The sequence below is a fragment of the Roseibium polysiphoniae genome (assembly GCF_014842925.1).
In the GTDB taxonomy this organism is placed as follows: Bacteria; Pseudomonadota; Alphaproteobacteria; order Rhizobiales; family Stappiaceae; genus Roseibium; species Roseibium polysiphoniae.
Genome location: NZ_JACYXJ010000006.1, coordinates 285,519 through 400,052, shown reverse-complemented (window position 1 = coordinate 400,052; position 114,534 = coordinate 285,519). Strand labels below are relative to the sequence as shown.

Sequence of the window (114,534 nt, the reverse complement as noted above, 5' to 3'; positions counted from 1 at the left end):
CTCGTCGAAGCTCTTTTGAGCGTCTTTTGCAGCGCCAACCGCCTGTTCGTGCGCAGCTTGCAGGTAGTCAACGGGCATCGGCGCAGCCGCGAACGCAGGGACCACTGGTTCAAAGGCGACGGCCAAACCCGTTACATGGGCGTCGTTGTTGACAGCAAGGTCGATCGCATATTTCGCGGCCGGTTGGGATCCGGAGAGATCCACAATTGTCACGATGTCTTTTAAAACCATGGTCGTACCTCCTTTTGGAAAACTGGGCATAGGCCCTTGTGAAAACACCCTATGCAGGAAACGTGGGCGTTACTTTGAGGCGTATCAACCAGTGAGCGAATGAGTTGCCTGTTTTAGTTTTGATATGAAGCAGTCATGCAATTGTCTGCGCGGTGAAACGGTAAACGTCTCCCCCCGGTAAAACAGCTCGCGGGCCATCGGTCCAAAGCTCACCGCCGAGCCGTCGCGCCATTGTCTGAGATCGATGATTGTCGGGATGAACTTCCGCGATGGCCTCTGTCCAACCCATTGGCCCAAAAAGCCAATGGTTCACGGTTTGCGCGGCTTCAAACGCAATGCCTTTGCCTTCTGCTGCATCCGACCAAATTGTCCAGCTGAGTTCGGGCAGCTGTTCGTCCACAAGCTGGAAGGGGCCGACGTGGCCGAGCGCCGCGCCGCTTGTCCGGTCTGTGATCGTGAACCTGCCGAAGCCGCGCAATGCCCAGTGGCCGATCATGCTGGCGAACTTCTCAAAGACGGCATGCTCAGGCTTTGCGCCGCCTGTGAAGGCCGTGCGGTGAGATGTGGCGTAGGCGAGAAAGGCCGGAAAGTCCGATGGCGAAGGCACCCTTAGCAAAAGCCTTTGAGTTTCCAGAACCGGGGCGCCAGTCAGCGTTGGCAAACTCATTTCCATGGGCAAGACCCTTCCTGAGTTGACGCGTACATCCTGCAGAAAACCGATTTCACCAAAGGCTCGTGACAGAGACTAGACCGCCTTCATGACCTCGCGGGCGATAATCAGACGCTGCACCTCGGACGTGCCCTCGTAGATCGTCGTGATCCTGGCGTCTCGGGCATAGCGCTCGAGAGGATAGTCCTTGATGTAGCCGGCCCCGCCGTGAAGTTGCAACGCGGTGTAGGTTGCCTTCTGGGCGGCTTCGGACGCAAAGAGCTTGGCCATGGACGCTTCCTTGGAAAAGGCCTTGCCTGAATCCTTGAGCGATGCGGCCTGATGGATAAGCAATTTTGCCGCCTCCAGTTCCGTCTCCCGGTCCGCGACCAACCATTGCAGTCCTTGCATATCTGCAAGGGGGCGACCGAATTGTTCTCTTTCCTTGATGTAGGCTTTGCCGGCAGCCATCGCCTTGCGGGCAACGCCAAGAGCAAGCGCGGCGATCCCGATACGCCCACCGGCCAATTCGCCAACGGCGATGCGAAATCCCTCATTCTCTTGGCCCATCATAGCTGTCGCCGGGACGCGGCAATCCTGAAAGAGGACTTCATTGGTCGCAGAGCCAGTCTGCCCCATCTTCTTTTCCGCCTTGCCAATCACAAGGCCTGGCGTTCCAGCTTCGACAAGAAAACAGGAAATGCCCTTGCCTTTGGGAGCATCAGAATCGGTCACCGCCCAAACCACGAAGACGCCGGCATATTCAGCGGAACTGATATATAGCTTCGATCCGTTGAGGACGTAATGATTGCCGTCCTTCACCGCCCGGGTTTTCATTGACGAGGGATCAGATCCAGCGCTGGATTCCGTCAGGCAAAAACCACCAGCGGGATATCGGCCGTCCGTAAGTCGCGGCAAGTAGCGTGCTTTTTGCTCTTCAGAACCGACGGCCTGAATGACCTCGCCAACCATGTTTGTGACCGAGACGGTGACGGCGGTGGAAGCGCACCCCTGAGCAAGAGCTTCTACCGCGAGCGCAAAGCCGATGGTGCCGGCTTCGGTTCCACCGTACTCGGATGATAGGTTGAGACCCATGAAGCCGTTGTCTGCAAGCATCTGCAAGTTGGCCAGAAACTCAGCGCGTCCCTCACCATTGTCCAACCGCTCTGCCAGCGGTTCCAGCTTGTCTGTCGCGAGCTTGTTGGCCGTATCGGCGATCATTCGCTGTTCTTCGGTGAAGCTGAAGTCCATCGACGTTTTCCATCCCTTGATCTTTATGGCAGCAACCTAGCTTTGCGCAGGCAGATTTGTCCATGTCGTCGGGAACGGTTTGCGGCAGAGCAGCAAAAAGGAGATAAGGACAGCATGTCAACCCGATTGCTTCTTCTTGCGCTTCCTCCAATCGCCGTGCTGCTGATTGCGTCGCTGCTTGTGCAGCTGATGGTGGAACGGGATCGGGAGACCGTGGATCAAAAGGCGGCCGAGCGGCTTACCCTTTATCGCCAGACCATCCTCGGTGAATACGAGAAATACCGTTATTTGCCATACATGCTGGCACGGGATCCCAGAGCGACCGTTGTTCTGAACATGGGCAGACCGACCGAGTCGGCGAACCGGTTTCTAGAGGAAGTGGCGGAAAAGTCTGGCGCGGATCTGCTCTTTGTCATGGATCGGCAGGGCCGGACGCTGGCGGCCAGCAACTGGCGCGATGAGTTGTCTCTCGTCGGGCAGAGCTATGCCTACCGGCCCTATTTTCATACTGCTCTGAAAGGCGAGGAAGGACAGTTCTTCGCGATTGGCGCAACGCTTGGCGAACCGGGACTTTTCCTGTCGCTGCCATCTCCAGTAAGCGGTGAGCCTGACGGCGTTGCGGTCGTCAAGGTAGACATGGAGCCTTTGGAGCAGGCCTGGGCGAAGGGCGGCGAAACAGTTTTTGCATCGGATGCCAACGGGGTGATTTTCTTAGCTTCTGTCGCTGATTGGCGCTATCGAACCTTGCAAGAACTCTCCGACGATGTGAGAAGCCAAATCACGGCGACACGCCAATACGCCGATCAACCTCTGACCGCTCTGTCGCAAAACCCACGGGGTACTGAGAAAGTGGTGACGGTCGATGGCCGCACTTACCGCCATAACTCTGCTCATGTCGGATTGCTCGGCTGGACGCTCCACTTTCTCGTGCCGATTGAGGAAACTCGAAAGAACATTTGGCCGATCTGGGCATCCGCGATTGGCCTCAGCCTGCTCTACTTCGTGGGACTGCTCATTCAAAGAGGACGTGTCCTGCGTCGAGCCTCGGCCCTTTTGCGGCAGGAGTCGCAGGGGCTGCGGGAATTGAACCAGCGGTTGGTGGACGAGGTTGACGAGCGTCGACGTGTTGAAGAAGAGCTGAGAAACGCTCAAAGACACCTGGCGCGTTCGAGCCGTCTCGCAGCAGTGGGTCAGATGTCTGCAGCAGTTGCACATGAGCTGAACCAGCCCCTCGCAGCGCTGCGCATGTTTGTGGCGGGCGCCCGAAAGTTCCTTGAGAGTGGCAATGTTCCTGCCGTCGAAGATAATCTTAAGGAGATCGATTCTCTTCAACACCGGATGGCAACCCTGACCCAGGAACTCAAGCGCTTCGCTCGGCCCGCCGAAAGCCGGATTGAGGTAGTCGACTTGAAGAATTGTATTGCTGCGGCCGAAAAGATCGCGCGTTCGCGATTTGAAGAGGACAGCGTCAACTTGGATCTACGATTGTCCGATGGACCGCTGAATTTGGAAACCGCTCCCTTGAAGGTCGAGCAGGTGCTCGTGAATCTGCTCCGCAACGGCGCCGACTCCGCAGCAAAGGCGGAAGATGGAAAAGTCATTCTTGAAGTTGACCGACAGGGCGAGAGCATCGTTGTCAGCGTCTCCGACAACGGCGCTGGGGTGCCTACGGATCTCCGCGAAAAAATCTTCGACCCGTTTTTCACCACCAAGTTGAGCAATGGCGGTCTGGGTCTTGGCCTGTCCATCTCCGACCGTATCGCCGAGGATCTCGGAGGGTCTTTGCAAGTGAAGCCGAACGCGACTGGTGGGGCAACGTTCCTGTTTACTCTGCCAGCTCCGGAAGGAGCCGTGCGTGCCGCCACGCTGGAAGCTGAAACCGCGGTTCTGGAGCCAGAAGCCGAATGACCGCTGCAAACGTCAAGACCCCTGTTCTGATTGTGGACGACGATCCCGCAATGCGCTCTGCCCTGCGCCAATGGTTGGGGCTTGCGGGTTTCGAGACCATAGAGGTGTCGGACGCCGATACCGCGATGCGTCACGTTCAGCCAAGCTTTCCTGGCTGTGTCGTGTCGGATGTGATGTTGAATGGAGACGATGGTGTCCGTCTCATGAAACGTATCGCCGAAATAGATGCAGATATTCCGGTCATATTGATCACGGGCCATGGCGACGTGCCGATGGCGGTCGAAGCCATGCGAAGCGGGGCTTACGACTTTGTCGAAAAGCCGTTTGACCCTGAAGTGATCGCGGAGCTTGTGCGCCGCGCCTGCGAAAAGCGCAGCCTTGTATTGGAAAACCGCTCGCTTTCGAGGCGTCTCGTCGAAGAGGGGAGTTTGGAGCGGCGCCTTCTCGGCAACAGCCCTGCCATGCGGGCCTTGCGCGAAAGACTGCTTCATTTCGCTGGAACAGATGCCGCGGTTCTGATCACCGGTGAAACAGGGACAGGCAAGGAAGTGGTCGCCCAGGCGTTGCACGCATTTGGTCATCGCAAGGATGCGCCATTCGTTGCGATCAACGCAGCAGCCCTGCCGGAGACGATGGTCGAGGCAGAGCTGTTCGGCCATGAGGCTGGCGCATTCACAGGCGCAGATCGAACGCGGATTGGACGAATTGAGGCGGCCAATGGCGGTGTCTTGTTCCTGGATGAAATCGTTTCGATGCCGATCCCACTCCAGCCCAAGCTCCTGAGGGTTCTTCAGGAAAAATGCGTCGACCGAATAGGCGGACGCCGCCCTGTCCCTGTCGACTTCCGCGTTGTCAGCGCGGCCAACATCGAGCCCAAGGAAGCGGTTGCCGCGAAGACGCTGCGCGAGGACCTCCTGTTCCGTCTGAATACGATCGAGATCACGATTCCGGCGTTGCGGGAGCGGGGGAACGACAGTCTCCTGCTGTTCGATACCTTCATCAATCGTTTTGCAGCCCAATATGGCATCCCAATGCCGGACGTTACCGCCCGTGATGAAGCGTTTCTGCGAACGTACGATTGGCCGGGCAATGTTCGTGAATTGCGCAATGCCGCGGAGCGCTTCGTTCTCAATGCAGGTGTTGGTCGCCAGCCGCTCGAGGTCCTCGTGATTGGGCCCGGGCACAAGGTGAGTGATATCGCCGGTGGAACGCTGAAGGACTTGATGGACAGCTATGAGCGCAGCGTGATTTCTAATGCGCTTCGCAGGCATGAGGGGCGTATCGCCGAGGTCATGCGGGAGTTGGGTGTGCCGCGACGAACCCTGAACGAAAAGATGACCCGCTTGAAGTTGAGCCGCCCGCAGGTCATGGGCGACGAGTAAAGGTCCCTGGTCTTCATTGAAGGTTTCGATGCGGCGTATCGGCGAAATATTGCCGATACAGTTGAAAGATCGGCGATATTCTGCTCAACCTTGCGGGGAAGAGAATGGAAATTGGTCGAAAAGACGGCGAAAATTGGGGAATCTGCTGCTTCGACATGCATTTGGCACAGCACGTGCTAAAAATGACGATAGCTTGGAGGGCTCATGCTGCACATCGTAATGAGCGTCTGCCAAGACAATTGAGCCACGTTACCTGGGAGGAACAGTATGCTCACTGCCCGTAAATTTGCCACGGCTGCATCCGCAACCGTACTTGGACTTTTCTTCGCAACTGAAACATTTGCTGCTGACGTGACATGGAATGTGTCGCTCTGGGGCAAGCGCCGCGCCTTCACCGAGCATGTCGAAAAGCTCGCTGAGGAAGTGGCTGCGAAGACCGACGGCAAGTTCGAAATCAAGCTGCACTATGGCGGCGCGCTCTCCAAATCTCGCGAAAACCTCGATGGCATCTCATTCGGTGCGTTCGAAATGGCGCAGTTCTGTGCCTCGTACCACGCTGACAAGAATCCATCGCTGACGGTTCTGGAACTGCCGTTCCTTGGCGTTGCCGATCTGGAAACCGAAGTGAAGGTCTCCAAGGCTCTCTACGAGCATCCAGCTGTTCAGAAAGACCTTGGCCGCTGGAATGCAAAGCTGCTGATGCCGTCCCCGATGCCGCAGTACAACTTTGCGGGTAAGGGCGATGTACCGTCTTCCATCACCGACTTTGAAGGCATGCGTGTTCGTGCTCTCGGTGGTCTTGGCAAGCTGATGGAAGCTGCTGGCGCCGTTCCGACCTCGGTGACCGCTTCTGAAACATACCAGGCGATTGACTCCGGTACGGTGAATGCTGCCGGTTTCGCACCGCATGCGCACCTTTCGTTCAAGACGGTTGAAGTTGCCAACTGGTGGACCAAGAACCTGAACCCGGGCACTGTTCATTGCCCGATCGTCGTCAATACGGATGCCTACGCGGCACTGCCTGACGATTTCCGCGTCGCGCTTGACGAGTCCGTACAGCCAGCACTCGACCATTACCTTGCGACCTATGCCAAGGTTTATGAAAAGTGGTGGCCAGAGCTTGAAGCTCGCGGCATCGTTCAGGTCGAATTCTCTCCAGAAGAGCTTGCCGCTTTCGAAGCGAAAGCCGGCCCGATCCAGGATGCCTGGGTTCAGGAGCAATCCGCTAACGGCCTTCCGGCCCAGGAACTCCTCGACCTCGTTAAGGGCGTGATCAAGGGCTGAGCCCAACTCATGTCAAACTGACGATTATCCCTCGGCGCGTCCTGCGCCGGGGGTTTCCTGCAAGGGCACCCCGAAAATGACCAGTCACGGCACTGCCGTTCGGCCCGAACCCGACCGGCCGAATACATACATCAAGTTCGACGGAGCGCTGGCTCATGTCGAAAACGCCTTCAACCTCGTTGCAGCCAGCAGCATCCTCATCCTGATGCTCATGGCGGTTGCGCAGGTTATCGGAAGGCTGACCCTGAACATGCCGGTTCCGGGTTTCATCGACATTACCGAGCAGGCCATGGCCGTGTTTGCCTTTTGCGGCGTTGCCTATTGTCAGCGTGTTGGCGGCCATATCCGCATGGAAATGGTTCTTGGCAAAATCCACGGTCGCCCGCTCTGGATCGCCGAATTGTTTGGTGTGCTTCTGATTGCCGTTGTTGTCGCCCTGCTGGCATGGGGCTCCTGGTATCATTTCGACCGCTCGTTCGCCATCGGCGACAGCACCATGGATATTCGCCTTCCGACCTGGCCATCCAAGCTGGTTGTACCCGTTGCGCTGGGCCTCCTGTTCCTGCGCCTCATGCTTCAGGCCTACGGCTACCTGCGTCTTGTTATCGATCCGAGCCGGGACCCGATTGGTGTGCCGATCATCCACGACGTGGAGGAAACCGCGCAGCATGAAATCGAAGAAGTCTTTGGCGATGACATCGAAGCAGGAGACAGCAAATGACGCCGTTTGAGGTAGGTCTCTTGATGACGGGCGTCTTGCTCGTCCTCGTTGTTATGGGCATGCGCGTTGCGTTCGCAGCTGCCTTCACCGGACTTGTCGGCTTGATTGTCTTCTTCTCGATGAAGATGGGCTTTGAGCGTGGCTTTTTCGTCGCCCTTAAAATGGCCGGCACGATCCCGCATTCCAAGTCGGTCACCTATTCCCTGTCGGTTCTCCCGACTTTCATTCTGATCGGCTTTCTGGCGTTTTACGCTGGGTTCACCAAACAGCTTTTCGAAGCTGCGAAACGCTGGCTCGGCTGGTTGCCTGGCGGCATGGCCGTCGGCACCGTGTTTTCGACAGCTGGTTTTGCCGCTGTGTCCGGTGCGTCGGTCGCAACCGCTGCCGTCTTTGCCCGTGTCGCGATTCCGGAGATGCTGGCCGCAGGTTACTCCAAGCGCCTGTCTGCAGCTGTTGTGGCCGCTGGTGGCACGCTCGCCTCGTTGATCCCGCCTTCGGCCATCCTGGTGATCTACGCGATCCTGGTCGAGCAGTCGGTCGGCAAACTCTTGATTGCCGGTTTCCTGCCAGGCGTCTTCTCGGCTTTCATTTACGTCGGAATTATTGTTGGCGTATCGGCATGGCGCGGCGACGCCCCGGCGGTGAAGGGCTTCACATGGCGTGAGCGTTTTGCGTCGGTGCCGGGAACCTTGCCGATCATCGCTGTCATCGGCATCATTTTCTGTTCCTTCTTCTTTGGCCTCGCAACGCCGACCGAGGCTGGGTCACTCGGAGCCTTTGTGGTTCTGGTCGTCGCCTTTGCCAAGGGCATGAAACTGGGTCAGCTGGGGCAGGCTTTGCATGAAACAGCCAAACTGACAGTCATGATCTTCACCCTCATCTGGGGTGTGCTGGTCTACGTTCGTTTCCTTGGATTTGCCGGGCTTCCCGATGCCTTCAAGGACTTTATCGTGGCGCTGGAGTTCTCGCCCTGGATCGTCATGATTTGCATCCTGCTGGCCTATGCGGTGCTCGGCATGTTCATGGATGCGATCGGCATGCTGATCCTGACGCTTCCGGTGGTCTATCCAGCTGTGATTGCGCTTAACGGTGGCGAGGCTGTTTCTGCCGCTGACAGTGCTTTCGGCATGTCCGGCGAGGCCTGTTCGATCTGGTTTGGAATTCTGGTCGTGAAGATGGCGGAGCTCTGTCTGATAACGCCGCCCATAGGACTGAACTGCTTCGTGGTCTCAGGCGTCCGTCCGGACATTCCCGTCCAGGAAGTCTTCCGTGGTTGCGTCCCGTTCTTCATCGCGGACGTACTGACGATCGCAGGCCTGCTGGCCTTCCCTTCGATCATCACGCTCTTGCCTTCGCTGATGTAGGGCTACGAATTTTCGACACTAAAAAAGCCGCCGCGGGCAACCGCAGCGGCTTTTTTGCGTACTGATAGGATTGTCTTAGAACAAGCTTCCCTGCGTTGTCGCAGACTTGCCAGCTGTGGCCTTCTTTGGCCTCGGTGCTCCTTTGGGAGCGGGCGGGGCGACGCCATCTCCCGTGGCAATAGCCTCGATGCTTCCATCTGCCAGTTCAATGGCAAGGGCGGCACCTGGAGCGACACTTGATGCAGACCGGATTGGTTGCCCTTTGTCGTCACGCACAAGGGCATAGCCGCGCGCAAGCACGTCCTTGTAGGACAGCGACTTGAGCAGGCTTTCCAGCGTGGTTAGGCGATCCCGCGTCTTGGACAGGCGAGTGCCATAGGCGCGCTCCATCCGGTCGCCCAGTGTGCCGAGGCGTTCGGAGCCGAGCTGGATCTGTTGCTGCAGTTTGAGCGGTGACAGACGGGACGAGGCATGCTGGAAGCCCTGACGTTTCTGCGCGACGGCAACGCCAAGGGCACGCTGCTGCCTGTCGGACAGGACCGAGAGATCGCCCCGCGCTTTCTGAGTGGAACGAGTCAGTACAGCAGGAGACAAACGCGCAGAAGCATTTTGGAAACTGCTGCGATGGCTGCGCGTGTTGACCGTCAGCGCATGTTCAAGGCGGCTTGCATAGGTGTCGAAGGTCTGGCGCGGCAAGGCCAGCAGATCGCGCGGAGCAGGCAGCGCTGCCTCTGCCGCGCGCAACTCCGTGCGGCGGGTCGCAACGAGCCGGTTGAGGCCTGAAGAGAGGCGGCGCGAAAGATCGCCGGTCATGGCAATCAGGTCGGCCTTTACGGGAACGGCGATCTCCGCGGCGCCTGTGGGCGTCGGAGCGCGCACGTCGGCGGCCAGGTCAATCAGCGTCCAGTCGGTTTCGTGACCAACGGCTGAAATCAGAGGAATATTGCTCTCCGAAGCAGCGCGCACCACGGCCTCATCGTTAAAGCCCCAGAGATCTTCAATGCTGCCACCACCACGGGCAACGATAATCAGATCCGGGCGTGGAATGGCGCCTCCTTGCGGCAGAGCGTTGAAGCCGCGAATGCCGTTGGCGACTTCGGCACCGCTCGTTTCGCCTTGAACCCGCACTGGCCAGACGAGGACGTGCAACGGAAATCGATCCGAAATCCTGTGCAGGATATCTCGGATTACGGCTCCAGTTGGAGAGGTCACCACGCCGATGACCCGCGGCAGGCTGGGCAGCAGCTGTTTGCGTTCTTCTGCAAACAGCCCTTCGGCGGCAAGCTTGCGCTTCCGCTCTTCAAGAAGCGCCATCAGCGCACCAGCGCCGGCAGGCTCAAGCGCGTCAATGACCATCTGGTATTTTGACTGGCCGGGGAATGTGGTGATCTTGCCGGTGGCAATGACCTCCAGCCCCTGTTCAGGCTGGATCTTCAGGCGCGAGGCAACGCCCTTCCAAACGACCCCTGAGAGAACGGCGCGGTCATCCTTCAGGTCGAGGTAAATGTGTCCGGAACCTGGCCGGGAAATACGTCCAAGCTCGCCGCGAACGCGCACATAACCGAAGGCGTCTTCCATCGTTTTCTTGATGGAAAAGGAGATCTCTGCAACTGAAAATTCGGCGATGTTGGATGGCTTGTCAGACACTGATTGATTCCCCGCTTGAGCGGCAAAGGTTACCCCTTGATCAGGAAGGGTCAAGCGATAGAGCCCGATGAAACAGCGGTCAGATGTGGCTTACGGGTATCGATTGTGCTTGCACCATTGAAATGCGCTCCCCGACAGTCCTACCTATTGGTCATGACAAGATACGACTACAAAATGCAGCGGCTCTTTCTTCGCCATATTCTCGCCGACGGTGCGTCTGTCGAGGCAGATCGCGGACAGGCAAATTATTTGCTGAATGTGTTGCGCCTGAAGAACGGCGACCGCTTGTTGGTCTTCAACGGAAATGACGGGGAATGGCTCGCGGAAATCCGCGCGACGGGCCGGAAGGCCTGTCATCTGGACTTGGTCGAAAGGGTTCGCGAACAGACCAATGCCAACGATCTGCAATACCTCTTTGCTCCGCTGAAACACGCGCGTCTCGACTACATGGTTCAAAAAGCTGTCGAGATGGGGGCCGGAGCGCTTCGGCCGGTCATGACCCAGCACACGCAATCAAGCCGGATCAATCTGGAGCGGATGGAAGCCAATGTCATTGAGGCCGCAGAGCAATGCGGTGTCATTTCGGTGCCGAAAGTCCTTGAACCCAGGCCTCTGAAAGAGTTGCTTGCCGGGTGGACCAAAAGTGACCCAAGTCGCCGGCTCCTGTTCTGTGATGAAGGTGAAACGACCCAAAATCCCCTCGGTGAGCTGGCACGTCTTGCGCAGCAGGGGCCCCAACCAGTGGCGATCCTCATCGGACCGGAGGGTGGTTTTTCCGAAGAAGAGCGTGATTTGCTGCGGCAGCAACCCTTCGTGACACCGATCCCACTGGGGCCAAGGATCTTGCGGGCCGACACGGCAGCAGTTGCGGCCTTGGCGGTTGTTCAGGCGACACTCGGAGATTGGAGTTGAGCACACGGGCCCTGAACCGACTGCAACGAAGCGCCGTGAGCGCTGCGCAAATCTCATTGCGGGGCTGTGACGCGGAGCCATCCGTCTTCAGAATTGCGTGATCACCAAACCAGTTCATTTGTGGTGCTTGCCATCACCGCAAATCGAGCCTAAATGCGACAAGCCTTTCTTGTTTCTGAAAGGTTCAACTATTCCTCGCGTTTGTACGTGGCCGAGCGGCTGGGTATTCTGCGCAGCCAACGAAAACTGGGAAATCCTGCATGGCCCGCGATACCGTCGATTCGACACCAATTGAAAGCATTGCCGATCTCGCTGAGACCCTCGAAGCCGGTTGTAAACCAGCAGAGAAGTTCCGGATCGGCACCGAGCATGAGAAGTTCGGCTTTCACCTGTCGGATCTATCCCCGATCCCTTACGAGGGCAGTCATGGCGTCGAAGCCGTTTTGTCCGGGATGGAGAAGCTGCTGGGTTGGGAACGGATCGAGGACAATGGCAAGATCATAGGCCTTTCTGATCCCGTGGGCGGTGGCGCGATTTCCATTGAGCCGGGCGGGCAATTCGAGCTTTCCGGTGCGCCGCTGGAGACACTCCATGAAACCTGCCGGGAAACGAACGTGCATCTTGCGCATGTGCGTCAGGTCGCCGAGCCGCTGGGTGTAGGTTTCCTGGGCACAGGCATGGCTCCAACCTGGCGGCGCGAAGATGTGCCGGTCATGCCAAAATCGCGTTATGAGATCATGACGCGCTACATGCCGAAGGTGGGGAAATATGGTCTGGACATGATGTACCGGACCACGACCATTCAGGTGAATCTTGATTTTGCCTCAGAGGCCGACATGGCCAAGAAGATGCGTGTCGGGTTGGCGCTGCAGCCGATTGCGACCGCGATTTTCGCCAACTCTCCCTTCACTGATGGCAAGCCAAACGGCTACAAATCCTTCCGCGCGGAAGTCTGGAACGATCTTGATCAGGACCGTACCGGCAATTTGCCTTTTGCCTTCGAAGATGGCTTCGGCTTTGAAAGCTATGTGGAATGGGCGCTCGATGTTCCAATGTACTTCATCAAGCGCGGGGCAACCTATTACGACGCAACGGACACGACTTTCCGCGCTTTCATGAATGGGTCTTACGAAGGCAAGGTGCCGGATGCGCGCCCGACGATAGGCGACTGGAACAACCACCTTTCCACGCTCTTCCCGGATGTGCGGCTGAAAAAATACATCGAGATGCGCGGTGCCGACGGCGGTCCATGGCGCAGGATTTGCGCCCTGCCTGCCTTCTGGGTCGGTCTGCTCTATGATGATGGCATTCTTGACCAGGCTTGGCAGCTCGTCCGCGACTGGACTGAGGAAGAGCGTGGCGCTCTGAGAGCCGGCGTACCGCGCACAGCATTGCAGACACCTTTCCGCAACGGACAGGTGCTGGATGTGGCCAAGGACGTCCTCGCCCTGTCCAAGGAGGGCCTTCGCCGCCGCAATCGTCTGAGCGATGGCGATCTTGATGAACAAGTACACTTGGCGCCGGTCGAAGAGGGACTGGCTGCGGGCATGTGCCCTGCCGACATCCTGCTTCAGCGTTATGGCGGCAGCTGGGATGGAGACATCAATCAAATTTTCAAGGACTACGCCTACTAACGTCGATCAAGAAAGCGCAGGCCCGCCTCGGAACGGCATTTGACGTTGCCTATCAGAAAGATGATCATGTTGGTCTGATAGATCGCAGCGAGGCGCGGCCATGACGGATGTCCCAGGATTTCCATTTCCATTCGACCTGACGGCTGTTGCCGAGGACATGAAGCGCCGGTTCGGCTGGAATGAGGGAGATCTCGAAACGGCCATGGCCCAGCTCATGCCTGCGGCCATGAGCGGCGTTCGGCATTTTGGACCATCGGTGCCAGGGTTCAATGGGCTCCTGCCTCAGTCCAATGCCCTCTTTCCGATGGCGTCCTTTTTTAATCCGCAATCCCCGCCATCTGTTGACGAACACCTGCAGCCGTTCTTCGGGCCGGAGTTCGTGCGAAAGGCTGTTGCCGAGCAGATCGCTTCGATCACCGGTCTGCAGCAGGAAGCAATCGCCGAAATGATGCCGGTGGCGGCAACCCTGGCGATGGGACAGGTCGCTCGTCCATATATGCAGGGCGAAGCCCGGGAACTCCTTGATGCGTTTCTCCGAGGTTATGCAAGGGGCCGGCCCAAACCGGCTCCCACGCCTACGGATTACATTCAGGGTTACACGCAGGCGATGCAGTCATTCTGGTCTGGCTTTCTGAAGCCGGCCGCTGAAGCTGCGCCAGAGCCAGAGCCAGAGCCAGAGCTTCAACCCGATACTCACGATGAGCCAGAGGACCTGGATGACGTCGAAGATGTCCCCGATCCAGCAGCAGAAGCCCCATCCGAGTTTGACGAGATGTTTGCCGAATGGGTCACGGCGGGGCGCGACATGCAATCCAGCCAGTTCAAGGCGTTCGACAGTTTTTTTGAGCGCGCCGTGCGTGATATGAATGAGGTGAAGTCCAAAACCTCATAAAAAAGGCCCGCCGGGGGCGGCGGGCCAGTTGGGTGTCAGCAAGGTTTGCCGACAGGGCTGCATTCCAAGGCTTAAGCTGCGAGCCTTGGGGCCGGACATGAGGTCATGTCCGTGAACTTCGGGTCCCCGAGGGGCGGGGACTGAAGCACTGGTTTTGGGTCTGGCAACTGGGCAGCGAGTGATCTCTCACGCGCCCAAGAATTCAGAACCCGAGTGGGGTCCACCAGGAATGAAATCTGGGAGGCTCGTCGAACATCGCTCCTGGTCAGGCCAATGTCATGAAGTTGAGCGTCTGTTAGATTGTGCAGGCAGTTCACTTTCTGTCGGTTGGACAGGAGGCGCCATACACGGGTAACCGATGCCCCAAGAATGGCGGTCAGGCTGATGTGTGTTCTGTAAGACATGGCAAATTTCTCCTGTTAGCCGACGAAGGTATTTTCGTCCGCTTGTTCCGCGCCGTCGTTCGGCGATCTGAATGCTAGGAACGATTTGACATTGCCGTGGGTCGGATTATTAATCCAACGAATGTTTCTTATAGCTTTCATATAAAACTGTGATGAAAGGTGCTGCGATGCTCGACTTGGACCAGCTACGCACATTCGTTGCGATCGCAGAATGCGGTAGTTTCACGCGCGCGGCACAAACTGTAAACAAGACCCAGTCGGCGGTTTCGATGCAGATGCGACGGCTTGAGGAGAGAATCGGGCGGCCGATTTTCGCCAGGGATGGGCGCATGTCCCGCTTGACCGAGAATGGCGAACGTTTGCTGCACTATGCGCGGCGATTGGTGCAACTGAATGACGAGACGATCGCCGCCTTTGATGAAACAGAAGTGGCAGGTCTCGTGCGGCTCGGCACACCTGACGATTACGCGGACCGCTTTCTGCCTGAGATTCTGGCGCGGTTTTCGCGGTCAAATCCCAAGGCGGAAGTCAGTGTGGTCTGCGCGCCGACACCCAATCTGTTCGAGCTTGTGGCCAATGACGAATTGGATGTCGCGATCGTGACGCACGTCTGGAAAAAGGGCCGAAAGGAAGCGCAGGTCATTCGCCGGGAACCCTTGCTTTGGGTGGCATCGGCGCGTCATGCCGTTGAAAACGAAGAAGTGCTGCCCTTGGCGCTCGGCCGAGCGAATTGCGATTGGCGAAAGGCGGCACTTGCGGCCCTTAATGATGTTGGCCGGGAAAATCGACTGCTTTATTCCAGCTGGAATTCGACGGCAGTCGGCGCCGCTGTTCTGGCTGGTCTCGCGGTCTCTGTCCTGCCAGAATCAGCCTTGAGGCCTGGCATGCGGGTGCTCTGCGAGGCGGAAGGCTTTCCGAAGCTCCCGGATTGCGACATCGGGATCCTCAGATCCTGGCGCCAGAACACGCGCGTAACAGAGGCTCTTGTCGAGCATATCCTGTCTTCCCTGGACAATCTTTCCGTGCCTCTGGCAGCTGAATAATCCCTGAATTGAATGATAAGCGTTTCGGATATATCTTTCCTGAAATGATTTGCAGTGTTGATGCCTCGCGACAGGGGCGCCGAGATGGATTGCTGATATGAGTCATGCGCTGGATATCGACCAGCTTCGCACATTCCTGGCCATCGCCGAGCTGGGCAGCTTTACGAAGGCAGGCGAAGCGGTCAACAAAACGCAATCTGCCGTCTCGATGCAGATGCGCAGACTTGAAGAACGGGTCGGCATGGCAATCTTTGCCAAGGACGGTCGCCAGTCGCGTCTAACTGAAGACGGCGAGCGGCTGATTGAATATGCGCGCCGCATGATTCTTCTGAACAATGAGACGCTCTCGGCCTTCGGGACGTATCAGGAAGTGGGCCGCGTCAAGCTGGGACTTCCTGATGACTATGCCGATCGCCTTCTGCCTCAGGTTCTGGGAGCGTTCGCACGTCTAAATCCGGCCATTGAGGTGCAGGTCGTCTGCGCGAGCAGCAGCGAAACATCGGTCGCTATCGCGAATGGCGACCTGGATGTCGCGATTGTGACCTCAACAGACAATCGTTCGCAGATGGGGGAGGTGATCCGGCGCGAACCGCTCTATTGGGTGACGTCTTCGGATCACTGTGCCCACGCGAGCGATGTTGTGCGCCTCGCAGTTGGTCCGACGTCCTGCGCGTGGCGCCGTCTGGCGATGGAAGCGCTTGACCGCGTTTCGCGCCCCTACGCGATCTCCTATGTTAGTTCGAGCGCGACCGCGCTCGTTGGAGCGGTACAGGCAGGTTTGGCAGTGACCGTATTTCCTCAAAGTGCAGTCCGGGATGGAATGAGAATCCTGGGAGAGAAAGACGGGTTCCCGGATCTTCCAGCCTGCGACATTACCTTGTTGCGCTCTGAGAATGCGCGCCAGCCCATGCATGACACCCTGTGCAATCACATTGTTGCTGCGATTGGCAACGTGACTGTGGCTTTGGCAGCGGAGTGATCCTGCCAAGGGCGGTCGCTTGCTCAGTCAGCGACCGCGTAGCATCAAAATGTTGCCAAAGAGAACGCAAGCCAGGCCGAGTATAGCGCTGCCTGTCCATTGGTAGCCTTCAAAAACAGTCGAGATCGAAAGCGCGACAACCGGGAAAATCACCGTCGCGTAGCCTGCCCGTGCAGAACCAATCCTGCCAAGCAAGGTGAGATAGGATCCAAACGCAACGACCGACGAGATGATCGCAAGATAGACGAGGCTTGTGATGTAAACGGGGCTCGGGTTGATGGCGAAGCTGTTGCCTTGAGGGTCGCAAACAGCCCGAGAAACAGCGTTCCATAGACCATTCCCCACGCTGTGGCCGGCGTGACAGGCAGGCCTTTTTGCTGGTTTGAGGCAGAGAGCATATTCCCGAGGCAAAATGACAGCGTCCCAAGCGCGCAAAAGCCGAGTCCGCTCATCGCCGCGTAGTCGATTCCGGTGTCGAGAATTTGCGGTTTGAACATAAGAGCGATGCCGGCAAAGCCGAGAAGGCCCGCGGTGAGCGAAACCATTCCGGGACGCTGACCGAAAAGAATGAAGGCTAGTATCAGGTTCAAGACGGACGCGAGCGAAAAAATCACGGCGAGAAGACCTGACGGAAGAGATGCCGCGCCATAGTAGAAGAGCGTGAAATTGGCCGAAAAAATGAAGAGGCCCAGCCCGGCAAAACGCAGGTGATCCCGCAGGCCGTAACGCAAATTGTGCCCGCGCCAATAGCACCAGCCAACCATGACCATGGAGGCGAGCACAAAGCGCCAGAACACCGATACCTCTGGCGGTATGTCGCCAACCTGTCCTTTTATCGCGATCCAGCTGAATCCCCAGGCGAAAACAGTCGCGCCATAGAGGGCGTAGTCTGTGGAGGTGAGAGCAGGGCGTGGCGAAGTGGGCAAGGGCGCTGCGAGCGACATCTGGACGATCCTATTTGGGGAGATAGGACCATGTCGGATCGGCGAGTTCAGAACAAATGATAGTTCTTGATCTATCTATTAGAAACTTTGAAGTTCTCGTCGGTCGCGGACGGGTGCCAAACCGGCAGATAACCTGCACACAAAGTTTGGACGACACACTTTGGTGTGAGCACGGTCAGAACTGCGTCGCTTGAGACCGTCGCGGTTGTAGGAGCGTAGCCATCGGGCTGCCATGACAACAAAGAACCTTCGCAAAGAGCATGTGGCTGATCGGCAAGGAGGACCATTGTCCCATCCGGCAGCTCTCCCAAAGGAGACAGATGTGTTTTCTGCTGACGCCCTTCGAGGCGATCTGAATGGAGAAGCCGGTCCATCTCATCGGCGGAATGCGCTTCGGCTTGGCCCGTGCCAAGAGCGAAAGCGGACGCAAAATTCTTTGCGTCGGCGCGCCGGCATTCGAAACAGGGGCGATGACCGGCGGCGAGGGCTGTGACTTCATCCAGGAAGAATAATTCGGTGTAGCTCTGCCCCATGACCTTTCGGCGTCGACCCTTGAAGCTCGTAACGCAACAAATCCAGCGACGGGATGCGGACCTGCGCCGTAGCAACATTCGAGTGTCAGGATCGTGAATGCGTCCGCCCCGGTTGCCCATCATGGTGCCACGCTGCGTGATCGCGACGATCTCTCCAGTCGGAAGCACTCGGTTCTGAAGAGGTCGCCGCGATGTCATGATTGGCTCACTTTCCGGTAGGAACGAGATTGTGCCGGCCGACATTGTGAATGTCTGTTTCGCCGCATAGCCCCATCGTCACATCCAGCTCCTTGTGAATGATCTCCAGAGCCTTTGTGACACCCGGCCTTCCCATGGCGCCAAGTCCATAGATATACGGCCGGCCGATAAAAGTGCCCTTGGCACCCATTGCGATGGCCTTGAAGACATCCTGACCGGACCGGATACCACCATCCATGTGAACCTCGATCTTGTCGCCGACCGCATCGACAATTTCGCGCAAGACATCATAGGACGCGAGTGCGCCGTCCAGCTGGCGTCCGCCATGATTTGACACCACGATTGCATCTCCACCGATGTCCGCTGCAATCTTCGCATCCTCGACATCATTGATCCCCTTCAGAATCAACTTGCGGTCCCAGTGTTTCTTGACCCATTCGACAGACGACCAATCGAGCGTTGGATCGAACTGACTGTTTGTCCATTCAGCGAGTGAGGTCATGTCATCCACACCCGATACGTGGCCATGAATGTTGCCGAACTGCCTCCTCTTGGTCTGCAGCATGTTCCAGCACCAGCGCGGCTTGAGTGCCAGGTCCAGCAATACGCGTGGTGTGGGATTGGGTGGGGTCGACAGGCCATTCTTGATGTCGCGGTGCCTCTGACCGAGTACCTGAAGATCGAGTGTCAGGCACAGTGCGGAGCAATTTGCGGCATGCGCGCGTTGCATGAGGCTTTCAGAAAATCCGCGGTCTCGCATGACATAGAGCTGGAACCAGAACGGCTTGCTCGTGTACTCGGCGACATCTTCGATCGAACAGACGCTCATTGTCGTCAGGGTGAATGGGACGCCGAATTTCTCGGCTGCCTGGGCCGCAAGGATTTCTCCGTCCGCATGTTGCATTCCGGTCAGGCCGACCGGCGCTAGGGCCACTGGCATCGTGACATCCTCGCCTATCATCTTGGTCTTGATGCTGCGGTTGTCGATGTTGACTGCAACCCGTTGCCTGAGCTTCTGGCGCTGGAAAGCAGCTTCATTGTCGTGATAGGTGCTCTGCGTCCATGACCCGGTGTCGGCGTAGTCGTAGAACATTTTCGGGACACGGCGTTTTGCAAGAGCCTGCAAGTCAGCGATACAAGTGATCGGGGTCATGGGGATTTTCCGTTGCAAGAGAGAAAATGGGCCAGGCAAAGCGGCTCAGGAGCGTTTCATCCTGTGCGCTGTCACCTGTGTTGATTGATGTCTTTGTTGCCGTCGGAGATCGGCAAGCTCGTCGCGGTTGTGAATGTCTTCGGCTTCGGCAAGTGAGCTGCGAACAAAGTCGACATGGCGCTGGGAGGCATCACGGGCGCCTGCTGCATCGCCGGATGTGATCCGATCGACGATCTCTTTGTGCTGTTCCAGCAGTGTGGCTCGGGCGGTCGGGTGATCGTAGAGACGCTGACGGTTGAAAAAGACACCGTTTGACAGCAACCGGTAGCAGGATCGCAGGCTGTGCAACAAGATGACATTGTGAGCTGCTTCACCGATGGCTTGGTGCAACTCAATATCGAGTTCTGCTTCCTGCCGGTGATCTTCAGCGAGGTGCGCAGCCTCCATCTGGTCGATGATTTCTTTGAGCGTTCGATGGTCCGTTGCGCTCGCTCTGTTGGCGGCGTGACTTGCTGCAGTCGCCTCCATGTCCCGGCGAAATTCCAGGTAGTCGGCTGTTGCGGAGGGATGTCTTTCAATCATCGCGATAACGGCATCGGAGAAGATCGGTCCGATGACGTCTGCGACAAAGGTTCCGCCTCCCTGGCGACTTGTCAGAAGATTGCGTTCTTCGAGGAGCTTCAAGGCCTCTCGGAGGACCGGGCGTGAAACATCCATCTCGACGCAGAGGTCGCGTTCTGAGGGAAGACGATCGCCCGGGTTCAACACACCACGCAGGATCAACTCTTCGATTTGTTTGGCGGCAGCATCTGCGGTGCGGCCCTGATCGACCTTGCGAAACATGGTCAGCTCATGTCGGTCCAAAGAAAGCGACCGGGGTGCCGACCGCTTTCTCTATAAAAGCCGAAATGAAAAATTGGTCAATTAAATTATCCAATTTTACCTAGAGCAGGTCCCTTGGTTCTCTGCCCGCGAAAAATGCGTCCAGATTGTCGAGCGCCCGAAAGCCCATGGCATCTCGGGTCCTGACTGTTGCGCTGCCGATATGGGGCAGCATGAAGATATTGTCCTGCACGGAGAACTCAGGATTGCCGCCAGGCTCGGTCTCGAAACAGTCAAGGCCGGCCGCCGTCAGCTTTCCGGAGTTAAGAGCGGCGAGGAGTGCGGTCTCGTCAACAAGCGCGCCGCGGGCCGTGTTGATGACGATTGCACTGTCCGGTAGGAGAGCGATCGTTTCCGTGTTCAGAAGATGGCGCGTTTCAGGGGTTGCTGGGCAATGAAGCGACAGGAAATCGGCGTTCGACAGCAGGCTCTCGATTGTGGCGTGGTATGTGGCGCCACTTTCTTCGGTGTCCGGCAGGCGTGAGCGATTGTAGTAGTGAATCTCCATGTCAAAACCGCGCGCCTTTTTTGCAAAGGCCTTGCCGACACGGCCCATGCCGATGATGCCAAGACGCGCGCCACTGACCTGTTTGCCGACCATGAAGGAGGGGCTCCAGAAGTCCCACTTTCCGCTTCGGACAAGTCTGTCCCCTTCAACCGCGCGCCGCGCAGCTCCGAGCATTAGAAGCATCGCGATTTCAGCCGTAGCATCGGAAAGCACGTCGGGCGTGTTGGTCACCACGATGCCTTTGGCTTTCAGCGCCGTCAGGTCGCAGTGATCGGTGCCGACCGAATGGTTCGCCAGGATCTTCAGCCTCGGATCCAACTGCTCCACCACATCCGCGGAGAAGATCTCCGAATGGCAAGGCATGATTGCGTCCACCTGCCGGCTCATGTCGATGATCTGCTCCGCTGAGCTGACGCCGTCAGCTTCATTCAGGATCACATCATAGTTTGTCTTCGCCCTTGCGATCGTGGCGTCTGAAACCTTGCGAGGCAGCCAGAGACGGGGCCGGTCACTCATCGGAATCTTGCCATCCCTTGCCGAGAACGCATTCCTCGTAGAAATCGTAAACGGCCATCGCCAACACAAAGATCACGATGACCCAGAAGGGCAAACCGCCCCAAAAGCCGGCAAATCCGGTCGAGATGCTATGGGCGAGACCGATGACAAAGATCGAAACCATGAGGGTTCCGATAAGTCCGGCGATGATCTTGGTCTTGTGTCCAAGCATGAAACCTCCTCTTAGGCCGCGTTGGCCTGCAGTCTAGCGATCAACCATCTTGCGGTTCTGAGCAGACGGCCGTCTTCTTCCTGAGCGCCGACGATCTGCACACCAATTGGCAAGCCTGTTTCTCCGACCATCAACGGCATGGAGAGGCTCGGAAGTCCCGCCAGTGTCCATAATGTGCAGAAGATCGGGTCGCCTGTTGTCGGGCCCAGAACTGGAGCTTCCCCAGACGCAGCTGGTGTCAGGATTGCGTCATAGTCCATGAAGAAGGCATGGAAAAAATCCTCAGATGCCTGCATCTGCGCGAGCGCGTCTTCGTAGGCGGTGTGCGTGATCTTGCGGCCTCGGTCGATCACAGGCTTCAAGGTGTCGCTGATCTGGTCCCAATGGGCCTCAAAGGTCTCCTGGAGGTGTTGGCAGATTTCGTATTCATGGAGGATACGCTGCGTCTCCACCAATCCCGCAAAAGCAGGTGGGGCAGGCACCATCTCGACCCGTGTGCCGAGTTCGCCGCGAAGCTCTTCAAACCCAGCGACTGCATCTGCAGACATTCGATAAGCAAAAGGTAAATCGATCCACGCCAGGGCCGGTTCGGCGGGGGGGTCTGCATGGTAGCCCTCAATCATCGCAGGCCGTGGACGCGGATAGCTCTTGGCATCCCTTTGATCATAGCCCTTGAGCACATCGGCGATCAGGGCAGTGTCCTCGGCAGAGCGGGCGAAAACACCGATCTGATCGAGGGAAATTGACGTCTGAAGCACGCCCTCGCGCGAAATGACACCGCGGGTTGGTTTGAAGCCATAGACCCCGCAGAAGGACGCTGGCCGGATCACGGAGCCATTTGTTTGAGTGCCGAGAGCGAGCGGAATCTGGTAGGCGGCAACGGCTGCGGCCGAGCCGCTAGAAGAGCCGCCCGGAGTGTGCTTGACGTTGTGTGGATTGACCGTGTCGGTCGGATGCACAAACGCAACCTCTGTGGTCTTGGTCTTGCCAAGGATCACAGCTCCTGCATCTCGCAGCCGCTCGGTCACTGCCGCATCTTCCTCGGGCACGCGGCCAGCAAAAATGGGCGACCCGCGTTCTGCTGGAAGGCCTTTGCTGTCAATAATGTCCTTCAGACCGACCGGTACGCCGTGCAGGCTGCCAAGCGGCCGCCCGGCCTGCCGGATGGTGTCCATCTCAGAAGCCTGGGCAAGGGCGTGTTCCGGATCGAGATGGGCCCACGCCTTGAGTTGGCCATCCGTCGCTTCGATCCGTGCAAGACAAGCCTTCACCAGATCGGTGGATGTGACGAGGCCTTCCCGGATCTTCCGGGCGGCCTCACTCGCTGTCAGTTGAACGGGGTCTTGCTGAGCCGTCATGTGGTTCATGGAATATAGGGTCCAAAGAGCTGATCAGGCAGCCACAGGGCAATGCCGGGGAACTGATACATCAGCACCATGGAGAAGATGACGATGCCCAGATACGGTAGGATACCCTTGAAGATCTCCACAAGCTCGATCTCGTCTCGCAAAACTCCTTTTAGGTAATAGGCAGACATGGCCATTGGCGGCGTCAGGAAAGAGGTCTGAAGGTTCAGCGCGACGAGCATGGCGAAGAAGTACGGGTTCACCCCGAAGGTATCCAGCATCGGCAGGAAAATCGGAACAAAGATGATCAGGATCTCTGACCATTCCAGGGGCCAGCCAAGGAAGAAGATGATCAGCTGGACCATGACCAGGAATTGCCACGGCTCCAGGTTCATGCCCAGGAACCAGTGCTCGATCACATCATGTCCGCCCAGATAGGAGAACACGGAGGCGAAGGTCCAGGATCCGACAAAGAGCCAGCAGACCATTGCGGTCGCTTTCGCCGTCAGGAATACGCTTTCCTTGACCTTGCGCCAGGTGAGCGAGCGATAGATAGCGGCCAGAACAAGCCCCCCGAGCGCACCCATCGCTGCGGCCTCCGCCGGAGTGGCAAGGCCTCCCAGGATTGAGCCAAGCACGAGCATGATCAAAACGGTGAGCGGGACGAAAGAAACCAGGAGATCCGTATAGATCTTGGCAACCGGTGGGATGTCCTCCTGCCGTGGTTTGGGGGCGATCTGTGGGTTCATCCAGACCCGGGCAATCACATAGACGATGTAAAGGCCGGCGAGCATCAGTCCGGGAAAGACGGCCGCCGCATAAAGGCGCAGCGGAGACAGCTCGGCGATCGCTGCATAGACAATCAACATGATCGACGGCGGGATGAGAATACCGAGAGTTCCACCGGCACAGATCACGCCAGAGGCAAATTGCTTGTTGTAGTTGGCGCTTGCCATGGCGGGGAACGCCAGCAGACCCATGAGAGTAACGACTGCGCCAACGATCCCGGACGCGGTCGAGAAGACCGCGCAGGTGATCAGAGCTGCAATTGCCATCGAACCGGGAAGGTTCCGAGCTGCCATCTGCAGGGAATAGAACAGCCGATCGACGATGTTGGCGCGCTCAACCACATAGCCCATGAACAGGAACAAAGGGATGGCGACGAGCGTGTCGTTCTCCATCACCGAATAGGTGTTCTGGTTGAGGAGATAGAAGATGTTGTTGGTGAAGACATCAGAGAGCGTTTCAATGCCGCCCTGATAGTAGGCATAGTAGCCAAATCCAACGCCCATGGCGAGGAGAGTAAAGGCGATCGGAAAGCCGAGCAGCACCAGTCCGATGAACAGGCACAACATCAGGATCGCGACTTCGGGGTTCGTCATCTGTTTGAAACTTTCGTCAAAGGGAATCCTGTCCGGCTAGGCGCCGGAACCCGGTTTTGCCGTAAAGGGGGCCTCTGCGAGGATGTCCTCGGTTTCCTTCACATCATCCAGTCGCGGCATCCAGACGCCGGTCTTCATCGCGCGCCAGCAGCGGAGCATCTCGGAAAAGCCCTGAAGCATGAGCAGGAAGCCTGCGATCGGAATGAGGGTCTTGAAGAAGTAGATCTGGATGCGAGCCGGGCTGTTCCAGCTGACTTCCTTGTAGCGCCAGCTGTCCGCCGCGATCTCCGCGCCGTACCAAAACAACGCGAGCATGCCGGGGAAGAAAAACAGGATATAGAGCACGAAATCGATGCGTGCCTGCCAGCGTACCGGAAACAGCCGATAAACGACATCACCCCGAACGTGAGAGTCCTGGGCCAAGGCGTAGGGGCCTGCCATGAGCAGCAGGGCGCCATACATCTGGACCATCATGTCAAAGGCCCAGACGGTGGGGGCGTTCAGCACGTAGCGGACGAACACCTCATAGGAAACGGAAAGGGTAAGGATCAGTATGCACCAGCCGAAAGCGCGGCCAACCCACACACTCAAGCCTTCGATAGCGTAAATCAGTTTTATCACGTCAGCCTCTGACGATTGCAGAAGGGAAAGCGCAGGGGCCCAAGGGTCCCCGCGGCAATTCGCTCAAAACGCGATTGCGTCAGCCGAAGTAGTGGTTGTACGCCAGCTTGTAATCGGGCTGATTGAGGTTGAGATAGTTCATCACATCCTTCGCATAGGCCTTCTGAGACGCGACAACCTGCGCGAAGAACTCGTCTTCGCCGGAAATGCGATCGATCACGATGTCCCAGGCCTTGAGCTGCTCCGCCATCACCGAGTCAGGCGTCCGGTAGACATTCACGCCCTGCTCATTTTGCAGCTTGTTCAGATCTTCCGCATAGCGCTTGGTGTTGTGCCAGTAGAAGTTGGAGTTTTCAGCCTCTGAAGCGTATTTCAAGATGGCCTGAAGCTCAGTTGGAAGGCTCTCGTACTTCTTCTTGTTGAAGGTGATCTCAAAGCATTCCTGGCTCTGATGGAAGGATGCAAGATGGTAGTGCTTGGACACGTCCTGCATACCAAAATCACGATCCGAGGTCGGGTTGTTGAACTCGGCCGCATCGATCAGTCCCGACTTCATTGCCGGCTGAATTTCGCCACCGGGCAGCTGAACCACGGACATTCCCATTTCCAGAAGAACATCGGCCGCCAGACCAACGGTCCGGTACTTCAGGCCATTCATCTGAGACGCGTCTTTGATCTCTTCATTGAACCAGCCAAGTGGCTGTGCGGGCATCGGACTGTTGAAGAAGGAGACGACGTTGAGGCCGAGCGAGGCCATCAGCTCGTCGAAAAGTTGTTGACCGCCGCCGTAATGAACCCAGCCAAGCATTTCCTGGGAAGACCATCCAAAGCATGGTCCCGTACCGAACAGCGAAGCGGCTTTCGATTTGGAGTACCAGTATGCGGAAACGTAGTGGGCACCGTCGAGAACACCGCGGTGCACAGCATCCTGCATCTGGCTGGTTTTGACCACCGAGTTGACGGCAAGAAGATCGATCTTCAGGTCGTTCCCGGCCATGGCGTGGACGCGGTCAACATAGGATTGGGCATTTTCAAGAAAGATGCCGCCGCCCCAGGCAGCTTGCACTTTCAGAACGGTCGGCTCGGCGCGCGCTACTGCGGGAGCAGCCAGGGTGCCTGCTGTAGCGGTCGCAGCGAGCGCGCTGCCTTTTAGAAACCGTCTCCGGTTTAAATTATCAGTCATGATTTTTCCTCCCGTTTACGCCGAATGATTTATCTGCCATCGGTCCTAAACAGTGAAAGGTAATCATCAACTCATTGGAAGAACAAGAGTGATCGTTTTCTAAATCAATTTAAAGATTGAGCGTCCGGGATGCATGGGTGGTTGATATCTAGATTGTGGAATTATTCTAATTTTGACTAATTGAGGTGTGTTTGGTGTGTAAATATTGCGATGCAAAATACTAATATTTGAGTTTTTGATGGTGCAATCTTGCTGGTGTGTCTTTCAGCTTCGGGTGATTGTACGAGCCTTTGTTGACAGGCTTGTTTCCGGTTCTGAAGAAGCAGGAAACGAATAAGCTTTGTCTCGAAGTGCTTTGCTGGATGCGAGGTTTTAGGGCGCCTGAGTATCACGATAGTTCTAGACCAGTTGGTCAACTTGATCAGGCAATTTTGATTGTTGAAATTTTATGTCGGCGTTGATCTCGAAGGGTGACAAATTGCTGCATGGCAATAGAGGCCGTTTGGATGCTTTAAATCGAATAATAATGTTGTTGTCTGTGAGCCATTGTTTCGCCGCCGGGCTATCAGTTTCTACAGTGCGATAATAATATCGGCGGCTGTCGCGATTTTCTTCCTTGCTGGATCGCCTAGGTGATGAAGAACATGTTTCACTCGGTGGCTACTGGCCAATTTGGGAATGAGCTTTCTGGCAGTTTGTGAGCGTGGGAGCACAGCGGCATGGCAAAAGACAAGAATGAAGATCAGGACGCCCCGAGTGACCGGAGCGCTCCAGCGCCGTTAGAGCGCGCGCCTTCTTTTCCAACCCATCCGTTGAGAGAGTCGGTCCTTGGGGAAGTCCACGCACGTCCGTTTCGGCCCGTGTGCTCGCCAAGGGTCGTGTTGCACTACGCCTTTGCGACGAGTGCGGAAGAAGCAAATCGCGACAGGAGCTGGTTTTCGGATTTCTGCGCCAGCCAAGGTGCGGCGGGACCTGCCCCGGACGCGCGCTATCATGTTTTGCCATTTGCCGGCGGTGCATTGAGCTGGGAGCGTCATACAGAGTTTACGACCTACACCTGGGATGGTCCGGCGACCTCCGAAGGTTCCTTCGCGCCGTTACCCGCAAATAATCCGTTTGGTTCGGCCTTTCGGGCGCCGGGCCTTGTGTTGGTGGCAACGCGCCTCGACTTGCTTGAGGCAACTCCCGACGAGAATTGGAGGCGCCACTACGATCCTGCGAGTCTGACCGTTTTTAACGTTGAAGGCAGAGCGGCGCTGGCAGCCACGGATTTTCGTCCCGACGGAAATGGGCTGACACGCTTTCTGGTCCTGAACGAGAGTATGAACGAGGTTCAGTGCGGCGCGGTCGTTCAGCGACTGCTTGAAATTGAAACCTATCGGACGTTTGCCTTGCTCGGATTGTTTGAGGCGAACAAGTTGCAGCCTGAAATCTCGGCGATTGAGACCGATCTCGTCGACCTGAGCCATCGCATGCAGGCAAGTGCGGATCTGGAGGCCAACAAGGGCCTTCTCGAGCAACTCTCTCGTCTGGCTGCCTCGCTTGAAGCTGGAGCAGCCTCCAGCAGTTATCGCTTCGGGGCAGGCCGCGCCTATTACGACATTGTCGTCGCCCGCCTGAAGGCGCTGGGCGAGGAGCCTGTCGTCGGTGATCTCAGCATGTCTGCATTCTTGGGCCGACGTCTGGCGCCCGCCATGCGCACCTGTCAGGCGATAGAAGAGCGGCAGGCGACGCTCTCCCGCAAACTTGCGCGCGCGACCACACTGCTGCGGACCCGCGTTGATGTGGATCTGGAACAGCAGAACAGGTCGCTTCTGGAATCGATGAATCGGCGCGCGCGCCTGCAGCTTCGGCTTCAACAGACAGTCGAAGGCCTGTCCGTCGCAGCGGTGAGCTATTATGTGGTTGGGTTGTTGTCTTATCTCGCCAAAGGGGCGAAAGACCTCGGGCTTCCGGTTCCCGCGCCTGCAGTTACAATCGGACTGGCTGTGCCGGTTGTTGTCCTGACCATATGGTGGACCGTGCGTAAAATCCGGGCACATCACGCAGAAAAGAGTGAGGACAATCCGGACTAGGCACAGAACGGGCTCACGAGGGTCATTTGGCGATGAAGGGGCGCTGGTGGCGTGTGTCCGAAACCGTGGGCAGACAACCCTCCCTGGATCAGATCCTACAGGTAGCACCGACTTGGCAGCATCGCCGACAAAAAAGGCCGGGCGTTTGCTCGGCCTCACTTCCGTTGAGGGCCTAACCCGAATTCCTCACTGGAATTGCTTCAGATAGGCAAGAATGTTGTCGCGGTCTTTTTCCTTGCGCAGACCGGCGAAAGCCATCTTCGTTTTCGGCACCACAGCCTTGGGCTTGGTAAGATAAGCGACCAGAGTTTCTTCGTCCCAGACTTTGCCGTCTGCGCCAAATTCGATCATCGATTTGGAATATTTGAAACCTTCAATCGATGCGATCGGGCGTCCGACAATCGCGTTGAGCTCGGGTCCGACTTTGTTTTTCGCGCCTTCGCCAACGGCGTGGCAGGCCTTGCACTTTTTGAAGACTTTCTCACCGGCGGCTGCATCGCCCTCTGCATGCGCTTGCGCGCTAAGGGCAAGGAGCGCGGCTCCTGCGATCATTACGATCCGCTTCATATGTTTCTCCCTCAGTCAGTCAGCGCGGTTGCGCTCGCTACAAAAAATAGGACTTGGTTTTGAGAAACAACCCGTGACAGTCCGGCAAACTTCATAATTCCCCATCCTGGGCGGGTATGTCGCAGGTGCAGATTTGAAGCGTAAAAGAGCTGGATTGATCTACATTCAGGCTTCCGCGCGAGTGCTCTCCGGCAGCGTCAGCCAATCGTCGAGACCTTCGTCCCAGTAGGGCGCATGGCCATAGAGCTGAGCGAGGAAATCGATAAACACCCGAACCTTGGCGGGTAGAAAGCGCCGGCTTGGATAGACCGCGTGGAGGCCAACATCCTTTGAAGCGCGATAGGTCGGCAGGATAATCTTCAGTTTGCCTTCCCGAAGTTCGGGACCGATGTCCCAAGTGGATCGCAGGGCAACTCCGACGCCGGCAATCAAGCATTCGCGCACGACCTCGGACGAGTTCGTGCGCACCGGTGCAAGTGTTCGAACGTTCTCGGGTCCGTTTGGCCCCATCAGTCTCCAGGGGTCCTGATTGGCTGCCGCCAGGCAAATATGATTTTCGACAAGATCTTCTATGGAACTGGGCTCGCCGTGGCGGGCCAGGTAGTCCGGAGACGCGCACAGAATCCGGTGGATGGGAGCCAGTCGCCTTGCAACCAGACTAGAATCGGAAAGTTCGGCAATCCTGATCGCCAGATCATAGCCGTCGCCGACAATATCGACGAAGCTGTCCTCGAGATCGAGATTGACCGAAAGGTCCGGATTGGCATCCAGGAACTTGCCGAGGTACGGCGCGATGTGCATGCGTCCGAAGGACGTTGGTGCGGCGACCTTCAAGGTCCCTCTCGCCTGGGCCGAACCGCGGGCGACAAAAGCTTCTGCCTCTTCCACTGATGCCAGGATCGCGATGACGCGCTCATAAAACCCCTGGCCCGACTCGGTCATTGCGATCTGGCGGGTCGTGCGCTGAAGCAGCCGTGTTCCGAGCTTGTCCTCGAGGCGTCTGATGCGTTTTGAAACAACCGCTGGCGAGAGACCCATTTCCCGTCCCGCGGCAGACATGCTGCCGGCGCTTACAACTCTGGCAAAGATTTCCATGTCTGTAAGATTGCTCATTTTCAACCGCCTGGAAAACGTTCTAGTGCTGCTTTGACGTATCGCTGTGCTGGCTTATTTGCCAAAATGGGGTCTGAGGAGCTAGACAACCGCAGCGATAATGATTTGCGCCCTCAGGGCAACAATGGATCATATTTGTTCGGAAATGGAAAGGGAGAGGCCATGACCGCGATCGCAATGCCGGCGCCCGACAGCGCCGTGATGGCCAAAAGAGCCGAGATCGTAAAGGCACTTCAGGCGATCGTTCCCGGCGAGGGAGTGATCCATGATGAGACGGAAATGCGGCCGTATGAGACGGATGCGCTGACCGCGTATCGTCAAATGCCTCTGATTGTGGTGCTGCCGGAAACCGTCGAACAGGTGGCCAAGGTCTTGCGCTACTGCCATGACAACGACGTAAAGGTCGTCCCCAGGGGCGCAGGCACCTCTCTGTCGGGCGGTGCATTGCCTTTGGCAGACGGCGTCCTGATGTCGATGATGAAATTCAACCAGGTGCTCGACATCGACTTTGACAACCGCGCTGTCGTGGTACAGCCCGGCGTTACCAACCTGGGCATTACCCGCGCCGTCGAACACGAAGGCTTCTATTACGCGCCTGATCCGTCTTCTCAGATCGCATGTTCGATTGGCGGCAATATTGCGGAAAATTCAGGCGGCGTTCACTGCCTCAAGTATGGCCTGACAACGAACAACGTGCTCGGCATCGAGATGGTGCTGATCACCGGCGAGGTGATCCGGCTCGGCGGCAAACATCTGGACAGCGAAGGCTACGACCTTCTCGGTCTCATGACCGGTTCCGAAGGTTTGCTTGGCGTGGTGACCGAAGTCACTGTTCGGATCCTGCAAAAACCTGAGACAGCGCGGGCGCTGCTGATTGGGTTTCCGACCAGCGAGGATGGTGGTCGCTGCGTCGCTGACATCATTGCGGCCGGGATCATTCCAGGTGGCATGGAGATGATGGACAAGCCGGCGATCCATGCCGCTGAGGCCTTCGTCAATGCGGGCTATCCTCTGGATGTCGAGGCACTACTTATCGTCGAGTTGGATGGTCCGGAGGCGGAAGTGGACTATCTGATCGATCGTGTGGAGCAGATCGCCAAGGCCAACAAGGCGGGGCATCTTCGAATTTCCACCAGTGAAGAAGAGCGGATGACGTTCTGGGCCGGGCGCAAGGCTGCATTTCCTGCCGTTGGTCGCATTTCTCCAGACTATCTATGCATGGACGGCACGATCCCGCGCAAGGAACTGCCAAAGGTCTTGGCTCGCATGCGTGAGCTGGGTGAAAAGCACGGCCTGGGCGTCGCGAACGTCTTTCATGCCGGGGACGGCAACCTGCATCCGCTGATCCTCTACGATGCCAACAAACCGGGCGAACTTGCAGCTGCAGAGGCTTTTGGGGCCGATATCCTTCGCCTGTGTGTCGAGGTTGGCGGCGTGCTGACAGGTGAGCATGGGGTCGGCATCGAAAAGCGTGATCTGATGCCGGACATGTTCTCGGAGGAAGATCTGAAGCAGCAGCAGCGCGTCAAATGCGCCTTCGATGACAAGCACCTTCTTAACCCTGGCAAGGTCTTTCCGGTTCTCCACCGTTGCGCCGAGCTGGGCAAGATGCATGTGCACAAGGGAAAGCTGCCTTTCCCTGACATTCCGCGCTTTTAGGATATCTCATGGAAGCGACACTCAAACCGCGTGACACACGCGAAACCTGCGACGCCATTCAATGGGCTGCGGCGGAAGAACGGCCGTTGGAAATTGTAGGAAGCCGTTCCAAAGAGGCCCTCGGGCGACCGGTGCAGACGGCGCATGTCCTCGACCTGTCGGGTCTTTCCGGCGTTGTCGCCTATGAGCCTGAAGAGCTCGTGCTGACCGTCAAGGCAGGTACGCCGATCGCGGACGTCGAACAACTGGTCGCAAGCCGCGGTCAGGAATTTTCTTTCGAGCCAATGGATTATGGACCACTGCTCGGCCGGCCTGCCGGCCAAGGCACGGTCGGCGGCGTGTTGGCTGCAAACCTCTCCGGGCCACGCAGGATCAAGGCCGGGGCGGCCCGTGATCATATCCTGGGTATGGAAGCCGTATCCGGGCGCGGTGAGGTGTTCAATTCTGGCGGCAAGGTCGTGAAAAACGTCACTGGCTACGATCTCCCACGCGCGCTTTGCGGGTCCTGGGGAACTCTGGCGGTGGCAACAACTGTCACTCTCAAGGTCAATCCGGCGGCGGAAACAAGCGCTACTTTCGTCATCGAAGGGCTCGATGATCAAAACGCGGTTGAGGCCATGTGCATGGCAATGGGCTCTTCTGCGGAAGTCTCCGCGGCCGCACATTTGCCGGGCGGGCTCGATGGGGAACGGCCACGCACGTTGCTTCGCCTTGAAGGGTTCGAGAGTTCAGTCAACTACCGTCTCGAGAGTCTCGGGAAAACGCTTTCAGGTTTCGGTAAGGCCGCCGATGTGGGGCATGAAGAGACAACAATTCTCTGGAAGGACATCAGGGATTGCAAGCCCGTCGCAAGCGGCACAGAGCCGGTCTGGCGTTTGTCGGTCGCACCGACAGCCGGCGCCAAACTGGTCGCAGCTCTCAGGGAGACCTTTCCGCTGGACGCATATTATGACTGGAGTGGTGGGCTCGTCTGGCTGAAAAGCCTGGATGGAGCGCTCTGGGATGGCGAAATCCGGCAGGCGGTTGCGGACTGCGGGGGAGGTCACGCGACCTTGGTGCGCGCGGATGCTTCGCTTCGCAGCACCGTTTCGGTGTTCCAGCCCCAGGCCACGCCGCTCGCAGCCCTTGCCAAACGCCTGAAGCAGCAGTTCGACCCGAAAGGGATCTTGAATCCAGGACGGATGATCGTTGGCGTTTGAGCCCGGTTAAACAGATGTGATCGACCATGCAGACAAATTTTTCACTTGCCCAACTTGCCGACCCGGCCGTCGCTGAGTCCGAGAAGATTTTGCGCAAATGCGTGCACTGCGGCTTCTGCACGGCGACATGCCCGACGTTCACGCTGCTGGGAGATGAACTCGACAGTCCGCGTGGTCGCATCTACCTGATCAAGGACATGTTGGAGAACAATCGCCCGGCCGATGAGAAAGTGGTCAAACATGTCGACCGTTGTCTTTCCTGTCTCTCGTGCATGACCACCTGCCCTTCAGGTGTGAACTACATGCATCTGGTCGACCACGCTCGCGCGCACATCGAAAATACCTACAAGCGTCCCTTCGCCGATCGGGTGCTGCGCGAACTCCTGGCCTTTGTATTGCCGTATCCGGGGAGGTTCCGTCTCGCCCTTTTCGGTGCGTTCTTTGGGCGGCCCATGGCGGGCGTTCTAAAGAAGGCTGGAGGGCCGCTGGCAAAGCTTGGTGCAATGCTCGACCTTGCTCCGCCAAAGGCGCCGATCAGGTCAACGATGGAAGGGCCGGCCGTTTTCACCTCCGGGCAATCGGAAAGAAAAGGGCGCGTCGCTTTGTTGAGTGGCTGCGCCCAGCCTGTTCTCAAGCCGTCGATCAATGATGCGACAATTCGGCTTCTACAGCGCTCGGGCCATGAGATTGTCTTGCCGAAAGGCGAGGGCTGTTGTGGAGCGTTGGTCCATCATATGGGCAAGGAGGAGGCGGCACTTGAGAATGCGCGCCGCAATGTCGATGCCTGGACGCAGGAGCTTGAAGGGGAGGGGTTGGACGCGATCGTGATCACGGCCTCTGGCTGCGGTACCACCATCAAGGACTACGGCTTCATGTTGCGTGAGGATCCGCTCTACGCTGCCAAGGCCGAACGCGTTTCCAACTTGGCAAAGGACATCACCGAATATCTCACAGAAGTGGATCTCGGCGAGCCGGCGCTTACTCCGGGATTGCGCGCTGCCTATCACTCGGCTTGTTCCATGCAACACGGGCAGAAAATTACCCGTCAGCCGAAAGAGCTGTTGAAGGCGGCTGGCTTTGAGGTCAAAGACGTGCCAGAGGGGCATTTGTGTTGCGGATCGGCGGGCACCTACAACATACTTCAGCCTGAAATCGCGGGGAAATTGAGAGATCGGAAGGTCGCGAACATCGAGAAGACCAAGCCGGATCTAATCGCGACGGGCAACATTGGCTGCATGACGCAGATCGGAAACGGAACTCAGATCCCCGTGATACATACGGCGGAACTGCTTGACTGGGTCTACGGCGGCCCAATGCCCGAAGGACTGGAAGACCATGTTGTCTCAACCGCGGCAGAATGAACGAGCTCTCAAGGGCAATTCCATTCCAGGCTGCCAGCAGCAATATGACAAATTCGGCTGACCCTTTGACATGTCCGCAGGAAGTGAACGCACCGCAATCGTAAGCCTTGGTGTTTCTTGCCAAAGCGCACGCCAGATTCGAACCAGCATCGAAATTCTGAGCGAAGCGCTGGGCGAGCACTTTGTCCCCGAACGGCATTTTTTCGATGGCCTGATCTCACCGATTGCGGGCTTGGCGCAGTTATTTGAAGACGGCTTTCCGATCTTTCGTCGCCAGGATATCGCGGCAGGCCCCGGCCATCCGACCTGGCAGCCCTATGGCTTGCGATTTCTGCATCACTTCCGAGAGGAAGGTATGGACGCCGACATCGACGCCCACTTTGCAGAAGATCTGTCGCGCTTCAGCTATCTGAGAGAAAAGTTCCAAAGGCTCGCTGATCGGGCTCGAGTGGTCTTTGTCATCTCAAACAGCCAGAACAATCTGGATGAGGTGGCACGCGATACAATGATCGCGGATCTGAATTTCCGCCGGGACGAACTGGAGCGCCTCCAGCGCGCGGTTGATCGATTTCTCGGTAGACCCTGCGAGTATTTGATCGTAAGTCATCCAGATCGGCACGGTGGCGTGGACCTACCCGAGTTGACCATCCTTGAAGCCGACGAAAGCGAATGGACCGGCGACAAGTCTCAGTGGCGCAGTCTTTTTCGAAGCTATCTTGGCCGAAAGAACATCGAGCCCTTCGCGGTCTGAATCAAAACGCCCCGGCAGGACCGAGGCGTTTTAGAAGTGACTATTTCGTTAGATCACATGGACTGTCGTGCCCACACCGACCCGCTTATAGAGGTCGGTCACATCCTCATTGCGCATTCGGATGCAGCCAGAAGAAACCGCATGACCGATGGTCCAGGGCTGGTTTGAGCCATGAATGCGGTAGAGCGTTGAGCCAAGGTAAAGCGCCCTTGCGCCAAGCGGATTGTTTGGTCCGCCTTCCATGAACTTGGGCAGGTCAGGGCGACGCTTTCGCATTTCTGCAGGCGGCCGCCAATCCGGCCATTGAGCCTTCCGGGTCACTTTGTGAGACCCTGCCCATTCAAAGCCCGGCTTACCAACACCGACACCGTAGCGCCGTGCAGTCCCGTCGCGCTGGACAAGGTAGAGGTAGCGCTCATTCGTGTCGATCACGATCGTGCCGGCCTTATGCGGTCCTGAATAATCCACGATGGTTGGCAAGAATTGCGAAGAGACTTGGCGCTGTGGCGTGCGTGTCTGCCTTTGAGGCTGAGGCGCAGCCTGGCGCCGTGCAACGGTCTGAGGGCGGAGCCAGCCCCTGCGTCGCTGCTTGACCTCGGGAGCCCTGCGAGCTGTCGTGGCGCGATTGGGTTTGAGCTGTAGAATCCAGGGCTCAGTCAGATTTGGGCTCAGGACAAGGGGCGGAGGTGCCGCCCGTCCAGCTGCTGTTCCCTCAGTGGGGCCGAATGTCAGAGAGCAAAAAACCCCAACGGCGGCGACGGCTTTCGCCATATGACCAAAGTGCTTCATGGATGTACTCGCAACATTTCATCTGTAAGCCCGCATCAAGAGCTGCGGACTTGGAAACAATCACGAAGAGGCTAGAGCCTAGAAGCAAGATTTTGGTGAATCAGAACGTAACCATATTGTGAAATTTATCACATGGTTAGCAAAGGCTTGGTGAACATGGTTTGCCAAAGGTTACTGGCTCTTGGGGGGCGTACCCGACTGACTTTCCGCTTCTGAAAAGACAGTGTTTTTGACGAAGAATTGGTTAATAGACCGCCAGCTTAGCATCCCGTGCCACAATGGGCAGAAGGGTTTCAATCTGTTTGGAAGACATGCCCGGCTTGATCCTAGGATCATAAAGCATGTTCAATATGATCTGATCGAAGACCGTAAAGCGGCTGTGTCGTGACGTATCGTTAAAGACGGAGTGAGACAGGGATTGGTCGTCGTTCATGGGCCCCAGTCCTTGAAGAACTTCTTCAACCAGGCATCTTTGAAACAGAAACTCGCCTTCGTCGGATACGATCACGGCGGCGGAACGCTTGATGCCACGCCGCCCCGAAACGACACGCACCAGACAGCGTCCGGGGACTTCGGCGCTCTCGTCCCGATAGATGCTCTTGCGGACGACGTCGGAATACTGTCTCCGGTCAACGACGAAGATCTGAAAGTTGGATGTTTCGGGAGTGGAGGCCAAGGTGCTTTCCAGCCCCCTGATCTTCCGGTTCAGCCCCTTCAGGAAACGATGCACAACGGGCGTTCGATTCTTGCGCGCAAGGTTGTGAACATAGAAACGCACGGGGACCGTGAATTTTTTCACCAGATAGGGACGCCAGCTCCAGGAACGGTATTCGAGGCCGAAAACGGTTTTTTCGAACCCTGAAAGCAATTCCTCCGTCGAGAAGGGTTGAGCCTTGCAAGAGATCGCAGAGCCGGCCCAAAGCACACAAAAAACGAAAAGAGCGCGGATACAATGCATCGAATATTTATGCCAGCGAGACTAAATCTTGTTGCGAATGCCCTGCGACAGGGATTGTAAGCATAGACAATGGTCAGCGCTTTAGGAACAAGAATTTTCCTAGGGGATCAATGGACTTAGCCGTTTGAAAATAAATATCGGCGGGAAAACAATTCTTTAAACATCGCTGGCTATATCTGGTGTTTAGCAGAGCAGCCTAGACTGAGTTGACGGGAAGAGGACGAAAACGTATGGCCGCGGTGAAAAGATCCTTTCGGGCGGAAAGCTTGATGCGTGTGCACGCTGATTCCAGCAACGACCCGGTCTTGACGGAAGAGCGCCGCCACCAGGAGGTTATGGCGGAGATCGGCGCGATGAAGGCTCTTCTGGCCAAAGGTGTCCCGGCAGCATCTCAGGAACCGGCGCTGGACGCTGAGGCTATGAGCCAGAAGATGATGAGTGAATTCCGCAAGGAACTCTCGGAAGCTGCAAAGCTCAAGACTGAAATTGACGCGATGTATGAGGCGATCGCGCAGACCAAGAAAGAAATCGCCACCCTTCACCAGACGACCGGTGCCGAAGGTGAGGACATGACGCGCGTCACCAATGAGCTCGACGCCGTTGTGTCGGGCACAGAAGGCGCGACGGATAGCATTCTTTCCGCGGCCGAATTCATCGATGAGACGGCCAATACACTGTCTGCACGTTTGGATGGACAGGACTCTGATCTTGCCAACGACATTCAGGAACGGGTCGTTCATATCTTTGAAGCCTGTAACTTCCAGGATTTGACGGGGCAGCGCATCACCAAGGTTGTCGGTACGCTTCGCTTCATCGAAGACCGCATCATCCAGATGATGGACATCTGGGGCGGCATCGAGAGCTTTCAGGAAATCGAAGCTGTTCAACAGCAGCTGGCCGAAGGTGACGCAGCCCTGCTCAACGGGCCTTCCCTGGACACAGATATGGATGTTGCCTCTCAGGACGATATCGACGCACTGTTTGCCTGATCGATCTTCAGATTGCTTCCAGGAAAGCCACAAGAACCCGGCCAGAGTGCCGGGTTTTTTTATTTCTTGTTGGACACTGGATCATCTGCAATAAGAACAAATCATGAATAAATGCGGGTAAGCCTTCCAATGGCAAGCGATGATGAAATGGGCCTTATTCAGGGCGATGACGGATTATATCGCTGTTCGTGGCATGGCGGCCTGGAGGATTATCGCCGCTATCATGACGAGGAATGGGGCCAGCCGGTCGGCGGCGATATCAGGTTGTTCGAGAAAATCTGTCTCGAGGGCTTTCAAGCGGGCTTGTCCTGGCTAACGATCCTGCGCAAACGAGAGTCATTTCGCGCGGCATTTGCCGGTTTCGATTTCGAGAGGGTGGCGGACTTCACCGAAGAAGATGTTGAACGCTGTCTTCTCGACAAGGGCATCGTCCGACACCGCAAGAAAATTGAATCCGTCATCAACAACGCTAAGAGAGCCTTGGAGCTGCGGTCCGAATTTGGGTCCCTGGCAGCCTACGTGTGGCGCTATGAAGCTGCGGCTGATACCCGCCCGGAACATCTTGATTATGCTGTGGCAAGGACGTTCACAACTTCGCCCGAAAGCGTTGCAATGTCCAAGGATCTCAAGAAACGCGGGTGGAGCTTTGTAGGTCCGACAACCATCTATGCTTTCATGCAGTCGATGGGAATGGTCAACGATCACCTCGAAGGCTGCTGCCGACGCGCGCCGGTGGAACAGGCGCGCGCGGTTTTCCCTCGTCCCAAGTGACAGTTTTCGAGACCCGGTGCGACCCTTAAGACAGCTTTTCGGCCAATGGACTGAAGAGGCTGTTTTCCTTTGTGAAAACATACTCCAGAGTCTCTACCGTCACAGTGTCTGCGCCATGCTCAATGAGGCACCTTGCACAATCGGCGACACTGTCTTTCGGACAAAGAACGCCAAGCATTTGGCCTTCATTGTTCCCGAAAGGCTGGACGCTGGCGATTTTGGAAAGGGCTTCCAGCGCTGCACCGCGATCAGAAATCGCGGCCTTTAGAACACGGTTGTCCCGCGCTTTCTCTTCCGCAGCCACCCGGTCTAGAATCGCTTTGGCACCTGCGAGAGCGGTATCGCTCCAGTCAGCACTCAGCGACGCCACAAGATGCGCCTGGCTCTTCAGGATAACGCCGTCTGTAAGGATTTTCAGATTGTTGGCCTGAAGCGTCGAGCCGGTGGTGGTGATGTCGACAATCAACTCTGCGGCGTCAGCTGCAGGTGCACCCTCCGTCGCGCCTGCGCTCTCCACGATACGGTAATCAGCTATGCCGTGGCTCGCAAAGAACGCCCGGGTCAGGTTGACGTATTTGGTTGCGACACGAAGGCGACGGCCGTGCCGGTTTCTGAAATCGGATGCAACATCGCCAAGATCAGACATGGTCTCGACATCGATCCAGGCTTTGGGAACGGCGACCACGACGTCGGCAGAGCCAAAACCCAAGGGCGTGACAATGTGAACTGTTTTTTCCGGCGCGGCGATGTTTTCGTGAACCAGATCCAGTCCGGTGATGCCGAAGTGCACCGTGCCGTCAGAGAGTTCGCGGGCGATCTCTGACGCCGATAGAAAGGCGATCTCGACGTCAGGTAACCCTTTGACGGCGCCACGGTAATTCCGCGCGCCACCCGGCTGAAGTATTTTTAAGCCTGCGCGGCCGAAAAACGAATGGGTGTTTTCCTGAAGACGGCCCTTGGAGGGGATCGCGATGGTCAGCTTGCTCATGCGCCGGCTCCCTTAATCTTGGCAATGCGGTCAAGCCACAGAGAGAAGCCGATGGCGGGCACCTCGGTCTCCGCGCCTAGCAGTTGCACCAGTTTGTCGTAGCGTCCGCCGCCCACCAGCTGTTCGTCTGAAGGGCTGTTGAGGCCATGAATCTCGAAGACGAAGCCCGAGTAATAGTCGAGGCGACGACCAAAGTCGGCCGCAAATGTCAGCGTTTGTGTTGCGAGCCCCTTGGCAGCCAAGGCGTCAAGCCGGGCCCGGAAACTGGCGATAGGTTCGGAAAGGTCTATGCCAGTCTCTGCCGCAAAGGTTTCCAGTTCGCGGGCCGCTGTGTCCGCAGGGCCGCTTATGGCGAGATAGCGTCTCAGGATTTCTGCGGCTTTCGGGTTCGATCCGGCTCCGCTTGCCAGCTGGGCCTGCTCAAGAAAGCGGTCGGCAATCTCGCCAGCCGTACGGCCGCCGACGGCAGAAATCCCGGCGATGGACAGAAGGTCTTCGACGACTGCATGGGCTTCAGTCGGGTGTGCACCTTCTAGCGCAGAGAGAAAGCCGAGACGAACGTCGCGCCGCTCATCATCCTTGTTCGCCTCGCCGCCAGCCATTCGGCTGAGCGCTTCCGAGAGCTTTTCCGTATCACCAAACAGGTCCCGAAGCCGGCGCTGCCAGACGACGGGCAGATCAAGGCCTTTCAGGACCTCGACGAAAAGCGTCTCGTCCCCGATGCGGATATCCAGATCGCTGAGGCCGAACTGGTTCACTGCCTTGACCGATAGGGCAAGCATGTCGGCGTCAGCAGCGACAAAATCGTCCCGTGCCAGGCTCTCAGCCCCGATTTGGGGTATCTCGCCGAGGCCGTCTGCGCGCTGGCGAAAGACCGGGCCATGATAGCAATAAGCGGCTTGTCGTGCTGCGGCGCCGTTTTCCAGGTGCAAGCGGCATACAGGGATCGTGAAATCCGGACGCAGACAAAGGTCCTCGCCATCCGTCCCATTGGTCAAGAACAGACGGCGACGAATGTCCTCGCCCACAAGGTCCAGGAAGACGTCGGCAGGCTGGAGGATTGGCGGTGAGACTTTGTCATGGCCGGCATCCTTAAAAAGTGCCAGCACCGTTTCAATGTCATCAGTCGTCAGGCTGCTCTGCGGCATCGTCAAACTTCTCCCGACAGGCGTCTGCGATCTTCAGCCTGCTGGTCAAGCAAGGTGCGAACGGTCTGGACCAGATCGTCCGTCTTGATCGTGATCTGCGCCGGGCGGCTTTCGCGCCACGTGATGTTGTCGACATCGGTCGCTTCTGACGCAAGTCGCGCGCCCTCGATTAGGTCCTTGATCTGTAGCTCTCCCGCGTCCCGCTCGTCCGAGCCTTGAATGATCGCGATCGGGCAGTCTCTGCGGTCGGCATATTTCAACTGGTTGCCGAATTTCTTCCAATTGCCCTGATACATCTCGGCGCGAATGCCCGCAGCACGGAGATCCTGGGTCATTTTCTGATAGCGCCCGAGTGCCTCGGCATCTCCGTCCATAACTGTGACGAGAACCGGAGCGATAGCATCCTCAACATCAAGCTTGCCGAGGTTCTTGAGCGCACTCATCAAACGCGAGACGCCAATGGAAAAGCCGGTGGCTGGCACATCGCGGCCTGTGAAGCGCTTGACGAGACCATCATAGCGCCCGCCGCCTCCGACGGAACCGAACTGGACGACTTCACCCTTTTCGTTTTTTACGTCGAAGAGAAGCTCTGCCTCATAAACGGGCCCGGTGTAATATTCGAGGCCACGGACGACCGATGGATCGATAGAGATACGATCTGACATGTAACCGCCGGATTTGACCAGATCCGAGATCAGCTTGAGTTCCCGAAAGCCCGCATCAAAACTCTCGTTGATCGCGAATTTGGAAAGCGCGGCTGTCTTGAAAGTCAGATCATTGGTGTAGTCGATCAGATCATCGATCGCGGAGGCTTCCAGGATCTCGATGATGGCGTCGATTGCCATGTCGGACAGGCTCGCCCCTGCCGTGAAGTCGCCGCTCTCGTCCTTGCGTCCAGCGCCCAGAAGCAAGCGAACGCCTTCTGCGCCGAACTTGTCGTATTTATCCATCGCCCGCAAAACGGTCAGACGGCGTTCGGCGTCGTCTTCGCCGCCAAGCCCGATGGCTTCCATGACACCGTCAAGAACCTTACGGTTGTTTACCCGGATCACGTATTGACCACGAGGGATCCCGAGGGCTTCCATGGCATCGGCCATCATCATGCACATTTCAGCGTCAGTCTGGACACTTGGTGCTCCGACCGTGTCGGCGTCAAACTGCATGAATTGCCGGAATCGCCCGGGGCCGGGCTTTTCGTTGCGGAACACCCAACCAGCGCGATAGGTGCGGTAGGGCATTTGGATTTCATTGATGTTTTCAGAGACGTGCCGAGCAAGGGGGGCGGTCAGATCGTACCGCAAGCTCATCCACTGTTCATCGTCGTCCTGAACTGAAAACACACCGGCATTGGGCCGGTCAGTGTCTGGCAGGAATTTGCCAAGGCAGTCCGTATATTCAAAGGCCGGTGTCTCGATCGGGTCGAACCCGTAGCGTTCGTAGACCTCGCGGATCTTACCGATCATCTCGTCCGCCGCCCTGATTTCTGCAGCGGAGCGATCCACAAAACCACGCGGCAAGCGGGCTTTTAATTTGTTCGGTTTCTTGGCCATTGATGCGTCAGTCCTGGCGAGGTGCTACGCCCGGCCGAACAGGTCCATGAACTGGACCGCAGCACAGGCGACAATTTCCCGGGTGTCCTAGACGAAACAGGAGGGTAGGGCAAGTTTAGGACATACTCAGGCCTTAGGGGCCATACGGAAAAGTAATGAGTTTGTGCAATCACCTTGCCGGAGAACGGCAGAAGCTGCCTTGGCCCATCGCGAGCGGCATTTGAGAGTTAAATTGCTCGGCCGCCGATATCGCATGACCAGGACACGGGGTTGCTTGCATTCCCGGTCTGCAAAGTTATGGTCCGCGCACTTTTAAAGCGCGATAAAACTGCGGTCCTGCCGCAGAAACGAATGAAGAAAGCGGAGCACGCGTGTCGATGGAAAGTGCAGCAGAACTGAGGAAGCTCGATGGAGCAGGCAAGGTGGCTCCGGCAGACCTTGCTGACGCGATGCCACGCGCCGCCGAATTGAGCATCGTTCTGCCGACGTTCAATGAAGCGCAAAACGTGCCGATCCTGATCGAGTTGCTGCATGAAACGCTCGATGGCATCGATTGGGAGGCTATCGTTGTCGACGACAATTCGCCCGATGGAACAACAGAAGCTGCGCGAGTGCTGGCCCGACAGGACCCGCGGGTACGTGTCATCAGGCGTATTGGTCGACGCGGATTGTCGGGCGCCTGCATCGAAGGCATGCTTGCCAGCTCCGCGGATTATGTAGCTGTCATGGATGCTGATTTGCAGCATGACGAAGCGCTGTTACCTGAGATGTTGGCGGAACTGAAGCACGGCGAAACTGATCTCGTGGTGGCCAGCCGAAAGGTCGAAGGCGGGACCATAGGTGAGGGCCTTTCCAAGTTCCGTGCCTGGGGCTCCAACATTGCCAACTCTCTTGCACAGAAGCTGTTGAACGTTTCCCTCAGCGACCCGATGAGCGGATTTTTCATGATCCGGCGCGAGAAAGCCGAAGAAATTGCGCCAAGGCTTTCGGCGCAGGGCTTCAAGATCTTGCTCGATATCGTGTCGAGCTTTGGCGGACGGCTCCGGATCAAGGAACTGCCATTCACCTTTCGGGAGCGGCAGCACGGCGAGAGCAAGCTGGATACGCTGGTGACCCTGGACTATTTTGGGCTCTTGCTGGCCAAATATTTTGGCAATGCCATTTCCGTCAGGTTTCTGATGTTCGGCCTGGTTGGCGCCAGTGGGCTGGTTGTGCATCTCATCGCGCTTCGCTTGTTCCTGGTTGTCGGTGACTACGGGTTTAATCTGGCGCAGACTGCAGCCTCCTTCGTTGCCATGACCTCCAACTTCTTCCTGAACAATCAGCTGACCTATCGTGATCGCCGTCTGACGGGCATCAAGGCCATACAGGGCCTTTTGACCTTCTATGCGGTTTGCAGCGTCGGTGTTCTTGCAAATGTTGGCGTGGCAGGTCTGATCTACCAGGATCCGGCCTACTGGTTGTTCGCTGGCACCGCCGGTGCGATCATGGGCGCTGTTTGGAACTATGCGGCGAGCTCTGCGCTGACCTGGCGCAAGAGCTGACGAGGGCTATTTGACACGTCAACCTGCGGACCTGACCTTGCCGGTCTATCTGAGGCCGGTGTTCCTCGTTGTCTTTGTGGCTGCGCTGACCGGGCTCAAGCTTTGGTCTGCCGCCAACGCGCACTTCGTCGAGGATGAGGCCTACTATCGGCTTTGGGGGCTGTCGCCCGCCCTTGGCTATTATGATCATCCTCCGATGATCGCCTGGTGGATCTGGGCCGGACTGGCGATCTTCGGCGATACACCTCTGGGCGTTCGCGGGCTCGTGGTTTTTTCCTCTGCGCTCGGCTCATTTTTTCTCTGGCGGACGGCAGATATTCTATTCGACCGGCTCGTCGCCGGCTGGTCCGTGCTGTTCCTCAATGCCAGTATTCTCGTGGGCGTCGGCGGGATTCTTGCGACGCCGGATGCCCCTTCCGTGTTCTTTTGGGGCCTTGCGCTCTGGGCGCTCGCAGAGCTGCATTCATCTCAAAAGCCCAACTGGTTGCTGGCTGTCGGATTGTTCGCAGGCTTGGGGTTGGACTCAAAGTACTCTGTCCTGTTCCTGGGAGCGGGGATCACTCTTTGGCTTGTATTAGTGCCCTCAGCGCGCCGCTGGTTCGGCACATGGCAGCTCTGGGCGGGCGGGCTTATTGCCCTTCTGTGTTTTGCGCCGGTGCTCTATTGGAACCATCTCTACGACTGGGTCAGCTTCTACAAGCAATTTGGCCGCGCAGCGCAAGGCGGTTGGACCAGCAAATACATCTTTGAATTCATCGGAGCTGTTCTGGGATTGGCCAATCCGCTGATCGCGATACTGGCCGTTTTGGGGGCGTTCGGGCTGGGGCGGAAGGCAATTCGTGGTGATGCAGGTGCGGGGCTTCTGATCCTGACGATATCGCCCTTTTTGGCCTATCTATTGTTCCACTCGCTTCATGCGCGCGTTCAGGCCAATTGGCCCGCGCCCTTGTTCCCGACCTTTGCGCTGATGGCTGCCTGGTTCGTCGCTACGTCAAGCCAAAAGGTCTGGCGTTATCTCGCGCTTGCCGGTGTGATCCTGGGCGTAATCGTTGCGGTCATTGTCCAGGTCCATGCGGTCTCGCCGATAAGTGGTAAGCTGGCGCGGAAGGATCCGACCTTTCAGCTGCGAGGCTGGCCTGAAGTCGGCGAAAGAGTCGCAGAATTGGTGGACAAGGAAGGCGCAGCTTACATTGCGACCACTGGCTATGGCCTCAACGGACAGCTTGCCTTTCTGTTTGCGGGCGACTTGCCGGTCATTCAGCTCAATGAGCGCATTCGTTATGCGATGGAAGAGGACGTCGACCAGACGCTCTTCGAACGCCCGGGTCTTTATGTCAGTGAAGAAAGACGAGACGACAGCGCAGCGCTGTCCCGGTCTTACAAGAACGTCGAAAAGCTTGCGGTTTTGCCAAGAACTGTCAAAGGCGTCCTGTTGGAAAACCTGGTTGTCTATGTGGTCAGCGACGCTGTTGCTGTACCGCTGGAGCCTGTGAACAACATCCGGGCCAAATGACCCTACGGCGGCAAAGAGACCGGCAAGGTTGAAATCTATCGCGTGATGACGCAGGGATAGAAACCATCAATCTTGATTTCCGCCAGGCAAAGTTTGCATGAAACGAATTACCTTAGGCGCGCTGGACTACGGTCTGGCTTTTGGCGTCGACCGAACGCTACGGGCCCTGTTGCTGGAGGGGCGGCTAAGCGCGGTCGGCTGCATTGTTGCCACCGATCTCTGGCCCCGTGAGTTCAAACCCCTGCAAGACGTCGCAGCACAAGTGGGTGAGCGCGCATTGTTTGGATTGACGCTGGCGCTAAGCGGCGACCGGGTGCATCCGCTAAGCGAAAGAATGCAGAAGGTCTATGGCAATGAGATGCCGACGCGCGCCTCGCTTGAACGCCGCGCCATGGTGCGCCTGCTTCCAGAAGAAATTCTGACAAGTGAGATCCGTGCACAGGTCAGCGCCTATACATCGAAGATGGGAAGAGAGCCGGACTTTGTGACAGTCAGAGAGAGCCTCTTCGATCGCAGCGCGATTGTCCGGCTTGTGATAAATGCGCTGTCTCTTGAGGGCTTTTCAGAAAACCCGAAGATCGTCACCGCTATTCCGCCTGGCTTGCATACAGCGCGGATCAGACACATTGCGACAAAGGCTGGTTTCGATGTCTTGCCTTGGGGACCGCCTCTCCCCGAAACTGAAGATCCAGATGAGTTGCAGGTTCAGCTGCAGCATCATTTCGACGGCCTTTCGGACATGACCTTCGTCGCCTGTCTACCCGGTGCTGCGGACGATCGCCTGCGCCGTGACGAGGCGCCCGGCAAGATCGCGGTTCGTGAGGCTCATCGCGAGGTTCTGGCCAGCGAACGGTTCTTCCACACTCTCGATGAACGAGGTGTATTTCTCTACTGAGGCTATTTGGGTGGGCTCATTGTTGTGGCCGGAACGAAAAAAGGTTCCGGCGGGGGACGGAACCTTTTTCGGGGAGGTCAGAAGCGGTGTGTGTTCCGCTTCCATGTCTTTCCATATAGGTCTATTTTCTGGATATGCACGTGATGTGAGTCACAAACTTGATGTTGGTGGTCGTTTTCCAACCTGGGAAAGCGCTGCCGGGGAAGGGCAGTGCTGTGGCCGAAATTCAGAAATTTCTTCAAAATAGTTTTTCGCTCGAGGGCCTCTCCTCGGATCTTGCTGAACAGCTGTCGAGCCTTGCGAGGCCTATGAAAGTGGCAGCCGGCACGATCCTCTTTGAAAACGGTGATCCAGGAAATGGATGCTATGCCGTTCTCGAGGGATCGATGAAGGTTTCCATTCTCTCGATCGAAGGGGATGAGCAGCTGCTCGCGGTGCTTGGGCCCGGCGATCTGGTCGGCGAACTTGCACTGCTTGACGGTCGTCCGCGGTCGGCAACAGTAAGTGCGCTCAAGGCTGCTCAGCTGGCATTTATCGACAAGGCTGCCTTCGAACGATTTGCAGATGAGAATCCGGCCGTTTACCGGCATATGCTGTCCATCGTCGGCAAACGCTTGCGTCAAGCTAATGACGTCCTCGCTGCCCGGTCCTTTCTTCCGCTTCCTGGCCGTGTTGCGCAGACCTTGCTCCAGCTCTCGGAGACCTTCGGCAAACCCCTCGATGATGGGCGCGTGTTGATCCACTACAAGCTTAGCCAGGCTGATATTGCCAACATGGCAGGAGCTGCCCGTGAAAACGTCAGCCGCGTACTGAATGACTGGAAACGTGCTGGGATCATCAGCCGGATTTCTGGCTACTATTGTCTGGAGCAGCCTGAATGGCTGAAACAGGCAGCGGCACTTTGAGATCATGACAGACATTGCTCATCCAGCGGATCTCAACGTCCGATCGGCTTCTGCTCGAACGCCGGTCCATCCCGCCATCACGGCCGAGGGCATCGATCAGTTGGTCGAGGTGTTCTATTGCAAGATCCAGGCGCACGAACGACTTGGTCCGCTGTTCGAAGCGCGCGTCGATGGCCGATGGCCAGCGCATCTCGCAAAAATGAAGCTTTTCTGGCAATCGGTCCTACTCAAAACCGGCGACTACAAGGGCAAGCCTGTTCCGGTTCATGTGAGCCAGACGGCGATCCGATCTGATGACTATGGTGAGTGGTTGTCCCTGTTTCGTCCGGTCGCAAAAGATGTCTTTGGTGCTGAGGCTGGATCGGCGGTAGTCGTTTCTGCCGAGCGCATCGCGCAAAGCCTCTGGCTCGCAGGCTTTGGAACGCCCGGATGCGATATCCCTGCGGACCTTAAAAGCGTAAAGCCGTAGATCTCGGCTTTGGTTTCTCGTTGGGAACCAGTCATGCACGCAAGAACGTCTTGCGAAGCAGGTTCCAGCCGATAGTCTTCGAACAACTAAGTATGGCGGGAGAGAGAATGTGAGCACAGACCAAAAGCACGAAGATGCGATAGAAGCCCCATCAGGGGAGCTCACACTGCGCACCATGGCGATGCCGGCGGACACGAATGCGGCGGGTGATATCTTCGGTGGGTGGGTGCTCTCTCAGATGGATCTGGCCGGTGGTATCGCAGCTGGCCAGCGCGCCGGTGGCCGTGTGGTCACCATTGCGGTCGACCAGATGAAGTTCATCCGTCCGGTCCACGTAGGCGACGTTCTTTGCATTTACAGTCGGGTCGACAGGGTCGGCACGTCTTCTATGGGGATCATCCTCGAAGCCTGGGCACTTCGCCACCGCTACGGTCACCGCGAAAAGGTGACGGAAGCCAACTTCACCATGGTCGCCGTTGATGAAGACGGTCGGCCACGCCCGGTTCCAAAGGTGCCACCTATGGGAGACTAAGTGCGGGCCAGGCTACCGTTCAGCTGGAAATCTGCGTTGAGACGGGCCTTGGGCGCCGCCGTTTGAGGATGTCTGCAAACAGCTTCTCGTCGATGACAAAGGGGCAGCCGTTGGCCCAGTATCCCAGAAGGGTTTCAAGCCGTGTGCGCCGGTCCCTGCAATCCAGCTCAGGTTGATGCATTGGAAGCCCGCCGAGAATACGGATAGCGTCGACACGCGCGAGAACACAGTCTTCAGCTGCTTCTTCCCAAGCCTGGGTTTCCGAAGATTCTGGTGAAGCACTCGCCTGTACAAGTACGGCGCGTGAAAGGTCTGCGAGTTTGGCCGCCTGCCTGGCGAAAGGGTCCTTAGACAAAATAATCCTCCATCGGTTGCCCGAGGAGAACTGGCGCATGAAACGAAGTACCGCTTGGTTGCCGGTTGTTTCCTGGAAGAGACATCTTCCTGAAACCATCCGGCCGCATCCCTGGCGGGGACCACCTTGCCCGGTTAGGCAGGTTGGCGAGGGCGCCAGCCCTTCTCTTGATGATGGCAGGGCTTATGCCACGTCTTCCTAACCAGGGCAAGTAAAGTCGAAGTATGGCAGGTATGCGGCGAGAGCCCGTTCAGCTGTTGACGAGATCATCCCTGGCTCGGTCATAGTCGACCATTCCGTCCACCAGATGAATCCGCCGCTGCATCCGCTCAGCCAAGTCTATATCGTGGGTGACCGCGACAACTGTGGTTTCCTCCTTGGCAACGATACTGGCTAGAGTTTCGAAAACCTGCTCGGTTGCGACGGAGTCCAGACTTCCGGTCGGCTCGTCTGCCAGGATCAGCTGTGGTGCATTTGCGAGGGCACGCGCGACTGCGACGCGCTGCCTCTGGCCGCCGGAGAGCTGCGCCGGCCGACGGTGCAAAAATTCGCTTAGTCCGAGCCCTTCCAGCAGCGCTGAGCCTCTTTCTCGCTGCTGACGATAAGACAGCTGACCGAGTTTCTGCATCGGGATGGTCACGTTCTCCAGCGCCGAGAATTCTGGAAGCAGGAAATGGAACTGAAAAACAAACCCAAGTTTCTCAAGGCGTAGGTGTGCCAGGTCTCGCTTGGAGAGACTGTGAGTCCCCTGCCCATTGATCAGAACCTCCCCTTCGGTCGGGCGATCCAGAAGTCCAAGCAGATAAAGCAGTGATGATTTCCCCGAGCCTGACGGACCGGTGATGGCGACAAACTCGGAAGAGCCGATTGAGAAATTGACGTCCTTGACCAGCGTCACCGGCACGATGGCAGGCAGAACTCTGGTCAGCTTGCGCACTTCCAGAAGAGGACGGGATACGGCCGTGGGCGGCGCAGAGTGCGTCATGTCGCACCCCGGATTATGTCAACGGGATTGAGGCGCGCCGCGCGCCGCGCCGGGAAGTATCCCGCGATACTCGACGAAAAAAGAGCGAGTCCGCTCGCGATCGCATAATGCAGTGTAGAAAAGTAGATCGGCAGATGCGTCATCTCCCTCCCGGCGGAAAACTCAAAGCGGATGGTGGCTAGATAGCTGGAGAGACCATAGCCAAGCATACAGCCCGCAGCTGCGCCGAGGACGCCGATAACGAGCCCCTCGAGCACAAAGATCTGCTGGATATCACCTTCGGGAAAGCCCAGCGATTTCAGGATGGCAATGTCGCGGGCCTTCTCGTGAACGATCGTCGAAATGATGTTGAAGATACCGAAACCGGCGACGAGAAGTATTGCTCCAACCACCGTGTACATGATGACATTGCGGACTGCGAAGGCTTCCATCAGTCCTTCATTGGCTTCCTCCCAGGAGACGGCCTTGTAGCCGAGCTGGCGTTCTGCCCGCGCAGCGATCGTGTTGGAGGAATTGATGTCATTCAGCCGAATGGTGATCCGGTTGATGATGTTTGGCTTCTCAAACAGGATCTGAACAGCCTTCAGCGGAGCGTAGGCCAGTCCCTCGTCGCTGCTTGAAACGCCGGTGTGGAACAGCCCGACAATCTTGAAACGCTTTGCCTGGCCAGTTCCGGAGGTCATCGTCACCGTGTCACCGATATCGGCGCCAAGGCGATCTGCAGCAGTATCTCCGATAACCAGGCCATTGCTTGTGCTTGTCAGATCGGCAAACGACCCCGCACGCATGTCCTCACGGATTTTCGAGACAACAAGCTCTCGCTCGGGGACCACGCCGACCACTGTCATGCCCATGTCCTGGCCGCTGTAACGAAGCACTGACTGTCCGGTTAGACGCTGAGCGATTTGCCCCGGCACCCACTCCCGTAAGGATGCGATCGCTTCTGTCGGGTTGCGAATGCCCCTGAGGTCTTCGAGCGGCCTCAAACCGTGAAATGCCACGGCATCAAATTGCCGGCTGGCGGGTTGAACAGTAGGGTTTCGTTTCTCGTCGCGTATTTCGACATGCGGGATTGCGTCAATGAGCGAAGTGGTGAAATCTCTCTGCGATCCCTCCATGAGACCTGCCATGGCAATCGAGAAGCCAACCCCCAAGGCGACGCCAAGGGTTGAGACCACGGTTTGTCGTAGCCGGTTCCGAACGTGCGTGGCGGCGATTTTCACCAGCAGGATCATTCCTGCATCCCCTCACCGGGGGAGACCTTCTTTCCCTGTTCAAGGTCCTCCACGAAGGGAGACATGACACGGGCATCTGATGCCAGCCCATCGAGTATCTCGACTGTCTTGGTACCGCGGATCCCAACTTGTACCCGTTGAAGCTGGAGCCGGTTCTCCTCATCCAGGGTCTGCACCTGGCTCCCGTCAAGGGCAGCCACTGGGAGCAGCAGTGTCTCCTCGACGTCTCGGGTGATGATGTTGAGTTCGACCGTCATGCCAATCCGCAGCGGTGTGTCCGCCGGTAGATCTAGGTAGACCCGATAGTTCTTCAAAACCGGGTCGCCCTTGGGCGTGATCCGGGAAACGGTTGCCGTCAGATCCTGATCCGGGAAGGCATCGGCACGTATCAGGGCTTTTTGACCCTTTGTGACCTTGGGTATGTCTTCTTCATTGACTTCGGCGACAAGCTGCAAAGGTGTCGGTGCTCCGATCCAGAAAAGAATCTCTCCCGGTTCGGCCACTTCGCCGACTGAGCCGTCCTGGCGCAGAACGACCCCGTCCATGGGCGCTGTGATGCGGTAGTCCCGCAGACGTTCTTTCTGGGCTGCCAGCAGCGCATTGATCTGGATGAGCTGGCTCTGGGCTTTGTCATAGAGCTGCTGGCTAACGACGCGGCGTTCCAGAAGTTCGAACGAACGTTCTCTTTCGGCCTTGGCAAGCTCCTGGCGTGCCTCAAGCTCGGCCAGGGTCGCCCTTGCGTCGCCGCTGTCGAGCACCGCAAGTTCATCGCCTTCCCGAACGCTGCTGCCTTCGCAGCCGCAAAGGGAAACAATCCGCTCGCGAATGATAGATGTCACCTTTGCCCAGGCAACTGGTTCTACCACGGCGGTCGCATACACGATTTCGGCAGCGGAACCGTAGAATGGCGAAACGACGGAAACCACCGGCGGACGGTTGGTCCACCAGAAAGCGCCTGCGATCACCGCAGTGAGAGGAAAAAGCACCAGCAGCGTGCGTACAATTGGCATGGCATCGCCTTGAAGAGAGTGACTGCAATCACTCTACCTCGCGGCGAGGCCAGATCCATGTTTTGGATCAATTTCCTGTTTGGCCTAAAGATCCGAAACCTTGACGACCAGCTTGCCCTGGTTGCTGCCATCGAACAGCTTGTTAAGGGCGGTAGGTGCGTTTTCGAGACCTTCGACGATATCGAGGCGATATTTCAGTTGGCCAGCCTGAAGCATTTCGCCCAAGGCTTTGAAGATCTCGGGATAGGTTTCGAAATGGTCGGTCATAACGAAGCCTTTGAGGGTCAAGCGCCGCCGCACGATCGCGGTCATGTCGGGCATTTCGTCCGGGCTGTCGCCATTGTAGACGGAAATGAAGCCGCACATGACAATCCGGCCGAATGCCTTCATGTTGCGTAACGCTGCGGCGAAAGGCTTGCCGCCGACGTTTTCAAAATGAAGGTCCAACCCCTCCGGAGCGAAGGCTTGAAGGCCCGCATCCAGGTCGTCGGTCTTGTAGTTGAGGGCTGCGTCGAACCCGAGCTCATTCACAAGCCAGTCGCATTTCGCCTTTGTGCCGGCAATGCCGATCACACGCAGACCCAACGCCTTGCCGATCTGCCCGACGAGCGATCCGACCGATCCGGCAGCGCCCGTGACGCACAGCGTTTCGCCGCGCTTCGGTTCGCCAACCTTGACGAGGCCATGGTAAGCGGTTGCGCCTGCAAGGCCGAAAACGCCCATGTAGGCTTCCATTGGGACGTTTTGAGGCACGACATTCAGTGCGCCCGGCTCAACGTCGAGATACTCGGTCCAGCCTGTAAAGCCGGAAACCCAGTCGCCCTCGCTCAAGCCTTCGCATCGGCTTTCGGTCACGATCCCGATGCCGAGCGATCGCATCGTTTCGCCGAGCGGGATCGGAGGCAGGTAGCTGTTGGTGGCTGGGGAGACCCACCCACGCATCGCCGGATCCAGCGAAACATAGACAACTCTCACTCTTGCCTTGCCCTCGACAAGGGAGGGAAGGGGCTCATTGCGGGTCTCGAAGTCGGTGTCAACAAGCCGTCCGGAAGGACGAGACGCCAAAACTATCCGTTTGTTCTGCATGGGGTGCTCAATAGTGTGGGGGTTTTTCTACAGTCGGGCTGGGGAGCGAGTTCTCAATCAACTCTTCCATCTGGTCCGTCATTTCGGCGATCTTGCGGGTCAGGCGATAGATCTGTTTGCCCTGGTCGATGACCACCTGATTGAGTTCATCAATCGTATGATTGGCGTGGGCCAGGTCCATTTCAATCTTTTCGATCCGCTCTTGCTGGTCAGTCTCGGGCTTCATCGGTTTCCACGTTGCCTTCGTTTGCTGCGTGCTTTGTCAGCTCGTCTCTGTCGTGAATATGTGGATCGTATGTCTCATGCATCTCGGCATCTGATCAAACACTTTCCTCGTTCGATCGTTCCGGTGTGGCGTAAGAGTAGTCAAAAATACCGGAATCTAGGTCATTAGAATGCAGCGGTGCGCCAACAAAAAAGGGCGGCCCGAAGACCGCCCTTTTCAATTTCAAGCTCGGTTGGCGTGGCTTAGAAGCCCATGCCGCCCATGCCGCCCATGTCCGGAGCCGGCATTGCAGGAGCTGCGTCTTTCGGCAGCTCTGCAACCATGGCTTCGGTGGTGATCAGAAGGCCTGCGACCGATGCTGCGTCCTGCAGGGCAGTACGAACAACCTTGGTCGGGTCAATGATACCGGCTTCGATCATGTTGACGAATTCTTCGGTCTGAGCATTGAAGCCGAAGGTGACGTCATCGTTTTCCTGGATCTTGCCAACAACGATCGAGCCTTCAACACCGGAGTTTTCGGCGATCTGACGGATCGGAGCTTCAAGAGCACGCAGAACGATCTTGATGCCAGCCATGATGTCCGGGTTATCGGACGCAAGCTGAGCAACGGCCTTCTTGGCACGCAGGAGAGCGGTGCCGCCGCCAGGAACGATACCTTCTTCAACCGCAGCGCGGGTTGCGTTCAGGGCGTCGTCGACGCGGTCCTTCTTTTCCTTCACTTCGATTTCCGTAGCACCGCCAACGCGGATCACGGCAACACCGCCAGCGAGCTTGGCAAGACGTTCCTGCAGCTTTTCGCGGTCGTAATCGGAAGTGGTTTCTTCGATCTGAGCCTTGATCTGGCCAACGCGACCCTGGATGTCGTCCTTGGAACCTGCGCCATCAACGATGGTGGTGGTTTCCTTGGTGATCGCGACCTTCTCGGCAGTGCCAAGCATCTCGAGAGTGACGTTTTCCAGCTTGATGCCGAGATCTTCGGAGATCACTGTACCGCCGGTGAGGATCGCGATGTCTTCCAGCATGGCCTTGCGGCGGTCGCCGAAGCCAGGAGCCTTGACAGCAGCAATCTTCAGGCCGCCGCGCAGCTTGTTGACGACGAGTGTCGCAAGAGCTTCACCTTCAACGTCTTCTGCAATGATAAGCAGCGGACGGGAAGACTGAACAACAGCTTCGAGGATCGGCAGCATTGCCTGCAGGTTGGAAAGCTTCTTCTCGTGAAGGAGAATGTAAGGCTTTTCCAAGTCAGCAAGCATCTTGTCAGCGTTGGTGACGAAGTAAGGAGACAGGTAGCCGCGATCGAACTGCATGCCTTCAACGACTTCGAGTTCGGTTTCAAGCGACTTGGCTTCTTCAACCGTGATGACGCCTTCGTTGCCGACTTTCTGCATTGCTTCTGCAATGTCAGCACCGACCTGTGCGTCGCCGTTTGCGGAGATCGTGCCGACCTGAGCAACTTCAGCGGAGGTGGTGATGGTCTTGGAAGAAGCTTCGAGGGACTTCACTGCTTCAGCTGCAGCCATGTCAACGCCGCGCTTCAGGTCCATCGGGTTCATGCCGGCAGCAACAGCCTTGGCGCCTTCCTTAACGATGGACTGGGCCAGAACCGTTGCGGTCGTGGTGCCATCACCAGCGATGTCGTTGGTCTTGGAAGCAACTTCCCGGACCATCTGTGCGCCCATGTTTTCGAACTTGTCTTCAAGTTCGATTTCCTTGGCAACGGAAACACCGTCCTTGGTGATGCGCGGTGCACCGAAGGCCTTGTCGAGAACAACGTTACGGCCTTTCGGGCCGAGAGTTACCTTGACGGCGTTTGCGAGGGTGTCGACGCCCTTGAGCATCTTGGTGCGGGCATCGGACCCGAACTTTACGTCTTTTGCAGACATTCTATCGTCTCACTCTGTAACTGGTGGAAACTGAATGGATCAGGGACGCTCGCCTTAGGCGACAACACCCATGATGTCGGATTCCTTCATGATCAGCAGGTCTTCACCGTTGATCTTGACCTCGGTGCCGGACCATTTGCCGAACAGAACGCGGTCGCCAGCCTTGACGTCCAGCGGGATCAGCTCACCGCTGTCCTTGCGGGCGCCTGCGCCAACAGCAACGATCTCGCCTTCCTGAGGCTTTTCCTGTGCGGTATCCGGAATGATGATGCCGCCGGCGGTCTTCTCTTCAGACTCTACACGGCGAACAACGACACGGTCGTGCAGCGGACGAAATGTCATTTGGCTCTTTCCTCTCATGTGGCACGCCCCCAACCGAAAGGCAGCGTGCGGGCATGATAACTTTGGTTCGAAAGATCGCGTGGAATGTTCCTACGCGGCTGTTAGCACTCCCAGTGGGCGAGTGCCAGCAGCGCCAGTGATGTAGGATTTGGCCCGGATTTTGTCAATCCCGGGAAGCAGGAATTTGACTCTGCTTGAGATCGGTCACGCCGCCCCGTAGAGCGGAGACCCGGGTGATGCCGGCTGCTGTTTGGTGATCAAGGAAATAAGTCACGTGAGCGGTAAGCCGTGATCTTTCCGATCGGCGCAGGTTTTACTGAGCTGCTGACATCGTAAAGGGCAAGGTGACGGTTCCGGACTTGTCCGAGATCTTGTCGGTGTAAAGCGCTTCCAACACGTAATCGCCAGCCGGCAGGCCTTCGAACTGAAAGCTCAGGCTTGTCGGAAGCTCGCGCTTGCGACTGGGCGTTTCCCCGGCAAAGCGCGCAAAGCCATCTTGTTCAGCCAGCACCTGACCAGTTGTGTTGAGGAGCCTGAAACCAACCTCAATATCATGGCGGTGGCCACCGGCGGTTTCGGCGAAGCCATAACCAATGGGCTCTGCATAAACGGTAATTGTTTCGGTAGGCGAGAAGCTATTGCTGTCCCGCGCCGTGTATTGACCGTAGCCGGACGCGTTGGACGTCGCGAAAGTCGCAGCGGTAAACGCCAACTCACTCGCATCCCACGACGCATCCAGCGCTGCCAGTGAGCTTGACAGTGCATCAGACGGAGAGGGGAATGATGGCGAAGTAGTCTGGGCAAGAGACGCAGTCGCCACTGCCGCCGCCAATGAAAAAGCAGCAGCTCCGAAAGCTGAACGTGCGAATTTACCTGACATCATTTAATTAACCCCTGCGCATGCCCGATCACGTTGTTTTTCAACTTGTTTTAAAGTCGATATAGACTGACTTTCATCGGGACACAAGGAAATGAGTGCGGTGCAGTAAACACTGTGCTGGTTAACAACTACGCTCGAGCCAGCTTTGCTTTTTGCGGTAGATCGTCGAGGGGCTGATTTCAAGAGCGGCGGCGGCCATCGCAATGTTGCCGTCAAAAGCAACAAGGGTGTCTTCGATGATCCGACGTTCCTGGGCCCAAAGTGGCTCGATGGTTCCGAAGGGGCGAATGGTTGGCTGGCTCTTTGCGCGCTCGCGCGACAGATCGATCACCGACGTGGTCCGTCCAGATGGGTCCCGGATCAGCATGGGCAGCATGTCGATCGTTACGGATTGGCCTTCGTTCATCACGACGATCTGGCGGATGGTGTTTTCAAGCTGGCGTACGTTTCCGGGCCAGTTGTAGGCCAGCAGGCTGACCTCAGCGTCTGCATCAAAGCCCTTGAAACCGCGACGTTCTTCTGAGGAAAATCGCTGCAAGAAAATCTGAGCCAGATCCATGATGTCATCGCGCCGTTCCCGCAAGGGCGGCAGCAGGATCGGGAGCACATGCAGGCGGTAGTAGAGGTCTTCGCGAAAACGTCCTGCGGAAACTTCTGCGAGCGGATTTCTATTGGTCGCGCAGATGATCCGGGCGTCGACTTTGACGCTCTTGGTGTCGCCGAGGCGTTGAAAGGTTCCTGTTTGCAGAAAGCGGAGCAACTTGCTTTGCAGCATCAGGTCCATTTCCCCGATCTCGTCGAGAAAAAGCGTGCCGCCGTCGGCCTGTTCGGCAGCGCCAGTCCGGTTTTCCGTTGCGCCGGTAAATGCGCCGCGGACATATCCGAAGATTTCACTTTCGATAAGGTCACGTGGAATGGCCGCGCAGTTGATCGTCACGATCCGTTGCTTGTTGCGGTCTGACAACTTGTGAAGCGCGTTGGCGCAGAGCTCTTTGCCTGTGCCGGACTCGCCCGTGATGAACACCGGAGCCTGGGATGGCGCCATGCGGACAATTTGGTCATAGACCGCCTGCATCGGAAGCGATTTTCCGATCAGTTGGTCAAGCGCGCCGGCTTTTCTTGCGGCAGATGGCGTCGACGCGTCAGTCGCTTCAAGAGACGCGGACTTTGTAAGGTGTGTTTTCTCTGACCGAATGCTGAGATTTGGTTTTCTCTGATCCAGCTGAAAGGAGATTTTCGAAGCCAAGGCATCGAGTGAAAACGGTTTGGTGAGAAAGTCATGTGCGCCGGAACGCATGGCATTGACAGCGCGGGAAACGGACCCCTGTGCGGAAACGGCGATGATGACGGTCGATGGGCACCGGACCGCGAAGGGTTCGAGCGCGCTTTCTCCGCCAATGGTCTCCAGGTCCAGAACAAGCACGTCGGTATTGTCCCGCGTGAGATCTTCCAGGCAGCGTTCGGTCACGCTGTACAGGGAAGGATCTTCGCATTCGACTGCAAGCTTCGCACTCACGGCTGCAGTTCTCGCCGCGTCGGCAGGAGAGCAATCCAGAACACGTACCATCACAGGCCTTGTCAGGCCCTCTTTACTCCCCATTGCTGGGCGTCCCCCGTCTCTCTTGGCTGGGTTGATTCGGGTCGGTCGATGTCCTCAACCGGCCTGACGATAATTCTACGAACAGGGTAAACAAAGCGTTGTCGCCGCTCCGAAATTGCATTCCACCCAGTGTGGCTGCTTGAAAACGGCTGGTCACTCAGCAGGAAGGATCGACGCGGCAATGCGCTTGAATAGTTGGGGTGAGAGAGGTGGCGTCTTTAAAATTCGTAACGTCTGTGGACGCTATGCGGCGTGCCACTGATCTGCAGACGCTGCGGCAGGAGGCAAGTTATTGGTCCACGGCCACGCCTTTGACGGTCGAGACAAGACTCTGGGATGAGACGGGTCTAAGAGCGTTTGAGCTCCATATCAGGGGACAACCCCTTTTATCCGCAAATGCATACGGCATTGGATTCGGTCGCTGCCAAATCTTAAGGCATGATTAACGCCAAGTTTTTGATTCGAGTTGAGAGCCTTTGGTGATCATGGGGCGCACCGCCACCTTCTTCATAGCCATCTGCATGGGCATTATCGCGATGTCCGTTGCCGCCGTGCTGATTTTTCAGTTCGGGCGGCCTTTCGGCGAAGCTGTGTCCCTGGGGCTTGCGTTGATGTGCACGATGATCCTGTTTCACCTGCTGGTGAGCCGGGCAAGAGATCGTGGCGCGGTCAGTGACGCGGTCGATCGGCTCGAGGATCGCATGGCAGAACTTGATGAGGATGTCGGCAACCTCGAAGGCCGCCTGACCGGCATGGAACACACGATTCCTCATCGGACGCGGGAGGAAATTGACCCACTCTTCGCCGAGGTGGAGGTTCTTGGCACCTTGGTCAAGCAGATGGCAGAGGCAATGTCCGATCTGGAGACACGCGTCGAGGATCAAAAGGCTCTGCCACCGGCACCGGCTCATGCCGAACTTCCTCACTACTCAAACACTCCGCCGTTCCAAAACCAGCCTTACGCTCAACCACAACGTGAACCTGCAGCTCCGCCGCAGCAGGTCTCCTATCAGGCTGAGCGATACGCAGCAGCGCCAACTCCTGGCAATTCAGGTCATGAGGTCACCCAGCCGACTTTTTCTGAGCCAGCCTATGCATCTGGTCAGGAAAATTTGAACGCCAGCGCGGGATCAGCTGCGGACGCACGTGGAGGTGTTTTCGCATCTGCAGAAGAGGCGGCTCAGACGACGCCCGAGCACGAGGTGCCAGCGAGCAACAATTCAGATCCGCTCATGCGCGAATTGATTACGTCTGCACTGAACTCGAACCGCGTTGAGCTGCATTTGCAGCCAATCGTGACTTTGCCTCAGCGCCAGGTGAAATACTATGAGGCCTTTACGCGTCTTCGTGACTCGCGTGGAGAACTCGTGGAGGCATCGGCTTTCTTGCCGGAAGCCGTTCGGTCGGGCCAGATTGCCCGGATCGACAATCTGTTGCTGTTTCGCTCAGTGCAGGTCATTCGCAGACTGACCTCACGCAACCGCAATGCGGCGCTCTTTTGCAACATTTCTTCGCTCTCGCTCGTCGACGAGACATTCTTTCCCGGGTTTCTCGAGTTCGTGAACGCCAACAGAACTCTGTCTGATGTTCTGATTTTCGAGTTTAGCCAGAGCGACGTGGCTGAGATGGGCGTGATGGAGATGGAGAGCCTCAGCGCTCTGTCCGAAATCGGCTTCAGCTTCTCGATTGATCGCATCGTCGACATGAAGATGGACTTCAAAGCTCTTGCGCAGAAGGGCTTCAAGTTTGCCAAGCTAAACGCGGACTATCTGATCGGGCGCCGCTCAGCAGATCACGGTCATATCCATCCGTCGGATTTTGGAGACCTGCTGCACCGATATGGTATCGAGTTGATCACCGATCACGTCGAGACTGAATCGCAGGTTCTCGAACTGCTCGACTACGATGTCCATATTGCGCAGGGCAATCTCTTCTCGCCGCCTCGACCCGTGCGCGCCGAAGTTCTTCAAGGAACCCCGGCCCCCACGGCACGTAAACGCGCCGCAGGTTGATTTTAGTTCGCGGATCTTAGTTCGACGCAGGGCCAACGGTCGAGACTGTCGGCACTTTTCCAGCCAGCAGTCGTTTGGCGACACGTCGAACATCCTCAAGGGTGACAGCTTCTATCTCTGAATTGCGCCTGTCGAAATAATCGATGCCCAACTCGGCGTTCTGCAGGGCGACGAGCTGCCTTGCGATTTTTCCAGACGCATCAAACCGCAGTGGGTAGGAGCCGGTCAGGAAGCGCTTTGCGCTCTCGAGTTCGGCTTCTGTCGGACCTTCAGTTGCCATGCGCTCAAACTGCTCCAGGATCACTGCCAGCGTCTCTTCCGCGCGATCCGCTCTCGTCGCAGCAGAGCCGAGGAGTAGACCTCCTGCGTCATAGGGAGACAATGATGTTCCGGTGCTGTAGCTCAATCCGCGTTTCTCGCGCACCTCCTCATAGAGCCAGGAGGTGAAAGTGCCGCCGCCCAGAATATGGTTCATGACAAACGCCGCCTGGTAGTCAGGATCATCCCGCTTGAGACCGGGCAGCGCGAAGACAAGTTTGGTCTGGGGAACTGGCATCGCGTGATCGACCCGTTGACCAGCTTGGACATCCATCGCGGGAACGGGGTTGATGTCGCCGGTCCCAGGAAGGGTTTCAAATACCATGTCCAGCAGGGGAGCAAGCGTCTCCGCGTTGATGTCGCCGACCACGCCGATGCGAAGCGTTTCGCGCGAAAAGATCCGGTTTTTCTGAGAGAGCAGATCATCCCTGGTCAGACTTGCGAGGCTCTCTTCTGTGCCACTTGTCGGGGTGGCGTAAGGATGTTCTCCGAGCATCGCCTTCAGCATGTTTCGCGACGCAATCGTGTCCGGGTCACGTGTTGCCCGCCGAATGCCGACGGCCAATTGCGCCTTCATGCGATCAACTGCGACCTCATCAAAGCGAGGATCGTTGACTGCCAGCCGGAGCAGGTCGAACGCCTCGTCGCGCGCGGGCGTCAGGGCTCGGAGGCTACCGTAAAAGTAGTCTTTGCCAGTGTTGAAGCTGATGCCGACCGCGAGATCTTCCATCCGGGCCTGGAACTTTTCAGAGGAGAGATCACCTGCGCCTTCATCCAGAGTGGAGGCCAGGAGGCGCGTCAGGCCTTCCTTGCCTTCCGGGTCTTGAACAGCGCCGCCATTGAACGAGAAATTGACCGCGATGATCGGGACCGTATTGTCTTCAACCAGCCAGGCCTCAATGCCCTTCGGACTGACAACGCGCTGAATATCGACTGCTTGAGCTGTCGACAGCGTCAAGCCTAACGCCCCAAGCGCAACCGCACCGGCTGAGATGGCGTGACGTAGGTGTTTTTGTGCAAAGTGCAGCATGGATCACGACTTCTCTGGTTTGGTTGTATCGGAAAGGGCTGTGTCTTCCGTCGGTGTCACCAATCGACCCACAACAGGTTTGCCGGAAAGATATTTGCGCGCGACCTCTTGCACATCCTCTGGCGTAACTGCGCCAAGCTGCGAGGGCCAAGTCTGGACATCGGAGATCGTCTGACCGGTCGCAAGCGCACTGCCGAAGATTCTGGCCAGACTTTGCTGACTGTCCTGGGCGTAGATTGCGCTGGCGATCATGCTGCGTTTGGCCCGGGCGAGTTCTTCCTCAGTAATGCCACCGGAGATGACCTTCTCGAGCTCCTCGTGAATGATCGCTTCGATCTCATCCAGCGTATGACCTTCACGCGGTGCGCCGTAGAAGCCGAAACGGCCGTCATTCAGCGCGCCACCTTGATAGTAGCTGCCTGCGTTGATTGCGAGTTTGCGCTCGAGAACGGCTTCCTTGTGCAATCGGCTGGTTGCGCCGCCGCCGAGAACATATGCCAGGACGTCAAGCGCCTCCGCCTCATGACCTTGACCGGTTGTCTGGCTGGGAACAATCCAGGTCATTGAGACTGTTTCCTGCCGAACACGCGGATCTGAGACAGAAATGCGGCGTTCGCCAGCGAGTGGCGGTTCTGCTGGACGTACCCTGGCGCCTGGTTCTGCGCGGCGGGCGACCTTGCCATAGGTCTGCTCAGCAAGTTTTTTGACGTTTGCGGCATCAACATCACCGGCAATAACGAGCACTGCATTGTTCGGCGTATAAAAGCGATTGTAGAAAGCGATCGCAGAATCCTTGTTCAGCGCTTCGATTTCGCTTTGCCAGCCGATGACCGGCGAACCATACGGATGATTGACGAATGTGATTGCTGTAAGCGCTTCGCGAAGCCTGGATCCCGGATCACTGTCTACCCGCATCCGGCGCTCCTCAAGAACCACGTCGCGTTCCGGTGCGACCACCTCTTCGGTCAACACCAGATTCTCCATGCGATCGGCTTCCATCTCCATCATCAAGGGCAGATGCTCTTTCGCCACGCGTTGGAAATAGGCGGTGTAGTCGGCGCTTGTGAATGCGTTTTCTTGCCCGCCATTCTCGGCGACCATGGTTGAAAAGGCGCCGTTCGGATGGTTCTTCGTGCCTTTGAACATCAAATGTTCGAGGAAATGTGCGACGCCCGATTGCCCCTCCGGTTCGTCAGCAGAGCCAACCTTGTACCAGAGCATATGGGTGACGACGGGAGCCCGATGATCTGGAATGACAACCACTTCGAGGCCATTGTCGAGCGTGAAGTGGCTGAGATCAGGTGCAATCCGAAGGTCGGATGGAAGCTCCAGAGGTCGGCTATCCTGTGGTTCCGCTGCCAGCACGGCAGATGGCAGGCCCAAAAGCGTGACTGCCAAGGTAAGGGCAGCAAATTGGCTGCGGCGGAATGATCTGGGTTGGGTGCGCAAGATGGCCTCCGCGAAAAGGGGTGTCGTGTATCTTTCCGTGGCAGAGTTCGTTCATGCCGGACGAAAGGTACTTTGGTTGTTATAGGGTCGGAGGTTGTCGAAGGCTCATTAAAGATCGGTCATTTTCTCGCGAGCGTTGTATCTCGCGCGGCCCAGCTCAAATAAAAACCGCCCCACGTTCGACGAGGGGCGGTTCAAAACGATCAAGCAGAATTGAAGGGCGAATGGTTATCGACCCCTGCGGCATTCTCCACCGCTTTCCTCAAGGCACCGCATGTCAAGCGGCGCGCTGTCGTATTCGTCTTTGTAAGCGGTGGTCTCGGTCCTCACGACGTCCGGCATGGGCGCATCGGCAGACGGCACCGAATAGGCTGAAGGAGGGTCGGTCAAGTATCTACGGGTCGGCAGGCTCGTGTTAGTTACGGCATTGACCTCTTTTGTGAAAACATTTGCTGAGCTGTTTTGCGCGCGCATTTCGGCATTTGTCAGACGATCCCCTGAGGTCACCTCTTCATCGCGCGTCTCAGCAACGATGTTCCGTTGCGTGTTGGAACTGATGTTTATGCCGCGCATCTGCTCAGGCGAGAGGACACCTGGATGCCGTCCGTCTGCACTGGCATAAATAGCTTTGATTTCGGCCAAGTCCTTGTTGCCAGCATTCTTGGGCCATGCCTCGGATTTGCTGCCAGCGACCTGAGTTTCCGGTTCCGGAAGAGCGGTTGAATTTGCCGGCATGGCAAGTGGTGCACGCGGCTTGTACTCTATCGGTTTCGCTTGAGGATCTACTGCGCCGAGGCCGGACATCAAACCGGCGACAAGAGCCGTATCCGGCGCTTGGCTGGTTCCATCGGCCGCCTGACATGCCGCCAGTGCGGCACCTGCCGTGAGCAAGAGCGCAATTTGGCGCAAATTCTTAAAAACCGTCCGCAGCACCCCGGACTCCTTGTTTTTTGTTCTGCCAAAGCGAACACAGTGCGTTTTTTGAGCGCCGCATTCTAACCTAGTTGGCATACTAAACGCTATTTTGCGGCTTTATTTGGACCGCTCTGAAACCCGTCATACAGGAGACCGGCGACTCCGGCAACGATCCAAACGTCCGCGAGGTTGAACACGTACCAAGAGAAGGTTCCCACGTGGAAGTGTACGAAGTCCACGACAGCGCCATAGGCGAGGCGGTCAATGCCGTTTCCGATCGCCCCGCCGACAATGAGCGCGAGAGCGAAGGCGAGAAAGCGCGTCTCGGCCCGAACCGACCAAATCCACAATCCGATTGTAGCAGCCACCGTGCCAATCGCGAGGATCCAGCGTCCAAGATCTCCATCCTGCTGAAACAGGCCGTAGGAAATGCCGCGGTTCCAGACGAGCACGATGTCGAGCACAGGCAGAACCGCAACGGGTCCTGCCTGCGCAAGATTGAAACCGTACAGAAGCCAGATTTTGGATGCTTGGTCGAGAACAAGGCCCACCAGAGCGATCCAGAACACGAGGCGGCTGTGCTGCCCCCATAGCCATCTACCAGCCCAGCTGCTTGGCGTGGATGATAAGGGCGTGTTGGGCTGGTCCATGACTTCCCGATTCAGGTGTGGCAGCGGCCGTCAGGCCGCCGCGTTGTCCTTGTCCCACTCGCGCAAGGCATCCGCATCGCGCAGTGTGACATCCGGATAGTCGGCGTCAGAACCGACTTCCGGGAGGATTTTCCAGGACCGTGCGCACTTCTCGCCTCTAGCAAGTCCCGGCACCACGGCAACACCCTGAGTGTCGTCCAACGTGAAGGCGCCCTCAGGTGCCGGATCGGCCGTGATGGTGATCTGGCTGGTGATGGCGATGTCTGCCATGTCCCGGCCCTCCAGTGCTGCCATTAAATCAGCGTCGGTCACATGAACGATCGGATGGGCTTCCAGCGACGAGCCAATGCGCTTTTCACGGCGTTCAATCTCGAGCGCGCCGGTGATGACGCGGCGGACGGTCTTGATCTTGGCCCACTTTGCGGCGAGAGCATCATCCTTCCATTCAGCGGGAACGGATGGGAACTGCTCGAGGTGAACCGACGTGTCCTCGCCATAGCGGGACGTCCAGGTTTCATCCATGGTGAACGGCAGCATCGGCGCCATCCAGGTGACCAGGCAGTTGAACAGCTTGTCGATCACATAAAGGGATGCCTTGCGGCGCACCGATGACTTGGCATCACAGTAAAGTGCGTCCTTGCGGATGTCGAAATAGAAAGCTGACAGCTCCACCGTCATGAACGTGAACAGGTGGTGGAATACACGTTTGTAATCGAATTCCCAGTAGGCTTCGCGCACCAGCGTATCCAGCTCCGCCAGTCGATGCAGCATCAGGCGTTCCAGTTCCGGCATCTCTGCCATCGCCACGTCTTCATCGCTTGCATGCGCGAGAGAGCCGAGCATCCAGCGCAGGGTGTTGCGCAGCTTGCGATAGCTGTCGACGCTGGTCTTGATGATTTCCGGGCCGATGCGCTGGTCTTCGGCATAGTCGCAGGATGCTGCCCAGAGGCGCAGGATGTCGGCGCCATACTGCTTGATGATGTCCTGTGGGAACACCTGGTTGCCGAGAGACTTGGACATCTTGCGTCCATCCTCGGCCATGGTGAAGCCGTGGGTCAGGACCGCGTCATAGGGCGCGTGACCACGGGTGCCGCAGCTCTCAAGCAGTGAGGAATGGAACCAGCCGCGGTGCTGGTCGGAGCCTTCTAGGTAAAGCACATAGTCGTCACCGCCCACGCCCTTGCGCTTCGGGTTCAGATCGTCACGCTTTTCCATGCAGAAGGCATGGGTGGAGCCGGAATCAAACCAGACATCAAGGATGTCCTTCACCATGTCCCATTCGTCGGCCTTGTAGTCGTTGCCGAGGAAACGCTCCTTCGCGCCTTCCGCGAACCAGGCATCGGCACCTTCAGAGGCGAAGGCGTCATAGATCCGCTTGTTGACAGCGTCATCCTTGAGGACTTCTGCAGTGTCCTTGTTGATGAACACGGTGATCGGAACGCCCCAGGCGCGCTGGCGCGACAGAACCCAGTCAGGGCGGTTCTCGATCATCGAGCGCAGGCGGTTTTGACCCGATGCAGGTACAAACCGCGTTTTGTCGATGGCAGACAATGCACGATTACGAAGCGTATCACCGCTGATCGAAGTGATGATCGTGTCCGCACCTTTCGAACGATCGAGTCCTTTGTCCATGTAGACGAACCACTGCGGCGTGTTGCGGAAGATGATCGGCTTCTTGGAACGCCAGGAATGCGGATACTGGTGCTTCAGGCGGCCGAGCCCGATGAGGTTTCCGCTTTCCTTCAGGGCTTCGATATTCGCCTTGTTGGCCTTGCCCTTCTCACCCTTGTGGGTGATCACCTGATGGCCGTCAAAGCCTGGCGCCTGCTTGGTGTAGAAGCCGTCATCGGCGACGGTGAAGGGGATCGACGTATCGATGTCGCGCTCTTCTAGGTCGCGTGCGTTGGCCATCCAGATCTCAAAATCGTCGACGCCGTGACCGGGCGCGGTATGCACAAAGCCGGTACCCGCATCGTCAGTGACGTGATCGCCGTCGAGCAGCGGCACGTCGAACTGGTATCCACCCAGATCCAACTCACGATAGGGGTGTGCCAGAGTCAGTGCAGCCAGCTCATCAGCCGTCACATCGCGCAGCTTCTTGAAGTCTTCAATGCGTGCGTTCTTGAAAACATCACCTGCGAGTGCATCGGCCAGGATCAGTGTATCGCCGTGCTGGACCCAATTGTCATCTGGCAGGCCGTCCTGGGTGACCTCATAGAGACCATAGCTGATGCGCGACGAATAAGAGACCGCGCGGTTACCCGGCATGGTCCAGGGGGTTGTTGTCCAAATGACGACCACCGCGTCGAGAAGTTCTTCGGCAGCATCTTCATTGATGCTCCCTGCTTCGACGACAGGGAACTTCACCCAGATTTGGTCTGACTGATAGTCGTGATACTCAATCTCGGCTTCCGCAAGTGCGGTCTTTTCCACCACCGACCACATAACCGGCTTGGATCCGCGGTAAAGCTGACCCGAGGTGGCGAACTTCATCAGCTCTTGCGCGATCACGGCTTCCGATTCAAAGCGCATGGTTAGGTAAGGATTGTCCCAGTCGCCCTCGATGCCGAGGCGTTGGAATTCCTTTTTCTGAACCTCGATCCAGTGTGCTGCAAAGTCACGGCATTCCTGACGGAATTCGTTGACGGGAACTTCGTCTTTGTTTTTGCCCTTGGCGCGGTACTGTTCTTCGATCTTCCACTCGATCGGCAGACCGTGGCAGTCCCAGCCTGGAACATAGTTGCTGTCCCAGCCGGTCATCTGCATCGAGCGCGTGACAATGTCCTTGAGGGTCTTGTTGAGCGCATGGCCGATATGGATGTTTCCGTTGGCGTAGGGAGGGCCATCGTGAAGGATGAACTTGTTCCGGCCGCTGCCGGCTTCACGAAGCTTCTTGTAGAGATCCATATCTTTCCAGCGCGCAATGATTTCCGGCTCTTTTTTCGGCAGGCCGGCGCGCATCGGATAGTCGGTTTTGGGCAGATTCAGGGTTTCGGAATAGTCGCGGGTCTTGGTCTCGGTCATCACTTAATGGATCCGGTCGGATGGGCGCTGAGCAGCGCGTGCCATCGGGCAAACTTCGAAACGGCCTTCAGGGCCGTAGGCGTATAGGGAAACTCCCGGTCCTTCGGCGCCGCTGCGTGCGTCAGCCGAAGGCCGGGCCGATAATTCGGTGAGGCCGAATGACCATTTGAGCTCGTGTCAAAGCGAAGCAAAACATCATGGCGCAGGACATAGCAGCACTTGTCGTTCGAATAAAGCCATTCCCGCTGTGGTCAGCGTTGGATCTGAGGCTCGCGCAAAATCGAACGACGTCACTGCCATAAAGGGATCGGCAAGGCCTCTGGCATATGGTGCCATCACGAGTGGGTGATTTCCAAAAGGGTCTGGCGGGTTATGCTTCGAGGGTTGAGAATAGCCCGTCTTAGTGACGGCGAATGCGTTCCCGGTGTGCGATGTACAGACCGCTCCCGACGATCAGGCTAATGCCAACCCACGTCATCGCATCAGGAAAGTCTCGGAAAACCAGATAGCCGAACAGGGTTGCGCTGACGATCTCAATATATGTGAAGGGTGCGAGAAGCGAAGCCTCGCCGCGTTGAAATGCCAGGACGACAAGCCCATGCCCGGCGAAAGAAATCGCGCCAATCGCCGCAAGCAGAGCGAGCTGATCAAACGATGGCGCAACGAAGGCGAAGTCGCTGCGCCCCAATAACGTGCCCACCAGAAGGGCTGATCCAAGGACCACGCTCCCTGCCAGGCCCGCGCTGAATTGGACGGCAAGCAGGCTGTCAGCTCCTGCGTAGCGCCGATTTAAGAGAAGATAAAACGCAAAGAAGGTCGCGGTCCCTAACGGCAGCAGGGCAGCAGGTCCGACTTCGGCAAAACTCGGGCGCAGGATAAGCAACGCACCGACAAGCCCGACGACAATTGCTCCGACCCGACGCAATCCGAATTTCTCCTTCAGGATAAGAGCAGCCAGGATCGTCAGGATCATCGGTTCAACAAAGAAGATTGAAATGGCCGTGGCGACCGGCATGAATTTGACGGCGGTGAAGAAAAACAGGGACGCCAGGGCAAGCAGTAAACCACGCAGGAAATTGATCCCGGGACGCTTGCTCTTCAAGGCCCGCAACCGCCCGCTCACAAGAGCAGCGACAAGGCAGATGACGAACTGGAAAAAGAAACGTCCAAATGTGACTTCGAGTGGTGGCAAGCTGGTCGACAGGTATTTGGCGATGATGTCCATCACCGGAATGATCAGCATCGCGCCAGACATAAGCGTGACAGCGAGGAAGCTGTCACCCGCATCGGTTTGTCCGTCTGGGGCGTTTGCCATCAGGTGACCTGGGTGAGTTGTAGGTCAAGGGCAGAAATCGGCTGCATGGAGGCGAGCGCCGAACGGGCTTCTTCGCTGTCCTGATCCATCTGTTCGATCAAGGCTTCAACAGTGGCGAACTTTTCTTCGCCGCGCAGATATGAGACGAGATGAATTCTAAGCATCTTGCCGTAAAGGTCCTGCTTGAAATCGAAGAGGTGAACTTCAAAGAGAGGCGAGCCATTGTCAAAAGTGGGTCTGCGGCCGAAGCTGGCGACGCCGTCAACCAGCTCGTCGTCAACGCGTGCCTTTACGGCATAGATGCCATGCTTCAAAGGACATCCTACGCCAAGGCTCAAATTGGCTGTGGGATAGCCGAGATCCCGGCCGCGCTTGTCGCCATGCTGTACATGCGCATCGAAGAACCAACGGTATCCGAGCAGCCCATTGGCAAGAGGGATCTCGCCGTCCGATAGAGCCTGCCTGATCCGTGACGAAGAAATGATCTCGGCTCCTTCGTCGTTTTCGGGTGAGACAATGCTGACACCGAAACCATGATTGTCCCCGGCCTGCCTTAAGAAGTCCGGGGTGCCTTTGCGCGCTTTACCGAAATGAAAGTCATATCCTGTGACCGCATGGCTGATCGCGAGCCTTTCAATCAGGATATCGCGCACGAAGTCTTGTGCCTCGACGCCGGCGAACTCCCTGGTGAAAGGCAACATGAGGACGCCGTTTAGGTCGCAGTCCTTTAAGATTTCGCATTTCGCGTCAAAGGGTGTCAGACGAAAAACTGGATGATCTGAATTGAAGACGGTTCGCGGATGCGGCTCAAACGTCATCGCGTAGACCGGGCACTTCAGCCGCTTGCCGAGCTCAAGTGCTTCGCCCAGAACGGCCCGGTGTCCGCGGTGGACGCCGTCGAAATTACCAATCGCGACGACGCCACCCTTCAGATGTGCTGAGAAGGCATTGAGATCCGTTACGACCGAAAAATCGGCGGGGGAGTTACCGGGCATGCAGAAAACCTTTGGGCTCCGGCCGTGTCGGGCCGGGGCAGATGTCGCAAAAGCAGCGCATCGCAAGCGAGAAGCTGTCCTTTAGAAAGGGTCAAGAACCCAGGGCGCGAAATTGCCGTTTTAGCCCCGAAAGGTCAAGCAGCCTCGGAGGGAAGAAACGCTTGGGTCGTCAGTTGTACCCGAAACGCACCCAACGTTCACCGATCCAGGCGATCTTCCTCGCGCGTCGGCACTTTGACAAGCGCTTCGCCTTCAAGAACGACGGTATCGTCAACACTGCAGATACACGAAAGCCTTGCACGGTTGCCGCGCTCCATGAGTTCTTCGACCGTGACGGCAACAAGAACGTCGTCACCAATCCTGACCGGTGCCTTGAAGTTCAAGGTCTGCGAAAGATAGATGGCGCCGGGTCCAGGCAGCCGTGTCCCCAAGACCGCGGAAATAAGACTTGCGGTATAGAGACCGTGCGCGATTCTTGTTTTGAACGGCGTCTTTGCCGCGAAGTGCTCCGAAAGATGTATCGGGTTTCGGTCGCCTGAAACCTCGGCAAAACCGACAACATCAGATGAACTGACATGTTTGATCAGTGTTTCTGTCATGCCGATCTTGAGATCTTCATAGCATAATCTTTGCAATTCAAGCATAGCCGTCCATTTCAATTTTTCGCCGGAAACCGTTGGATTTGCAGGCTATGGAACATGGCTGATCACAGCAATTGGGCTTTGGATGCATAAAATATCGCGCATTAACGGACTTTTCAGGGGCTTGTCCTAATGTCCATCAGGTGTGGGGAGGCGAGGACACTTTAAGTGTCTCTCTCCTTTAAAGTCATATCGCGTTTCCACGGCCCAAGGCCAAGGGCCGCGCAGCTTGACAGTATGGAGTAGACGATGGCCCTTGATCTTCAGATGCCGGTCCTCGTGGTCGATGACTACAAGACGATGATTCGTATTATCCGGAACTTGCTGAAACAGCTTGGTTTCGAAGACATTGACGACGCAGCCGATGGCACCGAAGCCCTGGAAAAGATGAAGCAGCGCAAATACGGGCTGGTCATCTCGGATTGGAATATGGAGCCGATGACCGGTTACGAACTGCTAAAGCAGGTTCGCGCCGACGGCAGCCTCAGCAAAACACCATTTATTATGGTGACTGCTGAATCCAAGACTGAAAACGTGATCGCAGCCAAAAAGGCCGGCGTGAACAACTACATCGTGAAGCCGTTCAATGCGCAGACGCTGAAGGGCAAGATCGAAGCGGTCTTCTCAGAATAGAAGGCCCTGCGACTGGCGGAGCCCGGAAAACCGGGACCGCCCGCGCCGAACAATAAAAATAATTGGGGGACTGTGCCGGGGGGCACGGGCACCGCCAGCGTAGCATTCGACGCTCTCTTGAACTGCTTCGGGACGGGCAGGGGCGAAGAATAGCGCTTCTCTCAAGAAAGGCTTAAAAATGGCCGGAATGACAAAGGAAAACGTGGCGCGAGTCATCGATTTCCTTCAAGAAAACAAAAGCCGTGGCGGTGATGTATCACTGAATGACGTTATGCACCTTGCAGAAGTCATGTCGGGTTCGATGCATGACTTCCTAACCACTGTGCAGCCTGCCGTCACTGAAGAGTTGACGATGATCGCCCGTGAAATCTCCCGAATGAAGGATGAGATCACTGCGTTGCGTGCCAATGACATGACTTCAAGCAAGATCCCGAGTGCAGGGCGTGAGCTTGATGCGATTGTTGAGGCCACTGAGACCGCAACCAATTCGATCATGGAAGCAGCCGAAGAGATCATGTGCGCCGATACCAGCGATCCTGAAGCCTATCAGGAGCTCGTCAGCGGCAAAATGATCGGAATTTTCGAAGCTTGCACCTTCCAGGATATCACTGGACAGCGAATTTCGAAGGTGGTTTCGACGCTCAACTACATCGATGAGCGTGTAAGCGCCTTTGTAGACAAATTGCGTATTCCGGAAGATATGGAAGCGCCTTCCGAAGAGACCGATGAAGAGCGTCGCCAGCGGGAATTGATCCTGCACGGCCCTCAACACGATGGCGAGGGTGTCTCGCAGAACGACATCGACGCCATGCTTGGCGATGCACAGGCAGACATCGACAAGCTTTTCGATTGAGATAGAGCTCAAAACAGAGAATAAAAAAGGCCGTCCGTTTTGGGCGGCCTTTTGTGTTTCTAGAATGGCTCTACCAGATCAGGCGTGGAACAGCGGCTCGTGCCCGAAGGCCTTCTTCGGCAAGGCGGCGCAGAACAAGATGCTCGTCGGGATCATCTGTTGCACCGAAGTCCGCGGCATGAATGCCGCCGGTGATGAAGAGAACATCCAGATCCTGAGAAACGGCTCCGCGAATATCCGTCGGCAAGCCGTCTCCGACTGCCAGGATCTTTTGTGGATCAACCGGGCCGCCGCGTATCGCTTCCAATCGTTCGACCGCTGCCTTGTAAATTGGCGCATGGGGTTTGCCGAGGATCGAGACGGTGCCTCCGAGGTCTTCATAAAGCCGAGCGAGAGCGCCGGCGCACCATATGAGCCGGTCACCGCGCTCAACGACGATATCGGGATTGGCGCAAATCATGGTCAATCCGCGTTTTGCCAAAATCGAGAGGCGATCACGGTAATCATCGGGTGTTTCGTTTTCGTCGTCAAAAAGACCGGTACAGCTGATCAACTCCGCATCTTCTTCCGATGCCAGGACAACACCTGTCTCGTCATAAAGCGGCAAGTCTCTTTCCGGACCTATATGAAGCAGCTTCGCGCCAGCGTTGGCATGCAGCAGGTCGCGCGTGACATCGCCTGACGTGACAATGTCATCATAAGCTTCAAGCGGCACGCCAAACCCAGCCAGCTGTTCTCTGATCGGGGCATTGGGACGTGGCGCATTTGTGATCAGGACAACGGTGCCTCCAGCCTCTCGTCGAAACGAGGCAAGGGCCTGATGCGCTTGCTCAAATGCACTCACCCCATTGTGCAGAACACCCCAGACATCACATAGGATCCCGTGATAGGCCGGCGCGAGCGAGCGAAGGCCGGGGACAAGAAGCGGTGCAGAAGCTGTCATGATGGGTCACTCGGAAGCTGGGGGATCTGATAGAGTGCGACGGAATCGATGGTCGTCGCGCGGGACCATATAGGAAGCAAGCTGTCTGCGAAACAGTGGAAAGGGCTTTGAATGCACGTCAGGCAATTGGGCGAAGATGTCATCAACCGGATCGCTGCCGGTGAAGTCATCGAGCGACCGGCCAGCGTCATCAAGGAACTCGTCGAAAACGCAGTCGACGCCGGGGCTTCCTCAATCGAAATCGTTACTGCTGCGGGTGGAAAGACCTTGATGCGTGTCTCTGACGATGGGCATGGCATGCGCAAGGCTGATCTGGAACTTGCGGTGCGTCGGCATTGCACCTCCAAGATCACCGAAGACAATCTGTTCGACATTCGTACGCTCGGTTTCAGGGGCGAAGCTTTGCCTTCGATCGGTTCCGTTGCACGACTGGGTATTCAGACCCGGCACCAGGACGAAGATCATGCCTGGAAGATTGCCATCGAAGGCGGCGTCGAAACGCCAGTAATGCCGGCAGCCCGACGCATGGGCACACAAGTTGAGGTCCGTGACCTCTTTTTCGCAACGCCTGCCAGATTGAAATTTCTGAAATCGGACCGTGCCGAGACAGCAGCAGTCACTGAAATCGTCAAGCGGATCGCGCTCGCCTACCCAACGGTTGGCTTTTCCCTGTCAGGGGCAGACCGTCAGCCGCAGTCCTGGCCGGCAGCCCGGGGCGATGACCCGCGCATGGCACGCATCGCTCAGATTCTCGGTCAGGATTTTGTCGACAATGCCATGGAAATCGATGCCGAACGTGAGGGCGTACGCCTAACCGGATTTGCCGGATTGCCAACCCATCACCGTGGCAATGCGCAGCACCAGTTCTTTTTCGTGAATGGCCGCCCGGTCAAGGACAAGTTGTTGCTGTCAGGCCTGCGTGGTGCTTACGCGGATGTGTTGGCACGGGATCGCCATCCGGTCGTCGTGCTTTTCGTTGAGCTCGAACCTGCTCTCGTAGACGTGAACGTTCATCCGGCGAAGGCGGATGTCCGTTTCCGCGATGGACAGTTGGTTCGAGGACTGCTTGTTGGTTCGATAAAGCACGCCCTGGTCCAGGCCGGCCACAGATCATCCACGTCAAATGCCGCAGTCGCGATGGAGGCAATTCGGGCGTCCGGTTTCGGACCTACCCATTCTGCGCCTCCGCAAGGCGATATCTATCGGGCGTCTGCGGTCCACCCAGAGACGTCTCGTGGCTGGGATGTTTCAGACTTTGCGCCAGCGGCAACGCACCATGCTGCGGGCCTGGGCTTAGCGGACGCTGAAGATCTCATGGCTTTGCAGTCAGGGGAGATGCCGGCTGTCTTGCAAGGCCTGGTGAAACCATCGGCGGATGCAAGGGCGAATGATGTTGCGCCGGACCAGGGCCGGATGTCGCTTCCGCTTGGCGCAGCGCGGGCGCAGGTCCACGAGACCTACATCATTTCACAGACCGACGATGGTGTCGTGATTGTCGATCAACACGCCGCCCACGAACGCCTGGTCTATGAGCGCCTGAAAGAGGCCCTCGCAAAGAAAGAGGTCGCGCGACAGATCCTCTTGATTCCGGAAGTCATCGAGTTGCCCGAAGAAGACGTGGGCCGTTTGGTGGAGCGGGCCGATGACCTGACTGAAGTCGGGCTTTGTCTAGAGGCCTTCGGACCAGGCGCAATTGCCGTTCGAGAGACCCCCGCAATGCTCGGTGACATGGATATCCGTGGCCTTGTCACGGACCTGGCGGATGAGCTCGCAGAATGGGATACGGCAACGGGACTGCGTGAAAAGCTTGACCACGTCGCTGCGACCATGGCGTGCCACGGTTCGATCCGCGCCGGGCGCCGCATGCGGGCGCAGGAAATGGATGCGCTTTTGAGGGACATGGAGGCCACGCCCCTGTCAGGACAGTGCAATCACGGCCGCCCTACATGGGTGGAGCTCAAGCTCTCCGACATCGAAAAGCTCTTCGGTCGGAAATGAAGGAGCCCCTTCGTTGAAGGGGCTCCTTGTCTTTCGATTAGAACGTTCTTTGAACCCGCAGGGTGCCGTAGATCTCGTCCTTGTCGCTCAAGCCTGAAGCGGTATCGTAGTCGACTTCGCGGTACTGCAATTCGCCGCCAATGCCGAAGCCGGGAACCGGTTTCCAGACAACGTTGCCCGTGATGCCCCACTGGCTGAAGTCATAGGCTGCGGTGCCAGCGTCAGCAACGTGATACCCGCCTTCAAGGTTGGCTTCGAGTGTCTTGGAAAAATTGTGGTTCCAGCCCGCCGAGATGTTCCAGGTCTTGGTGGTTTTTGTGCTTCCACCAACGTTGATGGCGTCCGTGATCTGGTCATCCCAGGTGTCCAGCGGGAAGGCGCTGGCGCCGTCAGAATAGGCGACCTGGATAACGAAGGCGTCGTCTTGGCCCAGGATCGGCACGTTCACCTCGACACCTCCGCCGATGACCCAGCCAAGGGTGCCGTCTGCAGACGCATCAGCAAAGCGGACCTGGTGCAAGGCGCCCATCAACTGTGCGGATCCCCAGCCCTGGTCGACGCGAAGATTGGCGACCAGATCTGGCATCTTTGTACCTGCGTAGCCATTGCCTCCGGCCGAGATGAGGTTGGACTGACGGGAATTTGCGTCTTCCAGAGACACCGTGGCTGAGAAACCGTTGCCGAACGAACCAGTGTAGGCAAGAACGTTGGATTTGACATCCGAGTAGTCGGTTAGCTGAGCACCATAGGAATAGCCGGTCCAGAAATCCCAGAACGACTGCGCATGGCCGAAGGTGAAGCCACCAAACTGAATGTAGGCAAACTCCAGTGAGGAGCTTTCGCTACCGCTTGTATTGGTAAGGTACATGCTGGTGTAGGTGCGCAGCAGGCCAAATTCCGTGTTTGTGCGCGAGTCCAAGTAAAGGTAGCCGCGGCCGCGGAAGTTGAGGTCGTCGTCGCTGCGATCAGACCAGTTATTTGGAGCGCTGCCGAAGTTGTTGAAACGATATTCAACGCGGACACGGCCGCCAACGCGCAGGCATGTCTCTGTGCCCGGGATATAATAAAAGCGGCTGCCGTAGCTGTCGCAAACGCGCACGTAGTCAATCGGCTCGGGAGCGACTGGCAGGTCGGCGGCGAAAGAAGCTGTCGACAGCGGCAGAAGGCCAAATGCCGCAATAGCGAGGGGTGCAAAACGCATGGCGATACTCCTAAACCCATGGAGAGCGTGGCGCGCGATAGCGCCCGTACAAGAGAAACCCTACGTTATTCTGTGTGACGTTGGTATGGCGCGGACGTAGGCATTGCACTCGGAAGGGCAGATTGCGGAAAGCTGTGACCACATCGCAACATTTACGTAGTATCACGATGCGTAATACACGTTATTCGGGCAGCGTGCTTGAAGCGTTTGCGAGAGAGTTAAGCTCTGCGCCTCGATACTGCCGCAAGAAATCCGATGCCGGGTTGTGCTCGTGCCGATTGAAAACCTAATCCCAGGCTCGCTGCACAACTACCAAAGTTGAGCTCTGATTTTGGCGAGGCCGAAATCTGCAGTCTGATGTTTGCGTCGTGCAGGGTCGCAATGTCTCGCGGCGGAACTCATTCGAAACCGAGAATCAATGTTTCATCATCATTGGAAGAGTGTCCTCCCGCGTCGGCGGTGATCCCTTGGCTTTCAGGGCGGCTTCGACGGAAGTTGGAATGTCGACGCCGAGAGCTCTCACTGGCTGAGGTCTGCCGATCAGGAAACCCTGAATCTCGTTACAGCCACTCCTGATGAGGAGATTGAGCGTTTCCAGGTCTTCGATCCCTTCTGCAACGACCCTCATGTTCAAGGCTTTGCCGAGGCGGACGACCGTTTCGATGATGGCGAGTGAATTGCTGTTCTTGCCTGCATCGCTAACGAATGAACGATCGATCTTGATGGTATCGAATGGAAAACGGCTTAGGTAGCCAAGAGAAGAATACCCAACCCCGAAGTCGTCCAGAGCGATCTTGACGCCAATGGCTTTCAGACTTGTGAGGATTGAGAGCGCCCTGGCATCGTCCTCAATGAGAAGGTTTTCTGTGATTTCCAGTTCGAGTCTGCTTGCTGGGATACCAGATGCTTCGATTGCCCGGCGGACATCTTCTACGAAATCATTGTCGCGAAACTGAACCGGACTGACGTTCACGCTTAGACGTGCGGTTGGCAACTCATCGGCAGCTGTCGCGAGAGCAGTTTGAATGACCCATTTGCCGATTGGAATGATCTGGCCGGACCCCTCCGCCGCGGGAATGAAGTCAACCGGGCTAACCAGCCCTTTTTCCGGGTGGTTCCAGCGGATCAATGCTTCGTAGGATTCAATCGAGCCGGAATTCAGATCCAGTCTCGGTTGATAGAAGAGTTCGAATTGCCCTTCCTCGATCGCAGCATGGAGATCTTCTTCAAGCTCGCGACGTTGGCGCACCAGGTCGCCCATTCCCGCCTGAAACAGGCAATAGGTATTTCGGCCCATGTTTTTTGCATTGTAGAGCGCAATATCGGCGTTGGAGACGACGGAGTCTGTCGTATCGTCCCTGCCGCCAACCAACGCGATCCCGATGCTGGCGCTTGGCCTCAAGGTTATGCCATTGCCACATTCAATTGGTTCGGACAGCTTTTGAACAAGGCGATGGGCCATGTCGGCAGCCTGGTTCGCGAACTGAATATCACTCTGGATAAGCGCGAATTCATCACCGCCCAGCCGAGAAATGGTATCTTGTTTCCGGCTATGTTCCCGCAAGCGCTCCGCGGTGACCCGGATGACCTGATCGCCAATCGGATGTCCGTGAAGGTCGTTGATGTCCTTGAAGCGATCCAGGTCAATCAGCAAAAGCGCTGCGGCTTTGCCCTTGTCTTGGAATTTCCCGATGGCGCGATTGAGTTCCGCATTGAAGACGGCCCGGTTGGGCAGATCCGTCAAGGGGTCGTGTTGAGCCAGATGCAGTATCTGAGCTTCGGCCTCCTTGCGCTGACGCAAGTCGACGAGCGCGGAGACACGTGTCGGTGTTCCCCTGTAGGAGATAACGCGAGTCCGGATCTCGACCGGTATGGTTTCTCCACTGCGATTGACCATCTCGAGCTCTCTCGGGCTGAGCTCGGCCTTGACCAGGTGGCTCTCAAGCGTGCCTGCGAGCTCGGACTGCACAAACTCGTAGAGGCCGCGCATTTTCAGCTCTTCAATCTCATAGCCGAGCAACTCTTCCAGTGCCGCATTGCCGTCCAGAATTCGGCCATCGACCGAAATGACGATGGCGTCGAAGGTTGCGTTCGCCAAGGCGGACAGACGCTCGGACTCTTCTCGGGTGCGCTTGGCGTCGGCCACCCTGATTTGCGCGACCTCTTCACTCTGGATGGTGTCCATCAGGGCGTTGAACATGCGCGTCAGTCGTTCAGAATCATCTCCAGGAGACACTTTCAGGCGCATGTTGAGGTCGGCCTTGCCGGCGATGACCTTGTCGAGTGCGTCTTCAACATGTCCGATGCCGAGCCGGGTTCCATGTTCGGCCTCGTTCATGCCGATTTCTTCGTCGGCCGGTAGCACTCTGAGCGGAATAAAACGGCACAAGGCCTTCAGAAACAGAAAGCCTAGCCCGAAGCACCAGATGAAGTTCAGCACGACACCCTCGAGCTGAACGAGAAGCTGAGAACCGCGATCGCCCAAAGGCAGGCTGGCTTCGGGCGCGAGAAACACGAGCCCGATGGTTCCGGCAATGCCGGCGAAACCATGCACCCCGATCGCTCCGACGGGATCATCAATCTTGAATTTGCCGTCGAGGACGATGTTTGCATAGACCGCCACAAGGCCGCCAAGCAGACCGACGGTCGCGGCGCCGAGAGGCGAAAGAATGTGACAGCCCGCCGTCACTGCGACCAGACCACCCAAAAGCCCGGAAAGCGATTTTTCGGGCAGGATGAGCCGGTCTTGATGCCAGCCGAGGAAATAGCCGCCGGCTGCGCCAGCTGCCGCCGCAAGGACCGTGTTGGTAATAATCAGCGCTACATCTGACGAAGCGGAAAGAGTCGAGCCGCCGTTGAACCCGATCCAGCCAACGAAGAGTAGAAATGCGCCCGCCGTTGCCAGCACTGAGCTGTGGCCCTGGATGCGCATGGAGCGACCCTCATGGTCATAGCGGCCAAGTCTTGGGCCAAGGACGATGCAGGCTGCCAGACCGATCCAGCCACCGGTGCTGTGAACGACTGTGGATCCCGCGAAGTCGACAAAGCCACTTTCGGCGAGAAAGGCGGTTTCGTTCGGAACAAGGGCATTGCCCCATGCCCAATGGGCGAAGACCGGGTAGATGATGCCCGCAGTGAAGACAGAGCACCAGACATAGGCGACGAGCCGCATACGTTCGGCGACTGCGCCCGAAACAATGGTTGCAGCGGTGCCGCAGAACATCACCTGAAACGCGAAAAAGGCATAGGTCCAGGGTTCGAGGTCCTGAAGCAGGAGGAGCTTCGTGTCCCAGCCGACGATGAAACCATTGCCGCTGGCGAAGGCGAACATGAAGCCGATCGCCGCGAAGATCAGGACTGAGAAGGTGAGGTCGAGAAGATTCTTCTGAGCAACGTTGATGGAGTTTTTTGAACGGACGAGCCCAGCCTCAAGAAGCATGAAGCCAACCTGCATCAACAAGACAAGGGCCGCTGCGACCATGACCCAAATCAGGTCGAGGCTCTGTTGCAGTGACTCCTGAATTGCGAGTGCAGTCGCTTCTCCGTCTTGCGCTCGTGCAGTACCGGATGCGGTTTGGACGAGCGCAAGAATAAGCAGCCGTTTCACAGGCCTGGACAAAGACGCCTTGTTCATTTGGAGTTCCCAACTCTAATCAGGAAGTCAGGATTTCCTCCAAAGGGTTAATCATGAGTATGCGTATAGGTAATTAATACGATATATATTCGATAGCTCATGAGTGTTGTATTGGTGCAAATGAGTATTGCTTACAAAATGTGCATTTAGCTGTTTGCTAATATTGCTTTAACCAATTCAGCGTGGACACCGGGTGCCAAATGCTTAGATCAGGCCCTCTTGGACTGGAAAAAGTCTTTGAGCAGGCCTGCCGCGGCACGCTCTGAAATCCCGGAATAGACCTCTGGCACGTGATGGCAGGTGGGCTGGCAGAAAAAACGCGTGCCGTGATCGACCGCTCCGCCTTTTTCGTCTGCGGCTCCATAGTAGAGACGGCGTATCCTGGCGAAGGAGATCGCCGCTGCGCACATGGGGCAAGGCTCGAGCGTCACGTAAAGATCGCAGTCTGGAAGACGTTGGCTTTCAAGCTTCTGGCACGCTTGCCGGATCACCAGGACTTCCGCATGAGCGGTTGGATCGCTGTACTCCAGCGTTCGGTTGCCATCGCGTGCGAGAATTTCCCCCTCACGGACGAGAACTGCCCCGACTGGAACTTCGCCTCGGGCAGCTGCCTTCTGCGCTTCCTCGAGAGCGAGTTCCATGAAGTTGTTCGAGCCGACATTGGCTGAGGCGCCGTTCATTCTTTTGGGTCCAGAGCGTCGTGGGTTTGAGGCGTGATCGATCATTCTTTAGCGGCTTGTTGGGCAAGTGTCAGCTTTAAGGCATGCGATTGTCGAATGGCTCATTTGCGAAAAACCTCGTACTTGTTGATTTCCGAAAGCCATCGGCTCTGCTATGACGCGATCATGACGAAAGAACAGCCTCCTAAAAAACGCCGCGGACCAGGTTCGGCCGACGGCCCCAAGAAGCGTTTTTCCGGTGCAAAGCCGGGCGGGCGCTCGGAACGTGACCCTTCCGAGAAGCCGCGCGGCGAGCGACGAGACGGTCCAGGCGGTAAACCGGCGCGCAAGTTTGGCGCGAAATCGGCGCCGAACAAGGGACCACGCCCCAACAAGGACCGTGGTGCCGGTGCACGACCCCAAGCCAAGGCGGAGAACTCCGAGGTCGCTTCCTCATTTAATCTGGAAAAAGGCGAGCGGATTGCAAAGGTGATGGCCCGCGCCGGACTTTGCTCGCGCCGTGATGCCGAAGCCTGGATTGCTGCCGGTCGCGTTGAGCTGAATGGCAAGCCACTTGAGACTCCCGCCATCACGGTGACGGCCGGCGACAATGTAGTTGTCGATGGCAAGCCGCTCCCCATGCGCGAGCGCACGCGGCTGTGGCTCTATCACAAGCCCAAGGGGCTGGTGACGACAAATAAGGACCCTGAAGGCAGAACCACCGTGTTCGAGCGGCTTCCGCGCGATTTACCACGTGTGCTCGCCGTCGGTCGTCTGGATATCAACACGGAAGGTCTGTTGCTGCTCACCAACGACGGTGGATTGGCGCGCGTCCTTGAGCTGCCGGCCACGGGCTGGCTTCGCAGATACCGTGTTCGGGCCTTTGGCAAGGTTACCCAGGAACAGTTGGACAGCCTCGCCGAAGGCGTTGCAATCGAGGGCGTGCTTTATGGTGCGATCGAGGCGACACTGGACAAGGAACAGGGCGACAATGTCTGGCTGACGGTCGGATTGCGCGAAGGCAAGAACCGCGAAGTCAAACGCGTGCTTGAGCATCTAGGCTTGTCGGTGAACCGTCTTATCCGCCTTTCCTTCGGTCCGTTCCAGTTGATGGACCTCGAAGATGGCGGCGTGCGGGAAATTCGCGGACGTGTCCTGCGTGACCAGCTTGGCGAGAAGCTCGCAGAAGAGGCCGGAGCCGACTTTGAAGCTCCCATCTTCCATGAGGCCAAGCCAGACGACGAGAAGTCGCCTCGTGACAAAGGGCGTAAGGCTCCCAGCCAGAAGGGAAGCAAAGGTTCCTGGATGACTGAGCGCGAGGGCAAAGCGGCCAAGTCAGATAAGAAGCCGAGAGGCGACCGACCCGGCCGCGCCGAAGGGCGTGGAGGAGATCAAAACCGGCGCAAGAATTCTGGCGAACGGCAGGAGAAAGTGTCTCCAAGGAGCCGCTTTCGCATGACGAGCGAGCCGAAGCCGCGTCCTGAGTTTCGGTCAGAAGACCGCCCGAACCGTCCTACACGCAAAATCTGGGGCGAAGAGGGGCTTGTCGAGGACAAGCAGCAGGAAAGCCGGATGACGAGCGAAAAGCGCAATGATCGTCGCGGCGGCGATGATCGTCCCGATCGGGGAGGGCGTCCGCCACGCGGCGCCAAGCGCTCTTGAGGATCGTTGCCGGACGCTTCAAGGGAGCGGCTATCGTCGCTCCCAAGACTCAGGCCACCCGGCCGACTAGCGATCGCCTGCGCGAAACGATCTTCAACATACTGGCTCATGGCCTGGAGACTGAAGTCGATGGCGCACGTGTGCTTGATCTTTTCGCGGGCAGCGGCGCACTCGGACTGGAGGCACTCAGCCGGGGCGCGCGCCACTGCACCTTCATCGAAGAGGGCGCAGAGGCACGAGGTGTCATTAGACGGAATATGGAAGCGCTCGGCCTGAACGGTGTCGCGAAAATCTTTCGGCGTGATGCAACGCGTCTGGGAGATGCTGGCAACATCGAGCCGTTCGATCTTTTGTTTGCGGACCCGCCTTACGGGAAGGGTATGGCAGACAAGGCACTGCTGACTGCAGGCACTGGCGGCTGGGTGAAGTCCGGCTCAGTCTGTGTGGTCGAGGAGCGTGCAGGTGTTGACGTTAGTCATCCCCAAGGCTTTGAAGAGCTCGACCGCCGCGTCGTCGGAGACAGTCAGGTCCTCTTTCTCAAGGTCGTCTAGAAGAGCATAGGTGGCGGAAATGTAAACCTGCCTCAGCTCCCGCCAGGCATCATGATGTAAGCTGTTTTCTGGATCGGCAGCTGCTGCCGGCTGATGATCAGCTGAGGATCCTTCGCCATCTTGATCTCATAACCTTCGCTTGTTGCCCGGGCCATGAACGCCTCGAGCGCACCGTGAAAGTGGAAATGCATCGGGATGACCATGGCAGGTGAGATCGCAGACAGAACATCGATCAGGCTCTCCAGCCTGAGTGTCGATGAATTGTCGATAGCCGCAAATACAATATCGATCTGACCGAGCCGCGTAAGATCTTCCTGGGTAAGCCTGTGATGTAGGTGTCCAAGATGGGCAATGCACAGATCGGCCACTTCAAACACGAAGATCGAATTTCCCAGCCGCCGGCTTTCCCCGTCCCAGCCACGGATGTTCGTCTGGATATTCCGAACGCGGAGATCTTTGACAATCAAGTCATGGTCGATGGGCCCGCCATCCTTGTTCCAGCCAGGAAGGACATGCTTGATCTCTGGATCGGGCATCAGGCTGTAATGGGTGCTATGTGCCCCATTCATCGTTGCAACGGTCGGCGGCTGGGCCGGACGGACGCTGTCGTTGTAGTCCGTCGCGACGCGCACCCCTTGGGGCGTCTCGATTTCGAATGTCGAGTGGCCGATATAGCGAATTTGAATTTCATGTGGCGCAAGAGCTGTTTTGACGCGCACAGGCGCAAACGGAGCGTTTTCTGCCACGAGCTGGCAAACAGCCGCTGCGGGCTGCATGAACCCTACAATCCCCACCGTAGCAAGCGCTGCAATCTTCACGAAATTGGGGAATTGTGCTGCATTAAACATCGCATACCCTCCGCTTTTCAGCCTTCCAAAATGGTAAGCTTGCGCGTGGGCATTGCAAGGTCAAATTCGCGGCAGAGGCGAAACGTGAAGGAGGTAGAAGTTGGCAACCGTTCCGGGAGGTGACTAAACGAAAGGAACGGTTGCCAGGTGGGGTCTGGTGGGAGGAGGTACCAAACCCATATCTGGATGGATCTAGCAGTTGTAAAGGCTGACCGGGCGCTTAACGTGGCGCGGGGCCATATAGCGATCGCCCGCAAGCGTTGCTTCCATGTTCTGCGCCTGAAAGTGGATCAATTCGCCCGCATGACCGCTCTCCTCGACGAGTGCTCGCTTCGAGCATGTGGCCGCAATAGCAAGGCCCAGTCGTCTTAGATGGGTGCGACGGTAACAGAAAACCGCCAGACGGCTCCTGTCCTCATCGGGCAGTGCGCAAGCCAGATCGCTTGCAGCAGTGAGAGAGGCGCTAACAAGCCGAGCGAACGTCAGCTCGTCGACCGGACATTCTTCCAACTCTTCAGAGGTCAGTTGATGGGTCATTGTGCGTGCTCTTTGTGTTGTATCAACCCAACACTGGTTTGATTTAATTAACGAATAATTAAAAGCAAGTTATTTTAAAATTAAAAATCAATGCATCCCGAAAAGTAACTAGGAGTATTTACTCAAAATTCCTGTTCTGTTCATGGGCTTCTATTGCAGTAGTAACTCCACGCTTGACAGTTTCGCTGAGGGGGGCGGCGACATCCAGAATGTGTTTTGTCTTGAGAAAATCCAAAACGCGAATGTTGTCATCCGGGGGGCGTACCAAAAGATCAGGTGATCTACTTTTCAGTTTCTCGGCGGTGATTGTCTGCATCAGGATCTGAGAGGTGCCGAACAGGGCATCCATTGAGGTAGGCAACTGCCGCCCCGGTCTTGGGACCGGCGAACCAACGACATCGACGGCGAGGATGAAATCACAGCTGTCGGGCAGACGGTCGAACGGCAGCGGATTGACGACGCCGCCATCGACAAGGATGCGGCCCTCCCGCTTGATCGGCTTGAAAATCGCCGGTATCGCGATCGAAGCTGCGACGGCGGGCATAAGCGGGCCGCTCTCGATGTCTATTTCCCGACCACCGTAAAAGTCGGTGGCAAGGACCTTGAGTGGAATTGAGAGATCTTCAAACGTCTCGGGAATGTTGTCGCCTACGAATGCGTGCAGGACCTTCAGCGGATCAAATTGCACCATGTTGCCGTCGAAAAGTTCGGCAAGTTTCCGAGGCCGCAGCTTCCACAGGGAGGCAAGCACCTTGTTGCGCTCACCAAAGGTCTCCATGGCAATGTCCCGGATTTCTGCACCGGACAGGCCGCCAGCATATGCGGCGCCAAAAATCGCGCCGATTGACGTTCCTGCAATCGCGTGAGGTTTGACGCCGAGGTCGTCCAGAGCTTCGAGAACAGGAATATGGGACATACCCCGTGCGCCGCCGCCGCCCAGTGCAAGGCCAACGCGCAATTTGCTCATGATCTGATTTCCTTTGACACCCCGGTTATAATGGGATGACGGTCAGGCTTTGCCAAGATCCCTGATCGGCGAACCTAGTCGATCACGCCTACTGGCCGCATCAGGCCAATCCGAAAGACAGGTCTGCCTGGGCGGACGTGAGCCAGTTTGAGATATTTTCGAACGGCATCGGCCGGGCAATCAGATATCCCTGTACCGAAAAGTTGCCCATCATGCGCAAGCGATCAAACTGGCTGTCGGTCTCGACGCCCTCGCAGACGATATCGATATCGAGCGACCGCGCGAGATGGATGAGGTGATTGACCACAATCTCCTTCTTCGCATCCGTCAGGATTTGCGCGGTGAAAGAACGGTCAATCTTGAGACCGTTGATCGGCAAATCCGCAACATGCGAGAGGGATGCGTAACCGGTTCCAAAGTCGTCGAGTTCGATGTGAACCCCGAGATTGTGCAACTCTTCTAGGACTTCGGAATTGTTGCTGCGCTCGCTGTCCAGGAAGACAGATTCAAGCACCTCGGCGGTGATGAACTCCGGAAGGACACCATGCTTGGCCATTGCGCTGTTGAAGTCGTCGAGCAAGGTTCCAGAGGTGAGGTGAGAGGGCGACAGATTGACGGCGATGCGGCCAAAGTCCAGCTGGGATGCCTGCCAGATACTTGCTGCCTCCAGTGCCTTGTCAATGACCACCTGTCCCAGCGGTGCCGCCAGGCTGGTCTTTTCGACAATCGGCAAAAAGCTGCCGGGGCCGAGCATGCCGCGCGTCGGGTGCTGCCACCGCACGAGCGCTTCAATCCCAGTCACCTGTTGAGTTCTGATGTTGACCTGCGGCTGAAACACCAGGAAGAACTCGTCGCGGCGCAGCGCGTGACGCAGTTCCTGCTCCATTCGTGCTTCTTCGTCGCTATCAATCTTCATGTCGCTGGTGAAGTAGCTCCAGCGATCCTTGCCGTCGTCCTTCGAGCGATACAGTGCCAGATCAGCGTGAACGAGAAGCGTCGCAAAGTCCTCGCCATCATTTGGGCAACAGGCAACGCCAAGGCTGACGGATGGCCAGATTTGGTTGCCTTCGAACTCCATCGGCGCCCGCATGACGATATTCAGTCGCTGGCAAAGCTCCTCCGGGTCGGCGTCGCTATCGACGGCAATGATGACGAACTCGTCGCCGCCCCAACGATAGCCTTTGCCCAGATCGATGCAGCAGGTTCTTAGTCGTTCGCCTGTTTCCTCCAGACATGCATCGCCGGCACTATGCCCAAGCGTATCGTTGATGCGTTTGAAATTGTCGATATCCATATGGATGATGAACGCGGGCTTGGACTCATTGCTTTCGGCGAAGGCGACTGCGGCGTCGTTCTGGCAGGCTGCGCGATTGGGCAGTCCAGTCAACTCATCAAAATAGGCGATGCGTTCCGCCGCATGGCGGGCAGCTTGTGTCTCGCGCTCTCGTGCAGTCCGTTCAGTAACATCGTTGCAAATCGCAACCAGCAACGAGGTGTTCTGAGTTTCGTGAAGCTGGATGCGAACTTCGACCGGATATTCGCTGCCATCCTTGCGCCGATGCGTGCCTTCCAGGCTGAGTAGCGACGTCGCCCCATCAAGCAGAGGGTGGAGGGTTTCGCGCAGCAACTGCTCGTCATTGTTGCCTAGAACTTCCCAGGCTGGAAGATCTGCAAGCTCCTCCATCGAGTAGCCGATGTTGTCGCGTGCGCATTGATTGGCGTGTTGGTAGAGCAGCGTCTTCGGATCGAAGATGTAGATTTCGTTCAGCGATGCTTCGAGAATGTTGGCTAGGCGTTTGCTGCGTTCCTGGGAGTTGTGGTGTTCGGTCACATCGTGTGTCGTGCCGAACACCTTTGCAGCGGCACCATCTTCACCGGCCTGTACATAGCCACGGACATGCAGATGCCTTGTCTCGCCATCTTTCCGGATCAGCTGATGCTCGAAGTTGAACTGCCCGCACTTCAGGATGGCTTGGTCCAACTCTGTTTCGACGGCCATGCGTTGCCAGGGCGGGATCAGCTTGAAAAACTCTTCACGCGCTTCAAAGGACGAGAGGGAGAGCGGCAGGCCGGCGATCCGGTACATTTCATTCGACCAGTAAAGCGAACCGTTCTGAAGGTCGCGTTCCCAGCTTCCCAGCGACGCGATCTTTTGCGCCTCAACCAACCGGTCCTGGGAGTGTTTCAGCGCGTTGGTATTGGCCTCGACCTCCTCTTCCAGCTTGCGCCGGGTCTTGACGACAGAAGCTTGTAGGTTGCGTGCGAGGCAATTGAAAACGAGCCAGGCGGCAAAGGCGATCAGGCCAGCAATCAGCAGCGAAATACCGGTATGGAGCACAAAGGCTTTCGCCTGAGGGGTAATGTCCTGAAGCAAAACAAGATGAGAGCTGCTTGCGCCATTCGCGAACAAAAGTGGGAAGCTATAGGCGATCTTTACCGCGCCATCGTCGAAAACGATGCGGTCGAACCGGGAAAGCTGATCGAGATCGCTTTCAACGAGGGGGCCGATGTGAGGGGGGAGCTCAGTCTCACCTACCGTGCGATACGCCACATTGCCGAAAGTGATCCAGCCGTTTCGCGCATCAGCTGGCGCGGTTCCGGGAATCAGGCTGCGCGTCTTGTGAACCTCTATAACGTCGGCCTGAAGCGTTCTGCCGATGAATACCAAAGGGCGGCGAATTTCCATGCCGAGCTTTAGGAAACCAAGAAACCTGCCATCCACGCTCCAGGGTCTCACAGCGGAAATGGTCGTCGTTCCGTTATCTCCAAGCTCGAGCCCACGCGATACGCTCTCCGTCTCAGCTGCAAGTCCAAGCAGGAAATTCGGTTGATCATCAGGCCGCGTAATCGCCTTGTGTGCGCTGATAATGCGATGTTTATCCGAGTTATAGACGCTGAATTCCGTGATCTGATGTAGATCGGTCATCTCCGGAAACAGGTGCGCGGTCACCTGCTGCAGCGCATAGGGGTCATCGCTTTTAAAGGCGTCGATCAGTTGCTGATTGACGGAAAGTCCGAGCAGGCCTTTTTCCAGACCGTCTGTTCCGATTTTCTGCTGATGGCTTAGAAAGGACTTGGCCGTTTCGATTGTTTTTTCGAGGCGGTGCGTGAGGTGCTGGTATTCGCTGAAAAGCCTTAGTCCCGTCAAGGAGATGACTGTCAGGGCAAAAAAGCAGATGAATGTGACCTTGAGCGGCTTCGAGATCTGCCTGCCGTTGCGGCTCCAGTGGCGCATAATAGCGTCGAGACGCGCGGAAAAACCGCGCTCTTCGTCCGATCGGCTTTCGATGGCTTCAGCTGGTTGAATTCTGACGCCCACTACAAACTCCTCGTGCAGCCTCGCGCTGCCATCCATTCCGAAACGGCCGGTCTGGAGGAGAGTGGCAATCCCTGATTTTTCGCGCAGGGGCCGTCACAAATCGTCAAGAACACGAGCTTCGGTCAGCGTCAAGCTAGTCGAGACAAGTTAACTTCTCTTGAATCCTCATGTTAATTTGTTAGCAAAAGCGTGGATATTCCAAGTACTTAGAAATGGGACCCTGACACATTCTTGCCGTCGGTGACTGACTGTCCTGTAGACGCCATCGCCTCTGTTTGCAGCGCTCAAGAAGGATGTGTGCATAGAGCTGAAGATGCCGTCGCGTAAACGACGGTTTATCTCCTATGTAACAACTGTCGCCCTTAGAGTTTGGGGCGTGGACAAGGCAGGCAGGGTTTGTGACCGACGGGCGGTTCGTCCACGTCTTGGGCGACGCAGCTAAGGAAGTTAAAGACCTTGGATTCCTTAAGAATTTGGAACGGAAGTCTCCGTTCATGGACCACGTCGCTGGAGGTTCGCCTACTGCTCTAAGAACGGCAGGAGCATACCAAGAAGCTCCTTGGGGTTCTCCTCGGTGACGAAATGGCCGGCTTTGACAGGACCGCCCGAGACGTCGTCGGCCCATCGCCCCCAGACATCTAGAGGTGTTTCACCCGCTTGCGCGATACCCGTGGCGCCCCAAACGGCGAGGAGCGGCGCTTTCACCTTGTTTCCTGCTTCCAGGTCCTGCCGATCATGATCGACATCAATTGTGGCGCCTGCCCTGTAGTCCTCGCAGGTCGCAGCGATGCGGTCCGGTTGGGAGAAAAACGCATGGTAGTGTTGCAGCGCTTCCGCGCCAAAACTCTCAAGCGACTTGTCAGCCGTCCAGCTGGCCAGCGTATGATCAAGAAAGCGTCTTGCTGAGGCCGCAATGAGCTCTTCCGGGAAGGGAGCCGGTTGCGCCAGAAATGCCCAGTGGTAGATCTTCAGGGCAAAATTCCGGTCCATCCGCTGCCAATAGTCATAGGTCGGCAGGATATCGAGCACCGCCAGCCGCTCGACGCAGTCTGGATGATCCAGCGCCATACGATAGGAAACACGGGCGCCGCGATCGTGCCCCACCAATCGAAAACGCTCATGCCCGAGCTTGCGCATGAGAACGAGCAGCGTGCTGGCCATGGCGCGCTTCGAATATGCGTGATGATCAGCACTTGGTTCCGGAATGGAACTTCGGCCATAGCCGGGAAGATCAGGAAGGATCAGTGTGAAGCGCTGGGCGAGATCGGGAGCGATCTGGTGCCACATCGCATGGCTTTGCGGATAGCCATGGACGAGCAGAAGGGGCGGTCCGTCACCTCCAGTTCGGCAATGAATTTCACAGCCATCACAGTCAATGCAACGCATTTCAAAGCCGGGGAAAAGCTCCGGCAATACAACAGGGTCTGACACGTATTCCCTCCCGTGGAAGTCCGATGAGCAGGAGGGTGCACGGGCGTGGTTCGCGGCGCAAGGCTGCTTTGCCGACAAAGGGCGGCGAGGCTTTAGCTTTCCCGCTCGATCGCACGCCAGCCGATGTCACTTCGGCAAAATCCGTCTGGCCAGTCGACCTTTCCGACGGCTGCGTAGGCCCTTTCTCGGGCTTCCTTCACCGTTTTGCCGCGTGCGGTGATGTTCAGAACCCGGCCGCCATTTGCGAGGACCTTGCCATCGCTTGACTTGGTCCCGGCATGAAAAACCTCCACGTCAGCATCTGACGACGCTTCGGCAAGCCCGCGGATCTCGGTGCCTTTTTCATAGGATCCCGGGTAGCCATTTGCTGCCATGACCACCGTGAGCGCGACATCGTCGTGCCATCTGGCACTGACGTTCTTCAAAGTGCCTTCGGCCGATGCGAGCATCAAAGTGAGGATGTCGTCCTTCAGCCGAAGCATCATGACCTGGCACTCGGGATCGCCGAAGCGCGTATTGTACTCGATCAGTTTTGGACCGTCGGCCGTGATCATCAATCCGGCATAGAGAACCCCTTTGAAGGGAGTTCCACGTTTGGCCATGGTCGCAACAGTGGGGTCGATAATCTCACGCATCGTGCGCTCGATCATCTCCTCGCTCATCACCGGTGCTGGCGAGTAAGCCCCCATACCACCGGTATTGGGGCCCGTGTCTCCGTCGAACGCGCGCTTGTGGTCCTGGGCCGTCGCGAGTGGGAGAGGGGTCGTGCCGTCCACGATGACAAAGAAGCTGGCTTCTTCGCCTTCCAGGAACTCTTCAATGACGACTTCAGCGCCAGCCTCGCCGAAACTTCCGTCGAAGCACGCTTCGACGGCTTCCAGTGCATCCTTTTCAGACATGGCGACGACAACGCCTTTGCCGGCAGCCAGGCCGTCAGCCTTGACAACGATCGGCGCACCCTTTTCGCGAATGTAGGTGAGTGCGTCTTCCTTCTGGTCGAACCGGCCATAGCCCGCCGTTGGAATATCGGCTTCGTCGCAAACGCCTTTGGTGAAGGCTTTCGAACCTTCCAATTGAGCTGCGGCCTTGCTGGGGCCGAATGCCTTGATGCCAGCAGCCTCCAGATCGTCCACCAGGCCGGCGACAAGCGGTGCTTCGGGGCCCACAACGACCAGATCGATCTGCTTTTCCTGGCAGAACTCAATCACGGCGGCATGATCGGTTGCGTCCAGAGAAACAAGAGTTGCAACCTGGCCGATGCCGGCATTACCCGGCGCGGCGTAGAGCGTGCTGAGCAACGGTGAGTTGGCAAGTGCCCAGGCCAGGGCATGTTCACGACCACCGGAGCCAATCAGAAGAACGTTCATAGGGCGCAGTCTCTCGAATCTGTGGCCAGGCAACTGGCCGGTCCTCGCTCTTGCGAGCGAACGATCAATTTCGCGGCGGTCTAACATGTTGTGAGGGTTTCAGACAATGGAGATGCGGGGTGATGGCCGCGCCCTTCCACTCACACGCGCAGTCAAATCAAATCGGCAAGGGCGGGAGGACTGGAGTGCGACGCTCTCTTGAGATTTTTTTGGGCGGCCCTTCGTCAGCACGTGAGTTGCGACGGCTTTTGGGCGAAGCTTACCTTGAAAGCGGTCAGCCTGTTTCAGATGAGCAGGAAGACGAATTCAATCGCTTGCTCGTCGATGCTGCGGCAGGGCGAATCTATCTGTTTCGCTACAAGGGGGAGCCGGCAGGTTTCGCGACGGTTTTCTTTCGTCAGTCCGTCCGCGAGGGTGGACGTGTCGCCCATTTCGAGGACCTGTTTCTACGCTCTCAACTCAGGCGCCTCGGACTTGGACAACGCATGGTTCGCGCAGTGATTCAGGATTTGGAAGCGTTCGGTATCGTCTCGGTTTGGTCTTTTACACGTCGTGATGCTCACGTTGAGCGTCTTTTCGAGCTGGAGCATTTCGAACGTCACCCTCTGAATGCCTTCAAGAGGTCGCGGACGCTTGAAGATGAGGAATAAAACATTCCTTGTACCGAATGTTTGCCTTGTCAATTTATACACTATTGGTACAGAAGGGGCATGGTTGTCACGAACACATTTTTGCTGATCGCGCAGGCCGCGGTCTATTTCACCGTCATGATGAGCCTTCTTCAGGCTCGACATTCCATCGGCATCGGTGTGTTCATGTGCGCGCTCGGCGTGATGCACTTCCTTGAGACCTACCTCGCCAGTGTCTTCTACATCGAGCTGCCTTTCGGCATCATTTCTCCCGGTTCAACGATCTTGTTCTCGGGCAAGCTGCTAATGATCTTGCTGCTGTACATCCGCGAGGATGCGCTTGTTGTCCGTCAACCCATCTACGGCCTCCTGATCGGCAACTTTCTGATTGTCGCGCTGGTGATGATCCTGCGCAGCCACGACACCGTGTCGGTTATACCTGATCGCGTTCCGGACATCCGCTTTGTCGATGAGATGGGATGGTTGATGGTCTGGGGCACGATCCTCCTTTTCATCGATGCCATCGCAATCATTGTACTTTACGAGCGCATCGGAGACGCCTTCGGTCGGCATCTGGGATGGAGGTTTCTTGTTTGTGGGGCAGTCGTTCTCACCTTTGATCAGGCTGGCTTCTACCTTGCCCTTCGTTACGTATCAGGGGCGCCTCTCAGCGTGTTCTTCGGCGGTTGGGCAGCAAAAATGGTCGCGACGCTCCTCTACACCGGTTTCTTTGTCACCTACCTTCGGTTCTTCGATGAAAAGGCCAAGTGGCTCACGCATCGCTCCTTTCGGGACGTCTTTCATGTTCTGACTTACCGCGAACGCTATTATGACCTTCTCGAAACCTCGGGCCGGGATCACCTGACAGGCGTTCACCATCGCAGAAGCTATGATCTCAACGGTCCAAAAATCCTGCAGGAGAGCCTCGCGGCAGGCCGGTCCATCACCATGCTGGTCATCGATATCGATCACTTCAAATTGGTCAATGACAGGCTCGGGCATCAGGCTGGAGACGAGGTGCTGAAGGCCATCGCAGGCCTTCTCAACGAAAACTTGAGGGCTGAAGACCACCTCTATCGCTTTGGTGGAGAAGAGTTTGTGCTTTTGTGTGACCGTCTCGCGCCGGAAGCGGCGATGGGAATGGCAGGGCGCATCCGCAAGCTGATCGAGAAGTTCAGTATTATCTATCTGCCTGAAAAGGTTACGGTCAGCGTTGGGGTCGCAAGCGCGCCAGAAGACGGCGATAGCCTTGAGGCTCTGTTCCAAACCGCCGACCAGCGTCTTTACAGAGCCAAACATATGGGCAGAAACCGTGTCTGCGGCCCAGCGGTGCAAGACTGAGCTTATCAGCCGTCAAAAATCGCTCGCGCCCGAAAGCTGCCCGCGGTAAATGAAATCCATGTTTTTCGGTACAAAAGACACGGGACCCGTCGCTGACGCTGTTAAGAGTCATTGGGTCGACACGCGGCTTCCTGCCTGGGCGAGGCCCTATGCACGACTTGCGCGTTGGGAACGGCCGATCGGTTGGTGGTTGCTGCTGTGGCCTTGCTGTTGGTCTGCGTCGCTGGCGGCGATTGCGGCGGAGGCCCCTGGACCCAATCCTTGGCACATCGCCCTGTTCTTGATTGGGGCTGTCGCCATGCGTGGTGCCGGCTGTACCTACAATGATCTGGTCGATGAAGACATTGATGCGCAGGTGGAGCGCACACGCTCCCGGCCAATACCAGCCGGTCAGGTCAGCCGAAGTCAGGCAAAGATTTTTCTGGCCGCGCAGGCTCTCGTCGGCCTTCTGGTGCTCCTGCAGTTCAACACCTTCACAATCCTGCTGGGTTTTGCCTCGCTTTTGCCGGTGGCCATCTATCCCTTCATGAAGCGCGTCACAAACTGGCCTCAGCTTTTCCTGGGGCTGGCGTTCTCGTGGGGAGCACTCATGGGATGGGCTGCGCACTTTGGGTCGCTGTCCTGGACGCCGCTCATCCTTTATGCCGGCGGCATTTGCTGGACGATTGGCTACGACACGATTTACGCCCATCAGGACAAGGAAGATGACGCCCTTGTCGGCGTGAAATCGACGGCCCGCCTGTTCGGCGCCTGGACGAAACCGGCAATGCTGCTGCTTTACACGCTGGCGACCCTTTTGTTCGCCTTGGCTGCGGTGCTGGCTGACGCAGGGCCGGCAGCATTTGCGGGCATTGCTCTCGGCGCGCTTCATCTGCTCTGGCAGTCGATTGTGCTCGACATCGACGACGGCGATCAGTGCCTCAAGCTCTTTCGCTCGAACACCACCTACGGCTGGATCCTGTTTATCGGCTTTGTCCTGGATGCGCTGATCCGCTGGCTTTGACGCAAGTGCGCGTGCGGTCAGGCAGCTTCTTCGGCATTGAGCTGAGCGACTTTGGAAGGGATGTCCGCATCGGCAAGAATGTCGGTGACGATTTGGTTCTTACCTTTGGCCTTCGCTTGATAGAGGCGCTCATCGGCCGCGGCGAGCGCCCTGTCCAGAGGCTCGTGACCCGAAGACGCAGAATATAGTCCGCCGCTGATCGTGGCGCTGACCTTGCCATTCGAGGCAGCCAGCGATTCACGTGCAAAGCGTTCGCGAATGCGTTCTGCGCGCATGATCGCCTTGTGCGGCGTTGTGCCCGGCAGGAACAAGGCGAATTCTTCTCCACCCAGACGCCCCGCAATACTGCCTAACCTCAGGCCGTCGCCACAGATTTCCCCAAGCGTTTGAAGGATGCGATCGCCCGTCGCATGACCATGCGCATCATTGATCTGCTTGAAATGATCCACGTCGATCATCAAGACGGAATAGGGCTTGGGCCATCCGCTCTGATCCGCCAGCCAGCGCCGGGCATCATCGAAAAAGGCTCTGCGATTGGCAAGGCCTGTGAGCGAATCACGGTGGGCTTGGTCGCGATAGTGCCGCTGTTCTTTTTCGATTACCAACGAGAACACCAAGATGACCTTGGCCGATGCCGTCAGCAGGACCAGGAGAAGATAGATCTGGGTCGCACTTTCACTGTAAAAGTCAGTCAGAGACCCAATGGATTTAAAGTGTGAAACGAACATGTAGCCCGTTTGATAGACGGCATCCAAAGTGGAGGTGATGCCGAGCCATTTTGCGGTATTCAAGCGTTCCTGATTGTGACGAAAGCAAAGAATGGCAATCCAGCATGAAGTCGAGATGAAAACGGCTTGCACGAACAATGCCCGAGCAGCGTAGGTCTCGAAAAACGCCGGAATTGTACACAGTGTGAGCCACAGTATGCTTGGCAACACGGCCAGCCGATACGGACGCTCTTGCTTCCAGAGCGCGGCCACAGCGACAGGGCCAAGACCAAGTCCGAGAAACAGGAATGTGTTGCCGAAAATGATGCAGAGGTCTTCCGGAAATGTCTGACGCAGACTGATCGAAAGTGAGCCCACACCTGCGAACGCGAAGGCGAGTGCCCAGATGAAGATGCTGTCTCTGTTGCTTTCTGTCTGGTGCGGTGTCACGCGCCAGACGAGGAAAATCAGCAGTGCTGCGACCCACTCGACAATCGTAATCGCGATGATGAGCGTTGCCGCGTCCAAGGACATGAGGTGCATCTTTCAAAGACGAGTAAGGAAAAGCAGGAGTGAAAAGGTGTTGGTATCTCTATGTCCGCTATTATAAATCCATACTGTAAAAAATACGTAATGATCTCCGGCATCGCGAAAATGCGCCAGGAACCGGTCTGGATCAGTCCCGTGCGATGATCTCTCGCTCGCCCTTGTAAACCTTGAACTGAGCTCCAGTCTGGCCGATGCGGCGGCGGACGAGGAAGCGAGGGCGCCGGCCGGTCAGCAAGGGATACTTGCGTCTTGGAGCTGGCGTTCCGCAGGGGCGGGCACTGAAAGCTTCTATTGGTTTGACCGCGCCACCGGTGTCGCACACCAGCATTGGCAAATTCAGCGCTGCCGACCATGATGGCCAGGATGTCGCCAATTGTTCGGGCTTGTCGGTTTCGATCAGAATGACGCAGAACTGCGGGTCCGGATGCTTCAGAATTAGCCTTGCCGCGACCGCGCCCCGCACGTCCGATGCCTCGATCTGCACCATGACACCGGAATAGGTATGGACCGGTGCGATCAGCGACTTGAGGCCACCGTCGCGCCATCGGCTGATGCTGACGTTCTGTGTGTCGAGTTTCACCTCGACCGGATTTGTTTCGTCAGCAACGGCCACATCGAAAAGCCGCGTTTCGAAAACTGCGGGCAGTTGGCCGGGGTCGGGAACTGCTATTGCTCCCGCCCCGGCTTCCATTGCTCTGTCTACTGCTGTTTGACGTCTCAATTTGCCTCTCCGTCGGACCTTGTTTGTTTTTTTAGGTCTCGCGAATGAAAGCAACGTAGCGACTACAGGTGGTGATCCACTTAACGTACAGAGTTAAAAAAATCTGATTTTAAAGAGGGTTACTTATTTCTCACCGCTGGATTTACGATTGATCAACCCTGATACGTCGGAAGTCTTCGACGACTTGTGGAACAGCTATCGAGTTTTTTGCGTTTCGCGGCTTGGGTGGTCCGCAGGATGATCTATATGCCTTTCCAAGGGTTCATAGGTGCTGAGCCGAGACAGTGGATGACGCGCTTGCCTCCAGAGTCTCACCATCTTATGAAAGCCAGGCAGCAGGAGATTTGAACGCACATGTCAGAAGTCATCGACCAGAGTGAGTTGGAAATCCGGGCAGCCCGGCTTGTGGACGCCGCGAAAAAGGCGGGTGCGGATGCCTGTGACGCGGTGGCTGTCACGGGTGTTTCTCTTTCGGTTGATGTCAGAGATGGGCAGGTAGAAGAGACCGATCGCGCAGAGGGCGATGACGTCACCCTGCGTGTTTTCGTTGGCAAGAAAACAGCCTCTGTATCTGCCAACGTTCTGGATGATCCAATGGCCCTTGCAGAACGAGCCGTCGCGATGGCCAAGGTGACGCCTGAAGATCCCTACGCGGGTCTCGCCGAACCCTACAGGCTCGTTAAAAACTTTCCTGATCTGGAAATGCTGGACACTACCGAGGTCCGCGCAGGCAAGCTTGCGGATTTGGCAAAGGAAGCCGAAGAGGCTGGTCTTTCGGTGGCTGGCGTTACGAAATCCGGCGGCGCCAGCGCGTCCTGGAGACTGGCTGGCATTGTCCTGGTGACCAGCCATGGCTTTTCCGGATCCTACCTGAGTTCACGTCACGGATTGTCAATGACCGCCGTCGCCGGTGAAGGCACTGCTATGGAACGCGACTATGACTATGATTACCGGGTTTTCCTGGAAGACATGGAAAATCCAGCTGATATCGGCCGACGCGCAGGTGAACGTGCCGTTCGTCGGCTGAACCCGCAGAAGATTTCAACCCGCACCGCAAATGTTGTCTATGAATCACGCGCCGCGAAGAGCCTCCTCGGCCATTTTGCAGGGGCTGTAAACGGTTCATCCATCGCACGAAAGACGAGCTTTCTGCGAGAGAAGATGGGGCAGCAGATTTTCGCACCGGGGATTCAAATTGTTGATGATCCGTTGAAACGCCGTGGCGCCGCGACCCGGCCGTTCGACGGGGAAGGAACGACAGGACTGGCGCTCGATATGGTTGAGGATGGCGTCCTGAAACACTGGTTCCTTGACGGGGCCACCAGCCGTGAATTGGGATTGGAGCCCAATGGCCGCGCAAACCGAGGTGGATCCGGTACCTCTCCCGGTGCAACAAACCTGACTTTGTCACCTGGCGAAAAAACGCCTGAAGAGTTGATGAAGGAGTTGGGGGAGGGGCTCCTTGTCACAGACCTGATTGGTCACGGCGTAAATGGCGTCACGGGCGATTATTCGCGCGGGGCATCAGGCTTCTGGTTCGAGAATGGCGAGCCGGTTCAGGCTGTCAGCGAAATCACCATTGCGGGCAATCTGATTGACATGTTCGGGCGCATGGTGCCGGCGAGTGACCTCGATGCCCGCTATTCAGTGGCGGCGCCATCGGTCATGATTGAGGGACTGGCCATTGCCGGTGAATGACGGACCAGAACAAGCTCCCGGCAGCATGGATGATCTCGCGCTGCTTGAAGGCGCCGCCAGACAGGCGGGCGAGATCGCGTTGTCGTTCTTTGGCGGAGATCCAAAGACGTGGTTCAAGGACAACAAGTCACCCGTTTCAGAAGCTGATCTGGCAGTAGATGGCTATTTGGCCGAGGTGCTCCTGGCTGCGCGACCCGATTATGGCTGGCTTTCGGAAGAAACAACCGACAATTCCGACCGCCTTGAATGCCAGCGTGTTTTCATTGTTGATCCGATCGACGGGACGCGTGCGTTCTTGGCCGGCGGTGACGAGTGGACAGTCGCGTTGGCAGTTGTCGAGAACGGGCGCCCGACCGCGGGCGTGGTCTATAGTCCGGTGCGTCAGGAAATGTTCACTGCAATTGCAGGCAAAGGAGCCTTTATCAATGGCGAGGCGCTTGAGGTATCCGGGCAGGCCAGTATTCTCGGAGCGAGCCTCACAGGTCCGCATTCAATCGCTGCCAACAAGGACGTTTTGAACGCAGGCTTTAAGCGTTCTGCGAACATACGTTCGCTGGCCTATCGCATTGCGCTCGTGGCCGCAGGCCGGGTGGATGTCGCTGCCGCACGCGGCTCGGCAAGTGACTGGGATCTTGCGGCGGCTGATCTTTTGGTGCAGGAAGCGGGCGGCAGATTAACCGACCTGTCTGGACAGGGCGTGCGCTACAATCAAGCTGTAACGCGCCACCCCGCATTGATCGCAGCACCTGAGCGCCTTGTCTCCCCGGTGTGCGAGCTGCTGTCCCGATTGGTGGGCTGACTAGCGACGCAACTCGAACCTGCGAGATCTGAGAAATGAGCGAAGCCCAAGAGCCGAAACAGCTCCTTCATCTGGTGTTTGGTGGAGAACTTGAAAGCCCCGACGGCATGACCTTCCGCGACCTTGAAGGCCTGGACGTCGTTGGGATCTATCCGAATTACGCTGAAGCCTATGCAGCCTGGAAGGGCAAGGCTCAGGCGACAGTTGATAACGCGCACATGCGTTATTTCATCGTGCACATGCACCGTCTGCTCGATCCTGAAGCCACCAGCTGAGGACTGACCCAAGTTCACCGGACATCTAGTTGATGCTTAAAAGTCTCGGCCGTCACCCTGTTGTTCTCAGGACTGTCGGCACTCTTCTGGCGGCATATCTGAAGTTCGTTCGCAGGACGAACCGTTTTGTCGTGGATCCGCCTGATGTCTACGACCAGATCGATGGTGATCTGCCGGTCATCGTGGCCATGTGGCATGGTCAGCATTTCATGGCGCCGTTCATTCGGCCCGAAGGCTATTCAGTGAGCGTTATGATCTCAAGGTCCGCTGACGGCGAGATCAATGCGATTGCGGCAGAGAAACTGGGTCTGGGTTTGATCCGCGCCTCAGGCAGCCAGAAGGCACATCAGATTTCCAAGCGTGGCGGCATGCGTGGCTTCATTGAAGCCATGCGGGTTCTGCGTGGCGGCGGCAATGTTGCATTAACCGCAGATGTCCCTAAGGGCCCCGCACGGGTTGCTGGTCCAGGAATCGTTCAAATCGCGCGTCATTCCGGCCGTGCGATCTTGCCCGTCGCCGTCGCAACCAGTCGCAGCATTGAGCTGAATTCCTGGGACAAGGCCAGCATCAACTTGCCGTTCGGGCGGGGCGCGATCGTGCTTGGTGAGTTGATCCATGTTGCTTCCGACGCCGATGATGACGCTTTGGAAGCATCGCGCCAGGAAGTTGAAGCGGGATTGAATGCGACCACCCGGCGGGCCTATGAGTTGGTGGGGCGCAGCGATGGCTGAACGTTGCCCGTTTCCGGTAACGTTCTATCTGGTCCTGTCACGACTGGCCGCGCCAATCTATAGGCTCGTTCATCTGCTCCGGTGTCGGCGTGGCAAGGATGATCCCGAAAGGTCGGGAGAAAAATTCGGTTTCGCCAGCATTGCCCGGCCAAGCGGACCGCTCGTGTGGCTTCACGCAGCAAGCGTCGGCGAAACAATTTCCGTGCTGCCATTGATCGAGGCACTAACCGCGGATCATCAGCGCGTCTTGTTGACCACCATCACGAGGACAGCGGCAGAGATTGCCGCAAAGCGGCTGCCGGATGGGGCCTTCCATCAATATGCACCGTTCGACAATCAGGACTATTGGGATCGCTTTTTGGACGCTTGGATGCCTGATCTGGCGATCATGGTCGAATCCGAGATCTGGCCTGCCTGCTTTGAAAGCCTGCGCAGGCGAGACTGTCCGCTTTGCCTCGTAAATGGCCGCATGTCGGAGGGGTCTTTCAAAAACTGGTCACGTTTCCCCAAGTCATCACACCACATTTTCCAGGCGCTTGATCTGGTCCTTGCACAAAGTTCGGCTGACGCACGGCGTTTGAGAACGTTGGGCTGCAGGGTCGTCGAGGAGCCCGGGAACCTGAAGTTCGACGCAATGCCGGAGCGCCCTGAGGCAGAGCGTATTCGCAACCTGTCCAGCATGTTTGAAGGACGCCCGGTCTGGCTGGCGGCTTTGACCCATCCAGGAGAAGAGGAAATTGTCCTCGTCGGTCATCGCGCATTGCTGGACAAGAACCCGGATTTGCTTCTGGTGCTCGTTCCACGACACCCCGCACGCGCTGTGGAGGTGTTTAAGGCGATTGAGCAGATCGGGTTGAACGGGGTTCGAAGGAGCGTGGGCGATCGCATCCTTCCCAGCACCCAAGTCTATCTCGGCGACACCCTTGGTGAAATGAGCCTGTTTTACGAGGTCGCTGACGTGGCCTTCCTCGGAGGTTCGTTTGTCGAGGTGGGCGGCCACAATCCTGTTGAGGCCGCGAGCCTCGGAACGGCGATCATCACGGGCCCAAAGGTGGCGAACGCACGAACTGTCTACAAGTCCTTGTGGCAGGCCAGTGGTGCGCTTCGGGTAGACAAGGCGGATGCGCTTTCGGATGCGGTGGCCGGGCTTATGCAGGACCATGCAGAGAGAAACCGCCAGATCGAGGTCGCACGCGAGATTATCGAGAATGGGCGTGGTGCACTCCAAAGGACGCTTGCCTTCCTGCGACCCTATCTGCCACCGTCAGGCGCGGCGGATACGGGGGGCGAGGGGCAATGAGGAAGGCACCAGACTTTTGGTGGCGCAAAGGATGGAGCTGGCAGGCATTTCTGCTCATCTTGCCGTCATTCCTTTATGGCCGGATCTCCGGCGGACGCATGCTGCAGAAGCCGCGCGGCAGTGCCAATATACCCGTTATCTGCATTGGCAATTTTGTGCTCGGCGGTGTCGGAAAGACACCATTCGCCTTACGTCTCGCTGAACGCCTGACTGCCGAAGGATATAACCCGGGTTTTCTGCTAAGGGGCTACGGCGGACGCGCAAAAGGTCCTCTGTCGGTCGATCTGAATGTTCATGATGCAGAGGCGGTTGGAGACGAGGCTCTCTTGCTTGCGAGCAAACTGCCAACGGTCGTTTCCGCAGATCGCCTGGACGGCGCGGAATGTGCAGAAGGCGAGGGCATCGACCTTCTGATCATGGACGACGGGTTTCAGAACCCTGCACTGGAAAAAGATCTGTCAATCGCACTCGTGGATGCGTCAACCGGGCTCGGAAATGGTCATTGCATTCCGGCGGGGCCGTTGAGAGCACCAATGGACGTGCAAATGGTCAAGACCGACGTTCTTGTTCGGGTTGGCGACGGCGATGCGGACGACGAGGTGGTTCACATGGCTGCCCGCAAGGCGCTGCCCATGTTCCATGCGCGTCTAAGAGCTGCCGTTCAAGACGAACTTAGAGAAAGGCCTCTGTGTGCCTTCGCAGGGATTGGTCGGCCGGCCAAGTTCTTTGATACATTGCGTCAAGAAGGGCTCGACGTCGCCAAGACTCTGTCTTTCGCTGACCACCATGAGTTTACCGAATCTGAAGCGGAAACTTTGCTAAAAGCCGCCGAAGCCGAAGACCTTCAACTGGTCACCACGGCCAAGGACATGGCGCGGCTTCAATCTGCGCGACACGAGATTTTTCGTTGGCTCGTCGCCAGAACACAGGTGCTGAGCGTCGCGATGGAAATCGATGATGAAGACAGGCTCGTCGGCATCATCCGCGAAAGCATCCGGTCACGCGTCTTCAAACAGGGCGCCTGAGTTGTTGCTGTCCGGTGAGCCTCAGTGTGTTTCTTTGTAGCGCTTCAAGGAAGCGACTGCGTCCACATAGGCCTCTTGAAGCTCTACCGACCAATACTTCAGTTCGTCGAGGGGAATGGCTGATCCAGTAACTGCGCAACGAACAAATGTGCCTGGCGTTTCCACCTGGTAATCGCCATCGAGGAAGCGCACGCGGGCTTCACTTGGAATGCGCGGGTTTTCATATCGGTTCATCATGGTCTTATCGCCGGTCTCAGGTCTCTCGAGCAGGCCGTTTATCGTCGCCGTGCCCAGTTTCTGGCGCGATCCTATGCATTCACTTATGCAAGGGCAAGCGTCAAAGGTAGAGGTTGCCGCGTGGAAGCTTGCTCTAGAACACCTGCAGACTTCTGCCGTCCCGCCCGATGAGATATCTGCAACGTGCCATGACGACCGCCCAGGCCGGTAGCTGTGACCTTGCAGAAGACATGAGTTCTTCCTTCCGAGCGGTGCAGTGAGAGATATCGGTCCAGCGGAGACCGTCATCAGCCAGGTCCTTGCAGATGAGAAGGTCTGGCTGGCAGGCAACAATATGCAAGGCGACCAGAACAGATTTCACCCCGTTTGCTTTCCCGAGCGCTTCGAAGGTCGCTTGCCACGGAAATCCACGTTGATGACATTTGCCGCCGTTGGCCCATCGTTTGGTGCAGGTCCGGAGACGGAGCCCTTTTGGGCGAGCGCTTCGATCATGCGCGGATCGAGGCCGTCACCGCGCTCGACCATATAGGCCTGCAGAGGGGAAAGGGGCCGACTGGCGCCCTCGGGCGTTTCGTGGTCTGTCATGAAGTGCTCACAATGAAAGGCACGCAGTGTCGGGACTGCGGTGCAGGTTGAGGTATTTGGAGGAAGTGGCTTGCTCGCGCCGGGCGCCGTTAGAAAGGACACCCGATGTGCGCGACTTGCTGAGAAGAGCGTCGTGTCTTTTGACCTGCATCACTCTTTAAATATGAGTATTATATTCAAGTTAAAATTCGTGCAAGTGGAGAACCGCGATTGGAAGATGAATTTCCAACGCGATCACCTATGTTACAGAGAGAAGCACTCCCGAGCTTGCACGGATGTGGCCAAAGCCCCTGCCAGCGGCCAATGGATACAGGACGTCTCATGAGCGACAAAAACACAGATCTCATCGAAACTTCGGGCCTAGGCCTTGAAGCCGCGAAACGCATCACAGCCCAGGCGCTCGAGGGTGCGGACGACGGCGAGCTTTTTGTGGAATATCGCCAATCTGAGGGGCTGGTGTTCGACAATGGCAGATTGAAAGGGGCGAACTACGACACGGCGCAGGGTTTCGGCCTTCGTGCAGTGGTCGGGGAGGCGGCCGGTTACGCCCACGCAGGTGAAATTTCCGAGGGCGCGCTGAAACGAGCCGCTGACGCGGTCAGCGCCGTGAAAACGGGCCACAGCGGGACCTATGCAAGCGCTCCCGCGCGCACTAACCAGTCTCTCTACACGGACGAGAACCCGCTCGGCGGACCGTCCTTTGAAGACAAGGTCAAGCTTCTTCAGGAAATCGACGCCTATGCCAGAGCGCGAGATCCACGCGTGCGGCAGGTAACGGCATCCTTGGCCGGGTCCTGGCAGGTCGTCGATATTCTGCGCGCTGACGGGCACCGGGTTCGCGACGTTCGGCCCATGGTTCGCATGAGCATAAATGTCGTTGCAGGCAATGATGATCGTCAGGAGTCTGGGTCCTTCGGCTGCGGTGGCCGCGAAGGGTTCGCGCGGTTCATTACTGCCGAAAACTGGCAGTCTGGGGTCGATGAAGCCCTGCGTCAGGCATTGGTCAATCTCGAGGCTGTGCCAGCCCCGGCAGGCACCCTCGACGTGGTCCTGGGGCCGGGCTGGCCGGGCATTCTGCTTCACGAAGCGGTCGGCCACGGGCTTGAAGGTGATTTCAATCGCAAGAAGACGTCCGCTTTTGCTGGGTTGATGGGCCAGCGTGTGGCAGCTCCTGGTGTTACCATCGTGGATGACGGAACGATCCCGGACCGTCGCGGTTCACTGACTGTTGACGATGAGGGAACACCTGCCGCGCGCACGACGTTGATCGAGGATGGCATTTTGACGGGATACATGCAGGATCGCCAAAATGCGCGCCTGATGGGAATGGAGCCCACGGGCAATGGCCGTCGCCAGTCCTACGCGCACATCCCGATGCCGCGGATGACCAACACGGTCATGATGTCCGGTGACAAGGAACCGGACGAAATCCTGGCATCGGTCAAAGACGGGCTTTACGCCGTCTCCTTTGGTGGTGGCCAGGTCGATATCACCAGCGGAAAATTCGTATTCTCCTGCACCGAGGCTTATCGCGTGCGAGACGGCAAGGTTGGTGAGCCAGTGAAAGGGGCGATGCTGATCGGCAATGGTCCTGACGCCTTGACCCGGATTTCCATGATTGGCAACGACATGGCTCTTGATCCCGGGATGGGCACCTGCGGCAAACAAGGCCAGGGCGTTCCTGTCGGCGTCGGACAGCCCTCCATGCGGATCAACGGCTTGACTGTCGGCGGAACGGCGGTTTGAGCCGTTTCACCTTTGCGATCTTCGATATGGACCAGGTGCTCTATGAATATGAGCATTCTGTCCGTCTCGAGCTTTTGGAAAAACTGACGGGACGTGCCCAAGCGGATATCGATGCATCTGTCTGGGGAGGGCCGCACGAAAATCTGGCAGAGGCCGGCAGCCCGGACACTGCTGAAGGATATTTGGCGCAATTTGCCAATCTGCTGGGCTATCCGATTGATTTTGATACCTGGGCGGATATCCGGCGTCAGATGATGCGGCCGCGTGAGGATGTACTCGAAATCGTTCGCGACCTGAGGGATCAAGCTGAGCTCGCGCTGCTGACCAACAACGGCTTGTTACTCAAACAGGCGCTTCCGGTTTGCGCCCCTGAAGCTGTCGAGATTTTTGGCGAACGGGCTCATGTGTCTGCCGACTTTCAAGCCCGCAAACCGGACAGCGCAGTGTTTTTGAGGATGTGCGAACGGTATGGCCATGCTCCGCAGACGACGCTTTTCGTCGACGATCGGGAAGACAATGTCGAGGGAGCTCAAAACGCCGGGTTGACGGCACATCTCTACGAGCGTCCTTCCGGGCTCTTGCGTTTTCTCAAGGATGCAGGTTTTCGTTTCCCCTAAGCTCATTTGTCGAAGCTCTCTGTTTATTTAGAATCAGCTGCTAGTTTTCATTTGGACGTAACGTTTCAAGCACGAAGCCTGAGTGGGAGAGAGAATGGCCGCCGAAGGCGCTCCGCCATTTTTTACTGAATCGATCATTTTTCTCGCGGCGACCGTGGTCGCTGTGCCTATAGCAAAACGCCTGGGGCTCGGCTCGGTGGTAGGCTACCTAGCAGCAGGGGCAGCCATCGGGCCGTTCGGGCTCGGGTTTCTGGGCTCTGGAGAGGATGTGTTGCACGTCGCCGAGCTGGGCGTGGTCCTGCTGTTGTTTGTGATCGGTCTGGAACTCGATCCGCAGAAACTCTGGAAAATGAAGCGGGACATCTTCGGCCTGGGAACGGCGCAAGTTCTGCTCACCGGCGCGACCCTTTATTCCATAGGACATTTCCTCGGGTACTCGACCAAGCTCTCCCTTGTGGCAGGCTTTGGTCTGGCCTTGTCTTCGACGGCCTTCGCCCTGCAGATCCTGCAGGAACGCGGTCAGCTGTCATCTGCTTACGGCCAAAGGGCGTTTGGCATCCTGCTGCTGCAGGACATCGCCATTGTGCCGCTCTTGGCCATGGTAGCCCTCCTCGCGCCGGATGAAGGCCCTTCGACAGGTTCGGAAGTTGCTGTTGAGGTGGCGACCATTGTCGGCGCCATCGGTGCCGTGATCCTGGCGGGGCGTTTCCTGGCGTCGCCCTTGTTTTCGTTCCTGGCGGCCAGCCGTGCGCGTGAAATCATGCTGACGGCTGCCTTGCTGGTTGCGCTTGGCAGCGCCGGGATCATGCATGCCGTCGGCCTGTCGATGGCGCTCGGGGCGTTCTTGGCCGGCGTATTGCTTGCAGAATCAAGTTTCCGCCACACGCTGGAAGCCGACATCGAACCATTCAGATCACTGTTGATGGGGCTGTTTTTCGTCGCCGTCGGCATGTCGCTCGACTTCTCGATTCTCACCGAGAACCTGGGTCTGGTGGCAGCGGGCGTCCTGATCGTGATGCTTGTGAAAGGCGTGTTTCTTTGGGCACTGACCCGCGGCTCAGGCTCGTCCAATTCCGATGCCTTCCGTGTCGCCGTGACGTTGCCGCAAGGCGGAGAGTTCGCTTTCGTTCTCTTCACGGCGGCAATCAGCGCTGGATTCCTGCCCTACAAGACGGCGAACCTGCTCAACTCAATCGTTATCCTGACGATGCTGATGACACCGCTCGCCTGCCTTGCGTTGGATTGGATTGCGGCGCGTTTGAAAAAGAGCGGCGTCGAGAACCCGGCGATCGAAACCTTTGAAGAGGCGACACCAACAGTTCTGGTCATCGGCTTTGGGCGCTTTGGAATGATGGTCGGCCAAATCCTGACCTCTGAAGGTCTTGAAGTCCGGGCCATCGACAACCGGCCGGACCGCATCGCCTATGCACGCAAGCTTGGCTACAAGGTCTACTACGGTGATGCGACGCGCTCGGATGTTCTGGCCGCTGCAGGTGCCGGAAAGGCAGCATTGGTCGCCATGTGCATCGAGAACGACCGCGTGATGAGCCAATCCATCGATCTGATTCGGGGAAATTTCCCCAACGCGCTGGTCTTCTGCCGGGCCACTGACCGCGCCCATGCGCTGGAGTTGACCCAGAAAGGCGTCGACTATCAAATCCGCGAGACCTTTGAATCCAGCATCGCCTTTGGCAAGGCAGCGCTGGAATCACTTGGGACGCCAATCGATCGCATTGCCCAAATCGAGGAAGATGTCCGCATCAGAGATGAGGAACGGCTCGCTCTCCAACTGGAAGAGGGTATGTTTGCGGGCGCTGATCGTCTTCACGCCGTGACACCACGCCGACGCTCTAAGGATGCCGTGTCCGACGACAAGAGCGACTGAGCCAGCGTCAGCGTCTTGGGTCGTCAAGGTAGTGAGTCGAAACCTGCAGAAAAGCCATTCAGGGAAATCGGAATTCCGATGCCCTCTTCTGGTGTCTGGAAGATGATGAAAGTAGCCTGACCACCACTCTTGAGCTGGTTGATCAAAGTGTCTTCCAGGATGACCTCGGCGATGCAGCCATTTGGCAGACACCGCACGAAGCCGGCACGACCAATGTCTGCATCATCGACCCGAAGGCCGAGGCCTGATGGCAAGAGAACACCAAGCGGCGCCAGGACGCGAAGAATTCTGGCCTGCTTGTCAGCCGTTTTCAAAACGATGACCGATAGTCCGACATTCTCGCGATCTTCCGCCGTCACATTCTGGATCAGCGCGCATTGCTCACCGGAAGCACCCGGTGGTGTGTCACACCGCATCTGCCAGTCGCCATGGGTGGCTTTCACCTCTCCTTGGGCAAGAGCAGGCAGAGCTGAGGTGGCGCCAAGGGCAAGTGTCAGGGCCAGCGAGGCTCCGAAAGAAGACAGACGGCTCAACAAGGGTATCCTCCAGTCACAGTTTGCGAACAACATTTAGCATGCCGGCCAATGGATGTATGCTTTCACAAACGCGAATCGACTTTGCTTTCTAAGCGCGAGATTGCCGTATGGAGGCCTGCGTGGCCACCCCTTCGGCGGAGACAGGAATGAGCTACTGCGCATTTTTGACCAGATTTCGACTGTCCTTGATCTCAATCAAGGATAACAGGGGGTAAGTCCGGTGCGAAATGTCCTGATGACCATTGCAGCTTTGCGTTTCTTGTGGTTTTTGTGCGCCGGAACGGAGTCCGTGGAGTGATGCGTCAGATCGCCGCTTAACCCTTTGGACCCATCGCGCTATGTGCGTGTTTGTGAGTATCATATGGCAAAGCCGTTGGTTTTGCCGGACTGGCTGGAAGCGACACGCTCAGGTGTGTCATCGCCCAGCTGCTGTTGGAGCCTTACGGTTCTTGGATTTGCATGCGTATACCGCTGGAAACGGGCGGTCGAGGGAAGGGAGCGCGGACGTGAAGGGCATCTTCAAGCGTCTCATCAACATGGTCGCACTGGCGACCGCAACGGTCGGTGGTTCAGCCGCGGCATTTGCTCAGGAGCCCGGCTTCGAACCGTGGCAGCTGGGCTTCCAGGCTGCAGCGACCGAAGTCATGGACGACATTCACTGGTTCAACAACATGACGCTCTGGATCATCACGATCGTCACATTGTTCGTGCTGGCGCTTTTGATCATCGTCATGGTGAAGTTCAATTCCAAGGCCAATCCTGTGCCGTCGCGAACTTCCCACAACACGATGATCGAGGTCGTCTGGACCATCGCTCCGATCCTGATCCTCGTCGTGATCGCTGTCCCGTCTTTCCGCTTGCTCTACAAGGAGCTGGAAATTCCGGAATATGACATGACCGTCAAGGCGATCGGTTATCAGTGGTACTGGGGTTACGAATACACCGACGAAGGCATGGGCGATCTCTACTTTGATTCAATCATGGTAGAAGACGGCGAACGTGCCGAAGTGGCAGAAGCTCGCGGTGTCTCCCTGAATGAAGTGCCCCGACTTCTTGCTGTTGACTACGAGATGGTTGTTCCGGTCAACAAGACGGTCCGCCTTCAGGTTACTGCCGAAGACGTTCTTCACGCATTCGCGATGCCTGCTTTCGGTGTGAAGATCGACGCTGTTCCAGGCCGTCTGAACGAGACTTGGTTCAAGGCTCGCGAAACGGGCGTCTATTATGGCCAGTGCTCCGAGCTTTGCGGCATCAAGCATGCGTTCATGCCGATTGCCCTCCGCGTTGTCACGCAGGAGCAGTATGACGCTTGGGCGGCTGCCGCACAGGACGATCTCGATGTTGCCAACGAGCAGCTGATCGCTGCCATCGCCGCTGACAAGAAGGTGGCCGAGGCACGCTCGATCGACGAAATCACTGTCGCCAAGAACTAACGGCGACAGTCAACGAATGCGCGGGCGCGACGATCGCAGATAGTGACGTCAGACGCGCCGCCAGCTGGGCTTAAAGAGGGAGCACAATATGTATGCGACCGATACACATGCGGCACATGGTCATCCGACAGGATGGCGTCGGTGGGTCTATTCGACCAACCACAAGGATATCGGAATTCTATATCTTTTCTTCGCGATCTTTGCCGGGATCGTCGGGGGAGCGCTGAGCGTCGGCATTCGCCTTGAGCTGCAAGAGCCAGGCATGCAGATTTTCTCCAACGCGCATACGTTCAATGTTTTCACGACCTCGCATGGTCTGATCATGATCTTCTTCATGGTGATGCCGGCGATGATCGGTGGGTATGCCAACTACTTCGTGCCGATCATGATCGGTGCGCCGGACATGGCCTTCCCGCGGATGAACAACATCTCTTTCTGGCTGCTTCCGCCGGCCTTCATCCTGCTGCTTCTCTCCCTCTTCGTTGAAGGCCCTCCGGGCGGCAACGGCGTCGGCGGCGGCTGGACGATCTACCCGCCGCTGTCCACCTCCGGTCAGCCCGGTCCTGCAATGGACCTTGCGATCCTGTCCCTGCACGTTGCAGGTGCTTCCTCGATCCTGGGCGCCATCAACTTCATCACCACCATCTTCAACATGCGTGCGCCGGGCATGACCCTGCACAAGATGCCACTGTTTGCATGGTCGGTGCTGATCACGGCATTCCTGCTGCTGCTGTCGCTGCCGGTTCTGGCTGGTGCCATCACCATGCTGCTGACCGACCGCAACTTCGGCACCACCTTCTTCGATCCTGCAGGTGGCGGTGACCCGATCCTGTTCCAGCATCTGTTCTGGTTCTTCGGCCACCCGGAAGTGTACATCCTGATCCTCCCAGGCTTCGGCATCATCAGCCACATCATCTCCACCTTCTCCCGCAAGCCGATCTTCGGTTACTTGGGAATGGCCTATGCCATGGTGGCGATCGGTGTCGTCGGCTTCATCGTGTGGGCGCACCACATGTATACTGTTGGCATGTCCGCTGAAACGCAGGCCTACTTCGTGGCCGCCACGATGGTTATTGCGGTTCCGACCGGGGTGAAGATCTTCTCGTGGATCGCGACCATGTGGGGCGGTTCCATCGAGTTCAAGACACCTATGGTCTGGGCAATCGGCTTCATCTTCCTGTTCACCGTTGGCGGTGTGACCGGGGTGCAGCTGGCCAACGCGGGTCTCGACCGTGCCCTTCATGACACCTACTACGTTGTGGCTCACTTCCACTACGTTCTGTCGCTGGGTGCCGTGTTCGCGATCTTTGCCGCCTGGTACTACTGGTTCCCGAAGATGTTCGGCTACATGTACAACGATACGATCGGAAAAGCGCATTTCTGGATCACCTTCGTTGGCGTGAACCTGATCTTCTTCCCGCAGCACTTCCTGGGTCTGAACGGTATGCCGCGTCGCTACGCGGACTACCCGGACGCCTTGGCCAACTGGAACCTGGTCTCCTCGATCGGCTCCTACATCTCGGCCTTTGCTGTGCTGGTCTTCATCTTCGGTATCGTCGAAGCCTTCGCCAAGAAGCGTGCTGTCGGCAACAACCCGTGGGGTGAAGGTGCAACCACTCTGGAATGGACGCTGTCTTCGCCGCCTCCGTTCCACCAGTTCGAAACCCTGCCGCGCATCAAGTAAGGCGACGGGTTTCCCGCGGGCTCCGGCTTGCGACTGGACAAAAATACACACCGCGCCATATCCGGCGCGGTGTGCCTTTGAGATAAAGATCCGTCCAATGGCCTTATGGGCCGCAGCGAGACGGCCGAAGATAACAAACAAGGGACGCCGCCCATGTCGCTCGTCGAGCGCCAGGATACGATGAACACGGAAAGCTTCGTCTGGGATGGCGGGCAGGGATCCGTTGGCGACTACATCGCGCTGTTGAAGCCGCGGGTCATGTCGCTGGTGATCTTCACCGCCTTCGTTGGAATGATGCTGGCGCCGGGGAACATCCACCCCGTGCTTGCCACCGTGTCCCTACTGTGCATCGCCATCGGCGCTGGCGCGTCTGGCGCCCTGAACATGTGGTATGACGCAGACATCGATCAGATCATGTCGCGCACCGCTAACCGTCCGATCCCAGCTGGCAAGGTCAGCCGTGACGAAGCCTTTGCTTTCGGCATGACGCTCTCCATTGGTTCGGTCGTGACGCTCGGGTTACTTGTTAACTGGTTTGCCGGAGCATTTCTCGCGTTCACGATCTTCTTCTATGTCATCGTCTACACCATGTGGCTGAAGCGCTCGACGCCGCAGAACATCGTCATTGGCGGAGCCGCTGGAGCCTTCCCTCCCATGATCGGCTGGGCGTCCGTGACAGGCGGCGTGAGCCTGGAAAGCGTCGTCCTTTTCCTGATCATCTTCATGTGGACGCCTCCGCATTTTTGGGCGCTGGCGCTGTTCAAGAACAGCGACTACAAGGCCGCGGGCGTCCCGATGATGCCGGTTGTCGCTGGAGAAAATTCGACCCGCAATCAGATCCTGGCTTATTCAGTGGTTCTGACGCCACTTGCCGTCGCGCCTTATCTCTTGGGCTTTGCGGGTATCTTCTACGGCGTTTCAGCGGGCATTTTGGGGGCGATCTTCCTCGCGCTCGCTTTCAACGTCTGGCGTGTGCGGGACGGAGAGGCTGCTCGCAAAGCGACGGTCCACCTCTTCTCCTACTCCATCTTCTATCTCTTCATGCTTTTCGCCATTCTCCTGGCGGAGAGCCTGATCGCAGGTCTTTAAAGCCATGACGCGTGAAGAAAACGGTATCAAGCTGACAGACGAGCAGCAAAAGCGCCGACGCTCGCGTTCCATAGCGATCGCCTTGTCGCTGGTCGCGCTTGTCGTGCTGTTTTATGTGGTTACCATCGTCAAGATGGGGCCGGAAATCCTCAATCGCGCCCTCTGAGACAAATCCATGAGCGACGACAGATCCCAAGACGACAAGGCAATGCGCAGGAACCGGACCGTAGGTCTGGCATGCGCCGGATTGTTCGTGACGATGATCGGAGCCGCCTATGCGGCCGTCCCGCTTTACAATCTGTTTTGCCAGGTCACAGGCTTTGGCGGCACCACTCAGGTGGCGGAAGCAGCCAGCGATCTCGTTATTGATCGCCCGATAACCATTCGGTTCGATGGCAATGTGAATCATACGCTGAACTGGAAATTCAAGCCGGTTCAGCGGTCCGTGACCATGAAGATGGGCGAGAGCGCGCAAATCGCCTACACTGCGACAAACACGGGCGCTGATCTCTCCGTTGGGACTTCGGTTTTCAACGTGACGCCGAATGAGGCAGGCGCCTATTTCAACAAGCTGGAGTGCTTCTGCTTTACCGAGCAGGCGTTGGCACCTGGCGAATCTGTAGAAATGCCGGTCGTGTTCTTCATCGACCCGGACATGGACAAGGATCCCGAGCTGAAACATGTGAAGGAAATTACCCTGTCCTATACCTTCTTCCCGGTCGATGAGCCGGAACAACCTGTTGCGGCCCGGGCAGTTCAGCCCGCCGCTGAAACGAAGCTTTGAACCCGCCGCTTTGATGGCGACGGATCTATTTGTGTTTGGGGAGCATGCCGATGGCTGAGGCACATACCAAAAATCACGACTACCACCTGGTGGATCCCAGCCCGTGGCCGTTCCTGGCTTCGGTCGGGGCGTTCATCCTGGCTCTAGGCGCCATAGGCTTCATGAAGCTGGGCCAGGGGACGGAGTTCGTTCTTTTCGGTCTCGACCTGACCGGCTGGGGCCTCTTTGCCGTGGGCCTGGTGATCGTCCTTTATGTGATGTTTGCCTGGTGGCGTGACACCATTCGCGAAGCGCATGAGGGCCATCACACCCGGGTCGTTTCGCTGCACCTGCGCTACGGCATGCTGCTCTTCATCGCATCTGAAGTGATGTTCTTCGTGGCCTGGTTCTGGGCCTACTTCGATGCGGCGCTTTTCGCAGGTGAAGCCATTCAGTTCGCACGCGTTGAAGCGACCGGTGGTCACTGGCCGCCCGACAGCATCGCCACTTTCGACCCTTGGCACCTGCCGCTGCTCAACACACTGATCCTGCTCACTTCCGGCACGACGGTGACCTGGGCGCACCATGCGCTGCTGCATGACGACCGCGAAGGTTTGAAGTGGGGCCTGACCCTGACCGTCATTCTCGGCGTGATCTTCAGCATCTGCCAGGCCTACGAATACGGCCACGCCGCTTTCACGTTCGATGGCAACATCTACGGCGCGACCTTCTACATGGCCACGGGCTTCCATGGTTTCCATGTGATCGTCGGAACCATCTTTCTGGCTGTCTGCCTGTTCCGTGCCCTTGCCGGTGACTTCACCAAGGAACAGCACTTTGGCTTTGAGGCAGCTGCCTGGTACTGGCACTTCGTTGATGTGGTCTGGTTGTTCCTCTTTGTAGCCATCTACATCTGGGGCGCTGGAACGCCTGCTCACTGATCTTCGATACAGTGAGATGACGAACAAAGCGCCCGATCCGGTTTCCGGTTCGGGCGTTTGCTTTTTGAACCTCTATTCGATTGAAGGTCACCATGTCCGACAAGGCCCATTTCCCACCTGTGAACCCGATCACCGCCGGCATGTCCGGCCATTGTCCGCGCTGCGGTGAGGGGAAGTTGTTCAAGGGATTCCTGGGCCTTCGCGACCGCTGCAGCAATTGTGGATTGGATTTCAATTTTGCTGACAGCGGCGACGGGCCGGCGGTTTTCGTCATCATGTTGGTAGGCTTCGTGGTTGTCGGGCTGGTTCTCGCGGTCGAGCTGGCCTATCAGCCCCCGATCTGGCTCCATCTCGTGCTCTGGCTGCCACTGACCGTCATTCTCGCAGGCGGTGTCTTGCGTCCCCTCAAAGGCGTGATGATCGCCATGCAATACAAGCACAATGCCAGCGAAGGGCAGCTTCAGGATCCACAGGACCAGGCCGCCGACAGTTGAACGCCCAAAAACAACAGAAGTTGAAATCGCAAAGTGTCTGAAGCCTCCCCGGTGCGCCGTCTCATCCTGCCAACTGTCGCAACCGCAATCGCCTTGGCGATCCTGCTGACGCTGGGTTTTTGGCAGCTCGATCGTTTGGCATGGAAGAATGCGCTGATCGCCAAGGTGGAAACTGCGACAACGGCGGATCCGCAGCCCGCGCCGGGCGCGCAAAGCTGGGCAGAGCTGGTTCCTTTCGATGTCGATTACCGACATGTTTTCATCGAAGGGCATTTTCTTGCAAAGGACGTTTTCTACTTCACGTCCCTCGGTTCCGATAGAAGGGGGCAGTACAAGGGCCCCGGCTATATGGTCTATAGCCCCTTCGTCACGGGGGACGGATGGACGGTTCTCGTCAATCGGGGCTTTGTGCCTCAGGAAATCTGGTCCTATGGGGCTGAGGTTTATGCCGGGCCGGAAAAATGGCCTGACGCGACCCGCCTGACAGGGTTGCTACGTCTTTCGGAGACACCAAATTGGACCACGCCTGAAGTTCAGGAAAACGAACGTATCTGGTTCGCCCGCGACACCGATCACATGGCTGGGGTGCTTGGTCTCGAGACCGGGCAGCTCGCACCGTTCAGTATTGATCTGGATGAAGAATTTTCCGGGAAAGACGGCATTCCGCAAGCAGGAGAAACGGTCGTGCGTTTCAAGAATGACCATCTCGGGTATGCCCTGACCTGGTTCGGCCTGGCCGCGACCTTGATAGGTGTCTATCTGACCTTCGCGCTGAGCTTGCTGCGCCGAAAGCCTGTTTCGGATCAGAGCCCTGAGTGACAACCCGTCACTGAGCGGAAAAGAAAAGGGCACGGAAAACCGCGCCCTGAACTCGTTTCATAGTGAATGCTCGTTCCGACCCAAGTGGCCAAGAGAACCCGGACTTAGAGCGCAGCCAGAATGGCAGCGGCGCCGGTCGCTGTCGCGTCGCTGGGTGTTTCTTCAACCGCCAGAAACGTCACTTCACCGTCCTTTGCAATCAGCGCGAAACGCTGGGAGCGGAGATGGCCGAAGATCGGCGCAGGACCAAGTCCGAGACCAACAGCCTCGACGAATTCTGCGCCGGTGTCGGCGAGGAACGTGATCTGATCGCTGGCGTTGGAAGCCTTCTTCCAGGCGTCCATGACGAAAACATCATTCACGGAAAGAACCGCGATGGTGTCGACGCCCTTCGACTTGATGGTGTCCGCATGCTCGATGAAACCGGGGAGGTGGTTCATGTGGCATGTCGGAGTGAACGCTCCAGGGACACCAAAGAGCACAACCGTCTTGCCACCGAACAATTCACTGCTGCTGATCTCGCCAGGCCCATCGGCGGTCATCACCTTGAAGGATGCCTCGGGCAGCTTGTCTCCAACCTTGATGCTCATTCACCACACTCCATGTTCGCCGCTCATCCCCATGTGAGGGCTGTCGCGTAACCAAATAGGACGTTGCATCCGCGGCGTCGAGAGCTCAACCGGCACTTGTTGGTCGGTTGGCCAATTTAATCCGTCTTGGGAAGGAGCTCAGGCGGGACTTCGATCTTGGTTTCGACAGCAGTGTGGCCGTCGACAAGCACAAAGGTAAGGCTCGAGCCCGTCTCCGATTGCACCAGGC

Annotated in this window: 106 protein-coding genes, 1 pseudogene and 1 riboswitch (2 of these 108 running past the window's edge); of the genes and pseudogenes, 50 read left to right on the top strand and 57 right to left on the bottom strand. The window is 57.2% G+C overall.

Features of this window, described 5'->3' with window-relative positions:
- From IG617_RS17610 to IG617_RS17600, 3 genes are all read right to left on the bottom strand, one after another.
- Positions 1-231 carry the 5' portion of a universal stress protein gene (locus IG617_RS17610; RefSeq protein ID WP_192110537.1) on the bottom strand. Its footprint begins 600 nt before the window's first position, so only the first 231 of its 831 coding nucleotides appear in the window; its start codon is at positions 229-231; its stop codon lies beyond the left edge, outside the window.
- Between the two features lie 133 nt (positions 232-364).
- Entirely contained in the window at positions 365-904 is a 540-nt protein-coding gene (locus IG617_RS17605) for a GNAT family N-acetyltransferase (RefSeq protein WP_192110536.1), read from the bottom strand.
- 72 nt (positions 905-976) lie between these two features.
- Positions 977-2,131, bottom strand: a complete 1,155-nt coding sequence (locus IG617_RS17600) for an acyl-CoA dehydrogenase family protein (protein WP_192110535.1) — start codon at positions 2,129-2,131, stop codon at positions 977-979.
- 114 nt (positions 2,132-2,245) lie between these two features.
- Here IG617_RS17600 and IG617_RS17595 point away from each other — a divergent pair, with 114 nt between their 5' ends.
- The 5 genes from IG617_RS17595 to IG617_RS17575 all read left to right on the top strand — a co-directional run bounded on the left by IG617_RS17595 (position 2,246) and on the right by IG617_RS17575 (position 8,790).
- On the top strand, positions 2,246-4,039 hold the full coding sequence (locus IG617_RS17595) for a sensor histidine kinase (RefSeq protein ID WP_192110534.1): 1,794 nt from the start codon (positions 2,246-2,248) through the stop codon (positions 4,037-4,039).
- Positions 4,036-5,421, top strand: coding sequence for a sigma-54-dependent transcriptional regulator (locus tag IG617_RS17590; protein WP_192110533.1), 1,386 nt, complete (start codon positions 4,036-4,038; stop codon positions 5,419-5,421). The genes IG617_RS17595 and IG617_RS17590 overlap by 4 nt, the downstream gene beginning before the upstream one ends.
- A 267-nt stretch (positions 5,422-5,688) precedes the next feature.
- On the top strand, positions 5,689-6,705 hold the full coding sequence (locus IG617_RS17585) for a C4-dicarboxylate TRAP transporter substrate-binding protein (protein ID WP_192110532.1): 1,017 nt from the start codon (positions 5,689-5,691) through the stop codon (positions 6,703-6,705).
- A 76-nt stretch (positions 6,706-6,781) separates the two neighbouring features.
- On the top strand, positions 6,782-7,426 hold the full coding sequence (locus IG617_RS17580) for a TRAP transporter small permease subunit (protein WP_192110531.1): 645 nt from the start codon (positions 6,782-6,784) through the stop codon (positions 7,424-7,426).
- On the top strand, positions 7,423-8,790 hold the full coding sequence (locus tag IG617_RS17575; protein ID WP_192110530.1) for a TRAP transporter large permease: 1,368 nt from the start codon (positions 7,423-7,425) through the stop codon (positions 8,788-8,790). Before IG617_RS17580 ends, IG617_RS17575 begins: the two co-directional genes overlap by 4 nt.
- 75 nt (positions 8,791-8,865) lie before the next feature.
- Here IG617_RS17575 and xseA read toward each other — a convergent pair whose 3' ends face one another.
- Positions 8,866-10,437: an exodeoxyribonuclease VII large subunit gene (xseA, locus tag IG617_RS17570; RefSeq protein WP_192110529.1), complete on the bottom strand. Its 1,572-nt coding sequence runs from the start codon at positions 10,435-10,437 to the stop codon at positions 8,866-8,868.
- 174 nt (positions 10,438-10,611) lie between these two features.
- On the opposite strand from xseA, the gene IG617_RS17565 reads away from it, so the two are divergent.
- The 3 genes from IG617_RS17565 to IG617_RS17555 all read left to right on the top strand — a co-directional run bounded on the left by IG617_RS17565 (position 10,612) and on the right by IG617_RS17555 (position 13,875).
- A complete protein-coding gene (locus IG617_RS17565; RefSeq protein ID WP_420826156.1) occupies positions 10,612-11,349 on the top strand; it encodes a 16S rRNA (uracil(1498)-N(3))-methyltransferase in 738 nt (245 codons plus the stop codon).
- A gap of 260 nt (positions 11,350-11,609) precedes the next feature.
- The gene (locus tag IG617_RS17560) at positions 11,610-12,983 is read left to right on the top strand and encodes a glutamate--cysteine ligase (RefSeq protein ID WP_192110528.1); all 1,374 of its coding nucleotides are present in this window, start codon (positions 11,610-11,612) and stop codon (positions 12,981-12,983) included.
- A gap of 100 nt (positions 12,984-13,083) precedes the next feature.
- Positions 13,084-13,875: a hypothetical protein gene (locus IG617_RS17555; RefSeq protein WP_192110527.1), complete on the top strand. Its 792-nt coding sequence runs from the start codon at positions 13,084-13,086 to the stop codon at positions 13,873-13,875.
- Positions 13,876-13,946: 71 nt separating this feature from the next.
- Here IG617_RS17555 and IG617_RS17550 read toward each other — a convergent pair whose 3' ends face one another.
- Positions 13,947-14,279: a DUF1127 domain-containing protein gene (locus IG617_RS17550; RefSeq protein WP_192110526.1), complete on the bottom strand. Its 333-nt coding sequence runs from the start codon at positions 14,277-14,279 to the stop codon at positions 13,947-13,949.
- A 167-nt stretch (positions 14,280-14,446) separates the two neighbouring features.
- On the opposite strand from IG617_RS17550, the gene IG617_RS17545 reads away from it, so the two are divergent.
- Both IG617_RS17545 and IG617_RS17540 read left to right on the top strand, forming a co-directional pair.
- Positions 14,447-15,322 (top strand): LysR substrate-binding domain-containing protein, encoded by an 876-nt coding sequence (locus IG617_RS17545; RefSeq protein WP_153770793.1) that lies wholly within the window; start codon positions 14,447-14,449, stop codon positions 15,320-15,322.
- 97 nt (positions 15,323-15,419) lie between these two features.
- Positions 15,420-16,301, top strand: a complete 882-nt coding sequence (locus IG617_RS17540; protein ID WP_192110525.1) for a LysR substrate-binding domain-containing protein — start codon at positions 15,420-15,422, stop codon at positions 16,299-16,301.
- A gap of 27 nt (positions 16,302-16,328) precedes the next feature.
- On the opposite strand, the gene IG617_RS21900 is transcribed toward IG617_RS17540, so the two are convergent.
- Together IG617_RS21900 and IG617_RS21895 are read right to left on the bottom strand one after the other, a co-directional pair.
- Positions 16,329-16,532 (bottom strand): hypothetical protein, encoded by a 204-nt coding sequence (locus tag IG617_RS21900; RefSeq protein ID WP_476705548.1) that lies wholly within the window; start codon positions 16,530-16,532, stop codon positions 16,329-16,331.
- Complete coding sequence (locus IG617_RS21895; RefSeq protein WP_338110022.1) at positions 16,451-17,245, bottom strand: DMT family transporter; 795 nt, start codon at positions 17,243-17,245, stop codon at positions 16,451-16,453. Before IG617_RS21895 ends, IG617_RS21900 begins: the two co-directional genes overlap by 82 nt.
- A gap of 356 nt (positions 17,246-17,601) precedes the next feature.
- On the opposite strand from IG617_RS21895, the gene IG617_RS21890 reads away from it, so the two are divergent.
- Positions 17,602-17,757, top strand: coding sequence for a hypothetical protein (locus IG617_RS21890; RefSeq protein ID WP_192110524.1), 156 nt, complete (start codon positions 17,602-17,604; stop codon positions 17,755-17,757).
- Positions 17,758-17,983: 226 nt separating this feature from the next.
- On the opposite strand, the gene IG617_RS17525 is transcribed toward IG617_RS21890, so the two are convergent.
- From IG617_RS17525 to IG617_RS17490, 8 genes are all read right to left on the bottom strand, one after another.
- Positions 17,984-19,129, bottom strand: a complete 1,146-nt coding sequence (locus tag IG617_RS17525; RefSeq protein ID WP_192110523.1) for an alpha-hydroxy acid oxidase — start codon at positions 19,127-19,129, stop codon at positions 17,984-17,986.
- A gap of 45 nt (positions 19,130-19,174) precedes the next feature.
- Positions 19,175-19,972 carry a FadR/GntR family transcriptional regulator gene (locus IG617_RS17520; RefSeq protein WP_192110522.1) on the bottom strand — a complete coding sequence of 266 codons (798 nt, stop codon included), beginning with the start codon at positions 19,970-19,972 and terminating at the stop codon, positions 19,175-19,177.
- A 100-nt stretch (positions 19,973-20,072) separates the two neighbouring features.
- Positions 20,073-21,035 (bottom strand): 2-hydroxyacid dehydrogenase, encoded by a 963-nt coding sequence (locus IG617_RS17515; RefSeq protein ID WP_192110521.1) that lies wholly within the window; start codon positions 21,033-21,035, stop codon positions 20,073-20,075.
- On the bottom strand, positions 21,028-21,246 hold the full coding sequence (locus IG617_RS17510) for a hypothetical protein (protein ID WP_192110520.1): 219 nt from the start codon (positions 21,244-21,246) through the stop codon (positions 21,028-21,030). The genes IG617_RS17515 and IG617_RS17510 overlap by 8 nt, the downstream gene beginning before the upstream one ends.
- Positions 21,247-21,257: 11 nt before the next feature.
- On the bottom strand, positions 21,258-22,613 hold the full coding sequence (locus IG617_RS17505) for an amidase (RefSeq protein ID WP_254170602.1): 1,356 nt from the start codon (positions 22,611-22,613) through the stop codon (positions 21,258-21,260).
- Positions 22,610-23,974, bottom strand: a complete 1,365-nt coding sequence (locus IG617_RS17500) for a TRAP transporter large permease (protein WP_192110519.1) — start codon at positions 23,972-23,974, stop codon at positions 22,610-22,612. The genes IG617_RS17505 and IG617_RS17500 overlap by 4 nt, the downstream gene beginning before the upstream one ends.
- A 36-nt stretch (positions 23,975-24,010) precedes the next feature.
- On the bottom strand, positions 24,011-24,595 hold the full coding sequence (locus IG617_RS17495; protein ID WP_192110518.1) for a TRAP transporter small permease subunit: 585 nt from the start codon (positions 24,593-24,595) through the stop codon (positions 24,011-24,013).
- A 79-nt stretch (positions 24,596-24,674) separates the two neighbouring features.
- Positions 24,675-25,778 carry a TRAP transporter substrate-binding protein gene (locus tag IG617_RS17490; protein WP_192110517.1) on the bottom strand — a complete coding sequence of 368 codons (1,104 nt, stop codon included), beginning with the start codon at positions 25,776-25,778 and terminating at the stop codon, positions 24,675-24,677.
- Between the two features lie 719 nt (positions 25,779-26,497).
- Between IG617_RS17490 and IG617_RS17485 the strand changes: the two genes are divergently transcribed.
- Positions 26,498-27,853: a DUF3422 family protein gene (locus tag IG617_RS17485; protein WP_192110516.1), complete on the top strand. Its 1,356-nt coding sequence runs from the start codon at positions 26,498-26,500 to the stop codon at positions 27,851-27,853.
- A gap of 186 nt (positions 27,854-28,039) precedes the next feature.
- Here IG617_RS17485 and IG617_RS17480 read toward each other — a convergent pair whose 3' ends face one another.
- Positions 28,040-28,420: a c-type cytochrome gene (locus IG617_RS17480; RefSeq protein ID WP_192110515.1), complete on the bottom strand. Its 381-nt coding sequence runs from the start codon at positions 28,418-28,420 to the stop codon at positions 28,040-28,042.
- A gap of 165 nt (positions 28,421-28,585) precedes the next feature.
- Positions 28,586-29,533 (bottom strand): LysR family transcriptional regulator, encoded by a 948-nt coding sequence (locus tag IG617_RS17475; RefSeq protein ID WP_192110514.1) that lies wholly within the window; start codon positions 29,531-29,533, stop codon positions 28,586-28,588.
- 162 nt (positions 29,534-29,695) lie between these two features.
- On the opposite strand from IG617_RS17475, the gene IG617_RS17470 reads away from it, so the two are divergent.
- From IG617_RS17470 to IG617_RS17455, 4 genes are all read left to right on the top strand, one after another.
- Positions 29,696-31,192, top strand: coding sequence for an FAD-linked oxidase C-terminal domain-containing protein (locus tag IG617_RS17470; RefSeq protein ID WP_192110513.1), 1,497 nt, complete (start codon positions 29,696-29,698; stop codon positions 31,190-31,192).
- An 8-nt stretch (positions 31,193-31,200) separates the two neighbouring features.
- Positions 31,201-32,391, top strand: a complete 1,191-nt coding sequence (gene glcE / locus IG617_RS17465; protein ID WP_192110512.1) for a glycolate oxidase subunit GlcE — start codon at positions 31,201-31,203, stop codon at positions 32,389-32,391.
- A 26-nt stretch (positions 32,392-32,417) separates the two neighbouring features.
- Positions 32,418-33,752: a glycolate oxidase subunit GlcF gene (gene glcF, locus IG617_RS17460; RefSeq protein WP_192110511.1), complete on the top strand. Its 1,335-nt coding sequence runs from the start codon at positions 32,418-32,420 to the stop codon at positions 33,750-33,752.
- Positions 33,753-33,822: 70 nt separating this feature from the next.
- Positions 33,823-34,503: a hypothetical protein gene (locus IG617_RS17455; RefSeq protein WP_192110510.1), complete on the top strand. Its 681-nt coding sequence runs from the start codon at positions 33,823-33,825 to the stop codon at positions 34,501-34,503.
- A gap of 48 nt (positions 34,504-34,551) precedes the next feature.
- Here the strand turns inward: IG617_RS17455 and IG617_RS17450 are convergent, their stop codons facing one another.
- Entirely contained in the window at positions 34,552-35,292 is a 741-nt protein-coding gene (locus tag IG617_RS17450) for a L,D-transpeptidase (protein ID WP_254170601.1), read from the bottom strand.
- A 244-nt stretch (positions 35,293-35,536) separates the two neighbouring features.
- A complete protein-coding gene (locus tag IG617_RS17445) occupies positions 35,537-36,250 on the bottom strand; it encodes a DUF2927 domain-containing protein (RefSeq protein WP_192110509.1) in 714 nt (237 codons plus the stop codon).
- A gap of 269 nt (positions 36,251-36,519) precedes the next feature.
- Here IG617_RS17445 and IG617_RS17440 point away from each other — a divergent pair, with 269 nt between their 5' ends.
- Together IG617_RS17440 and IG617_RS17435 are read left to right on the top strand one after the other, a co-directional pair.
- Complete coding sequence (locus IG617_RS17440) at positions 36,520-37,239, top strand: protein phosphatase CheZ (RefSeq protein WP_209008571.1); 720 nt, start codon at positions 36,520-36,522, stop codon at positions 37,237-37,239.
- 129 nt (positions 37,240-37,368) lie between these two features.
- The gene (locus tag IG617_RS17435) at positions 37,369-38,010 is read left to right on the top strand and encodes a DNA-3-methyladenine glycosylase I (RefSeq protein ID WP_192110507.1); all 642 of its coding nucleotides are present in this window, start codon (positions 37,369-37,371) and stop codon (positions 38,008-38,010) included.
- Positions 38,011-38,035: 25 nt separating this feature from the next.
- On the opposite strand, the gene hisG is transcribed toward IG617_RS17435, so the two are convergent.
- The 3 genes and pseudogenes from hisG to hisS form a co-directional block, all read right to left on the bottom strand.
- Complete coding sequence (gene hisG, locus IG617_RS17430; RefSeq protein ID WP_192110506.1) at positions 38,036-38,998, bottom strand: ATP phosphoribosyltransferase; 963 nt, start codon at positions 38,996-38,998, stop codon at positions 38,036-38,038.
- Positions 38,995-40,146 (bottom strand): ATP phosphoribosyltransferase regulatory subunit, encoded by a 1,152-nt coding sequence (locus IG617_RS17425; RefSeq protein WP_192110505.1) that lies wholly within the window; start codon positions 40,144-40,146, stop codon positions 38,995-38,997. The genes hisG and IG617_RS17425 overlap by 4 nt, the downstream gene beginning before the upstream one ends.
- 2 nt (positions 40,147-40,148) lie before the next feature.
- Positions 40,149-41,690 (bottom strand): annotated as a pseudogene (gene hisS / locus IG617_RS17420) (histidine--tRNA ligase); the annotation flags it as partial.
- 455 nt (positions 41,691-42,145) lie between these two features.
- Here hisS and IG617_RS17415 point away from each other — a divergent pair.
- From IG617_RS17415 to IG617_RS17390, 6 genes are all read left to right on the top strand, one after another.
- Positions 42,146-43,240 (top strand): glycosyltransferase family 2 protein, encoded by a 1,095-nt coding sequence (locus tag IG617_RS17415; RefSeq protein WP_254170620.1) that lies wholly within the window; start codon positions 42,146-42,148, stop codon positions 43,238-43,240.
- 10 nt (positions 43,241-43,250) lie between these two features.
- Positions 43,251-44,753, top strand: a complete 1,503-nt coding sequence (locus IG617_RS17410; RefSeq protein WP_209008570.1) for a glycosyltransferase family 39 protein — start codon at positions 43,251-43,253, stop codon at positions 44,751-44,753.
- Positions 44,754-44,850: 97 nt separating this feature from the next.
- Positions 44,851-45,648, top strand: a complete 798-nt coding sequence (locus IG617_RS17405; protein WP_192110502.1) for a ChbG/HpnK family deacetylase — start codon at positions 44,851-44,853, stop codon at positions 45,646-45,648.
- A 308-nt stretch (positions 45,649-45,956) separates the two neighbouring features.
- Positions 45,957-46,553, top strand: coding sequence for a Crp/Fnr family transcriptional regulator (locus IG617_RS17400; protein WP_246542243.1), 597 nt, complete (start codon positions 45,957-45,959; stop codon positions 46,551-46,553).
- A gap of 4 nt (positions 46,554-46,557) precedes the next feature.
- Positions 46,558-47,022 (top strand): group III truncated hemoglobin, encoded by a 465-nt coding sequence (locus tag IG617_RS17395; RefSeq protein WP_192110500.1) that lies wholly within the window; start codon positions 46,558-46,560, stop codon positions 47,020-47,022.
- Positions 47,023-47,197: 175 nt separating this feature from the next.
- The gene (locus tag IG617_RS17390; protein WP_192110665.1) at positions 47,198-47,554 is read left to right on the top strand and encodes an acyl-CoA thioesterase; all 357 of its coding nucleotides are present in this window, start codon (positions 47,198-47,200) and stop codon (positions 47,552-47,554) included.
- Between the two features lie 19 nt (positions 47,555-47,573).
- Here the strand turns inward: IG617_RS17390 and IG617_RS17385 are convergent, their stop codons facing one another.
- The 10 genes from IG617_RS17385 to IG617_RS17340 all read right to left on the bottom strand — a co-directional run bounded on the left by IG617_RS17385 (position 47,574) and on the right by IG617_RS17340 (position 57,156).
- Positions 47,574-47,909, bottom strand: coding sequence for a hypothetical protein (locus IG617_RS17385; RefSeq protein WP_192110499.1), 336 nt, complete (start codon positions 47,907-47,909; stop codon positions 47,574-47,576).
- Positions 47,910-47,963: 54 nt separating this feature from the next.
- Positions 47,964-48,088: riboswitch (SAM-I-IV-variant riboswitch) on the bottom strand.
- Between the two features lie 71 nt (positions 48,089-48,159).
- Complete coding sequence (locus IG617_RS17380) at positions 48,160-48,894, bottom strand: ABC transporter ATP-binding protein (protein ID WP_192110498.1); 735 nt, start codon at positions 48,892-48,894, stop codon at positions 48,160-48,162.
- Entirely contained in the window at positions 48,891-50,129 is a 1,239-nt protein-coding gene (locus tag IG617_RS17375; protein WP_192110497.1) for an ABC transporter permease, read from the bottom strand. The genes IG617_RS17380 and IG617_RS17375 overlap by 4 nt, the downstream gene beginning before the upstream one ends.
- Positions 50,126-51,139 (bottom strand): efflux RND transporter periplasmic adaptor subunit, encoded by a 1,014-nt coding sequence (locus IG617_RS17370; protein WP_192110496.1) that lies wholly within the window; start codon positions 51,137-51,139, stop codon positions 50,126-50,128. Before IG617_RS17370 ends, IG617_RS17375 begins: the two co-directional genes overlap by 4 nt.
- A gap of 84 nt (positions 51,140-51,223) precedes the next feature.
- The gene (locus tag IG617_RS17365) at positions 51,224-52,225 is read right to left on the bottom strand and encodes an NADP-dependent oxidoreductase (protein WP_192110495.1); all 1,002 of its coding nucleotides are present in this window, start codon (positions 52,223-52,225) and stop codon (positions 51,224-51,226) included.
- Positions 52,226-52,232: 7 nt separating this feature from the next.
- Entirely contained in the window at positions 52,233-52,451 is a 219-nt protein-coding gene (locus tag IG617_RS17360; protein WP_192110494.1) for a SlyX family protein, read from the bottom strand.
- A gap of 242 nt (positions 52,452-52,693) precedes the next feature.
- Entirely contained in the window at positions 52,694-54,334 is a 1,641-nt protein-coding gene (groL, locus tag IG617_RS17355) for a chaperonin GroEL (RefSeq protein WP_192110493.1), read from the bottom strand.
- Between the two features lie 54 nt (positions 54,335-54,388).
- Positions 54,389-54,676, bottom strand: coding sequence for a co-chaperone GroES (gene groES / locus IG617_RS17350; RefSeq protein WP_153770824.1), 288 nt, complete (start codon positions 54,674-54,676; stop codon positions 54,389-54,391).
- Positions 54,677-54,989: 313 nt separating this feature from the next.
- Positions 54,990-55,559, bottom strand: a complete 570-nt coding sequence (locus IG617_RS17345; protein ID WP_192110492.1) for a hypothetical protein — start codon at positions 55,557-55,559, stop codon at positions 54,990-54,992.
- Between the two features lie 118 nt (positions 55,560-55,677).
- Positions 55,678-57,156 (bottom strand): sigma-54-dependent transcriptional regulator, encoded by a 1,479-nt coding sequence (locus tag IG617_RS17340; RefSeq protein ID WP_192110491.1) that lies wholly within the window; start codon positions 57,154-57,156, stop codon positions 55,678-55,680.
- Positions 57,157-57,641: 485 nt separating this feature from the next.
- Between IG617_RS17340 and IG617_RS17335 the strand changes: the two genes are divergently transcribed.
- Complete coding sequence (locus IG617_RS17335) at positions 57,642-59,168, top strand: EAL domain-containing protein (RefSeq protein WP_192110490.1); 1,527 nt, start codon at positions 57,642-57,644, stop codon at positions 59,166-59,168.
- Between the two features lie 16 nt (positions 59,169-59,184).
- Here IG617_RS17335 and IG617_RS17330 read toward each other — a convergent pair whose 3' ends face one another.
- From IG617_RS17330 to IG617_RS17295, 8 genes are all read right to left on the bottom strand, one after another.
- Entirely contained in the window at positions 59,185-60,516 is a 1,332-nt protein-coding gene (locus tag IG617_RS17330) for a M16 family metallopeptidase (RefSeq protein ID WP_192110489.1), read from the bottom strand.
- A 3-nt stretch (positions 60,517-60,519) separates the two neighbouring features.
- Positions 60,520-61,965 (bottom strand): M16 family metallopeptidase, encoded by a 1,446-nt coding sequence (locus IG617_RS17325; RefSeq protein ID WP_192110488.1) that lies wholly within the window; start codon positions 61,963-61,965, stop codon positions 60,520-60,522.
- A 228-nt stretch (positions 61,966-62,193) separates the two neighbouring features.
- The gene (locus IG617_RS17320; protein ID WP_192110487.1) at positions 62,194-62,898 is read right to left on the bottom strand and encodes a hypothetical protein; all 705 of its coding nucleotides are present in this window, start codon (positions 62,896-62,898) and stop codon (positions 62,194-62,196) included.
- A gap of 86 nt (positions 62,899-62,984) precedes the next feature.
- Positions 62,985-63,530: a signal peptidase II gene (lspA, locus tag IG617_RS17315; RefSeq protein WP_192110486.1), complete on the bottom strand. Its 546-nt coding sequence runs from the start codon at positions 63,528-63,530 to the stop codon at positions 62,985-62,987.
- A gap of 30 nt (positions 63,531-63,560) precedes the next feature.
- On the bottom strand, positions 63,561-66,554 hold the full coding sequence (ileS, locus tag IG617_RS17310) for an isoleucine--tRNA ligase (RefSeq protein WP_192110485.1): 2,994 nt from the start codon (positions 66,552-66,554) through the stop codon (positions 63,561-63,563).
- 400 nt (positions 66,555-66,954) lie between these two features.
- The gene (locus IG617_RS17305; RefSeq protein WP_192110484.1) at positions 66,955-67,869 is read right to left on the bottom strand and encodes a DMT family transporter; all 915 of its coding nucleotides are present in this window, start codon (positions 67,867-67,869) and stop codon (positions 66,955-66,957) included.
- Positions 67,869-68,864, bottom strand: a complete 996-nt coding sequence (locus IG617_RS17300) for a bifunctional riboflavin kinase/FAD synthetase (RefSeq protein ID WP_192110483.1) — start codon at positions 68,862-68,864, stop codon at positions 67,869-67,871. The genes IG617_RS17305 and IG617_RS17300 overlap by 1 nt, the downstream gene beginning before the upstream one ends.
- Positions 68,865-69,061: 197 nt before the next feature.
- Positions 69,062-69,508, bottom strand: coding sequence for a MaoC family dehydratase (locus IG617_RS17295; protein WP_192110482.1), 447 nt, complete (start codon positions 69,506-69,508; stop codon positions 69,062-69,064).
- A 246-nt stretch (positions 69,509-69,754) separates the two neighbouring features.
- Between IG617_RS17295 and IG617_RS17290 the strand changes: the two genes are divergently transcribed.
- Both IG617_RS17290 and IG617_RS17285 read left to right on the top strand, forming a co-directional pair.
- On the top strand, positions 69,755-70,138 hold the full coding sequence (locus IG617_RS17290; protein WP_153770836.1) for a response regulator: 384 nt from the start codon (positions 69,755-69,757) through the stop codon (positions 70,136-70,138).
- Between the two features lie 178 nt (positions 70,139-70,316).
- A complete protein-coding gene (locus tag IG617_RS17285) occupies positions 70,317-70,991 on the top strand; it encodes a chemotaxis protein (protein WP_209003990.1) in 675 nt (224 codons plus the stop codon).
- Between the two features lie 70 nt (positions 70,992-71,061).
- On the opposite strand, the gene IG617_RS17280 is transcribed toward IG617_RS17285, so the two are convergent.
- Positions 71,062-71,934: a TIGR01459 family HAD-type hydrolase gene (locus IG617_RS17280; protein WP_192110481.1), complete on the bottom strand. Its 873-nt coding sequence runs from the start codon at positions 71,932-71,934 to the stop codon at positions 71,062-71,064.
- A gap of 111 nt (positions 71,935-72,045) precedes the next feature.
- On the opposite strand from IG617_RS17280, the gene mutL reads away from it, so the two are divergent.
- Positions 72,046-73,932 carry a DNA mismatch repair endonuclease MutL gene (gene mutL, locus IG617_RS17275; protein WP_192110480.1) on the top strand — a complete coding sequence of 629 codons (1,887 nt, stop codon included), beginning with the start codon at positions 72,046-72,048 and terminating at the stop codon, positions 73,930-73,932.
- Between the two features lie 37 nt (positions 73,933-73,969).
- Here mutL and IG617_RS17270 read toward each other — a convergent pair whose 3' ends face one another.
- The 3 genes from IG617_RS17270 to IG617_RS17260 form a co-directional block, all read right to left on the bottom strand.
- On the bottom strand, positions 73,970-75,133 hold the full coding sequence (locus tag IG617_RS17270) for a porin (RefSeq protein WP_192110479.1): 1,164 nt from the start codon (positions 75,131-75,133) through the stop codon (positions 73,970-73,972).
- Between the two features lie 415 nt (positions 75,134-75,548).
- Positions 75,549-78,767 carry an ammonium transporter gene (gene amt, locus IG617_RS17265; protein WP_192110478.1) on the bottom strand — a complete coding sequence of 1,073 codons (3,219 nt, stop codon included), beginning with the start codon at positions 78,765-78,767 and terminating at the stop codon, positions 75,549-75,551.
- A 209-nt stretch (positions 78,768-78,976) separates the two neighbouring features.
- On the bottom strand, positions 78,977-79,447 hold the full coding sequence (locus IG617_RS17260; protein ID WP_209008568.1) for a nucleoside deaminase: 471 nt from the start codon (positions 79,445-79,447) through the stop codon (positions 78,977-78,979).
- Positions 79,448-79,612: 165 nt separating this feature from the next.
- Here IG617_RS17260 and IG617_RS17255 point away from each other — a divergent pair, with 165 nt between their 5' ends.
- Complete coding sequence (locus IG617_RS17255) at positions 79,613-81,088, top strand: pseudouridine synthase (RefSeq protein ID WP_192110477.1); 1,476 nt, start codon at positions 79,613-79,615, stop codon at positions 81,086-81,088.
- A complete protein-coding gene (rsmD, locus tag IG617_RS17250; protein ID WP_192110476.1) occupies positions 81,085-81,639 on the top strand; it encodes a 16S rRNA (guanine(966)-N(2))-methyltransferase RsmD in 555 nt (184 codons plus the stop codon). Before IG617_RS17255 ends, rsmD begins: the two co-directional genes overlap by 4 nt.
- Positions 81,640-81,671: 32 nt before the next feature.
- Here the strand turns inward: rsmD and IG617_RS17245 are convergent, their stop codons facing one another.
- The 6 genes from IG617_RS17245 to purD all read right to left on the bottom strand — a co-directional run bounded on the left by IG617_RS17245 (position 81,672) and on the right by purD (position 90,108).
- Complete coding sequence (locus IG617_RS17245; RefSeq protein WP_192110475.1) at positions 81,672-82,487, bottom strand: MBL fold metallo-hydrolase; 816 nt, start codon at positions 82,485-82,487, stop codon at positions 81,672-81,674.
- A 192-nt stretch (positions 82,488-82,679) separates the two neighbouring features.
- The gene (locus IG617_RS17240) at positions 82,680-83,024 is read right to left on the bottom strand and encodes a hypothetical protein (protein ID WP_202981261.1); all 345 of its coding nucleotides are present in this window, start codon (positions 83,022-83,024) and stop codon (positions 82,680-82,682) included.
- A gap of 118 nt (positions 83,025-83,142) precedes the next feature.
- Positions 83,143-83,991: a patatin-like phospholipase family protein gene (locus IG617_RS17235; protein ID WP_192110474.1), complete on the bottom strand. Its 849-nt coding sequence runs from the start codon at positions 83,989-83,991 to the stop codon at positions 83,143-83,145.
- A gap of 100 nt (positions 83,992-84,091) precedes the next feature.
- On the bottom strand, positions 84,092-87,310 hold the full coding sequence (locus IG617_RS21705) for an EAL domain-containing protein (protein ID WP_192110473.1): 3,219 nt from the start codon (positions 87,308-87,310) through the stop codon (positions 84,092-84,094).
- Positions 87,311-87,829: 519 nt separating this feature from the next.
- Positions 87,830-88,741: an alpha/beta fold hydrolase gene (locus tag IG617_RS17225; protein WP_338110020.1), complete on the bottom strand. Its 912-nt coding sequence runs from the start codon at positions 88,739-88,741 to the stop codon at positions 87,830-87,832.
- Between the two features lie 92 nt (positions 88,742-88,833).
- A complete protein-coding gene (gene purD, locus IG617_RS17220; RefSeq protein WP_192110472.1) occupies positions 88,834-90,108 on the bottom strand; it encodes a phosphoribosylamine--glycine ligase in 1,275 nt (424 codons plus the stop codon).
- 185 nt (positions 90,109-90,293) lie between these two features.
- Here purD and IG617_RS17215 point away from each other — a divergent pair, with 185 nt between their 5' ends.
- Genes IG617_RS17215 through ubiA form a run of 3 tightly spaced genes read left to right on the top strand, consistent with a single transcriptional unit; the run spans position 90,294 to position 93,081 of the window.
- Positions 90,294-90,758, top strand: coding sequence for a GNAT family N-acetyltransferase (locus IG617_RS17215; RefSeq protein WP_192110471.1), 465 nt, complete (start codon positions 90,294-90,296; stop codon positions 90,756-90,758).
- Positions 90,759-90,818: 60 nt separating this feature from the next.
- Complete coding sequence (locus IG617_RS17210; RefSeq protein ID WP_192110470.1) at positions 90,819-92,078, top strand: GGDEF domain-containing protein; 1,260 nt, start codon at positions 90,819-90,821, stop codon at positions 92,076-92,078.
- A gap of 49 nt (positions 92,079-92,127) precedes the next feature.
- On the top strand, positions 92,128-93,081 hold the full coding sequence (ubiA, locus tag IG617_RS17205; RefSeq protein ID WP_254170599.1) for a 4-hydroxybenzoate octaprenyltransferase: 954 nt from the start codon (positions 92,128-92,130) through the stop codon (positions 93,079-93,081).
- Between the two features lie 17 nt (positions 93,082-93,098).
- Here ubiA and IG617_RS17200 read toward each other — a convergent pair whose 3' ends face one another.
- Positions 93,099-94,322 carry a GGDEF domain-containing protein gene (locus IG617_RS17200; RefSeq protein WP_192110468.1) on the bottom strand — a complete coding sequence of 408 codons (1,224 nt, stop codon included), beginning with the start codon at positions 94,320-94,322 and terminating at the stop codon, positions 93,099-93,101.
- 142 nt (positions 94,323-94,464) lie between these two features.
- Positions 94,465-95,058 carry a DUF6101 family protein gene (locus IG617_RS17195; RefSeq protein WP_192110467.1) on the bottom strand — a complete coding sequence of 198 codons (594 nt, stop codon included), beginning with the start codon at positions 95,056-95,058 and terminating at the stop codon, positions 94,465-94,467.
- Positions 95,059-95,412: 354 nt separating this feature from the next.
- On the opposite strand from IG617_RS17195, the gene IG617_RS17190 reads away from it, so the two are divergent.
- The 6 genes from IG617_RS17190 to lpxK are packed head-to-tail and all read left to right on the top strand — an operon-like array spanning position 95,413 to position 100,886.
- Positions 95,413-96,756, top strand: a complete 1,344-nt coding sequence (locus IG617_RS17190; protein ID WP_192110466.1) for a TldD/PmbA family protein — start codon at positions 95,413-95,415, stop codon at positions 96,754-96,756.
- Positions 96,749-97,555, top strand: a complete 807-nt coding sequence (locus IG617_RS17185; protein WP_338110019.1) for a 3'(2'),5'-bisphosphate nucleotidase CysQ — start codon at positions 96,749-96,751, stop codon at positions 97,553-97,555. The genes IG617_RS17190 and IG617_RS17185 overlap by 8 nt, the downstream gene beginning before the upstream one ends.
- 35 nt (positions 97,556-97,590) lie before the next feature.
- Positions 97,591-97,830: a DUF4170 domain-containing protein gene (locus IG617_RS17180; protein WP_153770854.1), complete on the top strand. Its 240-nt coding sequence runs from the start codon at positions 97,591-97,593 to the stop codon at positions 97,828-97,830.
- Between the two features lie 32 nt (positions 97,831-97,862).
- Positions 97,863-98,561, top strand: a complete 699-nt coding sequence (locus IG617_RS17175; RefSeq protein ID WP_153770855.1) for a lysophospholipid acyltransferase family protein — start codon at positions 97,863-97,865, stop codon at positions 98,559-98,561.
- Positions 98,554-99,861 (top strand): 3-deoxy-D-manno-octulosonic acid transferase, encoded by a 1,308-nt coding sequence (locus tag IG617_RS17170; RefSeq protein ID WP_192110465.1) that lies wholly within the window; start codon positions 98,554-98,556, stop codon positions 99,859-99,861. Before IG617_RS17175 ends, IG617_RS17170 begins: the two co-directional genes overlap by 8 nt.
- Positions 99,858-100,886, top strand: a complete 1,029-nt coding sequence (gene lpxK / locus IG617_RS17165) for a tetraacyldisaccharide 4'-kinase (protein ID WP_192110464.1) — start codon at positions 99,858-99,860, stop codon at positions 100,884-100,886. The genes IG617_RS17170 and lpxK overlap by 4 nt, the downstream gene beginning before the upstream one ends.
- A gap of 21 nt (positions 100,887-100,907) precedes the next feature.
- Here the strand turns inward: lpxK and IG617_RS17160 are convergent, their stop codons facing one another.
- Positions 100,908-101,123, bottom strand: coding sequence for a DUF2093 domain-containing protein (locus IG617_RS17160; RefSeq protein WP_192110463.1), 216 nt, complete (start codon positions 101,121-101,123; stop codon positions 100,908-100,910).
- A 357-nt stretch (positions 101,124-101,480) separates the two neighbouring features.
- On the bottom strand, positions 101,481-101,708 hold the full coding sequence (locus IG617_RS17155) for a hypothetical protein (protein WP_192110462.1): 228 nt from the start codon (positions 101,706-101,708) through the stop codon (positions 101,481-101,483).
- A 321-nt stretch (positions 101,709-102,029) separates the two neighbouring features.
- On the opposite strand from IG617_RS17155, the gene tldD reads away from it, so the two are divergent.
- From tldD to IG617_RS17140, 3 genes are all read left to right on the top strand, one after another.
- The gene (gene tldD / locus IG617_RS17150; protein ID WP_192110461.1) at positions 102,030-103,454 is read left to right on the top strand and encodes a metalloprotease TldD; all 1,425 of its coding nucleotides are present in this window, start codon (positions 102,030-102,032) and stop codon (positions 103,452-103,454) included.
- A complete protein-coding gene (locus IG617_RS17145; protein ID WP_209008567.1) occupies positions 103,451-104,071 on the top strand; it encodes an HAD-IA family hydrolase in 621 nt (206 codons plus the stop codon). The genes tldD and IG617_RS17145 overlap by 4 nt, the downstream gene beginning before the upstream one ends.
- Positions 104,072-104,165: 94 nt before the next feature.
- Positions 104,166-105,956 carry a monovalent cation:proton antiporter-2 (CPA2) family protein gene (locus tag IG617_RS17140; protein ID WP_192110460.1) on the top strand — a complete coding sequence of 597 codons (1,791 nt, stop codon included), beginning with the start codon at positions 104,166-104,168 and terminating at the stop codon, positions 105,954-105,956.
- A gap of 23 nt (positions 105,957-105,979) precedes the next feature.
- Here IG617_RS17140 and IG617_RS17135 read toward each other — a convergent pair whose 3' ends face one another.
- Positions 105,980-106,525: an invasion associated locus B family protein gene (locus IG617_RS17135; RefSeq protein WP_192110459.1), complete on the bottom strand. Its 546-nt coding sequence runs from the start codon at positions 106,523-106,525 to the stop codon at positions 105,980-105,982.
- Positions 106,526-107,028: 503 nt separating this feature from the next.
- Here IG617_RS17135 and coxB point away from each other — a divergent pair.
- The 8 genes from coxB (at position 107,029) to IG617_RS17095 (ending at position 113,715) form a co-directional block, all read left to right on the top strand.
- Positions 107,029-107,925 (top strand): cytochrome c oxidase subunit II, encoded by an 897-nt coding sequence (coxB, locus tag IG617_RS17130; protein ID WP_192110660.1) that lies wholly within the window; start codon positions 107,029-107,031, stop codon positions 107,923-107,925.
- Between the two features lie 88 nt (positions 107,926-108,013).
- Entirely contained in the window at positions 108,014-109,609 is a 1,596-nt protein-coding gene (gene ctaD, locus IG617_RS17125) for a cytochrome c oxidase subunit I (RefSeq protein WP_153770863.1), read from the top strand.
- Positions 109,610-109,762: 153 nt separating this feature from the next.
- Positions 109,763-110,698, top strand: coding sequence for a heme o synthase (locus tag IG617_RS17120; protein WP_192110458.1), 936 nt, complete (start codon positions 109,763-109,765; stop codon positions 110,696-110,698).
- 4 nt (positions 110,699-110,702) lie between these two features.
- Positions 110,703-110,864, top strand: coding sequence for a hypothetical protein (locus IG617_RS17115; protein ID WP_192110457.1), 162 nt, complete (start codon positions 110,703-110,705; stop codon positions 110,862-110,864).
- 9 nt (positions 110,865-110,873) lie between these two features.
- Positions 110,874-111,482, top strand: a complete 609-nt coding sequence (locus IG617_RS17110; protein ID WP_192110456.1) for a cytochrome c oxidase assembly protein — start codon at positions 110,874-110,876, stop codon at positions 111,480-111,482.
- Positions 111,483-111,532: 50 nt separating this feature from the next.
- Positions 111,533-112,402 carry a cytochrome c oxidase subunit 3 gene (locus tag IG617_RS17105; RefSeq protein WP_192110455.1) on the top strand — a complete coding sequence of 290 codons (870 nt, stop codon included), beginning with the start codon at positions 111,533-111,535 and terminating at the stop codon, positions 112,400-112,402.
- Positions 112,403-112,494: 92 nt separating this feature from the next.
- Positions 112,495-112,896: a DUF983 domain-containing protein gene (locus IG617_RS17100; RefSeq protein WP_192110454.1), complete on the top strand. Its 402-nt coding sequence runs from the start codon at positions 112,495-112,497 to the stop codon at positions 112,894-112,896.
- 33 nt (positions 112,897-112,929) lie between these two features.
- Entirely contained in the window at positions 112,930-113,715 is a 786-nt protein-coding gene (locus tag IG617_RS17095; protein ID WP_209008566.1) for an SURF1 family protein, read from the top strand.
- A 104-nt stretch (positions 113,716-113,819) separates the two neighbouring features.
- On the opposite strand, the gene IG617_RS17090 is transcribed toward IG617_RS17095, so the two are convergent.
- Both IG617_RS17090 and IG617_RS17085 read right to left on the bottom strand, forming a co-directional pair.
- Entirely contained in the window at positions 113,820-114,305 is a 486-nt protein-coding gene (locus tag IG617_RS17090; protein ID WP_192110453.1) for a peroxiredoxin, read from the bottom strand.
- A gap of 116 nt (positions 114,306-114,421) precedes the next feature.
- A protein-coding gene (locus tag IG617_RS17085; RefSeq protein WP_192110452.1) for a protein-disulfide reductase DsbD domain-containing protein crosses the window boundary here: on the bottom strand, positions 114,422-114,534 show its final stretch. Its footprint extends 736 nt past the window's final position; the window shows 113 of its 849 coding nt (coding positions 737-849); its start codon lies off the right edge, out of view; the stop codon is at positions 114,422-114,424.

Excerpts from the sequence above, each read along its gene's own strand:
- IG617_RS17605 (WP_192110536.1), bottom strand. The coding sequence starts at position 904 with ATGGAAATGAGTTTGCCAACGCTGACTGGCGCCCCGGTTCTGGAAACT.
- IG617_RS17600 (WP_192110535.1), bottom strand. The coding sequence starts at position 2,131 with ATGGACTTCAGCTTCACCGAAGAACAGCGAATGATCGCCGATACGGCC.
- IG617_RS17595 (WP_192110534.1), top strand. The coding sequence starts at position 2,246 with ATGTCAACCCGATTGCTTCTTCTTGCGCTTCCTCCAATCGCCGTGCTG.
- IG617_RS17590 (WP_192110533.1), top strand. The coding sequence starts at position 4,036 with ATGACCGCTGCAAACGTCAAGACCCCTGTTCTGATTGTGGACGACGAT.
- IG617_RS17585 (WP_192110532.1), top strand. The coding sequence starts at position 5,689 with ATGCTCACTGCCCGTAAATTTGCCACGGCTGCATCCGCAACCGTACTT.
- IG617_RS17580 (WP_192110531.1), top strand. The coding sequence starts at position 6,782 with ATGACCAGTCACGGCACTGCCGTTCGGCCCGAACCCGACCGGCCGAAT.
- IG617_RS17575 (WP_192110530.1), top strand. The coding sequence starts at position 7,423 with ATGACGCCGTTTGAGGTAGGTCTCTTGATGACGGGCGTCTTGCTCGTC.
- IG617_RS17565 (WP_420826156.1), top strand. The coding sequence starts at position 10,612 with ATGCAGCGGCTCTTTCTTCGCCATATTCTCGCCGACGGTGCGTCTGTC.
- IG617_RS17560 (WP_192110528.1), top strand. The coding sequence starts at position 11,610 with ATGGCCCGCGATACCGTCGATTCGACACCAATTGAAAGCATTGCCGAT.
- IG617_RS17555 (WP_192110527.1), top strand. The coding sequence starts at position 13,084 with ATGACGGATGTCCCAGGATTTCCATTTCCATTCGACCTGACGGCTGTT.
- IG617_RS17550 (WP_192110526.1), bottom strand. The coding sequence starts at position 14,279 with ATGTCTTACAGAACACACATCAGCCTGACCGCCATTCTTGGGGCATCG.
- IG617_RS17545 (WP_153770793.1), top strand. The coding sequence starts at position 14,447 with ATGCTCGACTTGGACCAGCTACGCACATTCGTTGCGATCGCAGAATGC.
- IG617_RS17540 (WP_192110525.1), top strand. The coding sequence starts at position 15,420 with ATGAGTCATGCGCTGGATATCGACCAGCTTCGCACATTCCTGGCCATC.
- IG617_RS21895 (WP_338110022.1), bottom strand. The coding sequence starts at position 17,245 with ATGTCGCTCGCAGCGCCCTTGCCCACTTCGCCACGCCCTGCTCTCACC.
- IG617_RS21890 (WP_192110524.1), top strand. The coding sequence starts at position 17,602 with ATGGAGAAGCCGGTCCATCTCATCGGCGGAATGCGCTTCGGCTTGGCC.
- IG617_RS17525 (WP_192110523.1), bottom strand. The coding sequence starts at position 19,129 with ATGACCCCGATCACTTGTATCGCTGACTTGCAGGCTCTTGCAAAACGC.
- IG617_RS17520 (WP_192110522.1), bottom strand. The coding sequence starts at position 19,972 with ATGTTTCGCAAGGTCGATCAGGGCCGCACCGCAGATGCTGCCGCCAAA.
- IG617_RS17515 (WP_192110521.1), bottom strand. The coding sequence starts at position 21,035 with ATGAGTGACCGGCCCCGTCTCTGGCTGCCTCGCAAGGTTTCAGACGCC.
- IG617_RS17510 (WP_192110520.1), bottom strand. The coding sequence starts at position 21,246 with ATGCTTGGACACAAGACCAAGATCATCGCCGGACTTATCGGAACCCTC.
- IG617_RS17505 (WP_254170602.1), bottom strand. The coding sequence starts at position 22,613 with ATGAACCACATGACGGCTCAGCAAGACCCCGTTCAACTGACAGCGAGT.
- IG617_RS17500 (WP_192110519.1), bottom strand. The coding sequence starts at position 23,974 with ATGACGAACCCCGAAGTCGCGATCCTGATGTTGTGCCTGTTCATCGGA.
- IG617_RS17490 (WP_192110517.1), bottom strand. The coding sequence starts at position 25,778 with ATGACTGATAATTTAAACCGGAGACGGTTTCTAAAAGGCAGCGCGCTC.
- IG617_RS17485 (WP_192110516.1), top strand. The coding sequence starts at position 26,498 with ATGGCAAAAGACAAGAATGAAGATCAGGACGCCCCGAGTGACCGGAGC.
- IG617_RS17480 (WP_192110515.1), bottom strand. The coding sequence starts at position 28,420 with ATGAAGCGGATCGTAATGATCGCAGGAGCCGCGCTCCTTGCCCTTAGC.
- IG617_RS17475 (WP_192110514.1), bottom strand. The coding sequence starts at position 29,533 with ATGAGCAATCTTACAGACATGGAAATCTTTGCCAGAGTTGTAAGCGCC.
- IG617_RS17470 (WP_192110513.1), top strand. The coding sequence starts at position 29,696 with ATGACCGCGATCGCAATGCCGGCGCCCGACAGCGCCGTGATGGCCAAA.
- glcE (WP_192110512.1), top strand. The coding sequence starts at position 31,201 with ATGGAAGCGACACTCAAACCGCGTGACACACGCGAAACCTGCGACGCC.
- glcF (WP_192110511.1), top strand. The coding sequence starts at position 32,418 with ATGCAGACAAATTTTTCACTTGCCCAACTTGCCGACCCGGCCGTCGCT.
- IG617_RS17455 (WP_192110510.1), top strand. The coding sequence starts at position 33,823 with ATGTCCGCAGGAAGTGAACGCACCGCAATCGTAAGCCTTGGTGTTTCT.
- IG617_RS17450 (WP_254170601.1), bottom strand. The coding sequence starts at position 35,292 with ATGAAGCACTTTGGTCATATGGCGAAAGCCGTCGCCGCCGTTGGGGTT.
- IG617_RS17445 (WP_192110509.1), bottom strand. The coding sequence starts at position 36,250 with ATGCATTGTATCCGCGCTCTTTTCGTTTTTTGTGTGCTTTGGGCCGGC.
- IG617_RS17440 (WP_209008571.1), top strand. The coding sequence starts at position 36,520 with ATGCGTGTGCACGCTGATTCCAGCAACGACCCGGTCTTGACGGAAGAG.
- IG617_RS17435 (WP_192110507.1), top strand. The coding sequence starts at position 37,369 with ATGGCAAGCGATGATGAAATGGGCCTTATTCAGGGCGATGACGGATTA.
- hisG (WP_192110506.1), bottom strand. The coding sequence starts at position 38,998 with ATGAGCAAGCTGACCATCGCGATCCCCTCCAAGGGCCGTCTTCAGGAA.
- IG617_RS17425 (WP_192110505.1), bottom strand. The coding sequence starts at position 40,146 with ATGCCGCAGAGCAGCCTGACGACTGATGACATTGAAACGGTGCTGGCA.
- IG617_RS17415 (WP_254170620.1), top strand. The coding sequence starts at position 42,146 with ATGCCACGCGCCGCCGAATTGAGCATCGTTCTGCCGACGTTCAATGAA.
- IG617_RS17405 (WP_192110502.1), top strand. The coding sequence starts at position 44,851 with ATGAAACGAATTACCTTAGGCGCGCTGGACTACGGTCTGGCTTTTGGC.
- IG617_RS17400 (WP_246542243.1), top strand. The coding sequence starts at position 45,957 with ATGAAAGTGGCAGCCGGCACGATCCTCTTTGAAAACGGTGATCCAGGA.
- IG617_RS17395 (WP_192110500.1), top strand. The coding sequence starts at position 46,558 with ATGACAGACATTGCTCATCCAGCGGATCTCAACGTCCGATCGGCTTCT.
- IG617_RS17390 (WP_192110665.1), top strand. The coding sequence starts at position 47,198 with ATGGCGATGCCGGCGGACACGAATGCGGCGGGTGATATCTTCGGTGGG.
- IG617_RS17380 (WP_192110498.1), bottom strand. The coding sequence starts at position 48,894 with ATGACGCACTCTGCGCCGCCCACGGCCGTATCCCGTCCTCTTCTGGAA.
- IG617_RS17375 (WP_192110497.1), bottom strand. The coding sequence starts at position 50,129 with ATGATCCTGCTGGTGAAAATCGCCGCCACGCACGTTCGGAACCGGCTA.
- IG617_RS17370 (WP_192110496.1), bottom strand. The coding sequence starts at position 51,139 with ATGCCAATTGTACGCACGCTGCTGGTGCTTTTTCCTCTCACTGCGGTG.
- IG617_RS17365 (WP_192110495.1), bottom strand. The coding sequence starts at position 52,225 with ATGCAGAACAAACGGATAGTTTTGGCGTCTCGTCCTTCCGGACGGCTT.
- IG617_RS17360 (WP_192110494.1), bottom strand. The coding sequence starts at position 52,451 with ATGAAGCCCGAGACTGACCAGCAAGAGCGGATCGAAAAGATTGAAATG.
- groL (WP_192110493.1), bottom strand. The coding sequence starts at position 54,334 with ATGTCTGCAAAAGACGTAAAGTTCGGGTCCGATGCCCGCACCAAGATG.
- groES (WP_153770824.1), bottom strand. The coding sequence starts at position 54,676 with ATGACATTTCGTCCGCTGCACGACCGTGTCGTTGTTCGCCGTGTAGAG.
- IG617_RS17345 (WP_192110492.1), bottom strand. The coding sequence starts at position 55,559 with ATGATGTCAGGTAAATTCGCACGTTCAGCTTTCGGAGCTGCTGCTTTT.
- IG617_RS17340 (WP_192110491.1), bottom strand. The coding sequence starts at position 57,156 with ATGGGGAGTAAAGAGGGCCTGACAAGGCCTGTGATGGTACGTGTTCTG.
- IG617_RS17335 (WP_192110490.1), top strand. The coding sequence starts at position 57,642 with ATGGGGCGCACCGCCACCTTCTTCATAGCCATCTGCATGGGCATTATC.
- IG617_RS17330 (WP_192110489.1), bottom strand. The coding sequence starts at position 60,516 with ATGCTGCACTTTGCACAAAAACACCTACGTCACGCCATCTCAGCCGGT.
- lspA (WP_192110486.1), bottom strand. The coding sequence starts at position 63,530 with ATGGACCAGCCCAACACGCCCTTATCATCCACGCCAAGCAGCTGGGCT.
- ileS (WP_192110485.1), bottom strand. The coding sequence starts at position 66,554 with ATGACCGAGACCAAGACCCGCGACTATTCCGAAACCCTGAATCTGCCC.
- IG617_RS17305 (WP_192110484.1), bottom strand. The coding sequence starts at position 67,869 with ATGGCAAACGCCCCAGACGGACAAACCGATGCGGGTGACAGCTTCCTC.
- IG617_RS17300 (WP_192110483.1), bottom strand. The coding sequence starts at position 68,864 with ATGCCCGGTAACTCCCCCGCCGATTTTTCGGTCGTAACGGATCTCAAT.
- IG617_RS17295 (WP_192110482.1), bottom strand. The coding sequence starts at position 69,508 with ATGCTTGAATTGCAAAGATTATGCTATGAAGATCTCAAGATCGGCATG.
- IG617_RS17290 (WP_153770836.1), top strand. The coding sequence starts at position 69,755 with ATGGCCCTTGATCTTCAGATGCCGGTCCTCGTGGTCGATGACTACAAG.
- IG617_RS17285 (WP_209003990.1), top strand. The coding sequence starts at position 70,317 with ATGGCCGGAATGACAAAGGAAAACGTGGCGCGAGTCATCGATTTCCTT.
- IG617_RS17280 (WP_192110481.1), bottom strand. The coding sequence starts at position 71,934 with ATGACAGCTTCTGCACCGCTTCTTGTCCCCGGCCTTCGCTCGCTCGCG.
- mutL (WP_192110480.1), top strand. The coding sequence starts at position 72,046 with ATGCACGTCAGGCAATTGGGCGAAGATGTCATCAACCGGATCGCTGCC.
- IG617_RS17270 (WP_192110479.1), bottom strand. The coding sequence starts at position 75,133 with ATGCGTTTTGCACCCCTCGCTATTGCGGCATTTGGCCTTCTGCCGCTG.
- amt (WP_192110478.1), bottom strand. The coding sequence starts at position 78,767 with ATGAACAAGGCGTCTTTGTCCAGGCCTGTGAAACGGCTGCTTATTCTT.
- IG617_RS17260 (WP_209008568.1), bottom strand. The coding sequence starts at position 79,447 with ATGAACGGCGCCTCAGCCAATGTCGGCTCGAACAACTTCATGGAACTC.
- IG617_RS17255 (WP_192110477.1), top strand. The coding sequence starts at position 79,613 with ATGACGAAAGAACAGCCTCCTAAAAAACGCCGCGGACCAGGTTCGGCC.
- IG617_RS17245 (WP_192110475.1), bottom strand. The coding sequence starts at position 82,487 with ATGTTTAATGCAGCACAATTCCCCAATTTCGTGAAGATTGCAGCGCTT.
- IG617_RS17240 (WP_202981261.1), bottom strand. The coding sequence starts at position 83,024 with ATGACCCATCAACTGACCTCTGAAGAGTTGGAAGAATGTCCGGTCGAC.
- IG617_RS17235 (WP_192110474.1), bottom strand. The coding sequence starts at position 83,991 with ATGAGCAAATTGCGCGTTGGCCTTGCACTGGGCGGCGGCGGCGCACGG.
- purD (WP_192110472.1), bottom strand. The coding sequence starts at position 90,108 with ATGAACGTTCTTCTGATTGGCTCCGGTGGTCGTGAACATGCCCTGGCC.
- IG617_RS17210 (WP_192110470.1), top strand. The coding sequence starts at position 90,819 with ATGGTTGTCACGAACACATTTTTGCTGATCGCGCAGGCCGCGGTCTAT.
- ubiA (WP_254170599.1), top strand. The coding sequence starts at position 92,128 with ATGAAATCCATGTTTTTCGGTACAAAAGACACGGGACCCGTCGCTGAC.
- IG617_RS17200 (WP_192110468.1), bottom strand. The coding sequence starts at position 94,322 with ATGTCCTTGGACGCGGCAACGCTCATCATCGCGATTACGATTGTCGAG.
- IG617_RS17190 (WP_192110466.1), top strand. The coding sequence starts at position 95,413 with ATGTCAGAAGTCATCGACCAGAGTGAGTTGGAAATCCGGGCAGCCCGG.
- IG617_RS17180 (WP_153770854.1), top strand. The coding sequence starts at position 97,591 with ATGAGCGAAGCCCAAGAGCCGAAACAGCTCCTTCATCTGGTGTTTGGT.
- IG617_RS17175 (WP_153770855.1), top strand. The coding sequence starts at position 97,863 with ATGCTTAAAAGTCTCGGCCGTCACCCTGTTGTTCTCAGGACTGTCGGC.
- IG617_RS17170 (WP_192110465.1), top strand. The coding sequence starts at position 98,554 with ATGGCTGAACGTTGCCCGTTTCCGGTAACGTTCTATCTGGTCCTGTCA.
- lpxK (WP_192110464.1), top strand. The coding sequence starts at position 99,858 with ATGAGGAAGGCACCAGACTTTTGGTGGCGCAAAGGATGGAGCTGGCAG.
- IG617_RS17160 (WP_192110463.1), bottom strand. The coding sequence starts at position 101,123 with ATGATGAACCGATATGAAAACCCGCGCATTCCAAGTGAAGCCCGCGTG.
- IG617_RS17155 (WP_192110462.1), bottom strand. The coding sequence starts at position 101,708 with ATGACAGACCACGAAACGCCCGAGGGCGCCAGTCGGCCCCTTTCCCCT.
- tldD (WP_192110461.1), top strand. The coding sequence starts at position 102,030 with ATGAGCGACAAAAACACAGATCTCATCGAAACTTCGGGCCTAGGCCTT.
- IG617_RS17140 (WP_192110460.1), top strand. The coding sequence starts at position 104,166 with ATGGCCGCCGAAGGCGCTCCGCCATTTTTTACTGAATCGATCATTTTT.
- IG617_RS17135 (WP_192110459.1), bottom strand. The coding sequence starts at position 106,525 with ATGTTGTTCGCAAACTGTGACTGGAGGATACCCTTGTTGAGCCGTCTG.
- coxB (WP_192110660.1), top strand. The coding sequence starts at position 107,029 with ATGGTCGCACTGGCGACCGCAACGGTCGGTGGTTCAGCCGCGGCATTT.
- ctaD (WP_153770863.1), top strand. The coding sequence starts at position 108,014 with ATGTATGCGACCGATACACATGCGGCACATGGTCATCCGACAGGATGG.
- IG617_RS17120 (WP_192110458.1), top strand. The coding sequence starts at position 109,763 with ATGTCGCTCGTCGAGCGCCAGGATACGATGAACACGGAAAGCTTCGTC.
- IG617_RS17115 (WP_192110457.1), top strand. The coding sequence starts at position 110,703 with ATGACGCGTGAAGAAAACGGTATCAAGCTGACAGACGAGCAGCAAAAG.
- IG617_RS17110 (WP_192110456.1), top strand. The coding sequence starts at position 110,874 with ATGAGCGACGACAGATCCCAAGACGACAAGGCAATGCGCAGGAACCGG.
- IG617_RS17105 (WP_192110455.1), top strand. The coding sequence starts at position 111,533 with ATGGCTGAGGCACATACCAAAAATCACGACTACCACCTGGTGGATCCC.
- IG617_RS17100 (WP_192110454.1), top strand. The coding sequence starts at position 112,495 with ATGTCCGACAAGGCCCATTTCCCACCTGTGAACCCGATCACCGCCGGC.
- IG617_RS17090 (WP_192110453.1), bottom strand. The coding sequence starts at position 114,305 with ATGAGCATCAAGGTTGGAGACAAGCTGCCCGAGGCATCCTTCAAGGTG.